The organism is Streptomyces sp. NPDC096040 (genome assembly GCF_040303265.1).
In the GTDB taxonomy this organism is placed as follows: domain Bacteria; phylum Actinomycetota; class Actinomycetes; order Streptomycetales; family Streptomycetaceae; genus Streptomyces.
This window is the reverse complement of the sequence record NZ_JBEOTA010000010.1, coordinates 1-114,753: the sequence shown is the minus strand read 5'-3', so window position 1 is coordinate 114,753 and position 114,753 is coordinate 1. Positions and strand designations below refer to the sequence as shown.

The following is a 114,753-nucleotide window of genomic DNA, read 5'->3' as shown; positions in this document are numbered from 1 at the left end:
CCGTCGCTCGGTGTCGGTGTTGCCGCGCACCCGCAGCAGCAGCGTGACGTACGGCAGCTCGGCGATCAGCACCTCCACCATGCGCCGCACGACGTGCTCCAGGCGGTCGGCGGCGCGTCCCACGCGCGCCTGCTCCTCGTCGAGGATCCCGAACAGGCCGTCCAGGGCCCGGCTGACGGCCCGGCGCAGCAGTTCCTCCTTGCCGGAGACATGGTGGTAGATCGACGACTTGGAGATGCCGGCGGCCTTGGAGAGATGCTCCATGGAGGTGCCGTCGTAGCCGCGCTCGTTGAAGACCTGGACGGCCACCGAGAGCAGGGTCTCGGGGGTGTAGGTGTCGCGCTTGGCGGTGGTCATGAGGCGCCCTCCCGCTTCTCGGTGGCGTACGCGTGGCGGTAGAGCGCGAGGGAGGGCGCGTAGCGGCCGCTCGGGTCGCGCAGGTGCAGGTCGTCGAGGAGGTCGTAGGCGAAGTCGCGGCCGAGGCGGCGGCTCCACTCGAAGGGGCCGAGCGGGTAGTTGACGCCCAGGCGCATCGCGGTGTCGATGTCCTCCTCGGTGGCGACGCCCTTGGCGACGGCGTCGTGCGCGAGGTCCACGATCCGGGCGACCGTACGGGCGACGATCATGCCGGGGACGTCGCCGATGACGCTGACCCGCTTGCCGAGCGCCTGGAAGAGACCGATGGCCTCGTTGAGCGTCTGGGGCAGGGTGTCGTGTCCGGCGGACAGGGCGATGCGGGTGGCGCGGCGGTAGTCGAACGCCAGGTCGAAGTAGACGACGTCCCGGAACTCCACCGAGGTCTGGCCGTCGGCGAGGACCAGCTGGCCGCCGCTGGGCAGCACCAGGCGGGTGCCGTGGTCCTCGTCGTCCTCGCGGACCTGGATGCCCGCCTCGCGGATCATCGCGAGCAGCTCGGCGGCCGGTCCCAGGCTGCCCTCGGCGACGACGTAGGGGGGCCGGTCGGCCGGCTCGGCGGTGTGCGGCTCGGGGCGCTCGGCGTCGTCCGCGTAGTCGTACCAGCCGTGTCCGGTCTTGCGGCCGAGGTGGCCGGCCTCGACGAGCCGGCGCTGGGCCAGGGAGGGCGTGAAGCGGACATCCTGGAAGAAGGCCTGCCACACGGAGTGCGTGACGGACTCGTTGACGTCCTGGCCGATCAGGTCGGTCAGTTCGAAGGCGCCCATCCGGAAGCCGCCGCACTCGCGCAGCACCGCGTCGATGGTGGCCGGGTCGGCGGCCTGCGCCTCGTAGACCGCGAACGCCTCGGCGTAGAAGGGGCGCGCGATGCGGTTGACGATGAAGCCGGGGGTGTCCGCACAGGCGACCGGCGTCTTGCCCCAGGCGCGTGCCGTCTCGTACGCGCGCGTGGCGGACGTGACGTCGGTGGCGAACCCGGAGACGACCTCGACCAGCGGCAGCAGCGGGGCCGGGTTGAAGAAGTGCAGGCCCACCAGGCGGGAGGCGCTGCGCAGGGCGCCGCCGATGGCCGTCACCGACAGGGAGGAGGTGTTGGTGGCCAGCAGACAGTCGTCGTCGACGATGTCCTCAAGGGCGCGGAAGAGCTCCTGCTTGGCCTCCAGCCGCTCCTGGACGGCCTCCACGACCAGGCTGCAGTCCGCGAAGTCGGTGAGCTCCTCGGCGGGCAGCAGCCGCGCGCGGGCCGCGTCCCGGTCGGCGGCCCCCATCCGGTCCTTCTCGACGAGCCGGTCGAGACGGGCGACGATCGCCGCGGCAGCGTCCCCGGCCCGCCCGGGGACGGCGTCGTACAGCCGTACGGGATGGCCCGCGACGAGTGCGACCTGGGCGATGCCCTGGCCCATGGTGCCCGTGCCGGCGACCCCCACGGGGCTGCTGAGGTCGAGTGCTGTCATGTGCGCGATCCTCCCGCACGGGGTTTTCCACAGATGCGGCAGGCCCCCTTGTCCCGACCGATCGTTCGGTTACTCTAACTCTGTCCGGCCGTTTCTGCCCAGGTCATGAGCTCGAAGGGGAGCTCATCAGACGAGGAGTTGGTCCCGCATGACCGCCGAACTCACCGTGCACGAGCTGATCGCCAAGCACCGGCCCACCCTTGACCAGGCGCTTGAGGCGATCCGCACGCGCGCGTACTGGTCCCCCCACCCCGAGCACCCCAAGGCCTACGGCGAGCACGGCAGCCTGGACGCGGCGGCGGGCAAGGCCGCCTTCGACGCCCTTCTCGGCGGCCGTATCGACCTCGGCCAGCCCGGCACCGACGACTGGGTGGGCGGCGAGGTCTCCCCGTACGGCATTGAGCTGGGCGTGACCTACCCGCACGCGGACGTCGACACACTGCTGCCCGCGATGAAGGCCGGCCAGCGCGCGTGGCGCGACGCGGGCGCGGAGGCGCGCGCGGTGGTGTGCCTGGAGATCCTCAAGCGGATCAGCGACCGCACGCACGAGTTCGCGCACGCGGTCATGCACACCAGCGGCCAGGCGTTCATGATGGCGTTCCAGGCGGGCGGCCCGCACGCCCAGGACCGCGGCCTGGAGGCGGTGGCCTACGCGTACGTGGAGCAGGTCCGCACCCCCGACACGGCCGAGTGGTCGAAGCCGCAGGGCAAGCGCGACCCGCTCGCGCTGACGAAGACGTTCAAGCCGGTCCCGCGCGGGATCGCGCTGGTCGTCGGCTGCAACACGTTCCCGACGTGGAACGGCTACCCGGGCCTGTTCGCCTCCCTCGCCACGGGCAACGCGGTGCTGGTGAAGCCGCACCCGCGCGCGCTTCTGCCGCTCGCCCTCACCGTGCAGGTCGCCCGCCAGGTCCTCACCGAGGCCGGCTTCGACCCGAACCTGGTGGCGCTGACGGCGGAACGCCCCGGCGAGGGCATCGCGAAGACGCTCGCCACCCGCCCCGAAGTCAGGATCATCGACTACACGGGCTCCACCGCCTTCGGCGACTGGCTGGAGGCCAACGCCCGGCAGGCGCAGGTCTACACGGAGAAGGCCGGCGTCAACACGGTGCTGGTGGAGTCCACCGACAACTACAAGGGCATGCTCTCCAACCTGGCGTTCTCGCTCTCCCTCTACAGCGGCCAGATGTGCACCACCCCGCAGAACCTGCTGATCCCCCGCGACGGCATCCGCACCGACGAAGGCCCCAGGACGTACGACGAGGTGGTCGCCGACCTCGCCCGCGCCGTCGACGGGCTGCTCGGCGACGACGCCCGTGCGAACGCGCTGCTGGGCGCGATCGTCAACCCCGACGTCAAGGCCCGCCTGGAGGCCGCCGCAGGACTCGGCGAGGTCGCCCTCGCGTCTCGCGAGATCACCAACCCGGAGTTCCCGGACGCGGTCGTGCGCACCCCGGTGATCGTGAAGCTGGACGGGGCGCGGAAGTACTGGGAGGGGGCGGACGACGAGGCCGCGTACATGAGCGAGTGCTTCGGGCCGGTGTCCTTCGCGGTCGCCGTCGACTCGGCCACCGACGCGGTGGAGCTGCTGCGGCGGACGGTCCGGGAGAAGGGCGCGATGACGGTCGGCGCGTACACCGTCGACACCGACGTGGAGCGCGCCGTGGAGGAGGTCTGCCTGGAGGAGGCCGCGCAGCTGTCGCTGAACCTGGTCGGCGGGGTGTACGTCAACCAGACGGCCGCGTTCTCCGACTTCCACGGCTCGGGCGGAAACCCGGCGGCGAACGCCGCGCTCTGCGATGGAGCGTTCGTGGCGAACCGGTTCCGGGTGGTCGAGGTGCGCCGGGAGGCGTAGCACACACCCTTACGGGGCGCTCCAGTGGAACAGGGTCATGGCGACACTGGTCGCGAGGTTGTAGCTGCTCACCTGGGGGCGCATCGGCAGTCGCAGGAGATGGTCGGCACGCGCGCGTAGGTCCGTCGACAGGCCCGTTCGTTCTGAGCCGAAGGCGAGGATCGCGTCGTCCGGGAGCTTCGTGCTCCGGATGTCCTCGCCTTCCGGGTCCAGGGCGTACACCGGACCCCGCGGCAGCTCCGGCACCGTCAATCGCTCCACCGCCGTCGCGAAGTGGAGGCCCGCGCCGCCTCGTACGACCGTCGGGTGCCATGGGTCGAGCGTGCCGGTCGTGATCACTCCCGTCGCCCCGAAGCCGGCCGCCAGACGGATCACCGCGCCCGCGTTGCCGAGGTTGCGGGGTTCGTCGAGGACGATGATCGGGGCCACGCGGGGGACTCGGGCCAGCTCGCGCAGGTTGGCCTCGCGGGACGGTCGTACGGCCAGGGCGGCCACGGCCGTGGGATGCGGGCGGGACACAAGGGACGCGTACGTCTCCGGCGCCACCTCCGTCAGCAGGCCGGCCAGCGCCTCCCGTACGTCCGGCGCCAGCTCGTTCGCCAGGGCCAGCGCAGCCGCACGGTCCGTGGTGACCGCCACCGGCACCTCCGCGCCGAAGCGCAGGGCGTGTTTGAGGGCGTGGAAGCCGTCGAGGAGGACGGCGGAGCCCGCCGGCCGCGCCCAGTGGTTCAGGGGGTCGGTCATGCCCCGAAGCCTACGCGGGGCTGTTCGTCCGCCTCCGGGGAGCGAGGGGGTGGCAGTGCGGGGGCGCCGCGCCGGAAGACTCGGGCACGCGCGCGTGCCGCGCGGCCGCCGAGATGGAGCAGGAAGGCCGTCGGCAGGAAGATCGAGTCCGCCGCGATCATGGAGAGGGAGAAGAAGGGCAGGCCGAGGACGACCGCGATCACGGCGTGCTCGGTCATCATCGCGGCCAGCAGCAGGTTCTTGACCCGGCGGTTGAACAACGTGAACGGGAAGGCCACCTGGACCATGACCGTCCCGTAGGTCACCAGCATCACCAGCGTGCCGCTGGCGGACAGCAGGTCGGCGAGGGCCGGCCAGGGCGAGAAGTAGTCCAGGTGGAGCGGGTAGTAGACGGCGGTGCCGTCCTGCCAGCGGGAGCCCTGGATCTTGTACCAGCCGGCGGTGGCGTAGATCAGACAGGCCTCGGCCATGATCACGAACAGGGCGCCGTTGTGCAGGACGTTGGCGATGACGTCCAGCAGGATCCGCGGCTCGGGTGTGCGCGCCCAGCGGCCCACCGCCCACCACAGGGCAGTGCCCGCCCAGGTCGCCCACATCAGGGCCGGCACCAGCCAGCCACCGCCGGAGCGGCCGGTGAGGGCCGCCACGGCCAGCAGGACACCGGACACCGCCCACAGCGCCGGTCCGACCCGGTCGGTGACCGGCTTCTCGTCCGCACGCGCGCGTGCGGCCCGGCGCGCGTCCAGGGACCACACCTGGCCGCAGCGTGTGAACACCAGGTAGAAGGACATCAGGTGCAGCACGTTGTCGCCGCCGTCGCCCATGAAGACGCTGCGGTTCTGCAGGGACAGCACGCCGACCATGAACAGCAGGGACATGGTGCGGGTGCGCCAGCCCACCAGCAGCAGGGCGCTGGAGAGGACGGCCAGGAAGTAGAAGACCTCGAAGAAGGCCCGGCCGTCAAAGGACAGCAGCGCCGTGAAGGCGTGATTGTCGGCGGTCAGCTGCTGGGCGAGGTCGAAGCTCCAGGGGCCGTCGGGGCCGTACAGCTCCTGGCGGTGCGGGTACTCGCGCAGCAGGAACAGCAGCCAGGTGGCGGCGAAGCCGATGCGTACGACGGCCGTCTGGTAGGGGCCGAGGGCGGACTCGGTGACCCGGGCGATGGCACGGGACAGGCACAGGGCGAGGCGGCTCATCGCACACCTCCGTCGGCCTCGTCAGCCGTGACCGTCCACCAGGGCAGCACCCGGTAGACGGGGGTGTCGGGGACCTTCTCGCCGCTCCAGTCCGGCGGGGGCACGTTGGTGGTGCTGGAGCGCACCTGGACGCGCTCGATGGTGCCCTTCTCGCTGGTCGCGTCGCCCTCGTACATGCGCATCACGACGATCCGGCGCAGGTACTGCTCGGAGAGGGAGCCGCGCAGGCCGATCGGGCGGTTGTCGGTGCCGTGCGTGCTGACGAAGAAGTCCCAGGCCCGGCGCAACTCGTTCTGCACGGTGTGGCTCGGCAGCAGGCTGCCGTCGATGGCCTTGCCGTCCTGGGCCGACAGGTCGTTCCAGCCGGTGGTGGTCATGGTGCCGTCCCGCATCCGCACATCGGCGCGCACCTGTACGGCGATGTTCTGCTGCAGCGGGTTGGGCGCGAACAGTTTCCAGTTCTGCTCGAACTCCGGGTACACCCACTCCTCGATCGCCTTGCCGTGCTGCTTCGTCACCGTGTTCGCCGGCGCGACGCTCAGGAACACCATCCCGAGGTGCACACAGGCGGCGACCGCGACCAGGGCCAGGGCGAGGGCCGCGCCCACCTGGTAGCGGGGGGAGAGGGCGGCGACGCCACTGCGGGGCGGGGCGGAGGGCTCCTGTGTGCCGAGGGGCGGCTGCTCCGGACACGCCTCTCCCGCCGGCACCGGATCCGGACGCGTCCCGCTCGGACCCTCCGGCCCCTGCCGGGCGTCCGAGTCCCCGTCGTACGCGTCCATGCCGCCCCGTTCCCCGAAACCACCACCTCGTCCGGACGGCCCATCCGGGGCCGGCCGGTGTGCCGCTGTCCGGCACTCGCACGGAACGGTACTCAGCACCGGCCGCCGGGCGCAGCCCCGGGGACCGGCCCGAGGACGTGGCCATCACCACTCCGGCCGGGCGCGGCGGCGGTCCCGGCAGCGGCCCCCGGGGCCGACGACCGAGGTCACAGCAGGTCGTACGGCGGCCCGGGGCGGCTCGCGGAGTCCTGCTCGGCTAGTTGTCCACAGGCCGCGCCGAAGGTTTTCCACAGCGGTTGAACCCGTGGACCCCCGCCCTCGAAACTGTGGATCTGCCCCGGAACCAGGCGTAGCAGCGAAACTGCCCCCTGGGCCAGGAGCAGGAGGTGCGGCACAGGCGTAGGGGGTGTGGCAGATGTATCAGGCGTTCACGGACCGGGCGTGGAGCATACGGCGGACGGCGTCGGAGCGTTCCAGAAGGGTGTTTCGGACCACGGGGGCCGCTTCCTGGGCCGCCAGCTGGGCCTTCTCGACGTATGCGGAGTCGATGGCGTACGGCGGGAAGAGCCGGGAGGTGTAGACCATCGCCGGGATCATTCCGCCCTGGTCCAGCTGGGGGACCGCGGCGAGGTAGCGCTCGGCGTAGGGGGCGAACAGGGCGTCCTGGCCGGGGCGCCAGAAGGCGTCCGCCACCGCCCTGACCGACTGGACGGGCACCGTGCGGTCCACGGCCAGCCGCTGCCAGACCTCCGCCTTCGCGGCCGGGTCGGGGGAGGCGGCCCGGACGGTGAGGGCGCGGACCCAGGCGTCGGGGTCGGGGTCGCGTTCGAGCAGGGCGGCGGACTCGGCGGTGACGTCACCGCCGAGTTCGGCCTCGCGGACGAGGGCGCGCCAGCGCAGGTCGATGTCGTCACCGGCCTGGTCACGGAGCCAGGCCAGGTCCTCGGCGCCGGTCGCGGTGCGGGCCAGGCCGCGCAGGGCCACCTGGCGGCGGCCCGGGTCGCCGGCGAGCTGTCGGCAGGCCTTGGCAGCGGCCTGGGTCAGCGCGGGGCGGTCGGCGTCCGGGGCCCAGAGTTCGGCGATGTCGATGACGAGGGTCAGGTAGGGCTCGATCACGGCGTCGGACGTCTCTGCGGCGAGGACGGCGGTGAGGCACCGTCCGGCCTCGGCCGCCGTGGCCTCGCCGGCCGTGAGCATGTCCCAGACGGTGGCGGCGGCCACGCCCCGGGAGATGGCCGTGGGCAGCCGGGCCGCCGTGCGGATGAGGGTGTCCCGGGTGGCGGGGTCCGGGCGGGTGGTGGCGAAGGTGAGGTCGTCGTCGTTGATCAGGAGGAGGTCGGACGTGGCAGGGAGACCGGTGACGGGGGTGCGGGGCTCGGTGACCTCGACGCGGACCAGGGCGGTGCGTTCGAGGGCGTCGCCGTCGCTGCCGTACGCGCCGACCGCCAGGACCTGCGGGCGCGGGATGCCGTCGGCCACCAGGGTGACCGTGTCGCCGTCGTGCTCCAGGGTGAAGCGGTCGGTGCCGGCGGTCTCCAGCCAGGCCTTCCGCCAGGTGGCGAGGTCCCGGCCGCTCGCCTCGGCGAGGGCGTCGATCAGGTCCTGGAGGGTGGTGGTGCCCCAGGCGTGGCGGGCGAAGTAGGCGGCCATGCCGGTGCGGAAACGGTCCTCGCCGACATAGGTCATCAACTGCTGGAGGACGGAGGCGCCCTTGGGGTAGGTGATGTTGTCGAAGATCGACGCGGCCTGGGCGACATCGTGGATGGGCTGGTGGATCGGGTGGGAGACCGGGCCCTGGTCGGAGAGGTAGGCCTTCAGCTTGTCGCCGGCGAGGTGGCCCGCCCAGACGTCGGTGTAGCGGGTGGCGCCCTCGGCGGCCCAGTGGCAGGCGAACTCGGCGAAGGCCTCGTTCAGCCAGAGGTCGTCCCACCAGCGCATGGTGACGATGTTGCCGAACCACATGTGCGCCATCTCGTGCAGCAGCACGAGCGCGAGCAGCTCACGCTCGGCAGGTGTCGGCGTGGCCCGCCGCAGGAAAATGTCCGACCAGGTCACACAGCCGTAGTTCTCCATCGCGCCGCCGAACTCGGGCATGAACACCTGGTCGTACGTGCGCTGGGGGAACGGCATCGCGAACGCCTCGGCGAAGAAGGCGAGACCCTGGCGGGTGAGGGTGAAGATCTCGTCGGCGTCGCGTTCCAGGACCTCGGCGAGCGAGCGGCGGGCGAAGATGCCGAGGTCGTGGCCGTCGGCCTCGCGGCGGATCTCGTGGAAGGGGCCCGCGTTGACGACGGTGTTGTACACGGACAGCGGCGGGGTGTCCGGGAAGGCCCAGCGGCGGGCCGCGCCCTGCTCCTCGACGCGCGGGTCGCCGGAGTTGCTGAGGACGGTCCAGGCGGCCGGGGCGGTCACCGTGAAGGCGTGCGGGGCCTTGAGGTCGGGCTGGTCGAAGCAGGCCCAGACGAAGCGGGCCTCGTCCGGTTCGAAGCTGGTCCAGACGTACACCTCGCCATCGGCGGGGTCGACGGCCTTGTGGACGCCCGGGCCGGCCGTGGTGTCGGCCTGGACGCTCTCCACGCGCAGCACGTTGTGCGCGGCCAGGCCGGGCAGCGGGATCCGGCCGTCGTCGCTCGGGGTGAGAGGGGTGCCGTTGAGGGTGGCGGAGCGGACCTCGGCCGCGCAGTCGACGAAGGTCCCGGCGCCCGGCTCGGCGCAGCTGAAGGCCACCGTGGACACACACCGGATCTCCGGTCCGCCGGGCAGGGCGGTGAGGTCGATGTCCACGTCGTACCGCTCGACCGTGATCAGTGCGGACCGGCGCTCGGCCTCGGTACGGGTCAGGCTTCGGATCCCCATGTGTCCTCCCTCGTGTGTCCGTCCCCCGTCGGCGGGCAGCGCGTCAGCCTACGACGGAAAGAGCTGGTGATCGCAGGGGTTTTCGGTTCCCTTCTTCTAGAACCTGTTCTATCTTGACGGACCGTCAGATCAGCGGGCGCGCCGGGAGGACAGGACCGTGGACTTCACCTTCACCGAGGAGCAGCTGGCGGCGGCCGAGGCGGCGCGCGGGGTGTTCGCCGGGGTGGCGCCGGACGCGGTGCCGAGCCCCGCGCTGACCACCGGCGCCGTGGCCGAGCACTTCGACCGGGAACTGTGGGACCGGCTGGCGGCCGCGGACCTGCTGAGTCTGCTGCCGACCGAGGAGTACGGCGGAGCGGGTCTGGACGCCATCACGCTCTGCCTGGTGCTGCGGGAGTCGGCGAAGGTACTGGCCCGGGTGCCGCTGCTGGAGAACAGCGCGGCCATGGCGGCCGTTCAGACCTACGGGGAGGAGGAGCTGAGGGCACGGCTGCTGGCGCGGGCGGGTCGCGGTGAGCTGGTGCTGACCGTCGCCGCGAGCGGGCGCACCGGGCACGACCCGGCCGAGCTGGCGGTGACCGCGCGACCAGAGGGTGACACGTGGGTGCTGGACGGGGTGCAGACGGCGGTGCCGTGGGTGTACGACGCCGATCTCGTCGTCGTACCGGCGCACACCGACGGCGACCGGAGCGTGCTGGCGCTGGTGGCGCCGTCAGGTGACGGGGTCGCGCTCGCCGAGCAGGTGTCGACCAGCGGGGAACGGCTCGGTGAGCTGCGGCTGGAGTCGGCGCGGGTGGCGGGACGGGATGTGGTGACGGCGGAGGGGGCCTGGGAGTGGCTGCGGGAGCTGCTCGTGACCGGGACGTGTGCACTGGCGCTCGGGGTGGGCGAGCGGGTCTTGCGGATGACCGGTGAGTACGCGGGGAAGCGGGAGCAGTTCGGGCATCCCATCGCCACGTTCCAGGCCGTCGCCGTGCAGGCCGCCGACCGGTACATCGACCTTCGGGCCATGGAGGCGACGCTGTGGCAGGCGGCGTGGCGGATCGCCTCCGGCGCGCCCGGCGCCTTGTCGGCGGCCGGGGATGTGGCGGTGGCGAAGATCTGGGCGGCCGAGGGGGTGCGGCGGGTGGTGCAGACCGCGCAGCATCTGCACGGGGGGTTCGGGGCCGACACGGAGTATGCGCTGCACCGGTACCACGCCTGGGCGAAACAGCTCGAGCTGGCCCTTGGGCCGGCGGGGGCCTACGAGGAGGCGTTGGGGGATCTGCTCGCTGCACATCCGTTGGGATAGCGGCGAGAAAAAGAGGATCGGGGCGGTTCCTTCGTACCGGATCCGCCGGCCGGTGGGCGCTGGTCGCGCCCACGCGGCGGTAGCCGCGGATCGAAAACAGCCCCGCGCCCCTTGCGGGGCGCTTCCGCTACGGAACTTCAGACGACGAAACCCGGCTCGCCCGCGTCCGTCACGACCTCTCGGCCCGCCGCCTGCCACACCTGCATGCCGCCGTCCACGTTCACCGCGTCGATGCCCTGCTGGGCCAGGTACATCGTGACCTGGGCCGAGCGGCCGCCGGAGCGGCAGATGACGTGGACGCGACCGTCCTGGGGAGCGGCCTCGGTGAACTCGCCGTAGCGGGCCACGAACTCGCTGATCGGGATGTGCAGGGCGCCCGCGGCGTGGCCCGCCTGCCACTCGTCGTCCTCGCGGACGTCCAGCAGGAAGTCGCCGTCCTTGAGGTCCGCGACCTCGACCGTGGGCACACGCGCTGCGAAGTTCATGGCTCCGACGCTACCCGACCGCTACTCCTGGGCGAGCAGCGCGGCCAGCTCCGTCTCCCGCCCGGCCACGTCCTTGGAGAGCTTCTCGGCGATCTCTTCGAGGAGGCTGTCCGGGTCGTCGGGGGCCAGCCGGAGCAGGCCGGCGATGGGCCCTTCCTCCAGTTCTTTGGCCACGAGGGTGAGCAGTTCCTTGCGCTCGGCGAGCCATTCGAGGCGGGCGTACAGCTCCTCGGCGCGGCTCGGCTTGCGCTCGGGCGGGACCGGGCCGGCCTCCCACTCCTCGGCCAGCTCCCGCAGCAGGGCCTCGTCGCCGCGGGCGTAGGCCGCGTTGACCCGGCTGAGGAACTCCTCGCGCCGCGACTGCTCCGCCCCCTCCTGCACCAGGTCGGGATGGGCCTTGCGGGCCAGCTCGCGGTAGAGCCGGCGGGCCTCCTCGCTGGGCCGCACCCGCTGCGGAGGCCGTACCTCCTGCTCGGTGAGCATCGCGGCGGCCTCCGGGAACAGGCCGTGGCCGTCCATCCAGCCGTGCAGCAGTTCCTCGACGCCGGGGATGGGCAGGACCCGGGCCCGGGCCTCCTCGGCGGCGCGGATGTCCTCGGGGTCACCGGTGCGGGCGGCCTTCGCCTCGGCGATCCGCGCGTCCAGCTCTTCGAGGCGGAGATAGAGGGGGCCGAGCTTCTGCTCGTGCAGGCGAGAGAAGTTCTCGACCTCGACACGGAAGGTCTCGACCGCGATCTCGTACTCGATCAACGCCTGCTCGGCGGCCCGCACGGCCCGCTCCAGGCGTTCCTCGGGCCGCGGTGCCTCAGACTGCTCAGCTTCCGGGGTCGTCACCCGACCAGACTAGGGCCTGTCGTCCTCGTGGGTGGCCGCCACCCACTCCGCGACCAGATCTCTGCAGGCCACGACAAGGGTTCCGGGGCGGCAGGCCAGCTCATGGGTGCAGCCGCCGGGATACGGGAGGATCTCGTCGAGGATCACCTCGCCGAGCGAGGTCAGATCGCAGGCGCCCAGGATGTCTCTCTGGAAGCGGGAGACCCCCGAGTAGCGGACGACCAGGTCCTCGTCGTGCTCGACCCGGTTGTGGTGGAAGCGGTTGGGGCGGAAGCGGATCTCGATGTCGTCGGGGGCCGTGCGCCGCATGTCCAGCGGGCGCAGGTCCTTCACACAGCGGTGGCCGCCGAGGTCGTAGTGGCCCGGGTCGGTGGCGAAGGCGCGAGCGCCGGGCGGCAGGTCACCGGCGAACTCCGGCAACCGCGCCAGGTAAGGGCTGGGATCGATGAAGACCGGCCCCGCGCCGTCGGTGCCGTCAGCGAAGACCGGCCCCACGCTGTAACCACCGTCACCGAACACCGGCCCGAGGCCCTCACTCCCGCCCCCACCCTCACCCTCACCGATGACGACGTACTTCACTTCAGCACCTCAGCACCCCTCACCCGGCGATCACACCCCGAGTTCCGCCGCGATCCGCCCCGCCCGCACCGCGGCCACCAGTTCCTCGTGGTCCGCCTCCGTGCGGTCGGCATAGGTCACCGCGAACGCGGCGATCGCGTCGTCCAGCTCCTCGTTCTTGCCGCAGTAGCCGGCGATCAGGCGGGGGTCGGCGCCGTGGGAGTGGGCGCGGGCCAGCAGGGCGCCGGTCATCCGGCCGTAGTCGTCTATCTGGTCGGGCGACAGGGCGGCCGGGTCGACGCTGCCCTTGCGGTTGCGGAACTGGCGGACCTGGAAGGGACGGCCGGCCACCGTGGTCCAGCCGAGCAGGATGTCGCTGACCACCTGCATCCGCTTCTGCCCGAGGACCACCCTGCGGCCCTCGTGGCCGACGGCGGACGCCTCGAACCCGGCCGTCGCCAGGTGCGGGACGAGCGCGGACGGGCGGGCCTCCTTGACCTGGAGGATCAGCGGTTCGCCGCGATGGTCGAGGAGCAGCACGACATACGACCGGGTGCCGACGCTGCCGGTGCCGACTATCCGGAAGGCGACGTCGTGCGGGGTGTGCCGGGAGAGCAGCGGGTGGCGGTCCTCGGAGAGCGTGGTGACGTAGTGCTCCAGGGCCGCCACCACCGCTTCCGCCTCCTCGTCCGCGACCCGGCGCAGCACCGGCAGGGCGTCGACGAAGCGGCGCCCGCCGTTCTCGGTGGGCTCGGTGGAGCGGGCCGCGAACCGGCCGCTGGTGTTGGCCCTGGCCTTCTCCGAGACCCGGCGCAGGGTGCCGAGCATGTCGTGGGCGTCGGAGTGGGAGACCAGTTCCTCGTCCGCGATGGCGTTCCACGCGTCCAGCACCGGGAGCTTCGCCAGCAGGCGCATGGTGCGGCGGTAGGCGCCGGCCGCGTCACCCGCCGCCTTGCGGCACACGTCCTCGTCGGCGCCCGCCTCCCGGCCGGCCAGCACCAGGGACGCGGCGAGCCGCTTGAGGTCCCACTCCCAGGGGCCGAGCACCGTCTCGTCGAAGTCGTTGAGATCGATGACGAGGTCGCCGCGCGGGTCGCCGTACAGACCGAAGTTGGCCGCGTGGGCGTCGCCGCAGATCTGGGTGGCGATCCTGGTCATCGGGGTGCGGGCCAGATCGTGCGCCATCAGGCCGGCCGAGCCGCGCAGGAACGCGAACGGGCTCGCCGCCATCCTGCCGACCCTTATCGGGATGAGTTCCGGGATCCGGTCGCGGTTGGACTCCTCGACCGCGCTCACCGCGTGGGGCCGGGAGCCGTCCAGGTCCAGGGCGGCATGGCTGCCGCGCGGCACGGCCGAACGCAGCGCCTTGCCCTCCTCCTTGGGCGAGCCCTTCGCAGGCCACTGCGCAAAGCCCTTCGGCGAGGGCAGGTTGCGCGCCCCGGCCGTCGTCAGCCCTTCCAGTCCGGTCACGTCGACCGCCTCCCCCGTACTCCGCACCCGCACACGCACGAACATCAACTCGTGGAAACGGTACAGGTGGGGGCCGGAACCACATCAGGCCCTGTGGACAACTTCCGCGTATTCGGATGGAGGTGGCAGACCTTGTCGCGTATCTCCGGGATCAGCCCCTCAGATAAGCCAGCACCGCCAGCACTCTCCGATGTGTCTCCTGCGCGGGCGGCAGGTCCAGCTTCGTCAGGATCCCCCCGATGTGCTTGCCCACCGCCGCCGCCGAGACCACCAGTTCGCGGGCGTTCGCGCCGTACGAGATCAGCTCGGGGCGCGCCCCTCGCGCCGGCGGCGAGGTGGTGGTCAGCGGGACCTGGGCGAAGCCCGGCCAGAGCGTGCGCACGAACCGCGGCAGCGTCACGGTCGTCGGCACGGTCACCGACCGCGGCTTCGAGCACGCCGTCTTCTACACCGACGCCCGGGCCGCGCACTCCAGCCCCGCAGTGTGCAGTTGGCCACAGGCGCCGATGTCACGGCCGTACGGAACGCGGTGCGGGGCATCCCGGGCGTCCAGGTCCTCACCGGCGACGACCGCCGCTACGCCGACCCGGACCCCGACTGTGACCGGGAGGCGCTGACCGCGCTGAACGCCCTGTTCGGCACGGCCGGCGGGGTCGCCGCCTTCGTGTCGGTGTTCGTGGTGGCGTCGACGTTCGCGTTCGCGGTCGTCCAGCGCCGCCGCGAGTTCGGTCTGCTGCGGGCCGCCGGGGCGACGCCCGGGCAGCTCCGCCGGACCGTGGCAGCCGAGGCCCTGCTGCTACGGGGTGGTCGCCTCGGCGACGGGCTGTGTGCTCGGCCGGTACGGCGCACCCCACCTCGTCCGCTGGACGGTCGACGGCGGACTCGCGCCGGGCTGGTTCGAGACGGGTGACGCCGTCTGGCCGTACTGCGCGGCCTTCTCGACCGGAGTGCTGGTCGCGCTGTGCGCGGTGGTCGCCGCGTCCTGGCGGGCGGGCCGGACCGGGCCGGCGGAGGCACTGCGCGCGACGGCCGTTGACAACAGGCCGATGACCTGGGGACGTTGGCTGTCCGGCGGGGGCCTGCTGCTGGCCGCGGCCGTGCTCCCGTTCCTCCACGATCCCGGCGAACTGCTGCACCGCAAGAGCTATGTGACCCGGCCGATGCTGCTGATCACGGCGGTCGCCCTGCTGGCACCCGTCCTGGTCCGCCCGCTGACCCGGCTGCTCACCTGGGTCCCGGCGCGGCTCCCGGGCGCGGGCGGCATGCTGGTACGCGAGAACGCGGCAACCGCGGTGCGCCGTACGGCGGCCGTCGCGGCGCCCGTGCTGGTGACGGTCGCCCTCGCGGGCTCGCTGCTCGGCGCCACCGCCACCCTCGACGCGGCCAGGGCCGCCGAGACCCGCGCCCGGACCACCGCGGCCTTCGTCGTCACGCCCTCGGCGGGCGAGTTCGACGACACGACACTCAAGGCACTGCGCGCGGTGCCCGGCACCGAGGTCTCCGTGACCTCGGCGAGCGCGGTGTACGTCCTGGAGGACGGGGTCGCCCTGGTCAAGTCAGGGGCCAGGGCCGCCGATCCCGCGGCGCTGGCCGCCACCACGCGCCTCCCGCTCGCCGCCGGCCGGACCACCGACCTCGACGACGGCTCCATCATCGTCAACGAGGAGTGGGAGAGGCACACCGTCGGCCAGGAGGTGCGGGTGTGGCTGGGCGACGGCACGCGCCGGACCCTGCGCATCGCCGCCGTGATGAGAAGGGGCACCGGCGACAACGGTGTTTACGTCACCCCGGCCAACGCCTCCGGCGCGGCCGTCGACCGGGTCGACGTGGCCCTGGCGGACGGCGCGGACGCGGCCATGGTGGCCGCCGGCCTGCGCCAGGCGGTCCGGGCGGACGGCGGCCGGGTCCGTACCGCGGACCAGTGGATCGCGGCGGCCTACCCGCGGACCGACCGCACCACCCGCCTCGGTTTCCTTCTCGTCCTCGGCATCGCGCTCCTCTACACCGGGATCTCCCTGGTCAACACCATGGTGATGGCCACCTCCGACCGGGTCCGCGAACTGGCCGCACTACGGCTGGTCGGCGCCAGCCGCCGACAGGTGCTGCGGCTGGTCGGCGCCGAGGCGCTGACGGTGGTCACGGTCGGCGCCCTGCTGGGCCTGCTGGTCACGACCCTCAACCTGGCGACCACAGGAGCGGCCCTGCACGTCCTGAACGCCCCGGCCACCCTCGCCCTCCCCTGGCCGACGCTGGCCACCACCACCGCCGTCTGCGCGGCCCTCGCGGTCCTGGCCGCGACCGCACCGGCCGCCGCGGCCACCCGGAAACCCCACCCGTCCACCCAGTGGTCCGCCCAGTGAGAGACACCTCACACCGACAGGAAAATCACACCGGCACCCGGGCCGAGGAGCCTTGCGCCCGCCCCCATGAACCACAACGGCACAGCAAAAAGACCCACCGTGACAACGACGTCCGTGCTCGGTGGCCTCGCAGAGCCCTTTGGCGGCCCGCCTCCCTGGGCCCGAACTCAATTGCTCTCTTTGCTCCTCTTTCCCATCCAGGACTGGCAGATCCATCGGGTGAGCGCTCCTACCAGGATGGCGACGACGATCGCGCCCCAGTCGATGACGTGCGGAAGCCCAGGAAAGAAGGCGAAGAAGGCGAGTGTCAGTACAAGACCCGCCGCGAACGCGGCGACCCCAGCCGACCGCCGTCGCGGCTCCCCGGGTTGCTCCCGTCCTTGCTGCTGATCGATCATGAACGGCTCACTTCGTGATGTGGTGGCATTGACTCACACGCCGCACCCCATTGACGTAGAGATGCGCACACGCCTTTCCATAACGAGGCAACGTCTGGGGAGAGTTGTTCCTCATCGGATCGATCTTGCACTCGGCATGCGTTCGCCCTCGGGATGTCCGATAGGTCTTGTTGTTGGTGTTGGCATACGTGAAGTCGATCCGCCAGTTGCAGAACCCGCTGCTCAGCGCGCCGACAAAGGCGCAGTCGACGCCAGCGTTCTGGTAGGTAATCTTCTTCCCGCCGCCTCGAAGGATGTGCGTGAACAAACAGCCGGTCGGAACCTTCATCGTCATGCCGCCTACGCTGTACTCGAAGGTCTGGACAGGAGTCGACCCGACAGCACCGGCCTGCGCCACCGAGGAACTCGCCAGTACGAGAGCGCACGCGGCAGCAAGAGCCGTGAAAAGCCTGGACCGATACAACGCGACCATGAACATTCCCCTTCCGGCGGACAATCTCTTCCGACCGAAATGAACTCCGTCGCCGCGATCATGTTTCTGGCCGATGGGCGGGTTCACCGACTTGAGTGATCAAAAGGTAGTGCGCTGACCAGGTGATTCGTTTCTTCGCGGTCGGCTGCCCCAACGTGAGGGAGAGCACCCGCGGCAACTACCGGACCAGGCTCCTGCGGCTCAGCGAGGTCGTCCTGGGCAGCGAATGCCCGGACCGGGAGACCCGCCAAGCTGTCGGCCTCGGTTCCCAACAGCCCGTACAGCCGGACCGAGCTCGCGGACCTGTGGGGCTGGGTCGACGGACAGCCGACCGAGGAACTTCGCTGGGGCTGCAAGACGCTCATGGCACTCGGGCTCGGTGTCGGCCTCGACTCACCGGAAATCATCCCGCTGCGCGTCCACGTCGTCCGCAGAGCCCCAGGAGGTAGCGGCCCGGTCGTCGTTGCCACTCGCGCTCCCCGGAAACGGGAAATCCTCTGCCGACGCCCCTGGGAAGGGGTCCTGGCCTCCGCTGCCGACCGTCTCGAGACGGCGGACGCCGCGCAATATCTATTCCGCCCCAACTCCTACAGCCGCGGCACGAACACCGTCACGAACTTCCTGGCCCGCACCCAGCCCAGCCCGAACGTCCCGCGCCTGGTCATGGGCCGTCTCAGAGCCACATGGCTGGCCGAACTCTTCGAAGAGCGGCTTCCCATCACCGTCATCGTTGCGGCGGCCGGCGTCGACACCCTCCACGGCCTCTCCCGCATCCTGCCGTTTCTGAGTGCCGTCCCCGCCGAGGAAGCCGCCCGCCTGCTGCGAGGCAGCCAATGACCGTGCCACGCAGCCTGCCCAGCGATCGCCACCAGCGCCTCCTGGCGATGCGCGCCAGGCGCAGATTCATCGACGACACCGACGTCGAGGCAGCGATCGAGGAGGTCGACAACAGCCAACTCGTCCCTCTGCTGCGGCAGTTCGTCCCCCTCCCGCGCGGCCGACACCGCCCCCTGCACCTCAGAAACCTCCTGGTCGGCCTCTACCTCTGCACCCAGGACACCGGCGGCAAGATCGTCCTGGAACGGGTCACCGATATCCTGTACTTCCGCATCTCCCCTCAACTGCGCGCCCGTCTCGACATCCCCGAATACGACGACCACGACCAGGGATTCGAAGCCGCCTACGCGGTCGTACGCCGGCTCTTCCACGCGATGAAGGACGCGATGAACCCCTCCCCGCTGCCGCCCAACGGGCACCTTTCACGCGAGGAGGCGAACGTACTGACGGCGGCGGCCGACGTCGACGAGCTGGCGGAGCGGGAACGACGGCTGGCTCTGTTCACCGAGTTCGTGCTGGACGCCTCCGTACGCCCCCTCCACGATCTGCTGGCAGAACTGGCAGAGGTCTCCCTGGGCGTGGACGCCACCCCCGTCCGCACGTTCTCCCGCGGCCGTCGAACGAACGGGCCCGAGAAGGCGACCACCGAGACCCAGATGCACCGGTGTCCGACTCCATGCGCCCGCCTCCGCCACCCGCCAAGAAGGGCAAAGCCAAGGCGTCTCCGGGCAAGAAGAAGACCTCGCTCAAGAAGAAGTACCTCTTCGGCTACGACGCCCATTTCATCGTGACCCGTGACACCGAACACGACGCCGTACTCCTTGACGACGGCACCCCGAACCCCGACGTCCTGCCAGTCGTCGTCCTCGGCGTCGCCCTCGACAAACCCGGTCAGCGACCGGCGTACAACGGCCTGAAGGTCCTCAACCGGCTCCAAGAGCGGGGATACAAACCCGGCTACCTGGCTGGCGACCGCGCCTACAACAACTCCGAGCCCGCAGAATGGCAGCGTCCCGTCCGGGCCATGGGTTTCAAGCCCGTCTACGACTACCGGGCGGACCAGCTCGGCAAGCAAGGCGCGATCCTCGTCGAGGGCCGCTGGTACTGCCCGTCCATGCCGAAGTCCCTCATCAACGCCACCATCGACCTGCACGCCGAGCGCATCGACCGGGAGACGTGGGTCCGGCGGATCGCCGCCCGCCGCGGATATCGCCTCACGCCGAAGCAGAACGCCGACGCCGACGGCTATCAGCGGATGATGTGCCTGCCGAAGCGGGCAAGACCCAGTGCCTCATCAAGCCTCACACGCTGGGCCGCGGCATCCATCCGCTCATCGACCCGGAGCCCAGCCCAGCGGGCCCCGTCAAGGTCTACCGCCAAAACACCATCACCGTCAGCCCAGAAGCCGGCGCCAAGCAGTGGCAGGCTCTGGAGTACGGCGGCCCGGAATGGCAGAAGATCTACTTCCGGCTCCGCAACAGCGTCGAGGGCTACAACGGCTACGCCAAGAACCCACTGGCCGAGGGAATCGAAGCCGCGGGCTCCCGCCGCATCCGCGGCATCGCGGCCCAGACGATCCTTCTGGCCTTCCAGCTCGCCCACGCCAACCGCCGCAAGATCAAGAAATGGCTGGAGACGCTCGCGCTCTGCGGCGAGCGCCCACGTCGCCGCACCCACCACAGGCGGAAGACCAAAGGGCCCGGGACCTGGGCGCCCACCGGCCATCTGGTGCCGGCCGCCTGACCCGGCCGGCACCACCCCAGCACCACCCGGAAAACAACCAGCAGCACCAAAAAGCAGGGCCCCGACCGTGAGATACCTCACCGCCGGGGCCTGCCACGTACCCGTCCGGGCCACAGCCCGCCACCACAACGAGGAACGGGCTCTCACCGTGACTTCCGTCACTGATGAGAGCCCGTTTCGTCGGTATCTCTCTGTGCGCGAGGGGGGAGTTGAACCCCCACGCCCTTGCGGGCACTGGAACCTGAATCCAGCGCGTCTGCCTATTCCGCCACCCGCGCATTGGGTGTGTCCTCCGGTTCCGGCCCTGTTTCTCGCGGGCTGGCCCCTTCCGACACGCAGAACACTAGCACGCAGGAAGGGGTGGGTTCACATCCCTTGTCTCCGGGCAGCGCTCACCTGAAGCTCACGTACCGAGCAGTCGGCGTTCACGTATCAACCTCGTACCGGTCGGGGCCTTCTGTCCAGGAGACGGATCAGGTCCACAGTCAGGTGCGGGACACTGGTCATGGCCCACCTCTACGATCCTTGGCAGAAGAAGCGCCGATCCTTGACAGGAGAAGCGTGCCGAGGAGTTCGAAGGGGGGCCGCTGGGGGAACCGGCTGATTGCCGGGCGCGTAGATACGATCAGTGAGCAGTAGCGGTGACGGCAGGCCGTACGGGCAAGGCGACAGAGGAGGTGCCCTGTGGGAGTCCTGAAGAAGTTCGAGCAGCGTCTCGAAGGTCTGGTCAACGGCACCTTCGCGAAGGTGTTCAAGTCCGAGGTCCAGCCCGTGGAGATCGCCGGTGCGCTGCAGCGCGAGTGCGACAACAACGCGACCATCTGGAACCGCGACCGGACCGTCGTACCCAATGACTTCATCGTCGAGCTGAGCGCTCCCGACTTCGAGCGGCTCAGCCCCTACTCCGGGCAGCTCGGCGACGAGCTCGCCGGGATGGTCCGCGACTACGCCAAGCAGCAGCGCTACACCTTCATGGGGCCGATCAAGGTAAACCTGGAGAAGGCCGAGGACCTCGACACCGGCCTGTACCGGGTGCGCAGCCGCACCCTCGCCTCCTCCAGCAACCAGCAGGCCGCCCCGGAGCGCGCGCCCGCGGCCGGTGGCGCCCCGCAGCGACCGGGCGGCTACGGCTACCCGCCGTCCGCCGCGGCCCCGCCCATGCCGAGCGCACCGCCCCCCGCCGCCCCGCAGCGCCCCGGCGCCTACGGCTACCCGCAGCCGGCCCAGCCCGCCGCCCCGCGGCCCGCCGGACCCACCGGGCCCGTCGGCGCCGCGGCACCCGGCTCCCGAACCCGCTACTGGATCGAGATCAACGGCACCCGCCATCAGATCTCCCGCGCGACGCTCGTGCTGGGCCGCAGCACCGAGGCCGACGTGCGGATCGACGACCCCGGCGTCTCCCGCCGGCACTGCGAGATCCGGACCGGAACGCCCTCGACGATCCAGGATCTCGGGTCCACCAACGGCATCGTGGTGGACGGGCAGCACACCACCCGCGCTACGCTCCGCGACGGCTCGCGGATCGTCGTGGGCAGCACCACCATCATTTACCGGCAAGCCGAAGGGTGAAGCGGGGGCAATGTCAGAGCTGACCCTCACGGTCATGCGGCTGGGTTTCCTGGCCGTACTGTGGCTGTTCGTGATCGTGGCCGTGCAGGTCATCCGCAGCGACCTGTTCGGTACGCGCGTCACCCAGCGCGGATCGCGCAGGGAAGAAGGACGCCGGCAGCAGCCCGCCGCCCGGCAGCAGGCCGCGCCCCCGCAGCAGCGCGGCCAGCAGCCCGCCGCCGGAGGCGGCCGACGGCGCAACGCCCCCAGCAAGCTCGTCGTGTCCGAGGGCACGCTCACGGGTACGACGGTCGCCCTCCAGGGACAGACCATCACCCTGGGCCGCGCCCACGACTCCACGATCGTGCTGGACGACGACTACGCCTCCAGCCGCCATGCCAGGATCTACCCGGACCGCGACGGCCAGTGGATCGTCGAGGACCTCGGCTCCACCAACGGCACATACCTGGACCGGTCCCGGCTGACGACCCCCACACCGATTCCGCTGGGCGCACCGATCCGCATCGGCAAAACCGTCATCGAGCTGCGGAAGTAGTACGAAAATGAGCGAGCGGAGCGAGCACGCAGCGGCGGACCGGACGCCGGTCCTTTGCGCGCTCCCGACCGGAGGGTGGGCACCGTGCGGATGTACCCGGAGCCGACGGGCGAGGTGCGCATGAGTCTGTCACTGCGCTTCGCCGCCGGATCGCACAAAGGCATGATCCGGGAGGGCAACGAGGACTCCGGTTACGCCGGTCCCCGCCTGCTCGCCATCGCCGACGGCATGGGCGGCCAGGCCGCCGGTGAGGTCGCCTCCTCCGAGGTGATCTCCACCCTGGTCACGCTCGACGACGACGTGCCCGGCTCCGACATCCTCACCTCCCTCGGCCACGCCGTGCAGCGCGCCAACGACCAGCTGCGCGCCATGGTCGAGGAGGACCCCCAGCTGGAAGGCATGGGGACCACCCTCACCGCCCTGCTGTGGACCGGCCAGCGGCTCGGCCTGGTGCACGTCGGCGACTCCCGCGCATACCTGCTGCGGGACGGCCAGCTCACGCAGATCACCCAGGACCACACCTGGGTGCAGCGGCTCGTCGACGAGGGCCGGATCACCGAGGAAGAGGCCACCACCCACCCGCAGCGCTCACTGCTGATGCGTGCGCTGGGCAGCGGCGACCACGTCGAGCCCGACCTCTCCATCCGCGAGGTCCGCGCGGGTGACCGTTATCTCATCTGCTCCGACGGGCTCTCCGGGGTCGTCTCCCACCAGACCCTGGAGGAGACCCTCGCCAGCTACCAGGGACCGCAGGAGACCGTGCAGGAGCTGATCCAGCTCGCGCTGCGCGGAGGCGGCCCCGACAACATCACGGTCATCATCGCGGACGTCCTCGACCTGGACACCGGAGACACCCTCGCCGGGCAGCTCTCCGACACCCCGGTCGTGGTCGGCGCCGTCGCCGAGAACCAGCACCACCTGCACGACAACGGCATCATGCAGACCCCGGCAGGCCGGGCCGCCAACCTCGGCCGCCAGGGCCACGGCCACGGCGGGGGCGGCGAGTTCGGGCCGCCCGGCTCGGGCGACACCACCGGATACGTCCCGGCCGGCAGCTTCGACGACTACACCGACGACGACTTCGTCAAGCCCCGCAAGGGCCGCAGGTGGCTGAAGAGATCCTTCTACGGCATCCTCGCCCTCGCCGTCATCGGCGGGGGCCTGTACGGCGGCTACCGCTGGACGCAGACGCAGTACTACGTCGGCACCAACGCCGAGCACATCGCGCTGTACCAGGGCATCAGCCAGGACCTGGCCTGGGTGTCACTGTCGAAGGTGGAGCAGGACCACCCCGAGATCGAACTCAAGTACCTGCCGCCCTACCAGCAGAAGCAGGTCAAGGCCACCATCGCCGAGGGCGGACTCAAGGACGCCCAGTCGAAGGTCCAGGAGCTGGCCGTGCAGGCCTCCGCCTGCAAGAAGGAGTCGGAGCGCACCGCGTCCGAGTCCAAGACCAACTCGAAGACCGGCCAGGGCGAGGCCGGCGGCACCACGGGAACCACCAAGACCTCTCTCACGTCCAAGGCCTCGCCAAGCCCTTCGAACTCGGCGTCCTCCACGGCGTCACCGTCCCCGTCCCCCTCAGCGACCCCCAGCCCCGGCCCCACCCTCTCGGAGGATGAGCAGAAGGTCGTCTCGCTGTGCGGTAAGCAGTAGGCAAGCCGTGAGAGGCCCCGTCACACGATGAGCAGTACTACCAACCCGTCGACGAACCACACGTCCACCATCGGCTCCATCGGCACACCGAGCCGGCGCAACACCGAGCTCGCGCTGCTGGTGTTCGCCGTCGCCATCCCGGTGTTCGCCTACGCCAACGTGGGCCTGGCCATCAACGACAAGGTCCCCGCCGGACTGCTGAGCTACGGCCTGGGCCTCGGCCTCCTGGCCGCCGTCGCCCACCTCGCCGTCCGCAGGTTCGCCCCGTACGCGGACCCCCTGCTGCTGCCGCTGGCCACCCTGCTCAACGGCCTCGGCCTGGTCGTCATCTGGAGACTCGACCAGTCCAAACTGCTGCAGTCCATCCACGTCGCCGGCGGCAAGGCCACCAACCAGCTGCTGTACACCGCGATGGGCATCGCCCTGTTCATCGTCGTCCTGATCTTCCTCAAGGACCACAGAGCACTCCAGCGCTACACCTACATCTCCATGGTGGCCGCGCTCTTCCTGCTGCTGCTCCCGCTCGTCCCGGGCCTCGGCCTGAACGTGTACGGCGCCAAGATCTGGATCTCCATCGGCGGCTTCACCATCCAGCCCGGAGAGTTCGCGAAGATCGTCCTCGCGGTGTTCTTCGCCGGCTACCTGATGGTCAAGCGGGACGCCCTCGCGCTCGCCAGCCGCCGCTTCATGGGGCTCTACCTGCCGCGCGGCCGCGACCTCGGCCCGATCCTGGTCGTCTGGTTCATCTCGATCCTCATCCTGGTGTTCGAGACCGACCTCGGTACCTCGCTGCTGTTCTTCGGAATGTTCGTCATCATGCTGTACGTCGCCACCGAGCGGACCAGCTGGATCTTCTTCGGTCTGCTGATGTCGGCGGTCGGCGCGGTCGGCGTGGCCAGCTTCGAACCGCACGTCCAGCAGCGCGTCCAGGCCTGGCTCGACCCCATGAAGGAGTACACACTCTCCCGGGAAGGCGTCGCCGGCCACTCCGAGCAGGCCATGCAGGCCCTGTGGGCGTTCGGCTCCGGCGGCACCCTCGGCACCGGCCTCGGCCAGGGCCACTCCGAACTGATCCGGTTCGCCGCCAACTCCGACTTCATCCTCGCCACCTTCGGCGAGGAACTGGGCCTGGCCGGCATCATGGCGATCCTGCTCATCTACGGCCTGATCGTGGAACGCGGCGTCCGCACCTCACTCGCCGCCCGCGACCCGTTCGGCAAGCTCCTCGCCGTCGGCCTCTCCGGCGCCTTCGCACTCCAGGTGTTCGTCGTCGCGGGCGGTGTGATGGGCCTCATCCCGCTGACCGGTATGACGATGCCGTTCCTCGCATACGGCGGTTCCTCCGTCATCGCCAACTGGGCGCTCATCGGCGTACTGATCCGCATCAGCGACACCGCTCGCCGCCCGGCCCCGGCCCCCGCCGCCAACCCCGACGCCGAGATGACCCAGGTGGTCCGCCCGTCATGAACAAGCCCCTGCGCCGGATCGCGATCTTCTGCGGCCTGCTGGTCCTCACCCTGCTGCTGCGCGACAACTGGCTCCAGTACGTCAAGGCCGACACCCTGCGCGAGGACCCCGCCAACCGCCGGGTCACCATCGCCCGATACTCCACCGCACGCGGCGACATCATCGTCGACGGCAACCCGATCACCGGCTCCACCGCTTCCGGCTCCTCGGGTATCAACGACCTGAAGTACAAGCGCACCTACAAGAACGGCCCCATGTGGGCCCCGGTCACCGGCTACGCCTCCCAGGCCTTCGGCGCCAACCAGCTGGAGTCCCTCGAGGACGGCATCCTCACCGGCAACGACGACCGGCTCTTCTTCCGCAACACCCTCGACATGATCACGGGCAAGCAGAAGTCGGGCGGCAACGTCGTCACCACCCTCAACGCGGCCGCCCAGAGCGCCGCCTACAACGGGCTGAAGAAGCAGGGCGGCAAGGGCGCCGTCGTCGCCCTGGACCCCGCCACGGGCAAGATCCTGGCCCTGGCGAGCTATCCCTCGTACGACCCCTCGGCCTTCGCCGGCACCTCGGACACCGACGCCGAGGCCTGGAAGAAGCTCCAGAAGAAGTACAACCCGAACGACCCGATGCTGAACCGGGCCCTGCGCGAGACCTACCCGCCCGGCTCCACCTTCAAGGTCGTCACCGCCGCGGCCGCCCTGCAGAACGGGCTGTACACCTCCGCGGACGAGGCCACGAAGTCACCGCTGCCGTACGTCATGCCGGGCACCACCACCGAGCTGAAGAACGAGGGCAGCATCCCCTGCAAGAACGCGACCATGCGGATCGCGCTCCGGTACTCCTGCAACACCGTCTTCGGCAAGATCGGCGCCGACCTCGGCAACGACAAGATGCTCGCCGAGGCCAAGAAGTTCGGCTTCGACGCCGAACAGTTCACCCCGGTCCGCTCCAGCGCCTCGGTCTTCTCCGACAACATGAACCAGTCGCAGACCGCACTGTCCTCGATCGGCCAGTACAACACCGCCGCGACCCCGCTCCAGATGGCCATGGTCGCCTCCGCGGTCGCCAACGACGGCAAGCTGATGAAGCCGTACATGATCGACAAGCTGCAGTCGTCGAACCTCGACACCGTCTCCCAGACCGACCCGCAGGAACTGAGCCAGCCGCTGTCCTCCTCCAACGCCCAGATCCTCCAGTCGATGATGGAGACGGTCGTCAAGCAGGGCACCGGCACAAACGCCCAGCTCAACAACGCCACCGTCGGCGGCAAGACCGGTACTGCCCAGCACGGTGTCGAGAACAGCGAGAACCCTTACGCCTGGTTCATCTCCTACGCCAAGCTCCCCGACGGCAGCAAGCCCGTCGCCGTCGCCGTGGTGATCGAGGACGACCAGGCCAACCGCGACGACATCTCCGGCGGCGGCCTCGCGGCCCCGATCGCGAAGAGCGTGATGGAGGCGGTCATCAACTCCAAGAAGTGACCCCGCCCGCCACGGCGCCCCGGCGCCGTGGGACGTGAAACCGCTCACGTCTCCTTCACATCGACGCACGTTGCGATACCGGTCCTGTATCGGGTTACGGGCTTGGCCAGGTCACACAAACACAGCCGGGTACGGTAGGCCCGGACGGCAGCCTCCGACCGCACACCCGTGCCGGTCGGGACCGACGGAGAGGGCTGGTAGGGAACTATGGAAGAGCCGCGTCGCCTAGGCGGCCGGTACGAACTGGGCCACGTGCTCGGCCGCGGTGGCATGGCGGAGGTCTACCTCGCCCATGACACCCGCCTCGGCCGCACGGTGGCGGTGAAGACGCTGCGCGCGGACCTCGCGCGCGACCCGTCCTTCCAGGCCCGGTTCCGCCGGGAGGCCCAGTCGGCCGCCTCGCTCAACCATCCCGCGATCGTCGCGGTCTACGACACGGGCGAGGACTACATCGACGGGGTCTCGATCCCGTACATCGTCATGGAGTACGTAGACGGCTCGACGCTCCGTGAGCTGCTGCACTCCGGCCGCAAGCTGCTGCCCGAGCGCGCGATGGAAATGACCATCGGCATCCTCCAGGGCCTGGAGTACGCGCACCGCAGCGGCATCGTCCACCGTGACATCAAGCCGGCGAACGTCATGCTGACGCGCAACGGCCAGGTCAAGGTCATGGACTTCGGCATCGCCCGCGCCATGGGCGACGCCGGCATGACCATGACCCAGACGGCAGCGGTCATCGGCACGGCCCAGTACCTCTCGCCCGAGCAGGCGAAAGGCGAGCAGGTCGACGCCCGCTCGGACCTCTATTCGACGGGCTGCCTGCTCTACGAGCTGCTGACGGTACGACCCCCGTTCGTGGGCGACAGCCCGGTGGCCGTCGCCTACCAGCACGTCCGCGAGGAACCGCAGCCCCCGTCGGTCTTCGACCCCGAGATCACCCCGGAAATGGACGCGATCGTCCTCCGGGCCCTGGTCAAGGACCCGAACTACCGCTACCAGTCCGCCGACGAGATGCGCGCCGACATCGAGGCCTGCCTCGACGGCCAGCCTGTCGCGGCCACCGCGGCGATGGGTTCGGTGGGCTACGGCTACCCCGACGACCAGCAGACGACGGCCCTGCGCTCGGACGCCGGTGCCACGACGATGCTCCCGCCGATGAACCCGGACGACGGGGGCTACGGCTACGACGAGCGCCCGGACCGCCGCCGCCAACAGAAGAAGAGCAACACCTCCACGATCCTGCTCGTGGTCGCCGGCATCCTGGTGCTGGTCGGCTCGATCCTGATCGGCAAATGGGTGGTCAGCGGGAACGGCGCGGACAAGCCCTTCGCCGCCCCGAACTTCGTCGGCTCGACCTACGCGGACGCACGGAAGATGGCCGACAACTCCGGCCTGAAACTGGGGACGCCGACCCGGAAAGCCTGTAATAACGCGCCGAAGGGCAGCGTCTGCTCCCAGGACCCGACCGCCGGCTCGAACGTCAACAAGGGCGACACGATCAACCTGGTGGTGTCCACGGGCGCACCGAAGGTCTCCGTCCCCAGCGTGATCGGCCTCAGTCTGTCCGACGCGAAGTCCAAGCTGGAGGGCGACGACTACAAGTTCGTGGTCAAGACGGAGACCCGCACCACCTCCACCGAGGACCCGAACACCGTCCTGGACCAGAACCCCATCGGCGGCAAGGAAGTCCAGAAGGGCTCCACGATCACCCTCACGGTCGCCAAGGCCCAGGAGAAGTCCACGGTCCCGGACGTCACCGGCCAGACCTGTGACGCGGCCAAGGCCCAGATGACGCAGAACAACCTTGTCGGCAACTGCACCGATGTGGACACCACCGACCCCAACCTGGTCGGCAAGGTCGTCTCGACCGACCCGCAGCAGGGCACGCAGGTCGACAAGAACTCCACGGTGACCATCCAGATCGGCAAGGCCAAGCAGCAGACGCCCGTACCGAGCGTGCTCGGCCAGACTGTCCAGCAGGCCAAGCAGACCCTGCAGGCCGCCGGCTTCACCAACATCCAGTTCAACGGCGACTCCAGCGACAACGCACTCGTCGCCAACCAGGACCCGCAGCCCAACACCGGCGTCGACAACCCCGGCGGCACGACGATCACCCTCACCACGGTGGGCGGCAACGGCAACAACGGCGGGAACAACGGCGGCGGCTTCATCGGCGGCAACAACGGCTGACCCCGCCCCCCGTACAACAGAGCCCCGGCGCCCTCCTCCCGGAAGGACGCCGGGGCTCTGCCTTGTGCACCGCCGCCGCACATGAGTTCCCTGCTCGATCGTGCCTTCCCCTGTGCCGACTCGTTGATCGGATGGGGTGGGGTGCCGTTGCTCTGCCCTGACTCCAACAGAAGGGCAGACCATGATCAACGAATCGGCACTGCTGGAATCCAAGAGCCTGCGCGACAGCGTGCTGGAGCGAACCGACGTACTCGACCGAGTCAAAGCGCTCTCACTGCTGCCGGACGGGATGCATGTGACGACGGCGATGGTGGCGGCGTACTTCGAGGTCGCTGTGAAGACGCTTGAGTCCGTGGTGGAAGATCATCGGCACGAACTGGAGGCCAGTGGCTACCAAGTTCTGACAGGCGAGCGACTGGCCCTCTTTAAGGGGGCCAGTGGGATCCAGTCGCGTTCCAAGGCACTGGCCATTCTCCCGCCGAGCCGTCCTCAATGTCGCCATGCTCCTCCGTGACAGCGAAGTCGCACGTCAGGTGCGTGTCTACCTCCTCGACACGGAGTACCTGGCCCGGACACAGCCTGTGGAAAACCCGGTGCCGGCCGACCTCGGGGCTCTCGACGACCGCATCGACCAGCGCATCACCCACATCCTCGGGAAGACCGTCGTCCCGATGTTCAACGCCCTGATCGAGACCTCGGGCGAGCACCGCCAGGAGCTGATCGCCCTGCGCGCCGGAGTCCAGCGCATCGAGCGGCGGCTCCACCAGCACCACACACGGCTGAAGAGGCTCGAAGGGGTACGAGACGACCGCCCCGCCGTCGGAGTCATGGCCGCCATGGACGCCATGAACGGCCGTACGTTCGAGCGCCACATCGCCAAACTGCTGATCCGTGACGGATGCACCAACGTCGTCGTACAGGGCGGTCACGCCGACCGGGGCGTCGACATCATCGGGCTCACGGCCGACGGGCGGCGCCTCGTCGTCCAGTGCAAGAGGTACGCGCCCTACCTCAACATCACCAGCCCCGACGTGCAGAAGTTCATCGGGTCCGCGAAGGTCCTTTGCAGCGCAGAGGTGGCGCTCTACATCGCAACGTGCCCCTTCACTCCTGAGGCCCTGGACATCGCTGCGGAAGCCGGGATCACCGCCGTACACAGGGGGGTGCTGGAGGATTGGAGTGCCGGGGAACCGCTGAAGGTCCTGGCGTGAGAACGAGGTGACGTGAAAGGGCCCGAAGCTGCAAAGGGAAGTTGCGGCTTCGGGCCCGGCTCACTCTTAGCGTGAAAAGACGTCACGCTAACGCAGTTCCTTCGGCAACGTCCGCTTGCTGTCCACCTTCTGCACCCGCACCAACTCGCCCCACACCACGTACCGGTACCGGCTCGTGTACACCGGTGTGCAGGTCGTCAGGGTGATGTAGTGGCCCGGCTTGGTCTTGCCGGACTCCTTGGGGACCTGGGAGAGGACCTTGACGTTGTACTTCGAGGTCTCCGGGAGGATCGAGTAGGCCTTGTAGACGTACCACTTGTCCCGTGTCTCGAAGACGATCGGGTCGCCGACCTTCACCTTGTCGATGTTGTGGAACTTCGCACCGTGGCCGTCGCGGTGGGCGGCGAGGGTGAAGTTGCCGGTCTTGCCGGTGGTGGGGAGCATCGCCTTCGCGGGGTCCGTGTAGTAGCCGGCCACACCGTCGTTCAGGACGTCCGTCGACGTGCCCTTCTCGACCAGGACCTCACCGTTCTTCATGGACGGCACATGCAGGAACCCGATGCCGTTCTTCGTGTTCAGCGCACCCGGACCGGTGTCCTGCTGCGCCCAGGTGTCACGAACCTTGTCGCCCTCCCGGTCCGCCTTGCGGTCTGCTATGACGTTCGTCCACCAAAGCGAGTAGACGACGAACAGGCCCAGTACCAGGCCCGCCGTGATGAGGAGTTCGCCGAAAACGCTGACCACCATCGCGAACGGGCCGATCGGCCGACGGCCCGGCACGGGCGCCACGTCCGGCGCGTCGGTCTGTTCTTCGGTGTCGTCCGCGGTCGCTGCCACTGTTTTCTCTGCCCTTACTCGACGAGCGCGTCTGGCTTGCCCTTGCTGCGCGGGCGTTCCTCGACCATCTTGCCCCACACGATCAACCGGTACTTGCTGGTGAACTCCGGTGTGCAGGTGGTCAGGGTGATGTACCGGCCCGCCTTGGTGAAGCCGGAACCCTTCGGGATCGGATCCAGCACACTCACATTGCTCGGCGACGTCACCGGCAGCATCGACGTCACCTTGTACACGAAGTACTCGTCCTGTGTCTCGACCACCACCGCGTCGCCGGCCACCAGTTTGTTGATGTACCGGAACGGCTCACCGTGCGTGTTGCGGTGCGCGGCCAGGCCGAAGTTGCCGGTCTTGTCCTGCGGCATCGCGGTCTTCAGCGCACCCTCGCCGTAGTGGCCGACCATGCCCTTGTCGAGGACCTTCTTGTTGCTGACACCCTCGGCTATCGGAGCCACCACATCCAGCTTGGGAATGTGCAGGATCGCGAAACCCTGCCCCGGCTCGAAGACACCCGGGGCCCGCTTGCCGCTCGCCCAGTCCTGCTGGAGGCTGCTGGCCTCCTTGCCCGCCTGGGCATGGGCGCGCACGTTCGTCCACCACAGCTGGTAAGTGACGAACAGCAGCATCAGCACACCGGTGGTGATGAACACCTCGCCTATCGCCCGGCTCGCCACGACGGCCGGACCCGGCTTGCTCAACCGTGCCTGCCGACGGGCCTCGACCCGGGAGAGCGGCCGCCCCGACGGGCTGTTCTCCGGCGGCGCCGTCTCCGGTGCGCCACCATGACGGCCACCACGCCGCTTGGCTGCCTTTCTACGGGCCGCTCGGCCACCCCCTGGGAGTCCAGGGACAGAAGAGGCTGCCGTGCCCGCAGAAGCCGATATGGGCGGCGGATCAGGAATCCTCAGCGCCACGGTCTCCTCGTCGACCGGCGGCAGATAAGCCGCCGGCTCCGCGACCGGCGGCAGATACGCCGTGTCCCCGAGCGCACTCGACCCCCCGTACGACTGATCCCCGTACGAGGTATCGGTCTCGCGCTCGGGGCGCAGCGCGGTCACGCCGTGGCCCTGCCCACCACCGGGGCGAGCCCCACCGACCTCGCCACGGCCCCCTGGTCACCGCACTCCACCAGCCAGTTGGCCAGCATCCGGTGCCCGTGCTCGGTCAGCACCGACTCGGGATGGAACTGCACACCCTCGACCAGGAGTTCACGGTGTCTGAGACCCATGATGATCCCGTCGTGGGTACGGGCCGTGACCTCCAGCTCGGCCGGGACAGTGGCCGGCTCGGCGGCAAGCGAGTGGTAACGGGTCGCCGTGAACGGCGTCGGCAGCCCCGCGAAGACCCCCATGCCCCCGTGCTCGACCAGCGAGGTCTTGCCGTGCAGCAGCTCCGGCGCCCGGTCCACCACACCGCCGTACGCCACCTGCATCGACTGCATACCGAGACAGACACCGAAGACGGGCACCCCGGTCGAAGCACAGTGGCGGACCATGTCCACACACACGCCCGCCTCCTCCGGCGTACCGGGCCCGGGCGACAGCAGAACGCCGTCGAAGCCGTCCTGGGCGTGCGCCGTCGACACCTCGTCGTTGCGCAGCACCTCGCACTCGGCGCCCAGCTGGTACAGGTACTGGACCAGGTTGAAGACGAAGCTGTCGTAGTTGTCGACGACGAGAATCCGCGCGCTCACTGGTTGTCCACCGTCACATCGTTGAAGGGCAGCAGCGGTTCGGCCCAGGGGAAGACGTACTGGAAGAGGACATAGACCACGGCCAGAACCAGCACCAGTGAGATCAACGCCCTCACCCACACGTTGCCCGGCAGATGCCGCCAGATCCAGCCGTACATGCCGTCCCTTCCGTTCCACCACGGCACCAGAATCCCGCCGTACTGCACCAGACTAACGGCGCAGCGCCTTGGGTTTGCCGGACTCCACGGGCTGTGTGGAGTCCAGATGCGCCCAGACGATCAACCGATGGCTGTGCCCCCACTCCGGATCGCACGTGGTCAGCGTGAGATAGCGGCCCGGACGCGTATACCCCGACTTACGTGGCACAGGGTCGATCACTTCAACGTCCGTCGGAACTGTTTTGTAGGGGCCTTTGTCGATCCGATACGTGAACCAGGTCGTACCGTCCGTCAACACGATCGCATCGCCCCGGCGCAGCTTCGGGAAGTCGAGGAACGGATCACCGTACGTGCGTCGATGGCCGGCGACCGCGAAGTTGCCCTCCTGGCCCAGCCGGGCGGTACGGGCGTAGTGGGCGAGGCCCTTCTTCAGCACATCGGTGCCGGTGCCCTCCAGGACCGGTTTGTTCCACGTGAAACCGAACCGAGGGATGTACATGATCGCGAAAGGCCTGCCATAGCGATACGCGGCGGGCTCGTCCGGGGCGGCGCTCGCGGACGCCTCCGCCGTCGGGTGCACCGTGGCACTGTCCGACCACTGCCGCTGCAATTGGTCGATCTGGTCGTGCATCACACTGTCGGCCTTCACGCCGGTCCAGAACAGCACATACACGACGAAGAGGACTATGAGCGTGCCGACGGTGATGCAGAGCTCGCTGACGGTCCTGACGATCACGCGCACCGGCGGCTCCAGAGACGACGAGCGGCTTACCCCACAGGCTTCGCGTAGTGCAGATCCACTGTGCCCGAGTAGCCCGGCAGAGTCACCGTCCCGTCCTCGGTGACTTTCCAGCCGAGGCCGTACACATTGACGTACACCATGTAGTTCTGGATCGCCTCCGAGCCCGCGAGCGCCTGCTGCATCTTCGCCGGGTCCCCCACCGCCTGGATCTTGTACGGCGGTGAGTACACCCGTCCCTGGAGGATCAGGGTGTTACCGACACAGCGCACCGCACTGGTGGAGATCAACCGCTGGTCCATGACCTTGATGCCCCGGGCCCCGCCCTGCCACAGGGCGTTCACCACGGCCTGCAGATCCTGCTGGTGGATGACCAGGTAGTCGGGCTGCGGCTCGGGATAGCCGGGAAGCTTGGCCGTGGCGTTCGGCGGGGCGTCGTTCAGCGTGACGGTGATCGCCTCGCCGGTGAGCTTCTGCGTCCCGGCATCCTTCTCCAGACCGGAGAGCCGGTCGTCCTGCGCCTTGCTGGACCCGTCGTCGCGCTCGGCGAGCTTCTCGTTGCTCTCACGCGAGCCCGCGTTGAACTCGTCCAGCTCCTTGTTCTTGCGGCTGCGCTCCTGGATCAGGTCGGACAGCTTCAGCAGATTGTCGTCCGAGCGGATGTCGGTGCCCTTGGCCGTGTTGAAGCTGGTGAAGAAGAGAAGACCGGCCAGGGCGAAGACACCCACGGTGAGAATCCGCACCGGCCGGAAGCCACCCTTGCGGGCCGGGTCCGAACCCGTTGATCCGGTCGCGTTGGAGTCGGCAGAATTGGTCAACGTACCCTTATCTCCTTCGGCGCCGTTGAAGCACTACGCTAACGGACGCCCGGGGGAGCGGTCAGTGCGCCCTTGCTGTCCCCTTGTACGCTGCTCCGAGCCCGACCCAGTTACCTGCGCGGCCACGCAGCGCATCGACAGGAGAGACCCTCGTGCCGAAGTCACGTATCCGCAAGAAGGCCGACTACACGCCGCCCCCGGCGAAGCAGGCGACCGCCATCAAGCTGACCAATCGCGCGTGGGTCGCGCCGGTGATGCTGGCCATGTTCCTCATCGGGCTGGCCTGGATCGTCGTCTTCTATGTCACCGACGGTTCACTGCCCATCGACAGCCTGGACAACTGGAACATCGTCGTGGGCTTCGGCTTCATCGCGGCCGGCTTCGGCGTCTCGACGCAGTGGAAGTAGCTCTGCTCGGCAGCTTTACCCAGGGCTGTTCGCTGAGTTATCCACAGGCCTGATCTGCTGTCCACACCCTCCTGGGGAAAAGACGACGATCTGTGGATAACCCATCGAGCGTTGACGCCGGTACGACTACCACAACGCCCACCGTAAGACTGTTTGCCCCCTCCCTGACCTGCACGAACGCAGGTGAGTGGCAGGGGGCGCAGTTGTGCACGAACTCTATGCACAAGATTCGCCACCGACTGTGGACAACGGTTCGGTATCGGTGCGGCGAGCCGCCGTGAACAGGCTCAGGTGAGCTGAGCGGTTCTGATCACCGTCAGGACGACGGCCACGACCAGGACCAGCGCACAGGTGCCGTACTGGACGAGGTTCCGCCGCTCGCGCGGGGCGTGGACCATCGCGTAACCGGTGATGACACCGGCGACCAGGCCGCCGATATGGGCCTGCCAGGCGATACCGCCGCTGAAGGTGAAGATGAGGTTGATCACCAGCAGGGCGATGATCGGCCGCATGTCGTAGTTGAGCCGGCGGATGAGCACCGCGGTCGCGCCGAAGAGCCCGAAGATCGCGCCGGACGCGCCGAGCGAGGGCTGGTTCTGGGCGGCCAGCAGATAGGTGAGGGCGCTGCCGGCCAGGCCGGCGACGAAGTAGAGCGTGATGTACCGGGCGCGGCCGAGGGCGGCTTCCAGGGGGCCGCCGATCCACCACAGGCTGAGCATGTTGAACGCGATGTGCATGGGGTTCGAGCTGTCGTGCAGGAACATCGCGGTCAGCAGGCGGTAGTACTGGCCCTGTGCGATGCCTTCGATGTCGCCGTACTGCGGGAACCAGGCCTGGCCGATCAGTTCGAAGCGGTTGGTGAAGCTGTCCCCGACGGAGAGCTGGACCAGGAAGACGGCGATGTTGACGCCGATCAGGATCTTGGTGAGCAGCCGTGGGTCGGCGGTGATGGTGCCGCCGGCGATGGTGCGTGGCCGGGAGTCGGCCGGGGGTGGGCCGCTCTGGCCGGTGGTGGTGCCGCGTACACACTCGGGGCACTGGAAGCCCACGGAGGCGCTGACCATGCACTCGGGGCAGATGGGGCGCTCGCAGCGGGTGCAGCGCACGCCGGTCTCCCGGTCCGGGTGCCGGTAGCACATGGGCAGGCTGTGGGCGTCGCGCGCGCTGCCTGCCGCCTGGTCCTCCATGGGGTCCCCTCGCTCGTCGTGGGCATTGCTCTGCCCCGCACATCCTTACGGACGAGCGGGGCGTTTGGTTCCCGTGGGGCGCTTCCTTTTTGTGCGCTTCCTCGGGTGTTTCCTTGTTTGGATCAGTTCTCGCGCTTCTCGACGACGACCGTCTCGACGAGGACGTCGTTCTCTGGCCGTTTGTTCGGTCCGCTGACGGTGACGGAGGCGATCTTGTCCACGACTTTCTGGCTGTCCGCGTCGACGACCTCGCCGAAGATGGTGTGCTTGCGGTTGAGGTGGGGCGCGGGGTTGACCGTGATGAAGAACTGGGAGCCGTTGGTGCGGGGGCCGGCGTTGGCCATGGCCATCAGGTAGGGGCGGTCGAAGCGGAGGTCGGGGTGGAACTCGTCCTCGAACTTGTAGCCGGGGCCGCCGATGCCGGTGCCGAGCGGGTCGCCGCCCTGGATCATGAAGCCGCTGATCACGCGGTGGAAGATCGTGCCGTCGTACAGGGGGTCGGTGGAGACCGTGCCGGTGGCCGGGTGGGTCCACTCACGCTCGCCCTGCGCCAGTTCTACGAAGTTCTTGACCGTCTTCGGCGCGTGGTTCGGGAAGAGCCGGACCTCGATGTCGCCGAGGCTGGTCTTCAGGGTGGCGTAGAGCTGCTCGGCCACGGTCCGCCTTCCGTTGTGCTCTGGTGTGCTCGGGCGCAACCCCGTGATGGGTTCGCCCTTACGATCCTCGCACGGTATGGCGGCCCGGTCGCCCGGCTGCGGTCTCCCGGCGGAGATCCTCACGAATCGCTTGCGGAAACCCGGCGGAGTCCCCCTGGAAGCTGTGACGGGTCCGGCCGGGCGGGAGCGCTGGGCGCCGATCCGTGGCATTGTCGTCGAGAAGCCCCTCTTAGCTCTGGTTGCACCCGTATGCCCGTCCTCGCGCGCCGCTTGGCCCGCGGACAGGCATGATCCCTAAAAGGGTGGAAAGTCGAAATACCGTACGCCACCGAGGAGGAGGAAACCCGTGACCCGCAAAGAGAGCGTGCGCGCCGCAACCAGCTCGGCGAAGGACAGCGTGCGGCACGCCGCGGAAGTGGTGGCGCCCTACGCCGACACGGCCAAGGAGCGTGCCGCGTACTACGCACAGGAGGCACGCGTACGGCTCGCGCCCGTGGTGTCGCAGGCCGCCGAGCAGGCCCGCGTCCAGTACGACGCCCGTCTCGTCCCGCGTCTGGAGCAGGCCCGGACGCATGTGCCGCCGATGGTGGACCAGGCCGCGCATGATGCTGCCGATCTGACCCGCAAGGCTGCCCGGCAGGCCGCCGACTATTCACGTCCGAGGATCGAGCAGGCCGTGGCGGCGGCCGTGCCGGTCCGTGATGAGGCCACGACGCGGGGCGCCGCCGCGCTGGCCGCGCTGCGTGGCAATGTCTCGGCCGAGCAGATCGAGAAGCTGGCGCGCAGGAACGAGCGGCGTTCTGCGTGTGGCCGTGCGTTCAAGGCGTTCGCCGTGTTCGGTGTGCTGGCCGGTGCCGCCTTCGCCGCCTGGAAGTGGTGGGACAAGCAGGCCAACCCGGACTGGCTGGTCGAGCCCCCCGCTGCCACGGAGGTTCCGGATTCGAGTCACCTGAGCTCGGTGGACGGCAGCTCTCCCCTGCACCCCGAGGTCCAGGCCAAGGAGGCGGAGGAGCAGTCGTCCCGGGACGACGAGAACCGCTGATCCCAGCGTTTCACGTGAAACAAGAAACCCCTCTGACCTGCGTTTTCGCAGGTCAGAGGGGTTTTGTTGTGGAGCCTAGGGGAGTCGAACCCCTGACATCCGCCATGCAAAGACGGCGCTCTACCAACTGAGCTAAGGCCCCGTACGGGAAGCGGCCGGCCAAGCGGAAGGTCCGCTGGTCGGTGCCGCAGACCAGAGTACCGGGTCACCCCCCGTACCTCACAAAAAGATTGGGGCTCCCCGCGGATGACCACGCTCCGTAAGATGCTCGACGAGGTTCGCTGTAGCGAACCGTGGATTTTTTGGGGAAGCGATGGGGAGACGCAATGGACGCCGCACAGCAGGAAGCCACCGCCAGAGCGCGGGAGCTGCAGCGGAACTGGTACGGAGAGCCGTTGGGGGCGCTCTTCCGTAAGCTCATCGACGACCTGGGGCTCAACCAGGCACGTCTCGCGGCGGTCCTCGGACTGTCTGCGCCCATGCTGTCGCAGTTGATGAGCGGACAGCGGGCGAAGATCGGCAACCCGGCCGTGGTCCAGCGGGTGCAGCTGCTCCAGGACCTCTCGGCGCAGGTCGCGGACGGCAGTGTGAGCGCGGCCGAGGCGACCGAGCGGATGGACGAGATCAAGAAGTCCCAGGGGGGCTCGGTGCTCAGCAACACCACGCAGACGACGAGCGGTTCGGGAGCGCCCACGGTCAAGCGGGTGGTCCGTGAGATCCAGTCGCTGCTGCGCTCGGTGGCCGCCGCCGGTGACATCATCGACGCGGCGGACACGCTGGCTCCGACCCATCCGGAGCTGGCGGAGTTCCTCCGGGTCTACGGCGCCGGCCGCACCTCGGACGCGGTCACGCACTACCAGTCGCACCAGAGCTGAGCCACGGCCCGGTACACCGGAGGGGGTCCGGTGAGCCGGGCGGGGCCAGGCCCTGGCCGAGGGGGGCACGCGAGAGGGGTCGTATCGCTCATCCGGGGGAAGCAAGGGGGGTGGCAGGGGGACTAGAGGGGGAGGGCTGCGGGCAGGCATGGGTGAGGTCTTCGCAGGCCGGTATGAACTGGCCGACCCGATCGGTCGTGGCGGAGTGGGCGCCGTCTGGCGCGCCTGGGACCACCGGCGCAAGCGCTATGTGGCCGCCAAGGTGCTCCAGCAGAGCGACGCCCATGCGCTTCTGCGTTTTGTGCGGGAGCAGGCGCTGCGCATCGACCATCCCCATGTCCTGGCTCCGGCCAGCTGGGCCGCCGACGACGACAAGGTCCTGTTCACGATGGACCTGGTCGCCGGCGGCTCGCTGGTCCACCTTGTCGGGGACTACGGTCCCCTGCCCCCGGTATTCGTCTGCACGCTCCTCGACCAGTTGCTCTCCGGCCTCGCCGCGGTGCATGCCGAGGGCGTGGTCCACCGGGACATCAAGCCCGCGAACATCCTGCTGGAGGCCAGCGGCACCGCCCGCCCACGCCTGCGTCTCTCCGACTTCGGTATCGCCATGCGGTTCGGCGAGGCCCGGTTGACCGAGACCAACCTGGTGGTCGGCACGCCGGGTTACATCGCCCCCGAGCAACTCCTTGGCGCGGAGCCCGATTTCACGGCCGATCTGTTCGCCGTCGGCCTGGTCGCCCTGTTCCTGCTGGAAGGCGCCAAGCCTGATGCCAAGGCGCTCGTCCAGCACTTCGCCGAACACGGCACGCCTGGAGCCCCCAAGGGCATTCCCGACCCCCTCTGGCAGGTCGTCGCCACCCTCCTCCAGCCCGACCCTCGGTCCCGCTTCCGCACGGCCACGGGCGCCCGCAAGGCTCTCGCCCAGGCCGTGGAACTGCTCCCGGAGCCGGGCATCGACGACGAGTCGATCGAGATCTTCGACCAACTGGGGCCGCTGCCATCGGGGTTCGGTCCCGAGGGGCCGCTGCGGGTGGCGTCGGGGGTCGATACGGCAAGGGGGGCGACGGGAACGACGGAGACGGGACCTACGGGGACTACGGGGACGGGAGCGGGGGCCGCCGGGGGGTCGGTGGCGGCTGCGGCCTCGGCCGGGGTGGCAGAGGCGAGTTCGGGATCGGACACGGCAGGAGAGGCGGCGGCCGGCGCGTACCCCGCCTCGGCGGCGGGCGCGTACCCCGCCTCGGCGGCCGACGAGGGCCCCGGCTCAGCGGCCGGAGCCCGGGCGGCAGAAGACGCGGACGCTCCCCCGGCCGGCTCCTCCGGCCCTACCGGCCCCCTCCCGGCCCCCGTCGGCATGTCCGACACCGGCAGCTTCCGGCTCCCGCCGCCCGAGACGCCGGTACCCCCCACTCCGTACGCGGAGCCGCCGCAGCTGACGCCGCCGTACCCGCCGTACGCCCACCAGCAGCCGCAACCGCAGTCACATCCAGCCACTCCCGTCCCGCAGCCCCACATCCCCTGGCCCGCCGCACAACCCCTCCCACCGGCCCTGCCGCATGCCGACACCACCACGGCCACCTACACCGCCCGCGACCCGCAGCCGGCACCGCAGGCCTCGCAGTCGTCGGTGCGTACCCACGGGCGGCGTCGGCGGCGGGCGCGTCGGCCCGGGCCGCCCGCGAAGGCCGCGGTGCCCATCCTGCTGCTGGCGCTGGCCTGTTACGCCGTGGGTTTCTGGGCGTTGACCCGGATCTGAGCGCGGCGGGCGGTCAGGGTCCACGCGCCCAGGACCAGGAGCAGGGCCGTGCCCGTGCCGATCCCGCCGGCCGCGAGCACCCGCATCGCCGTGTGGTCGTCGCCGGTCGCGGCCGGCAGGTCGCCGCCCTGGTCAGACGGCGCGTCGAAGATGCCCTTCGGGACGGGCGAACCGGCGTAGTGGGGGCCGGAGTTCGGGTTGCCGTCGACGCGGACCCGGAGTGTCAGGTCGTACGGCCCCCTCCCGAACGTGTCCGCCGTCTGGCCGGTGAGGTGGACGACGAGGTAGTAGGCGCCGGCGAAGCGGACGGCGTTCTCCTCGCCGGGGACGGCGTACCGGTTGGCGTAGGCCACGGGTGGCAGGGGGTCGAGGGAGGACGACTTCTGGGTGCCGTCGTAGCCGAGGGAGACGTCGTCGACGTAGCCGCGGACCGGGTTGTAGAGGGAGAGGTTGAGCGCGGCGCTGACGTAGCCGTGGGTGTCGCCGCTGCTGCTGCCCAGTTCGACGGTGGTGTGCAGTTGCTGTCCCCAGTCGAGGGGGACGGCGTAGTAGAGGGTCTGGCCCGGGGTGATGCCGGTCTGCCAGACGCCCGCGCCCAGTGTCCGGGCTGTGGTGAAACCGGCGCCGGCGGTGCGGCGGCGGGGGTCGCCGGTGAGGGGCTCGGGGGACGCGGAGTTCCAGGTCTCGGGGGCGGTGGTGGCGCCGGCCTTGGCCAGGCCCGGTTCGGTGACGGGGGCGATCTCCAGGTTCCAGCTGCCAGGGGACGTGGTCTTCGAGCCGGACGCGAGCCGCTGGACGGTCACGTAGTAGGTGCCCGCGTCCTGGCACAGTGCCTTGCCCGCGTCCCGTCGCCCCAGCGCCGTGACCGGCCGGGGGCTCAGTCCGGCGCCGAAGCGGGCGCCGTCGTAGCCGCAGGAGGCACCGTTGGCGTCCTCGATCGAGACGGCGATGCCGTCGCTCGCGGAGACGGTGGCGTCGGTCGGCGGGACGGCGGTGACGGGGACGTAGGCCGTGGTGGCGGCGGCGAGTTCGAGGCGGAAGTACAGCTCGCCCTTGTCCGGCAGGGTGCTGCGGTAGGTCGTGCCGGGCTTCAGCGGTACGGCGTCCGCCGTGTTCGTCGCTCCGGTGATCGTGCGGGCGTCCGGGGCGAAGGCGTAGCCGCTGCCGTCGTCCGCCGCAACCGGAGAGGCCGGGAGCAGTGGCGTCAGTGCGAGGGCGGCCGCCACGCCGATGCCCCGCCACGCCGCCGTACGCCACCGTCGTATCACGCGCGCCCCCAGCCGTCGCTCGCCGGCCGTCGAAGTCCCGGACCGGATATCGGCCCCATACTGCCGCGCGCGCCCTCGTGCCACCCGTCAATCCGTACGGCCGTCCGAAAAGCAGGCCTCGCACGACCCGCCGGACAACGCAAAACCCCGACCGCGAGGCGGCCGGGGTCTCAGTGTCGTTCGTTGTCGGTACTCACGAACCCGTGGGCACGGAGTCAGTCGCCTCCGTCCACAGATCCTGCTCGGCGCGATCCGCCTGGATCTGGCGGTACACGAGGAGCCCGCCGATGGCGGCCAGTGCGACCAGGAGCAGCTTCTTCACCGCGCGACCTCGTCTCTTCCTTGACGTAGGGGACCTCTGGCGCCCGACTATACACACCGACCGATATCGATCGGTGACCTGGCATCCGGCCCCAACTCCGGCTCACCACAAGGCGTTGCACAAGGCCTCGGAGAGGCTTCGGTCGAGGCCGGGCCGTTCCGATCGGAGGGTGATCACACCCCCACGGACGGTTACTTTGCCCCCTCTCGTCTGCTTTCAGGGACCTTTCTTCTGATTATTCGGGCCTCATGCGTCCGTCCGGGTGGTGTTCATCGGAACATCGACGCGCCACAGCTCGACGTCCCCCACTTCGCGATCCCCATACACATCATGAGGAAAGTACGCAAATCGCCCAACCCGAAAGTGAGGGGCCATGGCCCGGAACACCAAGGTCATGAAGATGTGGACCGCCTTCGTCACCGCCTTCCTCGCGCTGTGCACGGCGCTCGGACTCATCTCCGCCACCACCGCCGCCGCGGTACCGCAGACCGAGACCCCGCGCAACAACAACAGCGGAGACGACCACAGCCCCGCCGGCCGGGTGATGATCCCGGCACAGACCCACTGGCTCTGGTCCCAGGCCAGGTCACTGCCCCCCACGATGAAGCAGCGCATCCGGGCCGAGGCCCACGGCAAGACCCCCAGCTGCCGCCAGCGGCCCCTTGACACGACCGAGCCCGAGACCCCGGCCGAACCCCCGGCGGCACCCCTGGACTGCTGATCCCCCACCAGACGGCTCAGACGCAACGGCGCAAGGGCGACTTGCGTACGTACCAGCGCCTACTGCGACACAGATCCGCGACCGGGAACCGGCCGCGGGTCTTCGCATGCCCGGCCGCACCGTGAGGCGTTCGACTCTTCAACTCCTCTTGAGGAGTCGTAGGCTGAAGCCGTGCCCAAGGCGTACGAGGAGATCGCCGACGACCTCCGCCGCTCCATCCGGAACGGCGAGCCCAAGCCCGGTGCGCGGCTGCCCTCCGAGGCGGAGCTGGCCCGGCACTACGGCCGGAGCGTGCCCACGATCCAGAACGCGCTGCGGCTGTTGAGCGCGGAGGGTCTGATCGACAAGCGGCACGGCAGCGGAAACTTCGTGCGCAGGCCCCGCACCCGCGCGGTCCGTGACAACACCCGGCACCAGTGGGAGAAGGACCGCGCCAGGATGCCGGAGGCCACCCGGGCTGCCACGGGCGCGACCGAACACGAGACCGGGCTGGTCCTCGACGACCTGGTCTTCTTCGCCCGTTACCGCGAGCTGATCGCGCCCAGCGACCTCGCCGACGCGTTCGGGGTGCCGGAGGGCACCGTGCTCCTGGAACGCACCTACCGGACCCGCTACTCTGCCGAGTCCGCGCCCTTCAGCCTGGTGAGTTCCTATCTCGTCCGGGACGTGATCGCCGCGAACCCGGCGCTTCTGGACCAGACCAGGGAGCCCTGGCCGGGCGGCACCCAGAACCAGCTGCACACCGTCGGCATCGAGGTCTCCCGTGTCGAGGAACGCTTCACCGCCCGGCCGCCGACGCCCGAGGAGGCCCGGGAGCTGGACCTGCCGGCCGGTACCTCGGTGATCCTGTTGCGCAAGACCTCGTACGACATCCACGACCGCATCGTGGACATCTCCGTCGTCACGCTTCCCGGCGACCGCACGGAACTGCTCTTCACCACGCACCTGGAAAGGTGGTGAGCGCGGCTGTGAGCCGGTGCGTCACCGTCGTCACCGCGGTCCACGCGCCGTCGGCCCGCTTCCTGCCGGAGGCCTACAAGTCGCTGTGCGAACAGCGGCTGCCGGCCGGCTGGGAGTGGCAGTGGCTGGTCCAGGAGGACGGCCACGGCGACGAGGTCCGCCCGTACGTCCCCGCCGACGCCCGGGTGTCGTTCCGGCAGGGCCGTCCCGGCGGTCCCGGGGTCGCCCGCACCATCGCGCTGGCCCGGGCCGAGGGGCCGTACGTCAGGATCCTCGACGCCGACGACCAGCTCACACCGGGCACCCTGGCCCGCGACCTGGCCGTCCTCGAGGCCCGCCCGGCGGTCGGTTGGGCCACCTCGCGCGTCCTCGACCTGCTGCCCGACGGCTCCACGGCCGGCTTCCCCGGCGATCCGGAGGAAGGGCCGATCGAGCGCGGGTCCGTGCTCGACTTCTGGACGGCGAACGACTTCCGCGCCCAGGTCCACCCGGCCAGCCTCTTCGTCCGCCGTGACCTGCTGCTCGCCCTGGGCGGCTGGATGGCGCTGCCCGCCTCCGAGGACACCGGGCTGCTGCTCGCCCTGAACGCGGTGAGCCAGGGCTGGTTCTCGGCGCAGACCGGGCTGCTCTACCGCAAGTGGGAGGGCCAGGTCACCGCCCGACCCGCCCATAGCGACCCGGCCGAACGGCAGGCCAGGATGGCGGTCGTGGCGGCGCGGGCGCGGGCGTTGGCGGAGTTCGGCTGGCGGTACCCGGCGGCTGCCGGCTAGTGGGCGCACGTGTCAGGCCGGCGGCTGGGGGCGGCCGCGTCGGGCCATGAACACCAGGCCGCACACGCTGCCGGCAGGCAGCCGCGTACGTCCGTGTGAACGCCACGCCGCCTACCCGCCCAGAGCGCGCGTCGGCCCCTGAGAACAGCGGAACCCTCACACACCCAAAGCGCACGTCGGCCCAGGAGAACAGCAGGCCCCTCACATGCCCGGAGCGCGCGTCGGCCCGTGAAACTCCAGGCTGCTCACCCGTCTAGAGCATCGCCGCGTCGATCCGGGAGAACACCAGGTCGCTCTCCTCGGTCACCGGCCGGTCCCAGCGGACCGGGGCCACCGGCGCGCCGTACAGCGCCCGGGGGTAGCTGTCGGCCGCGTAGCTGTTGGCGAGCCGGTAGACGTGGTAGCCGGCGTCGGTCATGGTGCGCAGCAGGTCGTCCGGCGAGTCGCCCAGCTGGGCCATGCGGTCGGGGGTGACCTCGACGGTGATCTCGGCGTCCGGGCGCAGTTTCTCCAGCAGCGGGGCGAGCCCACGCACCACCGCGCCCTCGGCTCCCTCCACGTCGATCTTGATGACGCGCGCGGTCTCGATCTCCTCCGGCCGGAGCAGCTCGGGCAGCGGCACGGCCTCGATGTCGAAGCTCGACTCGGCCGGGCCGTCCCACGGGACGATGCTGTTGGCGCCCATGTTGCGGGAGCTGGCGAGCACGAAGGTCAGGGTGCGGTGGGCGTCGGAGACGGCGGCGTTGACCGCCCGGATGTTCCGGCAGCCGTTGAGCGCGCTCTGCTGTTCGAGACGGCGGTGGAAGGCGGGGGAGGCCTCGACGGCCACGACCCGGCCCCGCTCCCCGACCAGCTGGGAGGCGAGGACGCTGAAGACGCCGATGTTGGCGCCGACGTCGACGAAGCAGTCCCCCGGCGCCAGCCGGCCGCGCAGCCAGCGGGTCATGTGCGGTTCCCACACCCCGAAGAGGTAGAGGTAGCGCTGGATGAGGTCCTGCGTGTCGACCGCGAACCGGGCACCGGAGCGTGTCTCGACGACCCGTCGGCGAGGGTGGTCGCGTAGGTAGGGGTTGAGCACGCGGGCGGCGAGGGTCTTGCCCCAGGGACCGGGGAAGTCGCGGACGTAGCGGCGGCCGAGGGTGGCCAGGAGTTCGGTGAGTTCGGTGGGGTCCGTGCCGGTGGTGCTCATCCGCTAGTCAGTGACCCTTTTCCCGTTGATCCGGATCGCCTGGGACGGGCAGCGCTCGGCGATGTCCCGGACCAGTTCGTCGTCCCCGGACTCCTCCCGTCCGGGCAGGACGAAACCGTACCCGTCATCGAAGCCGAACACAGCGGATGCCCGGAAGGCACACTCACCCGACCCGTAACAGACATCGGCGTCGACGGAGACCTTCATGGGAAGTCCCCTGCCCACCGGACGGCCAACTGAACCGGCCTATGTGAAGGGCAGCTCCAGCATCCGGATCGCGTTCCCGCGCAGCAGCTTGTAGGCGACCTCCGGCGCCAGTCCGCCCACGTGTTCCTGGGCGACCCGCTTGGTCTCCGGCCAGGTCGAGTCGACGTGCGGGTAGTCCGTCTCGAAGGTCGCGTTGTCCACGCCGACCGTCTCGATGGACTCGATGCCGTGCCGGTCGCGGAAGAAGCAGCAGAAGATCTGCCGGTAGTAGTACGTCGACGGGGGCTCCGGGATCAGGTCCTTGACCCCGCCCCAGGCCCGGTGCTCCTCCCAGACGTCGTCGGCGCGCTCCAGGGCGTACGGGATCCAGCCCATCTGGCCCTCGCTGTAGGCCAGTTTGAGCCGGGGGAACCTGACCAGGACGCCGGAGAAGAGGAAGTCCATCATCGAGGCCATGGCGTTGTTGAAGCTGAGCGAGGCCTGCACGGCGGGCGGGGCGTCGGGGGAGGCGGCGGGCATCTGCGAGCTGCTGCCGATGTGCATGTTGACGACCGTCCCGGTCTCCTCGCAGACCGCGAAGAACGGGTCCCAGTAGCCGGAGTGGATGGACGGCAGGCCCAGATAGGTCGGGATCTCGCTGAAGGTGACCGCCCGGACGCCCCGCTCGGCGTTGCGCCGGACCTCGGCGACGGCCAGGTCGATGTCCCACAGCGGGATCAGGCACAGCGGGATCAGCCGGCCACCGCTGTCGCCGCACCACTCCTCGACCATCCAGTCGTTGTAGGCGCGGACGCAGGCCAGCGCGACCTCCTTGTCCTCGGCCTCGGCGAAGGTCTGCCCGCAGAAGCGGGGGAAGGTGGGGAAGCAGAGGGACGCCTCGACATGGTTCATGTCCATGTCGTCCAGGCGTGCCTTGGGGTCCCAGCAGCCGCGCCGCATCTGCTCCCGGGTGATGCCGTCGAGTGTCATCTCGTCGCGGGAGAAGCCGACGGCCGCGATGATGCGCTTGTACGGGAAGAGCAGGCCCTCGTACTCCCACCAGTCGGTGATCTGGCCGGCGGGGTCGGTGGTGAACCGGTACTTACCACCGACGTAGGCGAGTTCGCCGATGCCCGCGGTGAAGGGCTTGGGGCCCTTGTCGCGGTACTTGCCCGGCAGCCACTTCTCGAAGAGGTGCGCGGGCTCGATCACGTGGTCGTCCACGCTGACGACCCTGGGCAGATCCTGGGTGCCGGTCGCGTTCTCTGCCATGCCTACCCCCTGCTGCCTGCTTGGATGCCCGATTAACTGACGGACCATCAGTTTTCGGTTCGGCTCTCAGGCTAGGCCCGGGAGCCGGTGCCAGCAAGAGCCGCCGGACCTCTTGCGACCCGCGCCGCCTTCCGCTGAACTGACGGAGCGTCAGATGAGTGGTGGATCCGGGGAGGGTGCGAGATGCGATCAGCCTTGCTGAGCGGTGCCGAATGGTTCGCGGTGCTCCGCATCGGGCTCGGTCTGTGGTGGCTGGAGAGCTGGCGGCACAAGGACAAGAAGCAGTGGTTCGGCGGCGGGGGCATCCGGTGGGCGGCCGGTGTCGCGGAGAAGCACTGCTGGCCGGTGGTCCGGCGCGGCTTCGACGTCGTCGTCGCGCCACGTCCCCGGCTGATGGCCTATGTGGTGGCGTACGCGGAACTGGCCCTCGGCCTCGGCCTGGCGTCCGGCTTGCTCACACCGATCGCCCTGGTGGCCGGGTTCCTGCTCAACCTGGTCTACCTGGTCCTGATGATCCACGACTGGGCGGAACAGGGGCAGAACCTGATGATGGCCCTGATCTCCGCGGTCGGCCTCTTCGCGATGTGCTGGCAGACCTGGTCCCTGGACTCGGCACTGGGCCTGTTCCTCTGACCCACGCTTTTCCCGCCTACCGCACAGCGGCCTGTGGCCTGTGGCCTTCACCAGCGGCATGCCTATGGCGTCTTCGCGGCCGGCGTGGCACCCTGCCCCCGCCCGGAAGCGAGGAGGCGGAGATGACCGGTCCCTCGGTGGAGCTGCTCAGGAAACTGCACTCCGCGCGTGCGCACAGTGCGTACGCACGTGCGCTGGCCGTCTGCCGCCATGCCGGGGTCGATCCCGACGCGGCGCAGACCGTGCCGACGAGCCCGGTCGGCCGGGCCGCACACGCGCTCCGGCTGTCCGCCCAGTCCCTCGGCGCCCTGGCCGACACCGCGCCCGACCCGGCGGCGGACGCCCGCTGCGCCCGCAACGCCGCCGCCACCGCGGCGCTGGCGGCACAGTTGGCCGGGGCCCTGGACGACCGCCCCGAGGCGGCCGCGGCCCTGAGCGCCGCCCTCACCGCGTCCCGGGCGGCCGCGGTGGCGGCCGGCGGCACAGCGGCGGGACAGGACACGGCTCTGAACGCGGCGGCCGACGACGCGGAGGAACAGGCGGTGGAGGCGGCGCGTACGGCGGGCTGGATACGGCGCTGAAGACACGTAGGCGTGTCGCGCCAGGTGCCTCATGGACCCACGGTGAACGGTGCGCCCGTGCCGTTCGGCACCGGTCCCTCCCCACGTGGGGACCGGTGCCGAACGGCGCGGGCGGCCTCAGGCCCCCGAGGGCCCGCTCAGTCGGAGAGAGCAGCTGCCGTCGTCGCGCCACTCCGGCGGGTAATCGCCGGTGGAACCTGACCGAGAACATGCGGTGCCGTGCACTGTCTCCGCGGACGCTGAGCTGGTCGGCCTTGCCGGGCGACGCCCGACTACCGCCTTGCTGGGGCGAAATCCTGCCAGCCGAGGTGCACATTTGAGGAGGCCATGACGTCCGGTCCAAGGCTTCGCCGCAGGTCAGCCGTATAAAGTGAGTTTTCCGGTCCGGATGTTCAGCAGCGGGGGAAGTAAGGGGTGGAGCGCCTTGGGTCCCGACGCAGGGGCACGCGCAGCCTTCGCGGAACGTCTCGCGTTGCTGTACAAGGAGGCTGGCAATCCTCCGCTCAAACGCGTCGCCGAGGCGGTCGACCGACTGCATCGCGTCGACGAGCGGGGCCGGCCCGTGCGGGTCTCCGCCCAGCGGATCAGCGACTGGCGGCGGGCGAAGAACGTGCCCGCTCAGTTCGCCGCGCTCTCCGGGGTACTCCATGTCCTCATCCCGCAGGCCCGGCGCTCCCAGCCGGCGCCGGTCTCCTCCGGGCTGTACGACCTGACCCACTGGCAGAAGCTGTGGGAGCGGGCCATGGCCGATCCGGTCGGCGAGCTGCCCGTGCCGGAGGCGGCGGAGGACACGGAAGTACCACCGCTGGTCGACAGCGTCTGCCCGTATCGCGGCCTGGCGTCCTACCGCCGTGAGGACGCGCGCTGGTTCTTCGGCCGGGAGCGCAGCACCGACGCCCTGGTCGCCCAGCTCCGGTCGGCGAAGGCGGACGGCGGCCTGGTCATGCTGGTCGGCGCCTCGGGGGCGGGAAAGTCCTCACTGCTGAACGCCGGTTTGGTCACCGCGCTGCAGAACGGCGCCCTGGCCGATGACGAGGACCGCCCGCACGAGGTCCTGCAGCTCGTTCCCGGAGCGGACCCCGTCAAGGAACTGACCCGTCGCATACCCGAGCTGGCCGATCTGGCGGACCTGGACGATCCGGAGGCCGTGCGGGAGGCGGTCGCGGCCTGGGCCGGACGCGAGGCCGAGGATGTTTCACGTGAAACATGGCCCTCGGGATCCGGCACGGCACGTCCGGTCGTGATCGTGGACCAGTTCGAGGAGACCTTCACCCTCTGCACCGACGAGGCGGACCGCCGTACCTTCGTCCAGCTCCTGCACACGGCCAGTACCTCCGCCGCCACCGGCGAACCGGCCCCTGCCCTGGTCGTCCTCGGTATCCGTGCCGACTTCTACGAGCTGTGCCTGGGCTACCCCGAGCTGGCCGACGCGCTCCAGCACCGGCACATGGTGCTCGGCCCGCTGACCAGCGCCGAGCTGCGCGAGGCCGTGACCAGCCCCGCCAAGGCGGTGGGCCTGGAGCTGGAACCCGGGCTCGCCGAGCTGATCGTCCGTGAGGTGAGCGCCGACGGCCCGCGTGGCGCCCATGACGCCGGTGTCCTCCCGCTGCTCTCGCACGCCCTGCTTGCCACCTGGCAGCGCCGCAAGTCGGGTCGCCTGACGCTGACCGGCTACCGGGCGGCCGGCGGTATCCAGGGCGCTGTCGCCGCGAGCGCCGAGCGCGCCTGGTCCAGCCTGGACCCGGCCGCCCGCACCGCCGCCCGGCTGCTCCTCCTCCGCCTGGTCCGCCTCGGCGAGGACACCCAGGCGACCCGCAGGCGGGGCACCCGGCGTCAGCTGGCCGCCGAGTCCACCGACCCGAACAAGACGGAGGAGTCGCTCGAGGCCCTGGTCCGGGCCCGCCTTGTGACGCTGGACGCGGACACCGTGGAGATCACCCACGAGGCGCTGCTGCACGCCTGGCCCCGGCTGCGTGAGTGGCTCGACGAGGACCGCAACGGCAATCTGCTGCGCCAGCGCCTGGAGGAGGACGGCCGGTCCTGGGACGAGTCGGGCCACGACTCCGCCCTGCTGTACCGGGGCTCACGGCTGGAACAGGCTCATACCTGGGCGAAGTCGGCCGGCGACACCTTCCTTACCCGTAGCGCGGTGGAGTTCCTGGCGGCCTCGGTACGGCTGCGCCGCCGCACGGTGTGGATCAGCCGGGCCGCCGTGTCGGCGCTGGTCGTGCTGGCGGTTCTGGCCGCCGGCGCCGCGGTGATCGCCCGGCAGCAGCGGGACGACGCGATGTTCGAGCAGGTGGTCGCGGAGGCCGACCGGTTCCAGTACTCGGACCCGGCGCTCTCCGCCCAGCTCGACCTGGTCGCACACCGACTGCGCCCGGACGACGAGGGCGCCAACAACCGCCTGATATCCATCGTCAACGCCCCCCTGGCCACCCCGCTGCTCGGCCACACCGGCGCCGTCTACCTCACCAGCTTCAGCCCCGACGGCAAGGTCCTGGCCACGGCCGCCTACGACCGCACGGTCCGCCTGTGGGACGTGAGCGACCCGACCCGCCCCAAGGCCCTCGGCAAGCCGCTACTCGGCCACACGAGCTGGGTCTCCAGCGCGGTCTTCAGCCCGGACGGCCGCACCCTGGCCAGCGCCGGCGACGACGGCACCGTACGTCTGTGGAACGTCTCCGACCCGAAGCACCCGGCGTCCCTGGGCACCCCGCTGAGCGGTCACGACGGCACGATCTATCTGGTCGCCTTCAGCCCCGACGGCCGCACCCTGGCCACCGCCGACGAGGACCACACCGTCCGCCTGTGGGACGTGCACAACCCGCGCCACCCCACGTCACTGGACACCCTCACCGGCCACTCCGAAGCCGTACGCTCCATCGCGTTCAGCCCCGACGGCCACACCCTCGCGGCCGGCAGCGACGACAACTCGATCCTCCTCTACGACGTCTCCGACCCCCGGCGCCCCGAGCGCGTCGGCGCGCCGCTGACCGGGCATTCCGCGACCGTGCACTCTGTGGCCTTCAGCCCGGACGGCCACACCCTCGCGAGCGGCAGCAAGGACGACACGGTACGGCTGTGGGACGTCACCGACCGGGCGCACGCCAAGGCCCTCGGCGGGCCGCTCACCGGACACACCGGGCCTGTCTGGTCGGTGGCCTTCAGTCCCGACGGCTCGATGCTCGCCGCGGGCAGCGCGGACTCCACGGCCAGCGTGTGGAACGTCGGCAATCCGGCCTTTCCCTCCCAGGTGGGCGAGCCGCTCGCGGGCAGCAGCGGCGAGATGTACGCCGTCGGCTGGAGCCCCGACGGGCACACCCTCGCCACCGGCAGCGGTGACGGCAAGGTACGGCTGTGGTCGATCCCGGGTGCGGACATGATCGGCGTGGCAGGGGCGTTCAGCCCCGACGGCCGCGTCCTGGCCACCGGTGGCGGCGACAGCCGGATGCGGCTGTGGAACATCACGGATCCGGCCCGGCCCATGGCGCTCGGCGAGCCGTTCAGGACCGGGTGGCGGGACCTGCGCTCGATGGTGTTCACCCGCGACGCCCGCACCCTCGTCATCCTGACCGGCGAGAACAACGTCAACTGGGTACAGCTGTGGAACATCTCCGACCCCGCCCACCCCAGCCAGTACGGCGCGCCCGTCCGGCTGAACACCCGCTACGCCGGGGCCGAGGCGCTGGCGCTGAGCCCGGACGGGCGCACCGTGGCCGCCGACTACGACGACCGCACGGTCCAGCTGCTGGACATCACGGACCCGGCACACCCCAGGCGGATCGGCGAGCCCCTCAAGGGGCACACCGGCTATGTCAACGCGCTGGTCTTCAGCCCGGACGGCCAAACCCTGGCCAGCGGCAGCGCGGACGGCACGGTCCGCCTGTGGAACGTCTCCGACCGGGCCCGCGCCAAGTCCCTGGGCGGTCCCCTCGAGGGCCACCTGGGCCCCATCAACACCCTCGCCTACAGCCCCGATGGAGCCACCCTGGCCAGCGGCAGCGACGACGACACGGTCCGCCTCTGGAACGTCTCCGATCCCGCCCGGGCGACCCGCCTGGGCTCGGCCCTCACCGGCCACACCGAGGCGGTGGTGTCCCTGACCTTCAGCCGGAACGGCCGGACCCTGGCCAGCGGCGGCAACGACAACACGGTCCGCCTGTGGAACGTCTCGTCCCCGTCCTCCGCCCACCCCATCGGCCAGTCCATGAGCCCCAACGCCAAGACGGGCAACTTCCTCTCCTTCAGCCCGAAGAGCAACATGCTGGGCGTCTCCAGCGGCGCCGGCACGGTCCGCCTGTGGAGCCTGGACGTCGACCACGCGGTCAGCCGTATCTGCTCGGTCACCCGGAACGTACTGACCGAGGCGAAGTGGCAGGAGTACCTCCCCCGCCTCGCCTACGACCCGCCCTGCGACGACTGAGCCCCTCCTCCGCATGACGGCCTTTGAGTGATCCCGATCACAACTGCTCATGACGGCTGAGAAGTTGACTCCCGTCGCACAGGCCACCTTGTTAGGCTGGTCGCAACCCGGTCGCTGGTGCATCCCCCGTCGCCAGCGACCGGGCCTTTCCATAACGGCCGGCGGAAAGCGAACCGGCCCGGTCGGCCACCCGGCCACCGACCATGAACGCCCACCCATGCCAAAGGCCCCCGATCCATCCGGACCGGGGGCCTTCGTGCTGGTGGGGCTAACAGGATTTGAACCTGTGGCCTCATCCTTATCAGGGATGCGCTCTAACCAACTGAGCTATAGCCCCGCCGCGCTCTGCGGGGTGTCTCCCGCGCGCTGACTCCTGAAGATTAGCGCACGACCGGGGCAGTCCCAAAATCGGTTGTCGGGGGACCGACAGCAGAGGTTTGAACTCCGGTTACTCGTCCTCGGCCAAGGTCAGCTCGATGCCGCCGACGAAGCCCGCGGAGAGGTTGTAGATGAACGCGCCGAGGGTCGCCAGCGCCGTCGCGAGGACGACGTCGATGACCGCGATGATCGCCGTGAACATCAGGACGTGCGGGAGAGACAGGAACGACTGGAGGTCGAAGCCGTTCGACTCGTTCGAACCGGTCGCCTCCGAGATCGTGCCGCCGACCGTCGAGAACACGCCCATCGCGTCCAGGACCATCCACAGCACCGCCGCCGCCACGATCGAGCAGATGCCCAGCGCGATGGAGAGCAGGAAGCTGACCTTCATCACCGACCACGGGTCGGCCTTGGCGACCCGCAGCCGGGCCTTGCGGGTGCGGGGGGCGGTGCGCGCACCGGCGCCGGTGCGCGGCCGTCGTACCGCCCCCGCGGGCGCCTGCGCGGCCGGCGCCGCCGGGTAGGCCTGCGGCGGGTGGTAGGGGCCTGCGGGCTGCTCGGGACGCCGTTCCCCGGGGAGCGGGGAGGTGTTCGGCTGCTGCGCCGGCTGGGCGCCCGCAGCGGCCTGGCCTCGGGTGTCGGTCACGGTTCCCCCCTGGGTTCCCTGCGCGTCCGGCGCGGAGGCCTTCTCGGGCGCCTTGACCGCCTTCAGCTGGGTGGTGTGCGTGTCCATCGGCTGCGCACCACCCTCGGCGGCCCCGCCGGACGCGGCGGAGCCACGGCCGCCGCCGTCCGCATCCGTACCCGTGGAGGTACCGGCCGATCCGGCGCCCGTGGCTCCGCTCACGATGACTCTCTCCTCGTGCTACTCGGCCGAGGGCGCCTCACCCTCGTCCGTACCGCTGGTCTCGAGACCCTCGGCGGTCTCGGCGGTCTCGTCGACGGTGTCCTCACCGTCGACTTCCTCCGCCTCGCTGCCGGCCTCGGCGTTGCGTGCGATGCCGACCACGGCATCGCGCTTGCCCAGGTTGATCAGTTGGACGCCCATGGTGTCACGGCCCGTCTCCCTGACCCCGCTGACTCGCGTACGAATCACACCGCCGGACAGGGTGATGGCGAGGATCTCGTCGTTCTCCTCGACGATCAGCGCGCCGACGAGCGAACCGCGGTCCTCCACGATCTTGGCGGCCTTGATGCCGAGGCCGCCACGGCCCTGGACGCGGTACTCGTCGACACGGGTCCGCTTCGCGTACCCCCCGTCGGTGGCAGTGAACACGAACGTACCGGGTCGAACAACATTCATCGACAGAAGTTCATCGCTCTCGCGGAAACTCATGCCCTTGACACCGGAGGTGGCCCGGCCCATCGGGCGCAGAGTGTCGTCGGAGGCGGTGAACCTGATCGACTGTGCCTTCTTGCTGATCAGAAGCAGATCATCGTCCGCCGAGACCAGTTCCGCTCCGATCAGTTCGTCGTCGGAACCGTCCTCACGCTCCCGCAGGTTGATCGCGATGACGCCGCCGGAACGGGGCGAATCGTAATCCTTCAGAGGCGTCTTCTTGACCAGACCGGCTTTGGTGGCGAGCACCAGGTAGGGCGCCGCGTTGTAGTCGCGGATGGCGAGGATCTCGGCGATCGCCTCGTCCGGCTGGAAGGCCAGCAGGTTCGCCACGTGCTGACCGCGCGCGTCACGCCCCGCGTCCGGCAGCTCGTACGCCTTCGCCCGGTAGACCCGGCCCTTGTTGGTGAAGAACAGCAGCCAGTGGTGCGTGGTGGAGACGAAGAAGTGGTCGACGATGTCGTCTTCCTTCAGCTTCGCCCCGCGTACGCCCTTCCCGCCGCGCTTCTGCGCCCGGTAGTCGTCCGTCTTGGTCCGCTTGACGTACCCGCCGCGCGTGACCGTGACGACGATGTCCTCCTCGGCGATCAGGTCCTCGATGGACATGTCACCGTCGTAGGGCACCAGCATGGTCTTACGGTCGTCGCCGTACTTCTCGACGATCGCGGCCAGTTCCTCGCTGACGATGCCGCGCTGGCGGACCGGCGAGGCCAGGATCGCGTTGTACTCGGTGATCTTCGCCTGGAGCTCGTCGTGCTCCTGGATGATCTTCTGACGCTCCAGGGCGGCCAGTCGGCGCAGCTGCATCTCGAGGATGGCGTTGGCCTGGATCTCATCGATCTCCAGGAGCCCCATCAGGCCCGTACGCGCGATCTCGACCGTGTCACTGGCCCGGATCAGCGCGATGACCTCGTCGATCGCGTCCAGCGCCTTCAGCAGACCACGCAGGATGTGCGCCCGCTCCTCGGCCTTGCGCAGCCTGAAGCGCGTACGGCGGACGATGACCTCGATCTGGTGCGTCACCCAGTGCCGGATGAACGCGTCGAGGGAGAGGGTGCGCGGCACGCCGTCGACCAGCGCCAGCATGTTGGCGCCGAAGTTCGACTGCAGGTCGGTGTGCTTGTAGAGGTTGTTCAGGACGACCTTGGCGACCGCGTCGCGCTTCAGCACGATCACCAGGCGCTGACCGGTACGCGACGAGGTCTCGTCCCGGACGTCCGCGATGCCGCCGACCTTGCCGTCCTTCACCAGGTCGGCGATCTTCTGCGCCAGGTTGTCGGGGTTGGTCTGGTACGGCAGTTCCGTGACCACCAGGCACTGGCGGTTCTGGATCTCCTCGACCTCGACGACCGCCCGCATGGTGATCGAACCGCGGCCCGTGCGGTACGCCTCCTCGATGCCCTTGCGGCCCACGACGAGCGCACCGGTCGGGAAGTCCGGGCCCTTGATCCGCTCGATCAGCGCGTCCAGGAGCTCCTCGTGCGAGGCCTCCGGGTTCTCCAGGTACCACTGAGCGCCGGCCGCGACCTCGCGCAGGTTGTGCGGCGGGATGTTGGTCGCCATGCCGACCGCGATCCCGGCCGAGCCGTTGATCAGCAGGTTCGGGAAGCGGGCGGGCAGAACGGTCGGCTCCTGGGAGCGGCCGTCGTAGTTGTCCGTGAAGTCGACGGTCTCCTCGTCGATGTCGCGGACCATCTCCATCGACAGCGGCGCCAGCTTGCACTCGGTGTACCGCATGGCGGCCGCCGGGTCGTTGCCCGGGGAGCCGAAGTTGCCGTTGGAGTCCACCAGCGGCATCCGCATCGACCACGGCTGGGCGAGGCGCACCAGGGCGTCGTAGATCGAGGAGTCGCCGTGCGGGTGGTAGTTGCCCATGACATCACCGACGACGCGGGCGCACTTGTAGAAGCCGCGCTCGGGGCGGTAGCCGCCGTCGTACATGGCGTACAGGACGCGGCGGTGGACGGGCTTGAGACCGTCCCGGACATCGGGCAGCGCACGGGACACGATGACGGACATCGCGTAGTCCAGGTACGAGCGCTGCATCTCCGTCTCGAGCCCCACGGGCTCGACACGCATCGCGAGTTCGCCGCCCTCTTCAGGGGTGACGGGAGTGTTCTCGTCGGCCATTGCTGGTGAAGATCCTTCCCTGTGCGGTCAGCTGAGACCGACTCAGATGTCGAGGAAGCGGACGTCCTTGGCGTTGCGCTGGATGAACGCGCGGCGGGCCTCGACGTCCTCGCCCATCAGGACCGAGAACAGGTCGTCGGCCTGGGCGGCGTCATCGAGGGTGACCTGACCGAGGACGCGGTGCTCCTGGTCCATGGTCGTGATGCGCAGCTCCTCGGCGTTCATCTCGCCGAGACCCTTGAAGCGCTGGATCGAGTCCTCGCGGACGCGCTTGCCGCGCTGCCGCCCCATCTCGAGCAGCGCGTCGCGCTCACGGTCCGAGTACGCGTACTCCGTGTCGTCCCGGCCCCACTTGATCTTGTACAGCGGCGGGCGGGAGAGGTACACATGCCCGGCCTCGACCAGCGGCCGCATGAAGCGGAACAGGAAGGTCAGCAGCAGCGTGCTGATGTGCTGGCCGTCGACGTCGGCGTCCGCCATCAGGATGATCTTGTGATAGCGGAGCCTCGAGATGTCGAAGTCCTCGTGCACACCGGTGCCGAACGCCGAGATCAGCGCCTGGATCTCCTGGTTCTGCAGAATCTTGTCGATCCGCGCCTTCTCCACGTTGAGGATCTTGCCGCGGATCGGGAGGATCGCCTGGTACTGCGGGTTACGGCCGGACTTGGCCGAACCGCCGGCGGAGTCACCCTCGACGATGAAGATCTCGCACTTGGTGGGGTCGTTCGACTGGCAGTCGGAGAGCTTGCCCGGCAGCGACGCCGACTCAAGGAGACCCTTGCGCCGAGTGAGATCCCGGGCCTTGCGGGCCGCCACGCGCGCCGTGGCCGCCTGGATGCCCTTGCGGATGATGTCCGCCGCCTCGACCGGGTTGCGGTCCAGCCAGTCGTTCAGGTGCTCGTAGACCGCCCTCTGCACGAAGGTCTTGGCCTCCGTGTTGCCCAGCTTGGTCTTTGTCTGACCCTCGAACTGCGGCTCGCTCAGCTTGAGCGAGATGATCGCGGTCAGACCCTCACGGATGTCGTCACCGGTGAGGTTGTCGTCCTTCTCGCGGAGCAGCTTCTTGTCACGCGCGTACTTGTTGATCAGCGAGGTCAGCGCCGCGCGGAAGCCCTCCTCGTGGGTACCGCCCTCATGCGTGTGGATGATGTTGGCGAACGAGTACACACCCTCGCTGTAGCCGCTGTTCCACTGCATGGCGACCTCGAGGGACAGGCTCTTGTCCTTGTCCTCGGCCTCCAGGTCGATGATCGTGGGGTGCACCACGTCTCCCTTGCGGGAGTTGAGGTACTTCACGAAGTCGACGATGCCGCCCTCGTAGTGGTACGTGACGGTCTTGACCTCGGCCTTCTCGTCGGCACCCGCCTCGTCCGCCCCGGCCACCGCCTTCGCCGACTCGCGCTCGTCGGTGAGCCGGATCGTCAGGCCCTTGTTGAGGAAGGCCATCTCCTGGAAACGCCTCGAGAGCGTCTCGAAGGAGTACTCGGTGGTCTCGAAGATGTCCGGGTCCGCCCAGAACGTGACCGAGGTGCCGGTCTCGCTCGTCTCCTCGTGCTTGACGAGCGGAGCCGTCGGGACACCCAGCTTGTAGTCCTGTGTCCAGCGGTGACCGTCGGTCTTGATCTCGACGGACACCTTGGACGACAGCGCGTTCACGACGGAGACACCCACACCGTGCAGACCGCCGGAGACGGCGTAACCGCCGCCGCCGAACTTGCCGCCCGCGTGCAGGACGGTCAGCACGACCTCGACGGCCGGCTTACCCTCGGATGCCACGATGCCGACGGGGATGCCGCGGCCGTTGTCGACGACTCGCACGCCGCCGTCGGCGAGGATCGTCACGTCGATGGTGTCCGCGTAGCCCGCCAGAGCCTCGTCGACGGAGTTGTCCACGACCTCGTACACAAGGTGGTGCAGACCGCGCTCGCCGGTGGAGCCGATGTACATACCGGGTCGCTTGCGGACCGCGTCCAGCCCTTCGAGCACGGTGATGGCGCTGGCGTCGTAGGAGGCGGTGACCTCACCGTTCGCGCCGGCGTCGATGGACGGGATGTTCTCGTTGGGGTTGCCGGAATCGGCCACGAAGCGCCCTTTCTGGCACAGCACGAGCCAGGCTCGTCGGCGGGTTGCCGGAGCGGCTGCGGCATGTTGCGTTGGTAAGCCTTGATCAGCGTTGCTCAGCTTTTCCCGGGCGGTCCCCACGTTCGGGGCGGGATTGTCTTCCAGTCTACCGGTAGCGCCGACAGTGATGGGGGTTTGCCGGTACCTGAGTCCGCATGTGCCGCCCTGAACCTGCCTCCGCCGACTCCCGATATGCGGATGGGGGCTCCAAGAGGCTCACGGAGGCACTCAGCGCTTCGGGCCGTCAACCCTTGGCTACTCCGGGGTCGGATCGCGATTCGCAACCGCGTGTGGTTGTACGACGATCAGCCGAGCGGGCCGTACGACGGCTCCACACTCGGCTCATGGCGTGACGTAAGTCACCCGTAGGTATCGCCGGGACCGGTGCTCCCGGGGGCGCGCAGCGGGCCGTAGCGCCGGGGCGGACCGCCGGGATTGAGCACCTTGATCATCCGTACGGTGCCATGCCCCAGGTCCTCGTTCAGGCGTGCGACCAGCGCGGGCGAGAGATGACGCAGCTGGGTCGCCCAGGCCGTGGAGTCGCACTGCACGACCAGCACCCGCTCGTCCTCGTCGTACCGCTGCGGCACACAGTGCTTGGCGAGGTCCTCGCCGACGATCTGCGGCCAGCGACCCATCACCCCGCCAACCGCGGCCGGCGTCTCCCAGCCGCGCTCGGTGATCAACCGGTTGATCGCCGAGCCCAGCGCCATCGGGTCGCGGCCGTCGGCGCGCGCGCCGGAGCGCAGACCACCACGCCGCGCCTGCTTCCGCTGCTGCGCCGCGTCGCCACGCGCGCGTGCCGCCTCCTTCGCCGCCCTGAGCGCCACACGCGCCAGATCGACACCGGAAGGTTCCTTCTTCGGGGCGGGTCCGTCGGTGCTCATACGCGCTCCACCACCCCGTCCGCCACCGCGTACCGCGCACCGGCGAGGAGGTGCGGTACGTCGTCGTCCACCGCGGCGGTGACCAGCACCTGCTCCCCGGGCGCGACCAGCTCCGCCAGCCGCTCCCGGCGCCGCGCGTCCAGCTCGGCGAACACGTCGTCGAGCACCAGCACCGGCTCATTGCCCTCGGCCCGCAGCAGGTCGTACGACGCGAGACGCAGCGCCAGAGCGAACGACCAGGACTCGCCGTGCGAGGCGTACCCCTTGGCGGGCAGCTGGCCGAGCTTGAGGACCAGATCGTCGCGGTGCGGGCCGACCAGCGTGACACCGCGCTCGATCTCCTGCTTACGGGCGTCCGCCAGGGCCGCCATCAGCTGGGCGTACAGATCCTCGCGGGTGTGGGCTTCGCCGGGCGCCGACGGCTTGTACTCCAGCGCGATCGGGCCCCCGCCCGGCGCCAGCTGCTCGTACGCCTTGTCGGCGAGCGGCTGGATCGCGGCGACCAGGTCGAGCCGCTGGGCGAGCAGCTCCGCGCCCACCTGCGCGAGGTGCTGGTCCCACACGTCCAGCGTCGACAAATCCATCGAACGGCCGCCGTGCCGCCGAGCGAGAGCCGCGGATTTCAACAGGGTGTTCCGCTGCTTGAGGACACGCTCGTAGTCGGACCGCACACCGGCCATCCGCGGCGACCGCGCGGTGATCAGCTCGTCCAGGAACCGCCGCCGCTCACCCGGGTCGCCCTTCACCAGCGCGAGATCCTCCGGCGCGAACAGCACCGTCCGTACGATGCCCAGCACATCCCGCGGCCTGACCTGCGAGGACCTGTTGATGCGGGCGCGGTTGGCCTTGCCCGGGTTGAGCTCCAGCTCGACCAGTTGCTGCCGGTCGCCCTGCCGGACCTGCGCCCGGATGATCGCCCGCTCGGCGCCCATCCGGACCAGGGGGGCGTCGGAGGCGACCCGGTGGCTGCCGAGGGTGGCGAGATAACCGACGGCCTCGACGAGGTTGGTCTTGCCCTGGCCGTTGGGGCCGACGAAGGCGGTGACGCCCGGATCGAGCGGGACCTCGACCCGGGCGTAGGAGCGGAAGTCGGCCAGCGACAGATGCGTGACGTGCATGGTTGTTGCGCCGACCTCCCCGTGACCTGCTACTTCGTCTCTACGGCATGGCCGCCGAACTGGTTGCGCAGCGCGGCGATCATCTTCATCTGCGGCGAGTCCTCCTGCCGGGAGGCGAACCGCGCGAACAGCGAGGCGGTGATCGCGGGCAGCGGCACCGCGTTGTCTATCGCGGCCTCCACCGTCCACCGGCCCTCACCGGAGTCCTGTGCCCAACCCTTCAGCTGGTCGAGGTGCTCGTCCCCGTCGAGGGCGTTCACCGCGAGGTCCAGCAGCCAGGAGCGGATGACGGTGCCCTCCTGCCAGGAGCGGAAGACCTCGCGCACATCCGTGACGGAGTCGACCTTCTCCAGGAGCTCCCAGCCCTCAGCGTAGGCCTGCATCATCGCGTACTCGATGCCGTTGTGGACCATCTTCGCGAAGTGGCCCGCGCCGACCTTGCCGGCGTGCACCGAACCGAAGTCGCCCTCGGGCTTCAGCGCGTCGAAGACCGGCCGCACCTTCTCGACATGCTCGGCGTCGCCGCCGTACATCAGCGCATAGCCGTTCTCCAGGCCCCAGACACCGCCGGAGACTCCGCAGTCGACGAAACCGATGCCCTTGGCGGCCAGCTCCTCGGCGTGCTTCTCATCGTCCGTCCAGCGGGAGTTGCCGCCGTCGACGACCACGTCACCGGGCTCCAGCAGCTCGGCCAGCTCGTCGACGGTGGACTGGGTCGGCGCCCCGGCCGGGACCATCACCCACACCACACGGGGCCCGCTGAGCTTGCCCACAAGCTCTTCCAGGCTGTGGACATCGGCGAGGTCCGGGTTGCGGTCGTATCCGACGACGGTGTGGCCCGCGCGGCGGATCCGCTCGCGCATGTTGCCGCCCATCTTGCCGAGGCCGACGAGACCGAGCTCCATCAGTTGGTTCCTTAGGTTGCGGTGTGGCAGGAGAGGCACTTTCGTGCCGCGTCCGAGCCTAATCGCGACCCTTTGCGCACAGTTGTGGGCATAGCCACTCACCTGGAGAAACCCGCCCGGGCACAGCGCCGGCCACCCACAGGAAAGCGGCGGCACTGTGCACAGCTGTGGACAACGTCAGCCGCTCAGCCGCACCGGCATGATCAGGTACTTGTACGCCTCGTCGGCCTCAGCGTCGATCGCAGGCTTGCCGCTCAGCAGCGCCGGCTTCGTGGACGTCGTGAACGACAGCTGGGCGACCGGCGAGTCGATCGCGCTCAGACCGTCGAGCAGGAAGGTCGGGTTGAAGGCGATCGAGACGTCGTCGCCCTCCAGCTGCGCGTCCACCCTTTCCACAGCCTGTGCGTCGTCGCTGGAGCCGGCTTCCAGGATCAGCACGCCCTGCTCGAAGCTGAGCCGCACCGGGGTGTTCCGCTCGGCCACCAGAGCCACACGCTTGACGGCCTCGACGAAGGGGGCGGTCTCGATCACGGCGACGGAGTTGAACTCCGTCGGGAACAGCGAGCGGTACTTCGGCAGGTCGCCCTCGAGCAGCCGCGTGGTGGTCCGCCGACCCGCGCCCTCGAAACCGATGAGCCCCTCGCCGGCGCCCGAGCCGGACAGCGCCAGGATCACGCTGTCGCCGCTCGTGAGGGCCTTGGCGGTGTCCAGGAGCGTCTTGGCGGGCACCAGGGCCACCGCCGACGCCTCGGGGTTCTCCGGCTTCCACAGGAACTCACGGACCGCGAAGCGGTAGCGGTCGGTGGAGGCCAGGGTGACCGTGTCGCCCTCGATCTCGATGCGCACACCGGTCAGCACCGGCAGGGTGTCGTCGCGTCCGGCGGCGATGGCCACCTGGGAGACGGCGGAGGCGAAGACCTCGCCGGGGACCGTGCCCGTCGCGTTCGGCATCTGCGGCAGGGAGGGGTACTCCTCCACCGGCAGGGTGTGCAGCGTGAACCGGGACGATCCACAGACCACCGTGGCCCGTACACCGTCTGTGGAAATCTCCACCGGCCGGTTGGGCAGGGCACGGCAGATGTCGGCGAGCAGCCGGCCCGAGACCAGGACCGTGCCCTCCTCCTCGACCTCGGTCTCGACGCTGACCCGCGCGGAGACCTCGTAGTCGAAGCTGGACAGGCTCAGCTGGCCGTCCTCGGCCTTCAGCAGCAGGCCGGCGAGGACCGGCGCCGGCGGACGGGCCGGGAGGCTGCGAGCCGCCCAGGCCACTGCCTCCGCGAGTACGTCGCGTTCCACCCGGATCTTCACCGTAAGCCCGCCTCCTGCTGTTGCCGGGGCTTCTCGCCCTGCTGCGCCTTCGTCGTCTGACTCGGTGTCGTGAGCCCCGGGGAGGGGCAGAACACCGGGGACCAGTCTGACGCACCGCACTGACAGCTGGCGCCTCTCGGGGTCAAGTCGTGACGAGGCGCGGTCAGAGGCCGAAGAGCGAGTTGTGCACAGGGCCCTCTTCGAAACGGATTCCCAGCTCTCTCTAGTTGTCAGTAGTAGTAGGGGCTGTGGATACCGTGGATAACCCCGTTTGCCCAGCTCAACGGCCAGATTTTGTCCACTGCCCCTGTGGGTACGACCGGTGGACAACTAGGTGTCTCTGTGGAGAACAGAAAGTTCTGCACACGCCGTGCACAGCCTGAGGGGACTTCTCCCCAGCGCCGTCCCCAGCTTTACCCACCTTTCCCACAGGCCAACCCGGCAGCTTTGTGTGACGGCTTTCACTCGACACGGTGAGCAGGCGCGTCACGTTGCCGAACAGTGGACAGCCGTGTGGAGAAGCTGGGGATCGCTGGGGACAACCACCCCTCAGCCTGTGGGCTACCGGTGGACAACTTCATGCACAGCCTGTGGATGCCTTCCTCGTCCACAGTCTGTGGAGATCGGTCGTCCACGATTCCACAGGCCTCTGAGCTGCCCTGATGCGCTTTCAACCGCCCGCCTGTGGACGACGTTCGGGACAACTTCCCAGTCCCCAGGGTGTGGACGCAAGAAAGTCGGCAAATCTGTGGAGGACGGCCGTAACCGGCCCGGTATTCGAACAGCGGGGACGTTTCCTTCTGACGCCGTGAGGGCAGCGGCCCACGCTCCGAACCGTCCCTGAACGCCAAAAGGCGCCCCCGGGATCTCTCCCGAGGGCGCCTGGACCGTCGCGTCGTACCGCTACCCGTTCTTGATCCGGTTCGTCAGCTCGGTCACCTGGTTGTAGATCGATCGCCGCTCCGCCATCAACGCGCGGATCTTCCGGTCGGCGTGCATGACCGTCGTATGGTCCCGGTTGCCGAACTGCGCCCCGATCTTCGGCAGCGACAGGTCCGTGAGCTCACGGCACAGATACATGGCGATCTGCCGCGCCGTGACCAGCTGCCGGCCGCGCGAGCTGCCGCAGAGGTCCTCGACCGTGAGGCCGAAGTAGTCCGCGGTCGCCGCCATGATCGCCGACGCGCTGATCTCCGGCGTCGAGTCCTGGCCCCCGGGGATCAGGTCCTTGAGGACGATCTCCGTCAGCCCCAGGTCCACCGGCTGCCGGTTGAGTGACGCGAACGCCGTCACCCGGATCAGCGCGCCCTCCAGCTCCCGGATGTTCCGGGAGATGCGGGAGGCGATGAACTCCAGCACCTCCGGCGGGGCGTTCAGCTGCTCCTGCACCGCCTTCTTGCGGAGGATCGCGATGCGCGTCTCCAGTTCCGGCGGCTGGACGTCGGTGATCAGGCCCCACTCGAAACGGTTCCGCAGCCGGTCCTCAAGGGTGACCAGCTGCTTGGGCGGCCGGTCGCTGGAGAGCACGATCTGCTTGTTCGCGTTGTGGAGCGTGTTGAAGGTGTGGAAGAACTCCTCCTGCGTCGACTCCTTGTCCGCGAGGAACTGGATGTCGTCGACGAGCAGGATGTCCATCTCGCGGTAGCGCTTGCGGAAGCTGTCGCCCTTGCCGTCGCGGATCGAGTTGATGAACTCGTTGGTGAACTCCTCCGAGCTCACATAGCGCACCCGGGTGCCCGGGTAGAGGCTCCGCGCGTAGTGCCCGATCGCGTGCAGCAGGTGCGTCTTGCCGAGCCCCGACTCCCCGTAGATGAAGAGGGGGTTGTACGCCTTCGCGGGTGCCTCGGCGACGGCGACCGCGGCCGCGTGCGCGAAGCGGTTGGAGGCGCCGATGACGAACGTGTCGAAGAGGTATTTGGGGTTCAGGCGGGCGGTCGGTTCGCCGGGGCCCGGTGCGGGTGCGGGCTTGGCGCCCAGCGCTCCGGGTGCGCCGGTGGATGGCATGTTCGGCAGGTCCGGGCGTCCCGGACCGCCCCGGCGGCCCTGGCCCGGCCCGCCGGGGGGCTCGGGCATCTCGCGGCGGCCGGGGTCCCGCTGGTCGTAGTCGGAACGGTCGTACTCGGACCGGTCGTAGTCGGGTCGCGGTGGTTCGTACTCCGCGCGCTGCTGCTCGTACGACGGCCGGTCCATCGGCTGCTGGGGCCGGTACTCCTGGGAGTAGGAGTCGCCGTAACCGTCCGAGCGGTAGGCGTCCTGGGACGGCGAGGCATAGGGATCGCGCTCGGGGAAGCCGAGCCGTGGCTGCTGCCAGCTGTACTCGTCCTGTCCCGGGCGCGGCCAGGCGCCGGGTTCGGGGCGCTGGTACTCGGAGGGGTAGGTCGGGCGGGCGGTGGGGAGCTGATCGGCGCGCGGGGGCGGCAGTTGGTCGCGACCGCCCTGCTCGGGCGGACGGTCGGCGCGATGTCGGCCGTATCCGCCGTCGTACTGTGACGAGGGGAGCTCGGGCTCTTCGTAACGCTGTGGCTGCACGGGGGGCGTCGGCGGGGCGGGGGGTTCGCCCGCGGACTCGTCCACGGTGATCGCGATCCGGATCGGGCGTCCGCACTCACGGCTCAGCGTCTCGCTGACGATCGGTGCGAGACGGCCCTCCAGTACGTTCTTCGCAAATTCGTTCGGTACGGCGAGCAGGGCGGTGTCCGCGACCAGCGCGAGCGGCTGGCAGCGTCGGATCCAGTGTTCGTCCTTGCCCTCCACACCCTGACCGCGGCCCTCACCGAGGAGCTGCTCCAGTACTCGTGGCCACACTGCGGCAAGATCGGCAGGTACGTCAGCCACAGGGCACGCTCTCTCACAGGTCCCACGAACGTGTGGTTCGAGGACGGGTCGGGATGAATATCGGGTCGGGCGGGGATAAAGGAACGAATCGGAGTTCAGCCACGGTAGTCAGCGTGGCGGGTGCGGTTCAAGTTGTTGTCCCCAGCCTGTGGATAGTGTCTCTCCGTCACTGCTGGTTTGACCGAATGGCGTAGCCCCGCGTACCGTAACCAGGTCGAGTTGTCGATGGCTGCTGCCGCCTGCCTCCGATGGGCACAGATCGCTGAAGGTGATCGGGAAGCGGTGCACTCGGGCGTGACGCGAGCTACTCGTGGGCGCACGGTGACAGCCAAGACGGCACCCCGCAACTACTGACTTATTTCTGGAGCCCCCGAGTGAGCAAGCGCACCTTCCAGCCGAACAACCGTCGTCGCGCCAAGACCCACGGCTTCCGCCTGCGGATGCGCACCCGTGCCGGCCGCGCGATTCTGGCGAACCGCCGCAGCAAGGGTCGCGCCAGCCTGTCCGCCTGATTCCGATCAGGTCATGACGTCGTGCTGCCTACCGAGCATCGGCTGAGGCGGCGCGAGGACTTCGCGACCGCGGTACGACGGGGTCGCCGGGCCGGTCGCCCGTCCCTCGTCGTCCACCTTCGTAGCGGTGCCACGGACCCGCACGCGCCTGGGGAGAGCGCTCCCCCGACGCGTGCGGGTTTCGTCGTGAGCAAAGCAGTGGGTGGCGCGGTCGTGCGCAACAAGGTCAAGCGGAGACTGCGTCACCTGATGCGTGACCGAGTCGCCCTGTTCCCCCCCGGTAGCCTGGTAGTCGTACGAGCGCTGCCCGGAGCGGGCGACGCCGACCATGCACAGCTGGCCCGAGACCTGGACGCCGCCATCGAACGGCTACTGGGAGGGGGCGCGCGATGAAGTACCCACTGCTGGCACTGATCAAGCTGTACCAGTGGACGATCAGTCCACTGCTGGGGCCGGTGTGCAAGTACTACCCGTCGTGCTCCCATTACGGCTACACAGCCATCGACCGGCACGGTGCGATCAAGGGGACGGCACTCACCGCCTGGCGCATCCTGCGGTGCAACCCGTGGTCGCTCGGCGGTGTGGATCATGTTCCTCCGCGTAAGCGACCGCGGTGGCACGAAATGCTGCGTGACGCCTGGCGTGCACGCAAGGGCGGGCCCTCCGCCGCCGAACCGGCCACCGGGGAGAAGCTCTCTTCCGAGCTTCCTTCGAGCCCGGCCGCAGAGACTTCGTCCCATGCCCAAGGAGCATGATTAGTGGACACGATTGCCAGCCTTTTCAGCTTCATCACGACACCCGTTTCATGGGTCATCGTCCAGTTCCACTCGGTGTACGGGAAGATCTTCGGTCCCGACACGGGCTGGGCCTGGGGCTTGTCCATCGTGTCTCTGGTGATCCTGATCCGCATCTGCCTGATCCCGCTCTTTGTGAAGCAGATCAAGGCGACCCGGGCCATGCAGACGCTGCAGCCCGAGATGAAGAAGATCCAGGAGCGCTACAAGAACGACAAGCAGCGTCAGTCCGAAGAGATGATGAAGCTGTACAAGGAGTCGGGTACCAACCCGCTCTCCTCGTGCCTTCCCATCCTCGCGCAGTCGCCGTTCTTCTTCGCCCTGTACCACGTGCTCAACGGCATCGCGACGGGCTCGACGATCGGCGTCATCAACGACTCGCTGCTCGCCAGCGCGCGTAAGGCGCACATCTTCGGTGCGCCGCTCGCCGCGAAGTTCACCGACGGCTCGTCGAAGGTGGAGGCGCTCGGTGCCTCCCTCGCCGACGTCCGGGTCGTCACCGCGATCATGATCGTCCTGATGTCGGCGTCGCAGTTCTACACGCAGCGCCAGCTGATGACGAAGAACGTCGACACCACGGTGAAGACGCCGTTCATGCAGCAGCAGAAGATGCTGATGTACGTCTTCCCGGTCATGTTCGCCGTCTTCGGCATCAACTTTCCGGTCGGTGTCCTCGTCTACTGGCTGACCACCAACGTGTGGACCATGGGCCAGCAGATGTACGTCATCCGCAACAACCCGACGCCGGGTTCCAAGGCCCAGGCCGCTTACCTGGAGCGCCTGACCAAGCACGTCACGCACCACGGCAAGACCCGCAAGCGCAGCGAGCGCACCATCATCAAGGCGATCGTCGCCAAGGGCCGGGACCGTAACGAGTTCGAGCGCAAGTTCATCAACGCGCTGACGAAGGCGGGCCTCGCGGCCCAGGCCGACGGCACCGTGGCGAAGGGCGAGGCTCAGGCCGTCGCGCAGACCGAGGACGGCGTCACGGCCACCGCCGCCGCCAAGCGTCAGCAGCCCAAGCGTCAGACCAAGGCCCAGCGTCAGTCCGGGGCCACGAAGGGCGAGCCGACGACGGCCTCTGCCGAGAAGGCGGACTCCTCCGAGCCGACGACCTCGCTGGAGAAGTCCGACGAGCCGCAGGACGCCAAGCCGACCGCCGCCCAGCAGCCCCCGAAGGCCGGTTCCAACGGCCGCAGCAGGGCCCAGTCCGGTCAGCGCAAGGGCGGTCCGCAGCGCCCCAAGTCCCCGTCCAAGAAGTAAGAAGGAGCCCATCCCGTGACGGAAGGCACCACCTCCGCTGCCGAGGGTGCAGACACCCTGACCCGCCTGGAGCAGGAGGGCGAGATCGCGGCGGACTACCTCGAGGGTCTGCTGGACATTGCCGACCTCGACGGCGACATCGATATGGATGTCGAGGCCGACCGCGCCGCCGTGTCGATCATCAGCGACGCGGGCGGCCGCGACCTGCAGAAGCTGGTCGGCCGTGACGGCGAGGTGCTGGAGGCGCTCCAGGAGCTGACCCGCCTGGCCGTGCACCGGGAGACCGGTGACCGCAGCCGGCTGATGCTCGACATCGCGGGCTACCGTGCCAAGAAGCGCGCTGAGCTCTCCGAGCTGGGTGCCAAGGCCGCGGCCGAGGTGAAGAGCACCGGCGAGCCCGTGAAGCTCAAGCCGATGAGCCCGTTCGAGCGCAAGGTCGTGCATGACGTGGTCAAGTCCGCCGGACTGCGCAGCGAGTCGGAGGGCGAGGAGCCGCAGCGGTTCGTCGTCGTGCTGCCCGCCTGATCGGTCTCCCCGATTCACCGGCCCCGTCTGTTGAGCAGGCGGGGCCGAATTTTGTCAGCCTGGTAGTTCTGGTGGCCGGTGCGTGGAGCGCCGGCGCTGTACGGAAGGACGGTCCCCGTGACGGAGGCTGCGGAGCTCCCCCCGGCGCCTGAGCAGGCGCGGGAAGTGTTCGGTGAGCGCTTCGCCGATGCGGTCCGCTACGCGGAGCTGCTCGCCGAGGCAGGCGTGCAGCGTGGTCTGATCGGCCCACGGGAGGTACCCCGCCTGTGGGAGCGGCACCTGCTGAACTGTGCGGTGCTCTCCGAGGCCGTCCCCGAAGGGGTGACGGTGTGCGATGTCGGCTCCGGTGCCGGTCTGCCGGGCATTCCGCTGGCGCTGGTCCGGGAAGACCTCAACATCACGCTGTTGGAGCCGCTGCTGCGGCGAACCAACTTTCTGACCGAGGTCGTCGAGCTGCTCGGCCTGGACCATGTGACCGTCGTGCGTGGCCGCGCCGAGGAGGTCATGGGCAAGCTGCCTCCGGTGCATGTGGTGACGGCGCGTGCTGTGGCCCCGCTGGACCGGCTGGCCGCCTGGGGCATCCCCCTGCTGCGTCCCTACGGCGAGATGCTCGCCCTCAAGGGGGACACGGCGGAGGGTGAGCTGAAGGCCGCGGCCACCGCCCTGGCTAAGCTCGGTGCGGTGTCCACGTCCATCCTGCATGTGGGTGAGGGCGTGGTGGACCCGCTGTCCACGGTGGTGCGGGTGGAGGTCGGGGAGAGTCCGGGCGGTGTGCGCTTCGCGGCGAAGCGGGCGAAGGCGGCTCGTACGGGGCGGGCGCGTAGGCGCCGCTGATCCGTCCTGACGGTCAGACGTACTCCACACAAGCTGCCAAACCTACGCATGGCGGAGTGTCGCGGCTTTTCGGTACTGCTTGCTGTGCATCGTGTTTCACGTGAAACGTCGCTCACTGTTGCAGGGCATCATCAGCCGGAGCCGCGCCGCCGAACCGCGCGACCGAAAGCCTCTCGGTTCCCTCAGGGAGGGAGCCTCTGGTGACGCTCCGTCCTCCCCGCGGGGCACGGAGTTGTCCACAGAGGTGGATTTCTCCACAGAACACCAGGCCTCACTGGTTCACGACCCCGAAGGCATGGGAGGCTCTGTTCATTGCGAGCCTGAAGTCGAGGAGAGTGAATCCTTGCGGTCCGACGCCAACATCGCGGGACCGATGACCGATCCGGTCCCCGGTCCCCGTACCGAGTCGATGGGGGCGGATGTTTCACGTGAAACACCGCCTCCGATGGACGACACTCCCATCGGTCGTGCTGCCCAACTCGCGGTGGAGGCTCTGGGCCGCGCCGGCGAAGGCCTGCCACGTCCGGAGCAGACCCGAGTCATGGTGGTCGCCAACCAGAAGGGCGGTGTGGGCAAGACGACGACGACCGTCAACCTTGCCGCATCGCTGGCCCTGCATGGTGCCCGCGTCCTGGTGATCGACCTCGACCCACAGGGCAATGCTTCCACCGCGCTGGGGATCGACCATCACGCCGAAGTTCCGTCCATCTACGACGTGTTGGTCGAGAGCAAGCCGTTGGCCGAAGTCGTCCAGCCGGTGGTGGATGTCGAAGGTCTCTTCTGTGCCCCCGCCACGATCGATCTCGCCGGTGCGGAGATCGAATTGGTGTCGCTGGTGGCACGAGAGAGCCGGCTCCAGCGGGCGATCCAGGCGTACGAGCAGCCGCTGGACTACATCCTTATCGACTGCCCGCCCTCGCTCGGCCTGCTGACGGTCAACGCACTTGTCGCGGGGGCCGAGGTTCTCATCCCGATCCAGTGCGAGTACTACGCCCTGGAGGGCCTCGGCCAACTGCTGCGAAATGTCGACCTGGTGCGGGGGCACCTCAACCCCGCACTGCATGTGTCGACCATCCTGCTCACCATGTACGACGGCCGGACGCGTCTTGCTTCCCAGGTCGCGGACGAGGTGCGCAGTCATTTCGGTGACGAGGTGCTGCGGACGAGCATTCCCCGCTCGGTCCGCATCTCCGAGGCGCCGAGCTACGGGCAGACGGTATTGACCTACGATCCTGGATCGAGCGGTGCCCTCTCCTATCTTGAGGCGGCCCGAGAAATCGCGCTGAAGGGCCTCGGGGTCAGCTACGACCCGACACGGGCCCATATCGGCGCCCAGAGCAATCCGAGCATGGTGGAGGGGATCCAGTGAGCGAGCGACGGAGGGGGCTGGGGCGTGGTCTCGGCGCACTGATCCCAGCTGCCCCGACCGAGAAGACCCCGGCCCAGACAGCGGTGGGCGGTGGGGCATCTCCGTCTCCTGCAGCCGTCCCGGTGTTGACGACCGACCGTGGAGTCGCCGCCGCCAAGGTGACGACGCTGCCGGCTGTTTCACATGAAACCGAGGAGCCGTCGGTCTTCGGTGTGGCTCCGGAGACGCCCGCTTCTCCGATGGGCGCGCACTTCGCGGAGATCCCCCTCGACGACATCACGCCGAACCCGCGTCAGCCGCGTGAGGTCTTCGACGAGGACGCCCTGCAGGAGTTGGTCACCTCCATCCAGGAGGTCGGCCTCCTCCAGCCCGTCGTCGTACGCCAGCTGGGTCCCTCGCGCTACGAGCTCATCATGGGCGAGCGGCGCTGGCGGGCCTGTCGTGAGGCCGGCCTGGAGGCGATCCCGGCGATCGTCCGGGCGACGGACGACGAGAAGCTTCTCCTGGACGCGCTGCTGGAGAACCTTCACCGTGCCCAGCTGAACCCGCTGGAAGAGGCCGCCGCCTACGACCAGTTGCTGAAGGACTTCAACTGCACGCACGACCAGCTGGCCGACCGCATTGGGCGCTCCCGTCCGCAGGTCTCCAACACCCTGCGGCTGCTGAAGCTCTCGCCGGCCGTCCAGCGCAGGGTCGCCGCCGGCGTTCTCTCGGCCGGGCACGCCCGGGCGCTCCTCTCCGTCGACGACTCGGAGGAGCAGGACCGGCTGGCCCACCGGATCGTGGCCGAGGGACTGTCGGTGCGGGCCGTCGAGGAGATCGTGACCCTCATGGGCTCGCGGCCGCAGACGACTACCCGTTCCAAGGGGCCGCGTGCGGGCGCCCGGGTCTCCCCGGCGCTGAGCGACCTCGCCACCCGGCTCTCGGACCGGTTCGAGACGCGGGTGAAGGTCGATCTGGGCCAGAAGAAGGGCAAGATCACCGTGGAGTTCGCCTCCATGGAAGACCTTGAGCGGATCCTCGGCACGCTCGCCCCGGGTGAGGGGCCGGTCCTCCACCAGGGGATCCACGACGGCGACTCCGCAGAGCCGGAGGAGTTCGAGGAGTCCGAGGACTGACCGGCCCCGGTGCTTTCCGCCCGGGATCGTCGGGGAGTTTCCCGCTCGGGGCCGGGTGTTTCCCGCCCGGTCGGTGCCCTGTCGCTCAGAGAGCGGATCGTGTCCGGTGTGTACCGGACACGATCCGCTCTTTGCTTTTATGCGGTATCGATGGAATCGCTGTGTGGATACGATGCGTTCGGGTACGGCGGATCCACCTGACAGCTGGCAGCACCTCTGATGGGGAGGCGGGGGCCATGCGATCGATGAGCCGCACCGGACTGGTGAGCGCGGGCCTGGGACTGGGCGCGACCGTCGGATTCGTCGGCAGTCTGCTCAGGGAACGCAGTGCTCTGACAGCCGCTCGCGACGCCGCGGGCGAAGGAAGCGAGGAACAGCCTTCATGGGGCGTCGGCTCGTACCGCTCACCCTGGACAACCTTCAGGACCTTCCCAAGCGCTGTCGCTCGTGTGTCTTCTGGGAACTGGATCCCGTCAGCGGCGAAGCAGCGGTAAGGGCGGGCACACCCGCGGTCGAGAAGGAAGCGTGGATCTCCGCCGTCCTGCTCGACTGGGGATCGTGTGGCCGCGTGGTCTACGTCGACGACGTACCTGTGGGCTTTGTGCTCTACGCTCCGCCCGCCTACGTCCCGCGCTCCACGGCGTTCCCCACGAGCCCGGTCTCCCCGGACGCCGTCCAGCTCATGACCGGCTACATCATGCCCGGCTACCAGGGACAGGGGCTCGGACGAGTGATGGTCCAGACGGTCGCCAAGGATTTGCTCCGCCGGGGCTTCAAGGCCATCGAGGCGTTCGGCGACGCCCGCTACAAGGAGCCGGCCTGTCTGCTGCCCGCCGACCATCTGCTGGCCGTGGGCTTCAAGACGGTCCGGCAGCATCCTGCCCATCCACGGATGCGGCTGGAACTGCGGACGACGCTCTCCTGGAAGGAAGACGTGGAGTTGGCGCTCGACCGGCTGCTCGGGGCCGTGCAGAAGGAACCGGTACTACGGCCCCTCTGAGTGCCGCCCTGTTGATCGAAGCGAGTCCGCAAAGCAAATGGGCCAACCCCGCGGGGTTGGCCCATTCGTGTTTCACGTGAAACGTCACTCGGCGATGAAGTCGTCCAGGTCGCGGAGGAGCGCGGCCTTCGGCTTGGCGCCGACGATGGTCTTGGCGACCTCGCCGGCCTGGTAGACGTTCAGGGTGGGGATCGACATGACGCCGTACTTGGCGGCCGTCGTCGGGTTCTCGTCGATGTTCAGCTTGACGATCTCGATCTTCTCGCCGTGCTCGGCGGCGATGGCCTCAAGAGACGGGGCGATCTGGCGGCACGGGCCGCACCACTCGGCCCAGAAGTCCACCAGGACGGGCTTGTCGCTCTTGAGGACGACCTCATCGAAGTCGGCGTCGGTCACATGCTTCAGAGTGCCGGCCACGGCGGGCTCCTTTACTTGTTCGTGCGGTGGGGCGGATGGGGGATTGGTCAGACGGCGGTCTTCTCGGGCTCGGCCTTCTCCTCGTCCGCAAGGGCGGCGAGGAAACGCTCGGCGTCGAGAGCAGCGGAGCAGCCGGTACCGGCCGCAGTGATCGCCTGACGGTAGGTGTGGTCCACCACGTCACCGGCGGCGAACACACCCGTCAGGTTGGTGTGCGTCGAGGGCGAGGCGACCTTCAGGTAGCCCTCCTCGTCCAGGTCCAGCTGACCCTTGAACAGCTCGGTGCGCGGGTCATGGCCGATCGCGATGAACAGGCCCGTCACCGCCAGATCCGAGAGCTCACCGGTCTTGACGTTGCGCAACTTCAGACCGGCCAGCTTCTGGTCCCCCTGGACCTCGGCGATCTCGCTGTCCCAGGCGAACTTGATCTTCGGGTCGGCGAAGGCGCGCTCCTGCATCGCCTTGGAGGCGCGCAGGGTGTCCCGGCGGTGGACGATCGTCACGGACCTGGCGAACCGGGAGAGGAAGGTGGCTTCCTCCATCGCGGTGTCGCCGCCGCCGATCACGGCGATGTCCTGCTCCTTGAAGAAGAACCCGTCACAGGTGGCGCACCAGGAGACACCGCGGCCGGAGAGGGCGTCCTCGTTCGGCAGGCCCAGCTTGCGGTGCTGGGAGCCGGTGGTGACGATGACGGCCTTCGCCTTGTGGACCGTGCCGGCGGTGTCGGTGACGGTCTTGATCTCACCGGTCAGGTCGACGGAGACGACGTCGTCCGGAACCAGCTCGGCACCGAAGCGCTCGGCCTGTGCGCGCATGTTGTCCATGAGGTCAGGACCCATGATGCCGTCGCGGAAGCCCGGAAAGTTCTCCACCTCGGTGGTGTTCATCAGCGCACCGCCCGCCGTGACAGCCCCCTCGAACACGAGAGGCTTCAGCGACGCGCGCGCGGTGTAGAGCGCCGCCGTGTAGCCGGCGGGCCCGGAGCCGATGATGATCACGTTACGGACGTCGCTCACGGCTTGATTCCTCGTCTCTGGTCTACGTCAATTCGACCGGTGGGAGTTTCTGTCAGAAGCTCTCACCCCACCCAACGGATCCTAAGGGGCGCGCATTCCCGGTGTGTCCGGGCACACGGGCATCCCACACCGTACGGATTTCCACGCCAGGACGGGACGATGCGTCCGACACTCCCGGGACGCTTCAGAGCCACTCAGGGGCGGGTCAGGGACTCCGTCAGCAGAACCTCGCCAGGGGAGGCCGACGGCTGGCTCTGACACGTTGCGTCGACGATGAGGACGGTTACCCGGGTGCTGTCGGAGGCATCGGGGAGGACGACGAGGAAGGCATCCTTCCCCTCGTACGTCCCCTTCTTCGCCCCGAGGAGGTCGTCGTCGGCCTGGCTGATGCTCTGGCGGACGCACTGCGGCACTGTCACCGAGGGCTGGATCCGGGTGGTGAAGGGCGTGGCGGTCGAGCCGGGTGAAGTGGGTTCGCCCTGGATCCCCAGGTCCGGCTTCTTGGAGCCACGCAGGTTCGTCTTCGTGCCGAGGAGGTTCTCCACCTCTGTCTGGAGGGTGCTCTTGGAGAAGCCCTCGGCGGAGCTTGTCGGCTTGCCCTGCGCGGTCGTCGGCCCATTGCCGCCGAGCGACTGAAGGAAGAACGAACCGGCTCCCAGGACGGCTGCGGTGAAGACAGCTCCGATAACGACGGTCCGACGGCGTCGGGCGCGCCCCTGTCCGTGCCCCTGTCCGCGGTCCTTGCGACCGGGACCGGTCGAAGCACTCGACCGTCCGGCGGGTCGGTCCGCTGGGGGCGATGCGAGAGCCGATGTTTCACGTGAAACATGCGCCTCGGGTGCCGTGGCGTTCAGCAGTGCCTCGGCGGCGAGGGCGGCATCGATCCGCCCGGCGACGTCGGCAGGCATACGCGGCGGCCCCGGCAGCGCGCCGAGCGAACCCCGGATCTCCTCCAGCGAAGCGTGGACGTCAGCACAGAGTTCGCACTCGTCCAGGTGCTGTCGTACTTCCGCTGTCCGGGCATCCGGGAGCAGGCCTTCGGTGAGGTCGGAGATCTCCGCGACGTCCGGGTGCCCGGTCGTGTCTGTCGGGGAAGTCACGCTCGCCCACCTCCGCCCTTCACTGCGGCTGAATCACTCGGCCCGGTCTTCTGTGAGGCCCCGTCCTGAGGTCTCGCTGCCGGTGGGACGGATGTCCCCTCCGTCCGGTTCCGTGCCGGGTCCCGCTCCTTCTCTTCGCCGGAGTTTTCCGGCCGTAGATGAGTGAGGAGCGGCAGGAGTCTGGCTCTGCCGCGGGCGCAGCGGCTCTTCACCGTCCCCGTGGGTACGTCGAGGATCCGGGCCGCTTCCACGACCGGATAGCCCTGCATGTCGACCAGGACGAGGGCGGCGCGCTGGTCGTGCGGCAGCGTGCCGAGCGCTTCGAGGAGCTGGCGATGCAGGTCATTGCGCTCGGCCGGAGCGTAGGCCGACTCATGCGGCTCCAGCAACTGCTCCAGCCGCTCGGTGTCGTCGACGGGGGCGGTCTTTCGGGAGGCCACCTTGCGGGCCCGGTCGAGGCAGGCGTTCACCGTGATCCGGTGCAGCCAGGTTGTGACGGCTGACTGGCCCCGGAAGGTGTGGGCGGCCCGGTAGGCGGACACCAGGGCGTCCTGGACGGCGTCAGCGGCCTCCTCGCGGTCCCCCAGGGTCCGCAGCGCGACCGCCCAGAGCCGGTCTCGGTGCCGGCGCACGATCTCACCGAAGGCATCGGGGTCGCCTTCCACATGGCGGACGAGCAGGTCCTGATCGCTCACTCCGTCGTATCCGGCACCCTCTGCCATCTGCCCCCTCCGCCCTGCGATCAGTTGGTCACCTTGATGTCTGCCACCCGTCCGCGATAGGTGCCTTCGTCCGTCAGCGGCAGCTTGGTCAGCCAGACCAGCAGGTAGCGGGACTTGAGGGACTCGTTCGGCTTCAGGGTCACGCTCGTACCCGAGCCGTCGGCGACCTTCGTGTATGCGTCGAAGGATGTCGGCTCCGAGCCGGCGTTGCTGGATGCGGCGCGCAACTCGACGGACGTGTCTCCCACGAAGGTAACGGTCACCTTCCCGATCTGCTGGACCTTGCCGAGATCGAGGATGACCCCGAGGCCCGGCTTCAGGTTTCCGAAGGTGGCGCCCTTGTAGTAGTCGGTCTGCCAGTAGGTCGACAGGCTCTTGTCGTAGACCTTGCCTACGTCGGACGGCTTCTCTGACCCGTCCCCGAACGGGTCGAAGTCACGGGCACCGCTGATGGCGATCGGCTCGCTGACCGTCTTCGATTCCTTCTTGTCGCCGTCGTCCGTCGTCTGGGTGTTGTTGGTGTCGCCGGACTTGTCGCCCTGGTTCATCAGGGCGTCCGCGAGCTGCCAGCTGCCCAATCCCAGCGCGGCGATCAGCAGGGCCGAGACCCCCCACTTGAGGGCCTTGCCGGTGCGGCTCTGCAGCGGGGGCGGCGGGGTCTGGACGGGCTGCGTCACGCCGGGAGGCGTGGGGCGGCCGTAGGTGCCTTGCTGATACGTGGTGCGCTGGTACTCGGGCGGCGCCGTGAACGTCGGCTCCGGCGGGCGGATGCGGGGCATCTCGCCGATCGCCTTCACCAGCTCCTCCGGCGTGGTGCACGCGGACTCGTGGCGGGAGGCGGTGGCGCCGTCGTTGACCAGGGCCCGCATGGTGAGCTCCGACAGGCCGCGGTGGACACCGGCGCGCACCTGGTCGGGCGCGATCAGGCCGACGTCTTTGGGTAGCCCCGGCAGACCGTAGGCGTCGCTCTGGTACGGCCAACGCTGGGTGAGCGCCGCATACAGCAGGGCGCCGATCGCCTCGGTGTCGGCGCGCTGCGGGGTCTCGGAACTGATGCCGCGCAGCGCCGCGTTCACCGCCAGGCCTCGGATACGCCACTGACCGGTGGAGGTGCGTAGCACGGCGTTGGGGTTGAGCCGGAGATGGGCCAGCCCCTCGCGGTGCGCGGCCGCCATCGCGGAGGCGATCTGACTGACCATCTGGTAGGCGTCGTGCGGCTCCAGCGGGCCGGCCGCGAGCAACGCGGTCAGCTCGGTGGCGTCGGGCAGCCACTCGTGCACCACGTAGACGAGGTCGTTCTCCTCGACGGCGTCCAGGACCTGGACGAACCGGGGATCCCCGAGTAGCGCGGCCGAACGGGCGGCGGCCAATACGGCGCGGGTACGCGCATGGTCGGCCGGCAGGACGTGCACGCCGACGGCGCGCCGCAGTTTCTCGTCGACCGCACGCCAACTGCTGAATCCGTCCAGACGGGTGACGCACTCCTCAAGACGATAGCGTCTGGCGAGCTTGTGACCGCTGTGCAGTTCGGGAGGTGAGGCCTTCTTCCCTGGATTCGCGGCCGTACCGTTCCCCTGTGCCTCGTCGCTGTCCGTGTCCCGCTCCGGGTTCTGGGCCACCCCGTCGGCCGTGGACTGGTCCGCCTTGGCGGTCAGCGGCTTGTCACCGCTGTTGTCTGCCACGTCGACGGCAGCCGTGCTCCGTTCCGCCACCGTCGTTCCCTGCCTCCCCATCCGTTGCACGCTCTCCGACGCCGAAACCAATTGTGCCCACAGTCCCCCGCTATGCACGACACGCGGCGGCGAACGATGGTTGTGCGCTTACCCCCGCCTTAGCGACCCAGACGCCCGCGCACCATACCCACGAGGGAGTTGAGCTCCTCGATCCGCATGCGGCGCGCGCCGACATAGAAGACGACGAGCAGTACGGCTCCGCCGGCCAGCAGCGCGGCGAGGGAACCGATCACGCCCTGACCCAGAGTGTGGCCGATGCCGTAGCAGGCCGCACCGCTGAGCAGAGCCGCCGGTACGGAGGCGATGCACAGCCGCGCGTAGGTGCGGGTGACCTGGGAGCCGTCCAGGTCGCCGCCGAGCCGCTTGCGCAGCCGCTTCCAGGCGACACCCACGCCGATCGCGTAGGCGAGGCCGTAGGAGACGGCCATACCGGCCACCGCCCAGCGGGCCGGGAGCAGGACGTAACAGGTGACCGAGGCGCCCGCGTTGACCGCGGCGACGATGACCGTGTTGTAGAACGGGGTGCGGGTGTCTTCGTAGGCGTAGAACGCGCGCAGGACGACGTACTGCACCGAGTAGGGGATCAGGCCGAGGCCGAAGGCCATCAGCATGAACCCCATGTTGGTGGCCTCGCTGGTGCCCGAGGAGCCGAAGATCAGGGTGCACATCGGGATGCCGAGTGCCACGAAGCCGAAGGCGATGGGCACGATCGCCACGGCGGTCGTCCGCAGGCCCTGGGAGATGTCGTCGCGGACGGCGCCGGTGTCGTTCTCGGCGGCCGAGCGGGAGATCCGCGGCAGCAGGGCCGCCATCAGGGAGACCGTGATGATGGCCTGCGGCAGGCCCCAGATCAGCTGGGCGTTGGCGTAGGCGGCGAAGCCGGTGCCGTCGACCGGGGATTTCTTGCCGGCCGAGGTCGACAGCTGGGAGACGACGAGCGCGCCCGCCTGGTTGGCGAGGACGAAGAGCACGGTCCACTTGGCGAGGGTGGCGGCCTTGCCGAGGCCGTGGCCCCTCCAGTCGAAGCGCAGCCGCAGCCGGAAGCCGGTCTCGCGCAGGTAGGGGATCATCGCCAGGGCCTGGACCACGAGACCGAGGAGCACGCCGAGGCCGAGCAGCCGCTGGCCCTCCGGCGGAATGCTGGTGACCTTCATGCCGGAGTGCGCGGCGGTGCCGTACACCCAGATGAACAGTCCGAGGGTGACGATGATGACGATGTTGTTGAGGACCGGGGTCCACATCATCGCGCCGAACTTGCCCCGTGCGTTGAGGATCTGACCCATCACCACGTGGATGCCCATGAAGAAGATCGAGGGCAGGAAGTAGCGGACGAAGGTGATGGCGACGTCGTTGGCCGCCGGGTCGCTGGCGACCGAGTTGGACAGCAGGCGGATCAGGAAGGGCGCGGCCGCGATCGTGGCCGCGGTGAGCAGGCCCAGCGCCACCATCACGAGGGTCAGCAGCCGGTTCGCGAACGCCTCGCCGCCGTCCTCGTCCTCCTTCATGGCCCGCACCAGTTGTGGCACGAAGACGGAGTTGAGGCCGCCACCGACGGTCAGGATGTAGATCATCGTCGGCAACTGGTAGGCGACCTGGAACGTGTCACCGAGCAGACCCACGCCCAGCGCGGAGACGATCAGCGCGGAGCGGACGAAACCCGTGAGACGGGAGACCATCGTGCCCGCCGCCATCACGGCGCTGGACTTCAGCAGCCCGGAGGCGCGCCCGCCCTTCTTGGCCGCGGGGGCCGAGGGCGCTGCGGGTGCCGCCGAAGTGGCGGGCACTGGTTCGGCGACGGGGGCCTCGGCTGTGGAAGGGGCCTGCGGGAACTGGGGAGCCGGGTACTGGGGAGCCGCGTACTGGTTCTGTGCGGAGGGGACCTGTGGCGTCGGCGGGTACTGGCCCGAGGGCGGTGGGTACTGGCCGGCGGGGGGCGGGTACTGGCCCGCCGGGCCGGGGACGGACCGGGGGTCCGTCTGCGGGTTGCCGCCGCCCTGCTGCTGGTCCCGGAACAGGTGCGCGAAGGCGTCCGGCTCGTGGCGCTCCTCACCGGAGTGCGTGACCAGATCGTCCACGCCCACGAACTGGGTCGTGCGCGGGTTGTCGCCGTAGGGCAGGTACTGGGTAGGTCCCTCCGGCTCCGGCGCCGGGGTCTGGGCCCACACATGCGGGTCGGGGGCGTACGGCGACTGTGCGGGCTGGCCGTACAGCGGCTGCTGCGGGTACATGCCGGGGGGCGGCGGGGGGTGCGCGGCGCGGTCGTAGAGCGCCTCGGCGACCGGGTCCTGGGCGGAGAGGTCCTGGGCCCGGTAGGGGTCCTGGTCGTAGGCGTCCTGGAGGTACATGTCAGCCGCGTGCTGCGGCGGGACCTTGCCGGCCTCCGGCGGCGGCTCGGGGTAGCCCGAACCGGCCGCGCCCTGGCCGCGTTCACCGTCGTACGGCGCGTTCATGGTTACCCCACCTCATCGTCCCGGGCCACACCGGCCACGACATCGCTCAACGGTCCACTCTCTCACCCGTCCCGGACGGGTCGGCGCTTTCCGGTGCGGTGTCCGGTGTCGGGTCACTCGGCTGCTCCGGGTCGTCTGCCCCGGAGCGGGCCTCGGACTCTTTCTGGAGACGATCCTCATGTGGGTCGGAGTTCCCCGGCCGGCCGGTGTCCTCGGGACCCTTGGCCTCCGGGGTCTCGGGGGTCTGCGGAGTCTCCGGGGTGTCCTCGCCCGCCTCGTCGGGACCGTCGCCCTCCTCGGCCCGGCGGGCGGCCGCCCGCTTGCGCTGGGTGTACATCCGGAACCCGGCGAGCACCAGCAGCAGCACACCGCCGCCGATGACCAGCATCACCGTGGGCGTGACCTCGGTGACCTTCACGTCGAACTGGACCGGAGCGCCGTACTCCTGGCCGTCCTCGGTGTAGAGCTGGGCGATGACCGCCACCCGGCCGTTGGCGTTGGCCGACGTGGAGAACTTCACGGACTGGGTGTGGCCGCCGGAGACCGCCACCGGCTGCTCGTAGTAGGCCTTGCCGCCGATCTCCAGTCGGGTCGGCATGGTCGAGGTGAGCCGCAGGACGAGGTGGTCGACGCCCTGGACCAGGTTGTTCTGGACGGTCACCGGGATGGTGGCACTGCGGCCGGAGAGCTTGGTCTCGGACTTGTCGATCAGCTTGACCTGGTCGGTGAGGCTGTCGAGCCAGGACTCCACGCTCGTGCGGAAGCTGTCGGCCTCGCTGCCACCGCCCCGCCACGACGTGGACATCTCACGGTTTATGGCCCGCCCGAAGGGGGTCACGACCCGGGACTGGTTGGTGAGGATCACCTGGAAGTTGTCGAGCTTGTCCTGGGTGCGGGCGATCTGCTCGAAGGCCGTCCTGGGCAGCTCCTGCTTGCGCAGCGAGGAAGGGTAGGCGGACGACGAGGGGATCTTCGTGGTCGCGCCGGGGTCGGGCTTGTCCTTCGTCGCCGCCGCGAGGTCCTGGGACTGCGACCAGTTGCCGTCCTGCAAGGCGGTGATCGCCGTCGCCATCGCCTGGGCCTGGCTCGCCGACGGCATCCGCTGCGGGGCGACGACGATACTGCGTTCCTTGTCGGTCTGGGTGTTCAGCGCCAGGCTCTGGGCCAGAAACCGCTGCACCGCAAGGGTGGTCGCGTCGGCCTTCGTCAGATCGCCCTGGAACGCCGTGGACAGTCGCGCGTCCGCGACCACCGCCGTCGTGCCGCCACCGATCGGACGCGCCGCCGAAGGCGTGTAGGACAGCCCGCCCGTCTCCTGGACGCTGTCGCTACGGGCGATCACCTTGTCGGCGCCCGCCGAGGTGGCGACCTTGATGATCGACGGGTCGACGGCGCCGTTCACGGGCCAGGCGAAGTCCGTGCTCGGTGTGACATGGAGCACAGTCTCCACCGTGGTGGCGGCGACGTCGGTGGCGTCCTTGAGGTGACTCAGCGAGCCGGTCACGCTGGTGCCGTTGTGGGCGAGGGCGGCCAGGTCCGGGTCTGCGAAGGGAAGGGCCACGACCTCCTTGTCCGCCACCGCGTCCTGAAGGTCGGCCAGGAACTGCTTGGCCACCGCCTGATGGGTGCCGGCCGTGGTGCTGTCGCCGGCGCCCTGGATCCGGTAGCTGCGGGTCATCGCGTCCACGGAGGCCAGCAGATCCGGGTCGATCACCCAGGTGACGTCCAGGTCCTTGCCGAGCGCCAGCATCTGCGCCAGCCGGCCGCCGGGCGAGATCTCCTTGGCGAGGTCGTCATTGAGGAAGACCGGCGTCTGCAGCTCGCCCGCGCCCGTCTTCGCCGTCACATGGACGGTGGAGATCAGTGGCCACAGAAACGTCGTCCTGGTCCTTGTATCGGCCTCGGAGGACTGCCACGGCAGGAAAGTCCGTTGGATGCCGAGCACCTGGTCCCACGGCTGCGCGGACGTCTGGCCGGACAGCGAGACACCGAAGGGGTACACGCCGTCCTGGCCGAGATCGAGCTTGTCGACCGGCACGGAGATGCTGAAATGCTCGGCGACCCCCGAGGGGAGCGAGTCGAAGTCCTCGGTGTACTTGCCGCCGACCGCGGTGCCGAGGCTCGACTGGAGGTCGTCGGGGTGCCGGGCGGCAGAGTCGATCGCGGAGCGCGTGCTGAGCTGAGAGCCCACACGCAGGTCCACATGGGCGCCTGTGACGGCCTGCTTGCCGTTGTTGGTCACCGTGCCGGAAACCGTCAGCGTGTCCCCGTCGCTGGGGGCGCTGGGGCTGAGCGAGTCCAGGGCGACGGACACCGTGTCCGAGTCGGCCGCCTGCGCCGGTACCGCGGCAGGCAGCTGCACCAGTGCGGCCAGCAGAGGCGCACCCGCGAGCAGTGCCCCGGTGCGCCGCAGCCAGCGACGGGCAGGTGAGGGCGTCCCCTGGAAGTCTGCCGCCTCGGCCACGCGCTCGTCCGTCCCTCGTCATCGTCAGTGGTCGTCGGAATGTGCGTCCACGCATGGTAACGAGGCGCGCTGAGCGGAAGTGCCGCGGTCTGCCCCACAAGATCAGGGCCGCAGAACGACCCGTCCCCTATATCCAGTATCGTCAGGAGACTCATGTAAGCGACGAGGGCTGCGCTTGTGCGGGTATGGAGTGAGCTGTCCCACTCCCCATATACGGAGTCCTTGTGTGGGTCGCTGCGGGAATATGGAGGCGCTTCGAGCCGCTCGGGGCACGTACCCTGTTCTGTTGTGCCGAACGCCAATGAAGACACTTCTCCCTCTGCCCTGAGCCAGGCGCAGCAGCGCGCGGTGAGCGAACTGCTGCGGGTGGCGCCCGTCGCCGACGACCTCGCCCGCCGATTCCAGGAGGCAGGGTTCTCCCTTGCCCTGGTCGGCGGCTCGGTCCGCGACGCGTTGCTGGGCCGGCTCGGCAACGACCTGGACTTCACCACCGATGCCCGCCCCGAGGACGTACTGAAGATCGTCCGGCCCTGGGCGGACGCCGTCTGGGAGGTCGGTATCGCGTTCGGCACGGTTGGGGTACAGAAGGACGCCCGCGTCGGAGACGCTGTGAGACCCTTCCAGATCGAGGTCACGACCTACCGATCCGAGGCGTACGACCGCACTTCACGCAAGCCCGAGGTGTCGTACGGCGACTCCATCGAGGAGGACCTCGTCCGGCGTGACTTCACGGTCAACGCCATGGCGGTGGCACTGCCGGAGAAGGAGTTCATCGACCCGCACGGCGGGCTGGAAGACCTGACGGCTCGGGTGCTGCGCACGCCGGGGACGCCCGAGGACTCCTTCTCCGATGACCCGCTGCGGATGATGCGGGCCGCCCGCTTCGCCGCCCAGCTCGACTTCGAGGTGGCGCCCGAGGTCGTCGCCGCGATGAAGGACATGGCCGGACGTGTGGAGATCGTCTCGGCCGAGCGGGTCCGGGAGGAGCTGAACAAGCTGATCCTCTCCGCCCACCCCCGCAAGGGACTGACGCTGCTCGTCGACACCGGCCTCGCCGACCACGTCCTGCCCGAGCTTCCCGCCCTGCGCCTGGAGAGCGACGAGCACCACCGGCACAAGGACGTCTACGACCACACGCTGATCGTCCTGGAACAGGCCATGGAGCTGGAGGACGACGGCCCCGACCTCACCCTCCGCCTCGCCGCGTTGCTGCACGACATCGGCAAGCCGCGCACCCGTCGCTTCGAGAAGGACGGCCGGGTCTCCTTCCACCACCACGAGGTCGTCGGCGCGAAGATGACCAAGAAGCGCATGACGGCTTTGAAGTACTCCAACGAACTGGTGAAGGACGTCTCACGTCTGGTCGAACTCCATCTGCGCTTCCACGGCTACGGCACCGGGGAGTGGACGGACTCGGCGGTCCGCCGTTACGTCCGTGACGCCGGCCCCCTGCTCGACCGTCTCCACAAGCTGACCCGATCCGACTGCACCACCCGTAACAAGCGGAAGGCAGTGGCGCTCTCCCGTGCCTACGACGGCCTGGAGGAGCGCATCGCTGACCTTCAGGGACGGGAGGAGCTCGACGCGATCCGCCCGGACCTCGACGGCAACCAGATCATGGAGATTCTGGGAATCCGGCCCGGCCCGGAGGTCGGCAAGGCCTACAAGCACATGCTGGAGCTCCGGCTGGAGAACGGGCCGTTGGAGCACGACGCTGCGGTGGCCGCGCTCAGGGAGTGGTGGGCCGAGCAGGGCTGAGTGCGGGAGCGGGTCATGTTTCACGTGAAACATGACCCGGCCCGGGATACAACGAGGGGCGATGTTTCACGTGAAACATCGCCCCTTTCGCTGCTTCCTTACTTCAGGCGGCCCTTCAAGCTGCCCTCACGCAGAACGGGAACGAGTAGCTGCAGCTCGAGGTCCGGCCCCGTGCTCAGCGGCGTTCAAAGCGGGCCATGGCCGCCGCAACCGCCGCGTAGATGAAGGCGACGGTGATGACGAGAGGCGCGGAGCGACCGTCTGGTGGGAGCATCAGGGCGGCGACACCGGCGGCCCCCACGAAGGCGACGTTGAAGAGCACGTCGTACACGGAGAAGATCCGGCCGCGGAAACCGTCGTCGACGGACGACTGGACGATGGTGTCCGTGGCGATCTTCGCGCCCTGAGTGATGAGTCCCAGGACGAAGGCGGCGACGAGCATCGGCACCGTTGTGAACGGGAGGCCCAGAGCGGGCTCCAGTATGGCGGCGGACACGGCGCACATGACGATCCAGCGCCCGGGGCCGAGCCGCCCCGCGGTCCACGGCGTCACCACGGCCGCCGCGAAGAATCCCGCGCCGGACATCCCCAACGCCAGCCCCAGCAGTCCGAGCCCGTCGTCCGGGTCGGAGGAGAGGGCGTAGCGGCACAGGATCAGCACCAGGACGAGCAGGGCGCCGTAGCAGAACCGCATCACCGTCATGGTGAGCAGCGCCCAGGCCGCCTCGCGGCGCCGGGGCGCCGCGAGGTGCCGTATCGCCTCCAGGAGGTCGCGTGCGGTGGTGAGCACAGCCGTTCCCAGCCTCGGCTGTGCCGGATGCCGGTCCGGGCCGAGGAGCCCGGGGGCCATGGTCAGCGAGGTGAGGGCCGCGGACAGGTACAGCGCTGCGCCCAGCAGCACGACCGCGGCATCGGAGTCCGAGGCCAGCAGCCGTACGGCGAAGGCGAGTCCGCCGCCGGCGGTCGCGGCGAGGGTTCCGGCGGTCGGGGACAGGGAGTTGGCCAGCACCAGACGGTCGGTGTCGACCACGCGCGGGAGGGCGGCGGACAGCCCCGAGAGGACGAAGCGGTTGACGGCCGTGACACACAGGGCGGAGACGTAGAAGAGCCAGTCGGGGACATGGCCGGCCATCAGGCCGGCGGTGACCGCGGCCAGCAGCGCGCGCAGCAGATTGCCGTAGAGCAGGACTTGGCGGCGGCGCCAGCGGTCCAGCAGGACGCCGGCGAAGGGGCCCACGAGGGAGTACGGGAGGAGCAGGACCGCCATGGCCGAGGCGATCGCGGCCGGTGAAGTCTGCTTCTCCGGTGAGAAGACGACGTAGGTGGCGAGCGCGACCTGGTAGACGCCGTCGGCCCCCTGGGAGAGCAGGCGGACGGCGAGCAGGCGGCGGAAGTCCCGCAGGCGCAGCAGGACACGCAGGTCGCGGACGACGGGCATGGGGCACAGCCTCACACACGGGGAAAGTCCCCGGGTCGGGGGACCCGGGGACTCTCACAGCCCTGGCAGGAGCGTTTTTTGCGAGCGACGGGACGTCAGCGCTCGACGTCGCCGCGGATGAACTTCTCCACGTTCTCGCGGGCCTCGTCGTCGAAGTACTGGACCGGCGGGGACTTCATGAAGTAGCTCGACGCGGAGAGGATCGGGCCGCCGATACCGCGGTCCTTGGCGATCTTCGCGGCGCGCAGGGCGTCGATGATGACACCCGCGGAGTTCGGGGAGTCCCAGACCTCGAGCTTGTACTCCAGGTTCAGCGGGACGTCACCGAAGGCACGGCCCTCCAGGCGGACGTAGGCCCACTTGCGGTCGTCGAGCCACTGCACGTAGTCGGACGGGCCGATGTGCACGTTCTTCGCACCGAGATCCCGGTCGGGGATCTGGGAGGTGACGGCCTGCGTCTTGGAGATCTTCTTGGACTCCAGGCGCTCGCGCTCGAGCATGTTCTTGAAGTCCATGTTGCCGCCGACGTTCAGCTGCATCGTGCGGTCCAGGACGACACCCCGGTCCTCGAACAGCTTCGCCATGACGCGGTGCGTGATGGTGGCGCCGACCTGCGACTTGATGTCGTCACCGACGATCGGGACACCGGCCTCGGTGAACTTGTCCGCCCACTCCTTGGTGCCGGCGATGAAGACCGGGAGGGCGTTGACGAAGGCGACCTTGGCGTCGATGGCGCACTGGGCGTAGAACTTCGCCGCGTCCTCGGAGCCGACGGGCAGGTAGCAGACGAGGACGTCGACCTGCTTGTCCCTGAGGGTCTGGACGACGTCGACCGGCTCGGCCTCGGACTCCTCGATGGTCTCGCGGTAGTACTTGCCGAGGCCGTCGAGGGTGTGGCCGCGCTGGACGGTCACGCCCGTGCTCGGCACGTCGCAGATCTTGATCGTGTTGTTCTCGGAGGCGCCGATGGCGTCCGCCAGGTCGAGACCGACCTTCTTGGCGTCCACGTCGAACGCGGCGACGAACTCGACGTCCTTGACGTGGTATTCGCCGAACTGGACGTGCATCAGGCCGGGGACCTTGGACGCCGGATCGGCGTCCTTGTAGTACTCGACTCCCTGCACCAGCGACGCGGCACAGTTGCCCACGCCGACGATGGCTACGCGCACCGAACCCATTCCGGTTGCTCCCTGTGTGTACGAGTGAGGCCCTGAGCGGGTCTCACGTGGCGGTGTCGTCGGGCAAATCCGGCCGGGTCTCCCCGGACCGGGGCAGGTTGCCCGACGCTCCATTGATGGTGTTCTGCTGAGCGGACCCCCCGGAAGCGGGACTCTTCATGTCCCGCCCGGCCCGCTCGCTCTCGATGAGCTCGTTCAGCCAGCGCACTTCGCGCTCCACGGACTCCATCCCGTGGCGCTGGAGCTCAAGCGTGTAGTCGTCGAGGCGCTCCCGGGTCCGTACCAGCGAGGCGCGCATCTTCTCCAGGCGCTCCTCCAGCCGGCTGCGGCGGCCCTCCAGTACGCGCATCCGCACATCGCGCGAGGTCTGCCCGAAGAAGGCGAACCGTGCCGCGAAGTGCTCGTCCTCGTAGGCGTCGGGGCCGGTCTGGGAGAGGAGCTCCTCGAAATGCTCCTTCCCTTCGGCCGTCAACCGGTAGACGATCTTGGCGCGGCGGCCGGAGAGCGGGGCGGCCAGGGCGTCCTCGGTGGTGTTCCCCGGTTCCTCGATCAACCAGCCGTTGGCGACCAGCGTCTTGAGGCAGGGGTAGAGCGTCCCGTAGCTGAACGCCCGGAAGACGCCCAGGGACGTGTTGAGCCGTTTCCGCAGCTCATAGCCGTGCATCGGGGATTCGCGGAGCAGGCCGAGTACGGCGAACTCAAGGATGCCGGACCGTCGGCTCAAGGTCGCCTCCTCTCGTCTCTGACTCTGCTTATCTCGCTCTGATGTATCGGCTCGATACATCCCGACGATAGATCGGCCATCCCGGTGGGACAAGAGGAGAGACGGTGAACGGGATCACATCACCGATTCGTAGTAGGCAACTTGCCTGATTTGGGGTGAACTTCGGGGCTCGGCGGGTTTTGGTGGTGCGTAGTCTGTGCGGCATGCACACCACCGGGAACCGAGTGACGCCTGGGGGGCGTCCCTGTCCCCGGTGCAGTACGGGTGAATGCAGGACCGACCACATCCGTACTTCGGGGGGACCGGAAACCAGCCGCCGTTTCCAGGCGCGCACGGGTGCGCCTGCCCGAGGAGTAATCGTTCGATGAGCGAGCACCGTCGCAAACCGCCGCAGCCGCAGGGAGGCGGACGTGCCGCGGCCCGACGCGGCCAGTCCGACCCGTCCTCCGGCCGCCGGGCGGCCCCGCGAGGCGCCACCGGGTCTCCTTCCGACTCCTATGGGTCCCGTTCCTACGGGTCGGATTCCCAGGACTCGGGGGGTGAAGAGCGCCCCTACGGCGGCCGAGCCGAGGCACGCCGGGCGGCGCAGAGGAACACCGGAGGCCGCCGCAGAACGGCCGACAACGGAAGTCGCGGTCCGGGTGGTCCTGCCGGGCCGGGACGTGGCAGAGGCAGGGCGTCAACGGCGCCCGGCAAGAAGCGCCTCATCGACTACCCCAGGGCGAACAGATTCGGCTGGCGCCGCTGGGTCCCCTCCTGGAAGCTCGTCTCCGGGCTGTGCATCACCTTCTTCGGCAGCCTGGTGGCACTGGTCGGTGTCGGATACGCCATGGTGGGCGTCCCGGACGAGAACACCGCGGCCAAGTCCCAGAACAACGTCTATTACTGGGCCGACGGCAAGCAGATGGTCGCGACGGGCACCGGCATCAACCGACAGAACGTCACCATCGACCAGATCCCCGAGGCGATGCAGTACGCGGTGATCTCGGCTGAGAACAAGAGCTTCTACACGGACCCGGGTGTGGACTTCAAGGGCATCGCCCGTGCTCTCGTCAACATGGCCCAGGGCGGTCAGACGCAGGGTGGTTCGACGATCACCCAGCAGTTCGTCAAGAACACCTACCTCAGCCAGGACCAGACGATCACTCGTAAGTTCAAGGAGATGTTCATCTCCGTCAAGGTGGGCACCAAGTTCACCAAGCCGGAGATCCTCCAGGGCTACCTCAACACCTCGTACTTCGGTCGTGGGGCGTACGGCATCCAGGCCGCCGCCCAGACCTACTACGGCGTGGACGCGAAGGAGCTCAAGCCGAGCCAGTGCGCAGTCCTGGCAGCCCTCCTCAAGGGCGCGACGTACTACGACCCCGCGGGCAACCCGGACATCGACATCGCGGCCAGCAAGGACGCCAACTACAAGCGCTCCCACGACCGCTGGGCCTGGATCCTCGAGGAGATGCACAAGGACCAGCACCTCACGGACGCCCAGTACCAGGAGGCCATCAAGAAGTACCCGATGCCTCAGGGCCGCAAGGCGACCAAGGGGATGACCGGCCAGATCAGCTATCTCGCCGACACGGCCAAGAAGTACGTCCTCGCGCATTCCGACATCACGGAGGCGCAGTTCGACCAGGGCGGCTTCCAGATCTACACGACCTTCCAGAAGGACAAGGTCAACGCGTTGAGCGCGGCCGTGCAGAAGGTCCAGAAGGCGCGTCTGGATCCGAAGAACCGGGACAAGGACAAGAACGTCCAGTTCGGTGCGGCGTCGGTGGTGCCCAAGGACGGCGCGATCGTCGCCCTGTACGGCGGCGCCGGCTACGAGAACAACCACTTCACCAACAACGCCGACACCTCGGGTGTCCCCGTCGGTTCGACGTGGAAGCCGTTCGTCCTGGCCGCGGCCATGCAGTACGGGACGTACAAGACCGACGGCCAAGGTGTCTCGCCACTGAGCAAGTACAACGGCAACGACCATCTCAAGGTGATGAACGAGGACGGCAGCTACGTCCTGAACAAGGACGGCTCGACGTTCTTCCAGAACAACGAGAGCAACCACGCCTGGGGCTACATCACCCTCCGCAAGGCGATGGAGCAGTCGATCAACACGCCGTTCGTGCAGCTCGGCTGGGACGTCGGGATGTCGCACGTGAGGGACGTGGCCAGCCGGTCCGGCATCCTGGACAGCAGCTTCGCCACTCTCAACCCGTCGTTCGCCCTCGGTACGTCGACTCCGAGCGCTATCCGCATGGCCGACGCCTACGCGACCTTCGCCGCCTCCGGCCAGCATGCGGACCCGTACTCGGTGACCGAGGTCAAGCAGGACGGAAAGGACCTGGACGGCTTCACCAAGCCGAAGGTGACCAGGGCGGTCCCCGAGGACGTCGCGAACAACGTCACGGACACCCTGGAGAACGTCATCGAGAACGGTACGGGTACCAACGCCAAGGCCCTGGGCCGTACGGCGGCGGGCAAGACCGGTACCACCGACAGCAACAAGTCGGCCTGGTTCGTCGGCTACACCCAGCAGCTGGCGACCTCGGTGGCGATGTTCCGTGAGGACCCGAAGGACGCCAAGCTGCTCTCCATGAACGGCACCGCCGGCGTGGCATCCATCCACGGTGGTGACATCCCGACCTCGGTGTGGACCGAGTACATGAAGTCCGCGCTGAAGAACACCAACGACCTGGGCTTCCCCGAGGCCACCAAGATCGGTGAGATCGCAGACGAGGCGGGCGCCCCGTCTCCGACGCCGTCCCCCAGCATCACCCCGAGCGAGACGCCGAGCGAGACGCCGAGCGCCACGCCCAGCGAGACGGCCACCTCGCCGTCACCCAGCGCGAGCGAGACCTGCCAGTTCGCCTGGAACTGTTCCACCAACGGTGGTACCGACTCGGGCAGCACGGGAGGCACGACGTCGTCGTCGCCGTCGGCGACGGCGACAACCACCGACGGGACCACCAGAGGCAGCGCCAACGGCGGAGGAAACCTCTTCGGTGGGTCGGGCGGCTAGCCGCGCGGTCTGACCGGCTGGTGACCAATTCGCCCGCCGAAGTGTGTTTCACGTGAAACATGGGCCGCCGCATCCGACCAGGTGCGGCGGCCCTCGGCGTATTCCTAGAGAGGTACGGCAGGATGGGCCCCATGCCCAGTGCAGAGACGACGCCCGCGGGCGTGCGCGAGCCGGAGCCGGTGCGGCCGACCAGGGAAGACAAGGTCGCCGCGGCCGGTAGTGAGCTGTTCGGTGGCCCTGTCGGGCGGCGTGCCCTGATCGGGACGTCCTGGTGGACCCCGCTACGGGTCGTGGTCCTCGTGGCGATCGGCATGTTCGCGCTGGGCCTGATCCAGAAGGTGCCCTGCTACGACGGCGCCTGGTTCTTCGGCGCGAGTTCCCAGTACACCCACGCCTGCTACTCGGACATTCCGCACCTCTACCAGGGGCGGGGCTTCGCCGACGGTCTGGTCCCGTACTTCGACAAGCTCCCCGGTGACATGGACTACCTCGAATATCCGGTGCTGACCGGTGTGTTCATGGAGGTGGCCGCATGGCTCACGCCGGGCAGTGGCAGCATCCAACTCCAGGAGCAGGTGTACTGGTTCGTCAATGCCGGGATGCTGATGATCTGCGCCGCCGTCATCGCGGTGTGCGTGGTCCGTACCCACCGCCGGCGCCCCTGGGACGGCCTGCTGGTCGCTCTCGCGCCCGCCTTCGCGCTGACCGCCACCATCAACTGGGACCTCCTGGCGGTCGCTCTGACGGCCGCGGCGATGCTGATGTGGTCCCGGAGCCGTCCCCTCGCCTTCGGCGTCCTCCTGGGGCTTGCTACGGCCGCCAAGCTGTATCCCGTGTTCCTGCTGGGGCCGCTGCTCCTGCTGTGCTGGCGCGCGGGGAAATGGCGGGAGTTCTTCGTCGCCACGGGCGGTGCCGTCGTCGCCTGGCTCGTTGTGAACCTGCCGGTGATGATCTTCGCCTTCGACGGCTGGTCGAAGTTCTACACGTTCAGCCAGGAACGGGGCGTCGACTTCGGCTCGTTCTGGCTGATCTGGGCGCAGAACACGACCACCCCGCCCAGCACCGGCTTCGTGAACAACGCGGCGATGGCCCTGGTGGTGCTCTGCTTCCTGGGTATCGCCGCTCTGGCCCTCACCGCCCCGCGCCGGCCGCGTTTCGCGCAGCTCGCCTTCCTGGTGGTGGCGGCCTTCATCCTCACCAACAAGGTCTACTCCCCGCAGTACGTCCTGTGGCTGGTGCCGCTGGCCGTGCTCGCCCGGCCCAAGTGGCGGGACCTCCTGATCTGGCAGGCGTGCGAGGTGGCGTACTTCCTGGGGATCTGGATGTACCTCGCGTACACGACCAGCGGTGACGCCCACAAGGGCCTGCCGACCCACGGCTACCACTGGGCCATCGCCGTGCACCTGCTCGGCACGCTCTACCTCTGCGGGATGGTCGTACGGGACATCCTCATGCCCGAGCGGGACGTGGTGCGCCGCTCCGGTGACGACGACCCCTCGGGCGGGGTGCTGGACGGTGCGGAGGACGTCTTCGTGTTCGGGGCGGCCGCCCATCCCCCGCGCCACGCCGCCCACTTCGAGGGGCCGCACGTGGAGTGGGGCAGTCGTTCCTCCGAGGACAGTTCGCTCTGAGCGAACGCTCCAGGTCAAGGAAAGGGCCGTACAGGGAACTCCGTGTACGGCCCTTCCGGAGTTCTGGGAAACGTCAGCGGTCCACGATGCGGTCGAACTGGGTGGTGGTGTGCCGCAGATGGGCCACCAGCTCCTCGCCCACCTTCGGCTCCGGGGCGTCGGACGGCACGAAGAGGATCGACACCTGCATGTGCGGCGGCTCCGCGAACCAGCGCTGCTTGCCGCCCCAGACGAACGGAGAAAGGTTCCGGTTCACCGTGGCCAGGCCGGCCCGTGCGACGCCCTTGGCGCGCGGCATGACGCCGTGCAGGGCTTTCGGGGCCTCCAGGCCCACCCCGTGCGAGGTACCGCCCGCCACAACCACCAGATAGCCGTCCGAGGCCGCCTTCTGCTGCCGGTAGCCGAACCGGTCGCCCTTGGCGACGCGGGTGACGTCCAGGACCGCCCCGCGGTACTCGGTGGCGTCGTGGTCCCCCAGCCACAGCCGGGTGCCGATCCGGGCCCGGAACCGGGTCTGCGGGAACTGCTGCTGCAGCCGTGCGAGTTCGTCGGCCTTGAGGTGGCTGACGAACATCGTGTGCAGCGGCAGCCGGGCCGCGCGCAGCCGGTCCATCCAGCCGATGACCTCCTCGACGGCGTCCGAGCCGTCGGTGCGGTCCAGCGGCAAGTGGATGGCGAAGCCCTCAAGCCGGACGTTCTCTATGGCCGAGTGCAGTTGCGGCAGGTCCTGCTCGCTGATGCCGTGCCGCTTCATCGTGGACATCACCTCGATGACCACGCGCGCGCCCACCAGGCCGTACACGCCGTCGATCGACGACACGGAGCGGATGACCCGGTCGGGCAGCGGCACGGGCTCCTCGCCGCGCCGGTACGGTGTCAGCACCAGCAGGTCGCCGCCGAACCAGTCCTTGATGCGCGCGGCTTCATACGTCGTACCGACGGCCAGGATGTCCGAGCCCAGACGCGTGGCCTCCTCAGCCAGCCGTTCGTGCCCGAAGCCGTAGCCGTTGCCCTTGCAGACCGGGACGAGGCCCGGGAACTGCTCCTGCACATGCTTGTGGTGCGCCCGCCAGCGCACGGTGTCGACGTAGAGCGTGAGCGCCATGGCCGGACCTGGGACCTTTCTGGGATGGCTGGGGTGTGTCAGGGCTATAGAAGCACGGAGCGTGACGTCAGCGGCGCGACATGTAGATGTCGAGCGCCTTATGGAGCAGCTTGTTCAGTGGGAAGTCCCACTCGCCGAGGTACTCGGCCGCCTGGCCACCGGTGCCCACCTTGAACTGGATCAGGCCGAAGAGGTGATCCGTCTCGTCCAGCGAGTCCGAGATGCCCCGCAGGTCGTAGACGGTGGCGCCGAGCGCGTAGGCGTCGCGCAGCATCCGCCACTGCATGGCGTTCGACGGGCGCACCTCGCGGCCGATGTTGTCCGAGGCGCCGTAGGAGTACCAGACGTGGCCGCCGACGATCAGCATGGTCGCCGCGGACAGGTTCACCCCGTTGTGCTGGGCGAAGTACAGCCGCATCCGGTTGGGGTCCTCGGTGTTGAGGGCCGTCCACATGCGCTGGAAGTACGACAGCGGACGCGGCCGGAAGTGGTCGCGCGCAGCCGTGATCTCGTACAGCCGCTGCCACTCGGCCAGGTCCTGGTAGCCGCCCTGGACGACCTCGACGCCGGCCTTCTCGGCCTTCTTGATGTTGCGCCGCCACAGCTGGTTGAAGTTCTTGTGGACGTCTTCCAGGGAACGGTTCGCCAGCGGCACCTGGTAGACGTAGCGCGGCTGCACGTCACCGAAGCCTGCGCCGCCGTCCTCGCCCTGCTGCCAGCCCATCCGGCGCAGCTTGTCGGCCACCTCGAAGGCACGCGGCTCGATGAAGTCGGCCTCGATGTCGCGCAGCCGCTTCACGTCCGGGTTCTGGATGCCGGCCTTGATGGAGTTGGCTTCCCAGCGCCGGATGATCACCGGCGGGCCCATCTTCACGGAGAACGCGCCCTGCTGCTTGAGGTGGGCCAGCATCGGCTGGATCCACTCGTCGAGATTCGGCGCGAACCAGTTGATGACCGGGCCCTCGGGGAGGTACGCGAGATAGCGCTTGATCTTGGGCAGCTGGCGGTACAGCACCAGGCCCGCGCCGACCATCTCGCCGGTGCGGTCGTCGAACCAGCCGAGGTTCTCCGAACGCCACTCCGCCTTGACATCGGCCCATGCCGGGACCTGCATGTGGCTAGCCGCCGACAGGCTCTGGATGTACGCCAGATGCTGTTCGCGGCTGATGGTCCTCAGGGTCAGGCTCATGTCGGGGCGCTCCTCGGGCTGGTGTGTCCCCATGGGTACAGGGGCTCCGGCTCTCGCGCCGAAGCCTACTGCGCCTCGCCCGTGGCCCGACTGGGCGTACACCACCTACGCCCCGGCTCCCGTGCGGCCGGGGCGTTTCGCGGTGGTGTGGGAGGTGTCCGAGGCCTACCCGAACAGGCCGCCGTGCGCCATACCGATGAAGAAGCCGATGCCCGAGGCACCGAGACCCAGGATCAGACCGAAGCGTTCGCGCGTGGTGATCGAGACCCACTGCCCGTACAGGCCGGTGAACATGCCGATCAGACCGGTCCACGAGCTGAGCAGGTGCAGGCCGTGGAAGAACGACGTGATGAAGGCGATCAGCCCGAGCGCCAGCGTCACTGCCATCAGGGAGTCCTGAAGCAGATGGGTCTTGCCGTCGCTGGCGAACAGGGATCCGGCGGTGTTGGGTCGCAATGCCTGTGCCATAGGGCACCTCCTGCGGAAGACGCGCATCGTAGCGCCGTACACACCCGATGTGTACAGATTGAGGGTCACGGCGGCCGGATTTCAACCGGAAGCAGGTGTGCGGGTAGTCTGTACCGTCTGCACCGGTGTCTGCCCAGGCCCGCGGCCGGGGATCCCGAGGGAAGCCCCCCGTATGTCAGTGGCGGCCGATACCGTTGCGCACGCATCACAACCCTCCTGCCACGGAACGACCGTGGCCGCTGAGTCCAAAGGAGGTGGGTTCCACATGCGTCACTACGAGGTGATGGTCATCCTCGACCCCGATCTGGAGGAGCGCGCTGTCGCCCCCCTGATCGAGAACTTCCTCTCCGTCGTCCGTGAGGGCAACGGCAAGGTGGAGAAGGTCGACACCTGGGGCCGTCGTCGTCTCTCGTACGAGATCAAGAAGAAGCCTGAGGGCATCTACTCGGTCATCGACCTGCAGGCCGAGCCTGCGGTCGTGAAGGAGCTCGACCGCCAGATGAACCTGAACGAGTCGGTCCTCCGGACCAAGGTCCTCCGTCCCGAGACCCACTGAGCTCCCAGCTCAGCTGATCTCGGGCTTCGAGTAGCAGCAAGCAGCCAGCAGCAAACCCGCCGAGAGGTTCCCCCATGGCAGGCGAGACCGTCATCACGGTCGTCGGCAATCTTGTCGATGACCCCGAGCTGCGCTTCACCCCGTCCGGTGCGGCGGTCGCGAAGTTCCGCGTCGCGTCCACTCCCCGCACCTTCGACCGCCAGACGAACGAGTGGAAGGACGGCGAAAGCCTCTTCCTTACCTGCTCGGTCTGGCGTCAGGCGGCGGAGAACGTCGCCGAGTCGCTCCAGCGAGGCATGCGCGTCATCGTGCAGGGCCGGCTGAAGCAGCGGTCCTACGAGGACCGTGAGGGTGTCAAGCGCACGGTCTACGAGCTGGACGTCGAGGAAGTCGGCGCCAGCCTGCGCAGCGCCACGGCCAAGGTCACCAAGACCGCCGGTGGTGGCGGCCGCGGTGGCCAGGGCGGTTACAGCGGCGGCGGTGGCGGCCAGGGTGGCGGCGGCTGGGGCGGTGGCTCCGGCGGCGGCCAGCAGGGCGGCGCTCCCAACGACGACCCCTGGGCCTCCGGCGCTCCCGCCGGCGGCGGCAACCAGGGTGGCGGCGGCTGGGGCGGTGGCTCGGGCGGCACCAGCGGCGGTGGCGGCGGCTACTCGGACGAGCCCCCCTTCTAAGGGCAACGGGCTCGCATCCACTTCTTGATCACACAGGAGAAACACCATGGCGAAGCCGCCTGTGCGCAAGCCTAAGAAGAAGGTCTGCGCGTTCTGCAAGGACAAGGTCCAGTACGTGGACTACAAGGACACGAACATGCTGCGGAAGTTCATTTCCGACCGCGGCAAGATCCGTGCCCGCCGCGTGACCGGCAACTGCACGCAGCACCAGCGTGACGTCGCCACGGCCGTCAAGAACAGCCGTGAGATGGCGCTGCTGCCCTACACCTCCACCGCGCGATAAGGGAAGGGTGACCGACATATGAAGATCATCCTCACCCATGAGGTCTCTGGCCTCGGTGCCGCCGGCGACGTCGTCGACGTCAAGGACGGCTACGCTCGCAACTACCTGATCCCGCGGAAGTTCGCTATCCGATGGACCAAGGGTGGCGAGAAGGACGTCGAGCAGATCCGTCGTGCTCGGAAGATCCACGAGATCCAGACCATCGAGCAGGCGAACTCCGTGAAGGCCCAGCTCGAGGGCGTCAAGGTCCGTCTGGCCGTCCGCTCCGGCGACGCCGGTCGTCTCTTCGGTTCCGTCACCCCGGCCGACGTCGCCTCGGCGATCAAGGCTTCCGGTGGCCCCGAGGTCGACAAGCGCCGCATCGAGCTGGGCGCGCCGATCAAGACGCTGGGCGCCCACGAGACCTTCGTGCGTCTGCACCCCGAGGTTGCCGCCAAGGTCAACATCGAGGTCGTCGCAGGCTGACGCTGTGCTCGGCTTGAGCAGTAGCTGAAAGGGGCCGTACCCGTGAGGGTGCGGCCCCTTTGACTTGCCGACGATGGGCCGGGGCGGCGGGTGTTTCACGTGAAACGTGGCGGCTCGCGGTGTTTCACGTTTCACGTGAAACAGTCGGTGGGGCGAGCCGGTCAGCGCGTTGCGCCCGTCACGATCCAGCGGCCCGAGCGGGTACGCAGCCAGAGGGTCAGCATCCGCGTGGCCATCATCAGGGTCATGGCTCCCCAGAGCGCCGCGAGCCCACCGCCGAAAGCGGGGACCAACAGCGCCACCGGCGTGAAGACCGCGAGGGTCACGACCATGGCCCCGGCGAGATACAACCCGTCTCCGGCGCCCATGAGGACGCCGTCGAGGACGAAGACCACGCCGGAGATCGGCTGGGAGAGCGCCACGATGAGCAGGGCAGGCAGTGCGGTGTCTTTCACGGAGGGGTCACTGGTGAACAGCGGGAGGAAGAGCGGCCGAGCGGCCACCACGAGCAGGCCCAAGAGGACCCCGGTGGCGATGCCCCACTGGACCATGCGCCGACAGGCCTCACGGGCGCCGGCAGTGTCACCCGCGCCGAGATAGCGGCCGATGATCGCCTGCCCGGCGATCGCTATCGCGTCCAGGGCGAAGGCCAGCAGACTCCACAGCGACAGCACGATCTGGTGGGCGGCAATGTCGGCATCGCCCAGCCGGGCCGCGATCGCCGTGGCGATCATGAGGACGGCCCTGAGTGAGAGCGTCCGGACGAGCAGAGGTGCGCCGGCCTGTGCCGAGGCCCGTATCCCGGCGGTGTCGGGGCGAAGGGACGCGCCGTGCCTGCGCGCTCCCCGTACGACGACGGTCAGATAGACCGCTGCCATCCCGCACTGGGCGATGACGGTGCCCCAGGCGGAGCCTGCGATGCCAAGTTCGGCGCCGTAGACAAGCCCGGCGTTCAGCCCGGCGTTGGCGACAAAGCCCGCGACGGCGACGTACAGCGGGGTCCGGGTGTCCTGGAGGCCGCGCAGAACGCCCGTGGCGGCGAGCACGACCAGCATGGCTGGGATTCCTAGTGAGGAGATCCTGAGGTAGGTCGTCGCGTAGGGTGCCGCGGTGGCCGAGGCCCCGAAGATGTCCACGATGCCGGGTGCCAGAGGCAGAACGACGGCGATGACGCCGGCACCGAGCAGCAGCGCCAACCAGATGCCGTCCATGCCCTGACGGATGGCCGCCTGGAGATCGCCAGAGCCGACCCGGCGGGCGACGGCCGCCGTGGTGGCGTAGGCGAGAAAGACGAAGACGCTCACGGCGGTGGTGAGGAGTGCCGAGGCGACCCCGAGACCAGCGAGCTGTGCGGTGCCGAGATGGCCGACGATCGCGCTGTCGGCCATGACGAAAAGCGGCTCGGCGACGAGTGCGCCGAAGGCCGGGACGGCCAGTGCGACGATCTCTCGGTCGTGCCGACGTCGGGTGGCCTCGGGGACCGGGGGAGCCTGGGACATGGGCACTAATCTAATCGTCCACAGGTAAGAGATGCAATTGCATACTGACCCTTACTTAGGCGGGCGGGGCCCGTGCTTTCGCGCATCGTTCGAAGCGATCTTGATCCGACCGTAGAAGTTTTTCTTCTGCACAGCCGGTGGATGGGAAAGGTGCAGGTCAGGGGCGGTGACGTCGGGCGATCGAGGGCTTGTTCACAGGGCTGTCCACCGCGTCGTGCACAGGTTTTGGGAGGTTCTCCACAGCATACGGGCCGTCGTCCACATGGCCTGTGGATAACCAGATTGGCTGACGGTGCCCGCGGGCCTACCGTGGTCCGGCGCCCCCTCCTCCTTATGGCGTCGGAAACCTCACAAAACCGACGCGCCCGGATCCGGAATGTGGCGCCTCAGTTTGTCAGTGCCGTGCCGTAGAAATGGGGTCACGGCGAGGTCCGCCGGGCGGACGGGAGGAGGTGGCTCGGTGAGTATTTCCGAGCCCTTGGACGATCCGTGGGCCGAGACCGGTCCCAGTGATCGTCTGCCCGCCTCCCGTGGACGCGGTGAGGGCGGCCGAGGGCGAGACGACCGGCACGACCGGGGCCGGGACAGCGGTGACTGGGATGGCGGAGGTGCCACCTTCGAGCGGGTCCCCCCGCAGGACCTGGACGCCGAACAGTCCGTGCTCGGCGGCATGCTGCTGTCCAAGGACGCCATTGCCGACGTCGTCGAGATCCTCAAGGGCCACGACTTCTACAAGCCCGCGCACGAGACGATCTACCAGTCGATCCTCGACGTCTACGCCAAGGGCGAGCCGGCCGACCCCATCACCATCGCCGCCGAGCTCACCAAGCGCGGCGAGATCAACAAGGTCGGCGGCGCCTCCTATCTCCACACCCTCGTCCAGACGGTGCCGACGGCGGCGAACGCCGAGTACTACGCGGAGATCGTCCACGAGCGTGCCGTGCTGCGCCGTCTTGTCGAGGCCGGGACACGTATCACGCAGATGGGATACGCGGCCGACGGCGACATCGACGAGATCGTCAACAGCGCCCAGGCGGAGATCTACGCGGTCACCGAGCAGCGGACCAGCGAGGACTATCTGCCGCTCGGCGACATCATGGAGGGCGCTCTCGACGAGATCGAGGCGATCGGCTCCCGTACCGGCGAGATGACCGGTGTGCCCACCGGCTTCACGGACCTGGACTCGCTCACCAACGGCCTGCACCCGGGCCAGATGATCGTCATCGCCGCGCGTCCCGCCATGGGTAAGTCCACCCTGGCCCTGGACTTCGCCCGGGCCGCGTCGATCAAGCACAACCTGCCCAGCGTCATCTTCTCCCTCGAAATGGGCCGCAACGAGATCGCGATGCGTCTGCTGTCCGCCGAGGCCCGGGTCGCCCTGCACCACATGCGCTCCGGCACGATGACCGACGACGACTGGACCCGGCTCGCCCGTCGGATGCCGGATGTCTCGGCCGCGCCGCTCTACATCGACGACTCACCGAACCTGTCGATGATGGAGATCCGCGCCAAGTGCCGCCGGCTGAAACAGCGCAACGACATCAAGCTCGTGATCATCGACTATCTGCAGCTGATGCAGTCCGGTTCCAAACGCTCTGAAAGCCGTCAGCAGGAGGTATCGGACATGTCCCGAAACCTCAAGCTGCTGGCCAAGGAGCTGGAGCTCCCCGTGATTGCGCTCTCGCAGCTCAACCGTGGTCCCGAGCAGCGCACGGACAAGAAGCCGATGGTGTCCGACCTGCGTGAGTCCGGCTCCATCGAGCAGGACGCCGACATGGTCATCCTGCTCCACCGCGAGGACGCCTACGAGAAGGAGTCACCGCGCGCGGGCGAGGCGGACATCATCGTCGGCAAGCACCGAAACGGCCCGACCGCGACGATCACCGTTGCCTTCCAGGGCCACTACTCCCGCTTCGTGGACATGGCACAGACCTGATCCGCACCACCACCACCACCACCACCGAAATGAACTCGACGCCGGTCCGCCCTCCGGGTGGACTGGGTGCATGACGACATTTGACGAAGAGCTGCTCCCCACCACCCGGCGGGCGCTGTTGCATCGGATCGCCGTGGCCCAGGCCGAAGGGCGGGCGCCGTCGCTGGTGGCAGCGGTCGTGCGGGGCGGGCGGGCTGTCTGGCACGGGGCGCGGACCTCGGTGGACGGGCACGGACCGGATCAGAACGTGCAGTACCGGATCGGCTCGATCACCAAGACGTTCACGGCCGTTCTGGTGCTCCGGCTGCGCGACGAAGGGCTGCTCGATCTCGGCGATCCACTGGAGAAGCATCTGCCGGGCACCGGCGCGGGAGAGGCGACGATCGCTGAACTCCTCGCGCACACAGGCGGGTTGGCGGCCGAGTCGCCCGCGCCCTGGTGGGAACGCACTCCGGGCTCGCTGCGGCCGGAGCTCAGCGATGTCCTCGGTGAGCAGCCCCTCCTGCACCCCGTCGGCCGCCGACACCACTACTCCAACCCCGGCTACACCCTGCTCGGCGCCCTGGTCGAGGAACTCCGCGGTGCCCCCTGGACGGAGGTGCTCCGGCAAGAGGTGCTCGAACCGTTGCGCCTCGATCGCACGAGCGCCCAGCCTCAGGCGCCGCACGCGGGCGGCTGGGCGGTGCATCCCTGGGCCGACGCGATGCTTCCGGAGCCACTGGAGGACCTCGGCCGGATGGCACCGGCAGGACAGCTCTGGTCGACCACCGACGACCTGGCTCGCTTCGCCGTGTTTCTGACGGCCGGTGACGAACGGGTACTGAGCGCCGAGTCCGTACGGGAGATGCGCGTCCCGGCGGCTCCCGCCGAGTCCGCCGATGTGCTGGACGGCGCCACCTACGGCCTCGGCCTCCAGATCCAGCGCCGCGACGGCCGACTGCTGATCGGGCACTCCGGCTCGCTGCCCGGCTTTCTGGCCAACCTCACCATCAGCGTGGACGACGACGTGGCGGCCGTGGTGCTCGCCAACTGCACCTCCGGCCCGCTCCTGTCCGCCGTCGGTGCCGACCTCGTCCGTATCGTTGCGGAGGCCGAGCCGCGCATCCCCGAGCCATGGCGGCCCCTGGCCCGAGTCGAGCCGTCTGTCCTGGAGTTGACGGGCCAGTGGTACTGGGGCACACACGCCTTCGGGTTGCGGGTGACGGCCGATGGACTGGTCTCGCTGGGACCGCTGTCGGGCACCGGCCGTCGTGCGCGCTTCAGGTCCAACGGTGACGGGACGTGGACCGGCCTTGAGGGCTACTACGCCGGAGAGCTTCTACGGCCCGTACGGCGGCCGGACGGGGGTGTGAGCCACCTGGACCTCGGTTCGTTCGTGTTCACGCGTCAGCCGTACGAGGAGACGGCTCCTGTGCCTGGTGGAGTGGACCCCGCGGGGTGGCGGGGGATCGGCTAGACAAGCCGGGGGTGGTGTTTCACGTGAAACACCACCCCCTGAACGCGCACCGTCAGCACCCTGGCGGGTCAGATCTCAAGCTTGAAACCGACGTGCGAGGCGGTGAAACCGAGCCGCTCATAGAAGCGATGGGCGTCGGTACGTGACGTGTCCGAGGTCAGCTGCACCAACTGGCAGCCCTGGCGGCGGGATTCCTCGATCGCCCACTCGATGAACCGGGTGCCCAGCCCGCCGCCGCGCTCGTCGGCGTGGATGCGTACGGCCTCGATGATCGACCGAGTGGCGCCGCGCCTCGACAGCCCGGGGATGATCGTGAGCTGTAGCGTGCCGACGACACGGCCCTCGCGTACGGCGACGACCAGCTGTTGGTTGGGGTCGGCACTGAGCCGTTCCAGGGCGCGCAGGTAGGGCGTCAGGTCGTCCGGTGATTCCCGCCGGGCGCCCAGCGGGTCGTCGGCGAGCATGCCGACGATGGCCGGGATGTCGTCGGCGACCGCGGCACGTATGTCAAGATCTCCCATGCCCGCAGCCTATGCGGGCACGTTCAGTGATTCCACGACCCGCACCAGGGGAGCCAGCTCCGGGCTTCTGGCTGCCGCGTCGAGGGCCTCGCGCAGCGCGGTGTCATTGGTGGGGCGAGCCTCTTCGAGCAGCCGCAGCCCCGCCTCGGTGACGTTCGTGTAGATGCCGCGGCGGTCGGTCGGGCAGAGGTAGCGCTCCAGGAGGTCCCGGTCTTCGAGGCGTGTCACCAGCCGGGTGGTGGCGCTCTGGCTGAGGACGACCGCGTCCGCGACCTGTTTCATCTGCAGATGGCCCCCCTCGCCGTCGTGCTGTCGGCTGAGGACGTCCAGCAGGGAGTATTCGCGCACGCTCAGGTCGTGCTTCGCCTGAAGGGCGCGCTCTATGTGTGCCTCGATCCTCCCGTGAAGCAGGGAGAGAGCGCACCAGCCCTGGGCAAGGGCGGTGAGCGCGGGGTCCGTCGCTGTCATTGGCGTGTTCCTCCGTCCCGGAGCGGCTGATACCAGGATAGGGCAGGTCTGCAATATCCCTCGATTGCACATAGGCAGCGTCTGCAACTATTGTGGACGCACGCAAAGCGCATCTGCAATCGTCTGGGAAGGCTGTCCTCCATGCCTCTCGCGCTCCTGGCCCTCGCGATCGGGGCCTTCGGAATCGGAACGACCGAGTTCGTGATCATGGGCTTGCTGCCCGAGGTCGCGGGCGACTTCGGGGTCTCCATCCCCACCGCCGGCCTGCTGGTGACCGGCTACGCACTCGGCGTGGTGATGGGTGCCCCGCTGATGACCGTCCTGGGGACCAAGGTCCCGCGCAAGCGGATGCTGATGCTGCTGATGGGCTTGTTCATCGCAGGCAACCTGCTGTCCGCCGTCGCCCCCTCCTTCGCCGTCATGCTGATCGGCCGCGTGGTCGCCTCCCTCGCCCACGGCGCCTTCTTCGGCATCGGCTCGGTCGTGGCGGCCGAACTCGTCGCCCCGAGCAAGAAGGCCGGGGCCATCGCGATGATGTTCACCGGCCTCACCATCGCCAACGTCGTCGGTGTCCCGCTCGGCACCCTGGTGGGACAGCACGTCGGCTGGCGTGTCACCTTCGGCATCGTCGCCGCCCTCGGCCTCGTCGGCCTGGCCGGCATCGCCAAGCTGGTGCCCGAGCTGCCCAAGCCGGAAGGCGTGCATCTGCGGCACGAACTGGCCGCGTTCAAGAACACCCAGGTCCTGCTCGCCATGGCGATGACTGTCCTGGGCTTCGGCGGAGTTTTCGCGGCCATCACCTACATCGCGCCGATGATGACCCATGTCGCCGGCTTCGCCGACGGCACCGTCACCTGGCTGCTGGTCCTGTTCGGCCTCGGCATGGTCGGCGGCAACCTCGTCGGCGGCAAGTTCGCCGACCGCGCCCTGATGCCCATGCTGTACGTGTCGCTGGGCGCCCTGGCTGTCGTCCTCGCTCTCTTCACGGTCACCGCGAACAACAAGGTTGCGGCCGCCGTGACCGTCGCCCTGATCGGGGCTCTGGGCTTCGCGACCGTCCCGCCGCTGCAGAAGCGCGTCCTCGACCAGGCGCACGGCGCCCCCACCCTGGCCTCGGCCGTGAACATCGGCGCCTTCAACCTCGGCAACGCTCTCTCCGCCTGGCTCGGCGGCATCGTGATCGCCGCCGGCTTCGGCTACACCTCCCCCAACTGGGTCGGCGCCACCCTCGCCACGGCCGCCCTCGCCCTCGCCTTCGTGTCGGCCGCACTGGAGCGCCGCGACGGCGCCCCGAGCACCGTGGCCGCAGGCGGCATGCCTCGGCGCAGCGGGAGCCGGTCCACCACTGAGCCGGCCGCAAGGCCGCAGGCGTGAGCCCATCACCGACCGCGCCCTGAGACACACAGGCCGCAATCCTGACCCGCCCGCGCCGTTCCTCTGAGCACCACCCAAGGAGAACCACCTCATGAGCACCATCACCGCCGCCCCGCTCACCGTCCAGGACGCCGAACTCCTGATCACCGAGGCCCAGCGCGCCGCCGAGGTCGCCGGAGCCACCGTCAGCGTCACCGTCCTGGACGCCGGGGGCCATCTGCTCGCCTTCCGGCGGGATGACCGCGCCGTGCTGATCTCCGGCGAGACCAGCACCCGCAAGGCCTACACGGCGCTCCAGCTGAACAGTCCGACCGCCGACCTTGTCGACGCCGTCCAGCCCGGCGGCCTCTTCCACACCCTGCCCACGGCGCTCGACCGGCCTCTGCTCTTCATCGCGGGCGGTGTCCCAGTCCACCGTGACGGGCGGCTGATCGGCTCTGTCGGCGTCGGTGGCGGCGCCCCCGATCAGGACCACGGCTTCGCCACGGCCGCCGTACAGGCGCTCGTCTGACCGCACCCCGATCGACGCGGAACGCCTGTTCCCCCGGGGGCCGGCGTTCGCCGCATCGAGGAATCATCAGCCCGCCGCCACCGTCAGCGGTGCGAACCGCCGTGTCCAGTCTCCCGGCAGCTCCGTGAGGCCGTACGTCATGACGGAGTTCATGGCGACGGAGGCCAGCCCGCGCTCCTTCGCCCATGCCAGCAGTTCCTCGTGCCGGATGTCGATGTCGGTGCGGAGCGGGCGGTCGGTGTGCGCGGCGAGCGAGACGATGAGGGACTTCGCCGTCTCCGTGTCGTGGGCGATCAGAGGCCCGACGACGTGGGTGTCCATGTTGGGCCAGGCGGCCGCATAGCCGACGATCCGGCCGCCGTCCACGGCCACCCGCAGCTGGTCCGAGAACGCGGGCAGGCGGGCGATGAGAGGTGTGCGGTCAGTACCGAACACCTCCTCGTCGAGCCGGAGGATGGAGCTGAGGTCCTCGGCTGTGGCCGCCCGTGTCGCCACCCGGGGCTCGAGGCCGCCCGGGGTGAAGGAGCCGGACAGCATCTCCGAGCGTCCCGTGGTCTTGAACCCCAGCTCCTCGTAGAGCGGACGGCCGTACGGCGTGGCGTACAGAGTCAGGGGAGTCGTCTTCACCGCCGAGACGATGTGGCGCATCAGCCGCCGCCCGACGCCCTGACGCGCATGCCGTTCCGCGACCAGGACCATGCCGATCGCGCCGAGATCCGGGCGTTCCCCTGGGCCGTACTCAGTGATGACGCAGGCGGCGACCAGGCCTCCGCCAGGGTCGTCGATGCCGTAGCCCTTTCCGGCCGTGAGGAGTAAGCGCCACTTGTGTTCCTCGCGCGGCCACCCCCGGTCCTCGGACAAGTCGGCGCAGGCGGTGAGGTCGCGTGGCGTCAGTCGGCGAATGGGCAGAGCGGCGACGAAAGGAGTTGGCACGCAGGTCAGGCTGTCCGACCGGCACCCGTGGCGTCCACCTGTTTCGAGGTAGACGCACGCGCTTTTGGCCACGCCGTAGCCCTGAGCACAGCCCCTGGACAGACAGGAGACGTTTCACGTGAAACATCGCCCCATAACCACCGCCCGAGACCTCACCGAGGAGCTGTGATCCCACTCCATTAGCCTCAGGGTTCATGGCGAGACTTCATCTCTTCGATCTCGACGGCACATTGCTGCACGGCACCTCCGCCCCCGTCGAGATCTCCCGTCAAAGTATGCGGCGCGGGTGTGCTCCCTCCGGTCCGAGCTGACCGACGCGCACGTGACCGCGGCCATTCGATGGAGCGCCTTGGCTGGCCCGTATCCGGGACGTCTGGACCGGGATCAGGGAAGCGGGCGAATATTGCGCGGTGATGTCGCTCTCACCATCGTTTCGTGGAGCGCCTGTTGGAGTGGGGAGCCCATGTGGCCTTCGGATCGCGCTTCCCGGCGGTGCCTTTCGCCGAGCCGGTGGACCCGGCGGGCATCCTTGATCCTGCAGCCAAGGTGACCATTGCGGATCGCCTGTGCGCGCAGTTCGGGGTCGGCCGAGCGGACTGTGTCGCCTACGGGGATTCGATGTCGAACAGAGGATTGTTCACTGTGGTCCCGGTGTCCGTGGCGGTCAACGCGGACGGACATCCCGCCGGTCTCGCGACGTACTCCTACACGGGGCGTGATCTATGGGATGTCTATGAATTGGTATGCGCCGCTCGGTAGTTGAAGGAGCTGATGGTTCGCCCCTTGTTTGGATTCGTGGCGGAGGCAGGGGGGACTTGTGCGCGGGGCGACGGCCGGTAGGGTCGACTCCGGTTCACGTCCGGGATGAGACGCTCCGGCGGGAGTGACTGCGGGCCATGTCACACTTCCGCCTTACTTGTCCGTACGCGAAGGAACGTGGGTTCAATGGGGCCGTGTCGGCCACGAGCCTGACCGGGAAGAGCCAGCCGTCAACGGGGGAATACAAGCACCTTCCGAGCGAAGTGCGCAGACCGACCGAAAGATGTTCGAGGCGAGGCACACCATGGATGCTCCGACCACCACGTCGGCGGGCAACGACGGGGCCGGCGGAAGCAGCTGGTTCACATCGCCCAACAAGCCGCCGGTCGAACCCGCCGCCGACCCTCAGGCCGTGGCGCCGAGTGGTCAGCAGGAGATGCCCCAGGGCCGCCGTCCCGCGTCCGCAGAGGCCCGGGAGCGAATACGGCCGACGGAGGAGCCGGCCCTCTTCCAGAACCCCGCCCAGGCTCCAGACGCCGGGCAGCACGCGGCCGCCGGACCCTTCGCCTCCACGGCCGGACAGCCGGTACGCCCTACACCCGGACAGTCGGTACCACCCACGCCCGGACAGCGCGTCCCGCCTCAGCGCAGCGCACAGCCGAGTCCGGACGCATCCCCGGACGCGATCCGCATCCGCAGCACCATGGCCGAGGTCGGTCCGATAGCCGACAAGGTCACCTCGTACTTCTACGCACTGCTCTTCGTACGCCATCCCGAACTGCGTTCGCTGTTTCCGGCCGCCATGGACACCCAGCGGGACCGGCTGCTGAAGGCGCTGCTCACCGCGGCCGAGCACATCGACAACACGCCCGTCCTGGTCGAGTACCTCCAGAACCTGGGCCGCGGCCACCGCAAGTACGGCACCCGCGCGGAGCACTACCCGGCGGTCGGCGAGTGCCTCATCGGCGCGCTGGCCAAGTACGCCTCGGGCATCTGGGGCCCGGAGACGGAGGCGGCCTGGGTGCGGGCGTACACGACCATGTCCCAGGTGATGATCGACGCGGCGGCGACGGACGAACTGCGCGCGCCGGCCTGGTGGCATGCGGAGGTCGTCGCCCACGACCTCAGGACCGCGGACATCGCGGTGCTCACGGTCCGCCCGAACCAGCCGTACCCCTTCCGCGCGGGGCAGTACACAAGCATGGAGACGCCCTGGTGGCCGCGGGTCTGGCGGCACTACTCCTTCGCCTCCGCGCCCCGCTCGGACGGTCTGCTGACGTTCCATGTGAAGGCCGTTCCGGCGGGCTGGGTCTCCAACGCTCTGGTACACCGCGCCCGCCCCGGTGACATCCTCCGTCTGGGCCCGGCCGTCGGCTCGATGACCGTCGACCACACGAAGGACAACGGACTGCTCTGTCTGGGCGGTGGCACCGGCATCGCCCCCATCAAGGCGCTGGTCGAGGACGTCGCCGAACGCGGCGCACGCCGCCCTGTCGAGGTGTTCTACGGTGCCCGCACCGGCCACGACCTGTACGACATCGACACGCTGCTCCGGCTCCAGCAGAGCCATCCCTGGCTCTCGGTCCGCGCGGTCGTCGACCAGCAGGCGCATCTCCAGCTTCCCGACGCCATCCGCGCGTACGGTCCGTGGATCGAGTACGACGCCTATCTCTCGGGCCCACCCGGCATGATCCGCAACGGCGTGGACGCCCTGCGGAACGTCGGCATCCCGGCGCACCGCATACGGCACGACTCGGTCGAGGAACTGGTCGTCGTCGGCGACTGATCCGTCACCCGAGGTCGGGAGCGTGCATGGCCCGTACACCCTCGATGTTGCCGTCCAGGTAGTGCCGCAGGGACAGCGGTACGAGGTGCACGGAGGCGATCCCGACGCGGGTGAAGGGCACGCGCACGATCTCGTACTCGCCCGCGGGCTCCTCGACTTCGGGTCCGTGCCGCAGGGCCGGGTCCATGGACCCCAGCCGGCAGACGAAGAAGTGCTGCACCTTCACACCGGTAGTGCTGCCGCTGTCGCCGATGTGCTCCACGGTGTCCACGAAGCAGGGCACCACATCGGTGATCTTGGCGCCGAGCTCCTCGTGCACCTCGCGGTGCAGAGCGTCGACGACAGTGGCGTCCTCCGGCTCGACCCCGCCACCGGGAGTGACCCAGTAGGGATCGACACCGGGTTTGGTGCGCTTGATGAGAATCAAGTCGTCGCCGTCCAGGAGAACGGCACGGGCGGTGCGCTTGACCACGGGTCGGACGGTCATGGGAGAAATGTGGCCCAGCTGGTTCCACGTGAAACATCGCGAAGCGCCACCGTACGGCCGCATCGCGTTAACCCCGCAGGATGCGCTCAGCCCCAGTCCGCAGCTGCGTGCTGGAGCCACTCGTGTGCCCGCGCCACATGCGGCATGGCGAGCGTGCCGGTCCGCACCACCAGGAAGTAGGTCCGCAGCGGGGGCACCGCGGGCTCATGCAGCGCCATGACGTCACCGCGGTCCAGCGCGGCCGTACACAGATAGCGGGGCAGCACTGCGAGGCCGGCGCCCGCGACCGCGCAGGCGAGGACCGCGCGCAGATCGGGCACGATCACCGTGCCGGAGGTGGCCGGTCGGGCGTCGAAGACGGAGCCCCAGTAGCGCGAGACGAAAGGCAGAGACTCGTGGACCTCGACGACGGGCAGGTTCTCCAGGGCCGGCGCGCCCTTGTCGCGTAGCGTCCCGGCGCCGATCTCCTCGGCCCAGCGGGGAGCGGCGACCAGTACATGCTCTTCGTCGCAGAGGGCGGTGGCGGTGAGCAGGGCGCCACGCGGCCGGGCTGTACTGATGGCCAGGTCGTGGTGTCCGGCGGACAGCCCCTCCAGGGTCTCCTCGGCGTTGCCGAACGAGGCGCGCAGCGCGAAGCCCTGGCCGTCGTCGCCGGCGAGCTCGGAAAGGGCGGGCAGGGCGCGCTCCGCGGTGAACTCGGGCGGGCCGGCGAGATGCAGGGTTCGCACCGAGGATTCGTCGTCGAGGCCGCGTTCCGCTATTTCCACGAGCGCGTCGAGGTGTGGGGCGGCCTTGTGGGCGAGTTCGTCGCCGATGGTCGTCGGGGTCACCCCACGGGCCTGCCGCAGGAAGAGCGGACGGCCCAGCTGTCTTTCCAGAGTGCGGATCTGGGAGGTGACGGCCGGCTGCGAGAGTCCGAGCAGTGCGGCGGCGCGGGTGAAGGAGCCGGCCCGGTGCACGGTCACGAAGGTCCGCAGCAAGGCCAGATCCATCGCTCACCCTCCCCTTCCCCCTGCCCTGTGCCAGCCTTCGGGCAGGTCCCCAACTATAAATATGTCGATAGGTCTCTGCCCCTACAGTGATTGGACACTGACGCAGAGTCAACTAGCCTTGGTCGCGCGGTTCTTGGCGCGCGAGAACCGGGACGGTCCGAGCCACGAGGGGGGAGGCTCGGACCGTCCGTTATACGTAGTCAGGCCCCCGAGGGCGTCCGTCATCCGGTCATCGATCCGACTTATCCAGCGCGTGGAGCACATCGGCCACCAGGTCTTCAGGGTCCTCGGCTCCGACCGACAGCCGGATGAAGCCCTCCGGTACGTCGTCCCCGCCCCAGCGCCGCCGCCGCTCCGCCGTGGAGCGCACCCCGCCGAAACTCGTCGCATCGTCGACCAGCCGCAGGGCTTCCAGAAAACGCTCGGCACGCGCGCGCGTGGGAAGCGTGAAGGAGATCACCGAGCCATAGCGACGCATCTGCTGCGAGGCGATCTTGTGCGCGGGGTCGTCGGGCAGCCCCGGGTAGCGCAGCCCGGTCACGTCCGGCCGCTCGCGGAGCGCCTCGGCGAGCACCAGGGCGGTGGTGTTCTGCCGGTCCACCCGCAACTGGAGAGTGGCCAGGGAGCGATGGGCCAGCCAGGCCTCCATGGGCCCGGATATCGCCCCGACGATCTTGCGCCAGCGGCGTACGGCGGCCATGGCCGCCGTGTCGCGCCCGGCCACGTACCCCAGCAGGACGTCCCCGTGGCCGGTGAGCTGCTTGGTGCCGCTGGCCACGGAGAAGTCGGCGCCCAGCGCCAGCGGTCGCTGGCCGAGCGGGGTGGCGAGGGTGTTGTCGACGGCGACGAGGGCGCCACGCGCGTGTGCCGCCTCCGCAAGCCGCCGGATGTCGCACACGTCGAGCCCGGGGTTGCACGGCGACTCGATCAGCAGCAGCTTCGCCCCGTCCAGGACGTCGAGCTGGGCGTCACCGGCTGTCGGAGCGGTGCGCACCTCGATGCCGTAGGCCTCAAGCTGGGCGCGGACCAGGGGCAGCACCTGGTAGCCGTCGGACGGCAGAACGACCGCGTCCCCGGCGCGCAGCTGCGAGAAGAGCACTGCCGCGATGGCCGCCACGCCGGAGGCGAACACCAGCGTCTCGACGTCCTCGCCGGGCGCCTCCAGCTCGCCGATGGCGCGCTCCAGATGGGTCCAGGTCGGGTTCTCATCACGGCCGTAGGCGTATGGTCCGCTGACCTCGCCCGGCAGATGGAAGTGTGCGGCGAACACCGGTCCGGGCAGGGTCGGTTCGTTCTTGGCCGGCTCGGGCAGTCCCGCGCGCACCGCACGCGTGCCCTCACCCGTGACAAGGCCGGAGTCGGAATCGCTCATGCCGCCGTTCCCTCCACTTCGTCGCGTACCGCGGCGAGCAGGCCCTCGCTCGCCGCCTCCACCATCTCAAGACACTCCTCGAAGCCGTCCAGACCGCCGTAGTACGGATCCGGCACGTCGAGGTCGTCGACGGCATCGGGATCGTAGGAGCGCAGCAGATGTACCTTGCGGGCGTCCTTCTCGGTGGGGGCGAGGCGACGCAGGGCCTTGAGGTGGCCGGTGTCCAGGGCGATCACGAGGTCGAGGCGGGCGAACCAGGACGTCTGGAACTGGCGGGCGGTGTGGTCGCTGTCGTAGCCGTGCTCTTCGAGGACGCGGACGGTGCGCGGGTCGGCGCCGTCGCCCTCGTGCCAGCCGCCGGTGCCGGCGCTGTCGACCTCGACACGGCCGTCGAGCCCGGCCTCGGCTATGCGGGCCCGGAAGACGGATTCGGCCATCGGGGAACGGCAGATGTTGCCGGTGCAGACGAAGCAGACGCGGTAGGTCATCGGGCGCTCAGTCCGTGTCGGGAAGGATCATGTTCAGGGCCCAGGACACGATCGAGATGATCAGACCGCCCAGGACGGCCGTCCAGAACCCCTCCACATGGAAACTCAGGTCGAGCTTGTCGCACACCCACGACGTCAGCAGCAGCATCAGCGCGTTGACCACCAGGGTGATCAGGCCGAGGGTGAGGATGAACAGCGGGAAGGTGAGGAGCTTCACGATCGGCTTGACCAGGAAGTTCACCAGGCCGAACACAAGGGCTACCAGGATCAGCGTCCAGACCTTCTTGGTGGTGCTGTCGCCGGTCAGGGTGATCTTGTCGAGCAGCCACACCGCGACGGCCAGAGCACCCGCGTTGGCGATCGTCTTGACTACGAAATTCTTCATGTGTCTGATCGTGGCAGACGAGATCGGATGCAAGCAGTGAGGCGAGGGCGAACGACGGCGATGAAGACATTCCGGCTGGACGAACTGGAGGCGGAACGCGCCGCCAACGACGGGGCCTACCTGCAGTTCCTGCGGGAGCGGAACATGTCGGTCGGCCTCTACGCGCTGAACGCGGGCGAGCAGGACCCGCAGAAGCCGCACAACCAGGACGAGGTCTACTTCGTCGTCAGCGGCCGCGCCGCGATCACCGTCGGCCTGGAGACCACGCAGGTGGCGCGAGGCAGCGTGGTGTACGTGCCGGCCGGTGTGGCCCACAAGTTCCATCACATCAGCGAGGACCTGAGGGTTCTGGTCGTCTTCTCTCCGCCCGAGGCCTGACCTCTCCCCTCAGGGTTCCCTAGGGGGGAGGTCAGGGGAGGACAAGGGATCAGAGGCCCCCGGAAGGCCCCCTCGCGGCTCTAGCATCGAGTGCAGGACATCGCATCGTGCGGCACGCACGAGACCGACCGTACGTGCCGAAGCGCACGGGAAAGCAGAGGCAGGGCAATGCGAGAGATCTTCACGGGTCTGCCGTGGTGGGTGAAGTGGATCGCGGTGCCGGTCATCGCACTGGTGGTGTTCGGCGGCCTGATCGGCGCCATCGTCGGCTTCCTGGCCTACCTGCTCTTCAAGTTGCTGATCTTCGTGGCGCTGGTCGGCGGACTGATCTACATCGTGCGGAAGTTCATGTCGAGCTCCTCGTCGAAAAGCGACTGGTGAGGACCGTGGGAATCGGTGGCCGGTAACAGGAGTCACCGGTTCCCTCGGGGGAGGGAAGTTTCCCGTAGGGGCCGACCGGGAGCGGTGGCGGACGGTTAGAGTCGCTGACCCCCTCGCGCTCCGGGAGTGACCCTTGGCCACGCTTGACGCCACCTCCGCACCCACGGAACACCCCGCACCCCCCACCCAACGCCGTTCCAGTACACCCCCCGTGCAGCGACCGGCCGCCCCGGCCGTCCCCGCACAGTCACACTCGGCCACCCTCATCGGCTCCGTGCAGCGTGCGATGCGCCTGCTGGAATGTGTCGCCGGACACGAACACGGAGCCCCCGCCAAACAACTGGCCCGCGAGACCGGCCTCGCGCTGCCCACCGCCTACCACCTGCTGCGCACCCTGGTCCACGAGGGCTATCTGCGCCGTGACAAGGGGCTGTTCTTCCTCGGCGAAGCGGCGGAGCGGCTGAGCAGCAGCGGAGCGCAGCAGAAACGTCGCAGCGCGGTTGTGGACACCCTCGCCCACTGGCGGGATTTGATCGGTGCACCGGTGTACTACGCGATGTACCGGGACGGCGAGATCGAGGTCATGTGCGTCTCCGACTCCCCGGGCACCCCGGCGGTCGAGGAGTGGGCCGACTTCCGCGAGACCGCGCACGCGCATGCCGTCGGCCAGTGTCTGCTCTTCCAGCTGGACGAGAACACCCGCCGTGACCATCTCGAGCGCTACCCCCTTCAGGCTCTCACCCCGTACACGGTCCGTGACAGCCATGCGCTGCTGCGGCGGCTGGAGCGGACGCGGCGGATGGAGCCGCTGGTGGAGCGCCAGGAGTACGCGCTGGGAACGGTGTGCGCGGCGATCCCCATCACCGTCGGTACCACGGCCGCCACGGTGGCCATCTCCCTGCCCCTCCACCAGGCCGACCGGCTGCTGCCCGCCGCACGGCAGTTGCAGACGGAGGTGGGACGGCATCTGGGTTCGCTGGCGATCGCTATCAGTATCTGAAAACTCACTCCTTGTGATCTCCCGTGTACGTTCAGCAAGATTTGACCACCATCAAAGGGGTAAGTCCCGGCCAGTCGGTGTCATATGACGGGGTAGTCGATGCGCGAGTCCGTACAAGCAGATGTCATGATGAGCTTTCTCGTCTCGGAGGAGCTCTCCTTTCGCATCCCCGTGGAGTTGCGCTACGAGACCTGTGATCCGTATGCCGTCCGGCTCACCTTCCATCTGCCCGGGGACGCGCCGGTGACCTGGGCCTTCGGCCGTGAGCTGCTGATCGACGGGGTGGGCCGGCCGTGCGGGGAGGGCGATGTGCATATCGCGCCCGCCGATTGCGAGGTACTGGGCGAGGTCCTGATCAGGCTTCAGGTCGGCGGCGACCAGGCGGTGTTCCGGTCCTCGGCGCCACCGCTGGTGGCCTTTCTCGACCGTACCGACAAGCTGGTGCCGCTCGGCCATGAAGGCGCGCTCGCCGACTTCGACGCCCATCTCGACGAGGCCCTGGACCGCATCCTGGCCGAGGAGCAGAGCGCAGGCTGAAGCGTGACGGCACGGGCCGCGAGCCACTCCACCGAAGGGCGTGAGGACGCGCAGGAACGCTTCTGCGCGTCCCTGTGCTGGCGTCTCGAGCACCGTGCGTCCCTGTGCGAGCGCCGGAACGCTTCTCCTCGCGCGGACCGTCCTCTTACGCCGCCCACCGCCCGCTCACCGCTTCCGGCGCCGCCCTCGCCCGCCACGCGCCGGGCCCTCCACCGACGCACCGGCCTCCTTGTCCTGTCGGTCGGCTGATACGACCAGGGCTGCGAGGAGTGTGGTGACTGGTACGGAGGCGACGAGGCCGATCGAGCCGACGAGTGTGCGGACG

Annotated in this window: 103 protein-coding genes, 3 tRNA genes and 3 pseudogenes (1 of these 109 only partly in view); 50 read left to right on the top strand and 59 right to left on the bottom strand. The window is 69.0% G+C overall.

The genetic code is table 11. The features are described from left to right. Positions 1–357: the 5' portion of a TetR/AcrR family transcriptional regulator gene (locus tag ABTY98_RS15600; RefSeq protein WP_352221437.1), read on the bottom strand. Its footprint begins 231 nt before the window's first position; the window shows 357 of its 588 coding nt (coding positions 1–357); it begins with the start codon at positions 355–357; its stop codon lies beyond the left edge, outside the window. Beyond that, on the bottom strand, positions 354–1,868 hold the full coding sequence (locus ABTY98_RS15595; protein WP_352221436.1) for a 3-hydroxyacyl-CoA dehydrogenase: 1,515 nt from the start codon (positions 1,866–1,868) through the stop codon (positions 354–356). Before ABTY98_RS15595 ends, ABTY98_RS15600 begins: the two co-directional genes overlap by 4 nt. 148 nt (positions 1,869–2,016) lie before the next feature. Between ABTY98_RS15595 and paaN the strand changes: the two genes are divergently transcribed. Further along, a complete protein-coding gene (paaN, locus tag ABTY98_RS15590; protein ID WP_352221435.1) occupies positions 2,017–3,723 on the top strand; it encodes a phenylacetic acid degradation protein PaaN in 1,707 nt (568 codons plus the stop codon). A gap of 9 nt (positions 3,724–3,732) precedes the next feature. Here paaN and ABTY98_RS15585 read toward each other — a convergent pair whose 3' ends face one another. From ABTY98_RS15585 to pepN, 4 genes are all read right to left on the bottom strand, one after another. After that, positions 3,733–4,467 (bottom strand): TrmH family RNA methyltransferase, encoded by a 735-nt coding sequence (locus tag ABTY98_RS15585; protein ID WP_352221434.1) that lies wholly within the window; start codon positions 4,465–4,467, stop codon positions 3,733–3,735. Beyond that, the gene (locus tag ABTY98_RS15580; protein ID WP_352221433.1) at positions 4,464–5,663 is read right to left on the bottom strand and encodes an HTTM domain-containing protein; all 1,200 of its coding nucleotides are present in this window, start codon (positions 5,661–5,663) and stop codon (positions 4,464–4,466) included. The genes ABTY98_RS15585 and ABTY98_RS15580 overlap by 4 nt, the downstream gene beginning before the upstream one ends. Continuing rightward, entirely contained in the window at positions 5,660–6,445 is a 786-nt protein-coding gene (locus ABTY98_RS15575) for a DUF5819 family protein (RefSeq protein ID WP_352221432.1), read from the bottom strand. The genes ABTY98_RS15580 and ABTY98_RS15575 overlap by 4 nt, the downstream gene beginning before the upstream one ends. A 420-nt stretch (positions 6,446–6,865) precedes the next feature. Then, the gene (pepN, locus tag ABTY98_RS15570) at positions 6,866–9,301 is read right to left on the bottom strand and encodes an aminopeptidase N (RefSeq protein WP_352221431.1); all 2,436 of its coding nucleotides are present in this window, start codon (positions 9,299–9,301) and stop codon (positions 6,866–6,868) included. A gap of 157 nt (positions 9,302–9,458) precedes the next feature. Here pepN and ABTY98_RS15565 point away from each other — a divergent pair, with 157 nt between their 5' ends. Then, complete coding sequence (locus tag ABTY98_RS15565; protein ID WP_352221430.1) at positions 9,459–10,592, top strand: acyl-CoA dehydrogenase family protein; 1,134 nt, start codon at positions 9,459–9,461, stop codon at positions 10,590–10,592. A 137-nt stretch (positions 10,593–10,729) separates the two neighbouring features. On the opposite strand, the gene ABTY98_RS15560 is transcribed toward ABTY98_RS15565, so the two are convergent. The 5 genes and pseudogenes from ABTY98_RS15560 to ABTY98_RS15540 form a co-directional block, all read right to left on the bottom strand. After that, positions 10,730–11,059 (bottom strand): rhodanese-like domain-containing protein, encoded by a 330-nt coding sequence (locus tag ABTY98_RS15560; protein WP_352221587.1) that lies wholly within the window; start codon positions 11,057–11,059, stop codon positions 10,730–10,732. Between the two features lie 39 nt (positions 11,060–11,098). Further along, complete coding sequence (locus ABTY98_RS15555) at positions 11,099–11,911, bottom strand: hypothetical protein (RefSeq protein WP_352221429.1); 813 nt, start codon at positions 11,909–11,911, stop codon at positions 11,099–11,101. Between the two features lie 9 nt (positions 11,912–11,920). Then, a complete protein-coding gene (locus ABTY98_RS15550) occupies positions 11,921–12,490 on the bottom strand; it encodes a hypothetical protein (protein WP_352221428.1) in 570 nt (189 codons plus the stop codon). Between the two features lie 30 nt (positions 12,491–12,520). Continuing rightward, entirely contained in the window at positions 12,521–13,984 is a 1,464-nt protein-coding gene (locus ABTY98_RS15545) for a DUF2252 domain-containing protein (RefSeq protein ID WP_502994230.1), read from the bottom strand. 106 nt (positions 13,985–14,090) lie between these two features. Continuing rightward, positions 14,091–14,237, bottom strand: a pseudogene (locus tag ABTY98_RS15540) (DNA-binding response regulator); the annotation flags it as partial. Between ABTY98_RS15540 and ABTY98_RS15535 the strand changes: the two are divergent. After that, a pseudogene (locus ABTY98_RS15535) lies at positions 14,212–16,299 on the top strand (ABC transporter permease); the annotation flags it as partial. The pseudogenes ABTY98_RS15540 and ABTY98_RS15535 sit on opposite strands and share 26 nt — an antisense overlap. Before the next feature lie 167 nt (positions 16,300–16,466). Here ABTY98_RS15535 and ABTY98_RS15530 read toward each other — a convergent pair. Both ABTY98_RS15530 and ABTY98_RS15525 read right to left on the bottom strand, forming a co-directional pair. Further along, positions 16,467–16,697 carry a hypothetical protein gene (locus ABTY98_RS15530; RefSeq protein WP_352221426.1) on the bottom strand — a complete coding sequence of 77 codons (231 nt, stop codon included), beginning with the start codon at positions 16,695–16,697 and terminating at the stop codon, positions 16,467–16,469. Positions 16,698–16,704: 7 nt separating this feature from the next. Beyond that, positions 16,705–17,169, bottom strand: coding sequence for a hypothetical protein (locus ABTY98_RS15525; protein ID WP_502994239.1), 465 nt, complete (start codon positions 17,167–17,169; stop codon positions 16,705–16,707). A gap of 363 nt (positions 17,170–17,532) precedes the next feature. On the opposite strand from ABTY98_RS15525, the gene ABTY98_RS15520 reads away from it, so the two are divergent. The 3 genes from ABTY98_RS15520 to ABTY98_RS15510 all read left to right on the top strand — a co-directional run bounded on the left by ABTY98_RS15520 (position 17,533) and on the right by ABTY98_RS15510 (position 19,749). Further along, positions 17,533–18,006 (top strand): hypothetical protein, encoded by a 474-nt coding sequence (locus ABTY98_RS15520; RefSeq protein WP_352221424.1) that lies wholly within the window; start codon positions 17,533–17,535, stop codon positions 18,004–18,006. 2 nt (positions 18,007–18,008) lie between these two features. Beyond that, positions 18,009–18,797 carry a hypothetical protein gene (locus ABTY98_RS15515; RefSeq protein WP_352221423.1) on the top strand — a complete coding sequence of 263 codons (789 nt, stop codon included), beginning with the start codon at positions 18,009–18,011 and terminating at the stop codon, positions 18,795–18,797. A 469-nt stretch (positions 18,798–19,266) separates the two neighbouring features. Continuing rightward, positions 19,267–19,749 carry a hypothetical protein gene (locus ABTY98_RS15510; protein WP_352221422.1) on the top strand — a complete coding sequence of 161 codons (483 nt, stop codon included), beginning with the start codon at positions 19,267–19,269 and terminating at the stop codon, positions 19,747–19,749. A gap of 194 nt (positions 19,750–19,943) precedes the next feature. Here ABTY98_RS15510 and ABTY98_RS15505 read toward each other — a convergent pair. Then, positions 19,944–20,027: transfer RNA gene (locus ABTY98_RS15505), tRNA-Leu, on the bottom strand. Positions 20,028–20,433: 406 nt separating this feature from the next. Between ABTY98_RS15505 and ABTY98_RS15500 the strand changes: the two genes are divergently transcribed. The 8 genes from ABTY98_RS15500 to ABTY98_RS15465 all read left to right on the top strand — a co-directional run bounded on the left by ABTY98_RS15500 (position 20,434) and on the right by ABTY98_RS15465 (position 29,858). Beyond that, positions 20,434–21,318 (top strand): FHA domain-containing protein, encoded by an 885-nt coding sequence (locus tag ABTY98_RS15500; protein ID WP_352221421.1) that lies wholly within the window; start codon positions 20,434–20,436, stop codon positions 21,316–21,318. Positions 21,319–21,328: 10 nt separating this feature from the next. Next, positions 21,329–21,853 (top strand): FHA domain-containing protein FhaB/FipA, encoded by a 525-nt coding sequence (locus ABTY98_RS15495; RefSeq protein WP_351738084.1) that lies wholly within the window; start codon positions 21,329–21,331, stop codon positions 21,851–21,853. 90 nt (positions 21,854–21,943) lie between these two features. After that, on the top strand, positions 21,944–23,509 hold the full coding sequence (locus ABTY98_RS15490) for a Stp1/IreP family PP2C-type Ser/Thr phosphatase (protein WP_352221586.1): 1,566 nt from the start codon (positions 21,944–21,946) through the stop codon (positions 23,507–23,509). A 27-nt stretch (positions 23,510–23,536) separates the two neighbouring features. Next, complete coding sequence (locus tag ABTY98_RS15485) at positions 23,537–24,976, top strand: FtsW/RodA/SpoVE family cell cycle protein (RefSeq protein ID WP_352221420.1); 1,440 nt, start codon at positions 23,537–23,539, stop codon at positions 24,974–24,976. Further along, a complete protein-coding gene (locus tag ABTY98_RS15480; RefSeq protein WP_352221419.1) occupies positions 24,973–26,457 on the top strand; it encodes a peptidoglycan D,D-transpeptidase FtsI family protein in 1,485 nt (494 codons plus the stop codon). The genes ABTY98_RS15485 and ABTY98_RS15480 overlap by 4 nt, the downstream gene beginning before the upstream one ends. 207 nt (positions 26,458–26,664) lie before the next feature. Further along, positions 26,665–28,647 carry a Stk1 family PASTA domain-containing Ser/Thr kinase gene (gene pknB, locus ABTY98_RS15475; RefSeq protein ID WP_352221418.1) on the top strand — a complete coding sequence of 661 codons (1,983 nt, stop codon included), beginning with the start codon at positions 26,665–26,667 and terminating at the stop codon, positions 28,645–28,647. Positions 28,648–28,828: 181 nt separating this feature from the next. Beyond that, positions 28,829–29,161: a hypothetical protein gene (locus ABTY98_RS15470; protein ID WP_352221417.1), complete on the top strand. Its 333-nt coding sequence runs from the start codon at positions 28,829–28,831 to the stop codon at positions 29,159–29,161. Next, positions 29,148–29,858 carry a restriction endonuclease gene (locus ABTY98_RS15465; RefSeq protein ID WP_352221416.1) on the top strand — a complete coding sequence of 237 codons (711 nt, stop codon included), beginning with the start codon at positions 29,148–29,150 and terminating at the stop codon, positions 29,856–29,858. The genes ABTY98_RS15470 and ABTY98_RS15465 overlap by 14 nt, the downstream gene beginning before the upstream one ends. Before the next feature lie 87 nt (positions 29,859–29,945). Here ABTY98_RS15465 and ABTY98_RS15460 read toward each other — a convergent pair whose 3' ends face one another. The 6 genes from ABTY98_RS15460 to ABTY98_RS15435 are packed head-to-tail and all read right to left on the bottom strand — an operon-like array spanning position 29,946 to position 34,100. After that, the gene (locus tag ABTY98_RS15460; RefSeq protein ID WP_352221415.1) at positions 29,946–30,695 is read right to left on the bottom strand and encodes a class E sortase; all 750 of its coding nucleotides are present in this window, start codon (positions 30,693–30,695) and stop codon (positions 29,946–29,948) included. A gap of 14 nt (positions 30,696–30,709) precedes the next feature. Next, positions 30,710–31,750, bottom strand: coding sequence for a class E sortase (locus tag ABTY98_RS15455; protein ID WP_352221414.1), 1,041 nt, complete (start codon positions 31,748–31,750; stop codon positions 30,710–30,712). After that, a complete protein-coding gene (locus ABTY98_RS15450) occupies positions 31,747–32,385 on the bottom strand; it encodes an aminodeoxychorismate/anthranilate synthase component II (protein WP_352221413.1) in 639 nt (212 codons plus the stop codon). Before ABTY98_RS15450 ends, ABTY98_RS15455 begins: the two co-directional genes overlap by 4 nt. Then, on the bottom strand, positions 32,382–32,543 hold the full coding sequence (locus tag ABTY98_RS15445) for a hypothetical protein (RefSeq protein ID WP_046727640.1): 162 nt from the start codon (positions 32,541–32,543) through the stop codon (positions 32,382–32,384). Before ABTY98_RS15445 ends, ABTY98_RS15450 begins: the two co-directional genes overlap by 4 nt. A gap of 52 nt (positions 32,544–32,595) precedes the next feature. Further along, positions 32,596–33,285, bottom strand: coding sequence for a class E sortase (locus ABTY98_RS15440; protein WP_352221412.1), 690 nt, complete (start codon positions 33,283–33,285; stop codon positions 32,596–32,598). A gap of 26 nt (positions 33,286–33,311) precedes the next feature. Continuing rightward, positions 33,312–34,100: a DUF881 domain-containing protein gene (locus ABTY98_RS15435; RefSeq protein ID WP_352221411.1), complete on the bottom strand. Its 789-nt coding sequence runs from the start codon at positions 34,098–34,100 to the stop codon at positions 33,312–33,314. A gap of 152 nt (positions 34,101–34,252) precedes the next feature. Between ABTY98_RS15435 and crgA the strand changes: the two genes are divergently transcribed. Beyond that, complete coding sequence (gene crgA, locus ABTY98_RS15430) at positions 34,253–34,507, top strand: cell division protein CrgA (RefSeq protein WP_352221410.1); 255 nt, start codon at positions 34,253–34,255, stop codon at positions 34,505–34,507. Between the two features lie 287 nt (positions 34,508–34,794). Here crgA and ABTY98_RS15425 read toward each other — a convergent pair whose 3' ends face one another. Beyond that, positions 34,795–35,694 carry a rhomboid family intramembrane serine protease gene (locus ABTY98_RS15425; RefSeq protein ID WP_352221409.1) on the bottom strand — a complete coding sequence of 300 codons (900 nt, stop codon included), beginning with the start codon at positions 35,692–35,694 and terminating at the stop codon, positions 34,795–34,797. 122 nt (positions 35,695–35,816) lie between these two features. Further along, positions 35,817–36,350, bottom strand: coding sequence for a peptidylprolyl isomerase (locus tag ABTY98_RS15420; protein WP_352221408.1), 534 nt, complete (start codon positions 36,348–36,350; stop codon positions 35,817–35,819). 346 nt (positions 36,351–36,696) lie between these two features. On the opposite strand from ABTY98_RS15420, the gene ABTY98_RS15415 reads away from it, so the two are divergent. Beyond that, positions 36,697–37,392, top strand: coding sequence for a DUF5324 family protein (locus tag ABTY98_RS15415; RefSeq protein WP_352221407.1), 696 nt, complete (start codon positions 36,697–36,699; stop codon positions 37,390–37,392). A 69-nt stretch (positions 37,393–37,461) separates the two neighbouring features. On the opposite strand, the gene ABTY98_RS15410 is transcribed toward ABTY98_RS15415, so the two are convergent. Beyond that, positions 37,462–37,534: transfer RNA gene (locus ABTY98_RS15410), tRNA-Ala, on the bottom strand. Positions 37,535–37,718: 184 nt separating this feature from the next. Between ABTY98_RS15410 and ABTY98_RS15405 the strand changes: the two genes are divergently transcribed. Further along, entirely contained in the window at positions 37,719–38,267 is a 549-nt protein-coding gene (locus tag ABTY98_RS15405) for a helix-turn-helix domain-containing protein (RefSeq protein ID WP_089100435.1), read from the top strand. 148 nt (positions 38,268–38,415) lie between these two features. Continuing rightward, positions 38,416–40,023, top strand: a complete 1,608-nt coding sequence (locus tag ABTY98_RS15400) for a serine/threonine-protein kinase (protein WP_352221406.1) — start codon at positions 38,416–38,418, stop codon at positions 40,021–40,023. Here ABTY98_RS15400 and ABTY98_RS15395 read toward each other — a convergent pair. Together ABTY98_RS15395 and ABTY98_RS15390 are read right to left on the bottom strand one after the other, a co-directional pair. Beyond that, on the bottom strand, positions 39,987–41,291 hold the full coding sequence (locus ABTY98_RS15395; RefSeq protein WP_352221405.1) for a hypothetical protein: 1,305 nt from the start codon (positions 41,289–41,291) through the stop codon (positions 39,987–39,989). The genes ABTY98_RS15400 and ABTY98_RS15395 overlap by 37 nt on opposite strands. Positions 41,292–41,484: 193 nt before the next feature. Beyond that, entirely contained in the window at positions 41,485–41,613 is a 129-nt protein-coding gene (locus ABTY98_RS15390; RefSeq protein WP_003999697.1) for a DLW-39 family protein, read from the bottom strand. Between the two features lie 373 nt (positions 41,614–41,986). On the opposite strand from ABTY98_RS15390, the gene ABTY98_RS15385 reads away from it, so the two are divergent. From ABTY98_RS15385 to ABTY98_RS15375, 3 genes are all read left to right on the top strand, one after another. Further along, positions 41,987–42,334, top strand: a complete 348-nt coding sequence (locus ABTY98_RS15385) for a DUF6344 domain-containing protein (RefSeq protein ID WP_352221404.1) — start codon at positions 41,987–41,989, stop codon at positions 42,332–42,334. Positions 42,335–42,505: 171 nt separating this feature from the next. Further along, on the top strand, positions 42,506–43,294 hold the full coding sequence (locus tag ABTY98_RS15380) for a GntR family transcriptional regulator (protein ID WP_352221403.1): 789 nt from the start codon (positions 42,506–42,508) through the stop codon (positions 43,292–43,294). Next, positions 43,291–44,064 (top strand): glycosyltransferase family 2 protein, encoded by a 774-nt coding sequence (locus tag ABTY98_RS15375; RefSeq protein ID WP_352221402.1) that lies wholly within the window; start codon positions 43,291–43,293, stop codon positions 44,062–44,064. Before ABTY98_RS15380 ends, ABTY98_RS15375 begins: the two co-directional genes overlap by 4 nt. Before the next feature lie 253 nt (positions 44,065–44,317). On the opposite strand, the gene ABTY98_RS15370 is transcribed toward ABTY98_RS15375, so the two are convergent. The 3 genes from ABTY98_RS15370 to ABTY98_RS15360 are packed head-to-tail and all read right to left on the bottom strand — an operon-like array spanning position 44,318 to position 46,711. Further along, complete coding sequence (locus ABTY98_RS15370; RefSeq protein WP_352221401.1) at positions 44,318–45,253, bottom strand: FkbM family methyltransferase; 936 nt, start codon at positions 45,251–45,253, stop codon at positions 44,318–44,320. Between the two features lie 3 nt (positions 45,254–45,256). Continuing rightward, entirely contained in the window at positions 45,257–45,460 is a 204-nt protein-coding gene (locus ABTY98_RS15365; protein WP_352221400.1) for a ferredoxin, read from the bottom strand. A gap of 39 nt (positions 45,461–45,499) precedes the next feature. Beyond that, on the bottom strand, positions 45,500–46,711 hold the full coding sequence (locus ABTY98_RS15360) for an amidohydrolase family protein (protein WP_352221399.1): 1,212 nt from the start codon (positions 46,709–46,711) through the stop codon (positions 45,500–45,502). A 183-nt stretch (positions 46,712–46,894) separates the two neighbouring features. On the opposite strand from ABTY98_RS15360, the gene ABTY98_RS15355 reads away from it, so the two are divergent. From ABTY98_RS15355 to ABTY98_RS15345, 3 genes are all read left to right on the top strand, one after another. Beyond that, positions 46,895–47,344 carry a DoxX family protein gene (locus ABTY98_RS15355; RefSeq protein WP_352221398.1) on the top strand — a complete coding sequence of 150 codons (450 nt, stop codon included), beginning with the start codon at positions 46,895–46,897 and terminating at the stop codon, positions 47,342–47,344. 122 nt (positions 47,345–47,466) lie between these two features. After that, complete coding sequence (locus tag ABTY98_RS15350) at positions 47,467–47,925, top strand: hypothetical protein (protein WP_352221397.1); 459 nt, start codon at positions 47,467–47,469, stop codon at positions 47,923–47,925. A gap of 388 nt (positions 47,926–48,313) precedes the next feature. Then, positions 48,314–52,351, top strand: a complete 4,038-nt coding sequence (locus ABTY98_RS15345; RefSeq protein WP_502994238.1) for an nSTAND1 domain-containing NTPase — start codon at positions 48,314–48,316, stop codon at positions 52,349–52,351. Between the two features lie 260 nt (positions 52,352–52,611). On the opposite strand, the gene ABTY98_RS15340 is transcribed toward ABTY98_RS15345, so the two are convergent. The 9 genes from ABTY98_RS15340 to dnaA form a co-directional block, all read right to left on the bottom strand. Next, positions 52,612–52,688: transfer RNA gene (locus ABTY98_RS15340), tRNA-Ile, on the bottom strand. Between the two features lie 111 nt (positions 52,689–52,799). Then, positions 52,800–53,576 (bottom strand): DUF3566 domain-containing protein, encoded by a 777-nt coding sequence (locus ABTY98_RS15335; protein ID WP_352221395.1) that lies wholly within the window; start codon positions 53,574–53,576, stop codon positions 52,800–52,802. An 18-nt stretch (positions 53,577–53,594) separates the two neighbouring features. Further along, complete coding sequence (gene gyrA, locus ABTY98_RS15330) at positions 53,595–56,198, bottom strand: DNA gyrase subunit A (RefSeq protein ID WP_352221394.1); 2,604 nt, start codon at positions 56,196–56,198, stop codon at positions 53,595–53,597. 42 nt (positions 56,199–56,240) lie between these two features. Then, positions 56,241–58,304 carry a DNA topoisomerase (ATP-hydrolyzing) subunit B gene (gene gyrB, locus ABTY98_RS15325; RefSeq protein ID WP_352221393.1) on the bottom strand — a complete coding sequence of 688 codons (2,064 nt, stop codon included), beginning with the start codon at positions 58,302–58,304 and terminating at the stop codon, positions 56,241–56,243. 374 nt (positions 58,305–58,678) lie between these two features. Next, complete coding sequence (locus ABTY98_RS15320) at positions 58,679–59,206, bottom strand: DciA family protein (RefSeq protein WP_352221392.1); 528 nt, start codon at positions 59,204–59,206, stop codon at positions 58,679–58,681. After that, positions 59,203–60,324: a DNA replication/repair protein RecF gene (gene recF / locus ABTY98_RS15315; protein WP_352221391.1), complete on the bottom strand. Its 1,122-nt coding sequence runs from the start codon at positions 60,322–60,324 to the stop codon at positions 59,203–59,205. The genes ABTY98_RS15320 and recF overlap by 4 nt, the downstream gene beginning before the upstream one ends. Before the next feature lie 29 nt (positions 60,325–60,353). Next, complete coding sequence (gene gnd / locus ABTY98_RS15310; RefSeq protein ID WP_352221390.1) at positions 60,354–61,229, bottom strand: phosphogluconate dehydrogenase (NAD(+)-dependent, decarboxylating); 876 nt, start codon at positions 61,227–61,229, stop codon at positions 60,354–60,356. A gap of 177 nt (positions 61,230–61,406) precedes the next feature. After that, entirely contained in the window at positions 61,407–62,537 is a 1,131-nt protein-coding gene (gene dnaN / locus ABTY98_RS15305; RefSeq protein ID WP_352221389.1) for a DNA polymerase III subunit beta, read from the bottom strand. A 903-nt stretch (positions 62,538–63,440) separates the two neighbouring features. Further along, positions 63,441–65,372 (bottom strand): chromosomal replication initiator protein DnaA, encoded by a 1,932-nt coding sequence (dnaA, locus tag ABTY98_RS15300; RefSeq protein WP_352221388.1) that lies wholly within the window; start codon positions 65,370–65,372, stop codon positions 63,441–63,443. 374 nt (positions 65,373–65,746) lie between these two features. Between dnaA and rpmH the strand changes: the two genes are divergently transcribed. From rpmH to ABTY98_RS15255, 9 genes are all read left to right on the top strand, one after another. Beyond that, complete coding sequence (rpmH, locus tag ABTY98_RS15295) at positions 65,747–65,884, top strand: 50S ribosomal protein L34 (protein WP_005482975.1); 138 nt, start codon at positions 65,747–65,749, stop codon at positions 65,882–65,884. 21 nt (positions 65,885–65,905) lie between these two features. Next, positions 65,906–66,277 carry a ribonuclease P protein component gene (gene rnpA, locus ABTY98_RS15290; protein WP_352221387.1) on the top strand — a complete coding sequence of 124 codons (372 nt, stop codon included), beginning with the start codon at positions 65,906–65,908 and terminating at the stop codon, positions 66,275–66,277. After that, entirely contained in the window at positions 66,274–66,639 is a 366-nt protein-coding gene (gene yidD, locus ABTY98_RS15285) for a membrane protein insertion efficiency factor YidD (protein WP_352221386.1), read from the top strand. Before rnpA ends, yidD begins: the two co-directional genes overlap by 4 nt. A 3-nt stretch (positions 66,640–66,642) precedes the next feature. Beyond that, positions 66,643–67,941: a membrane protein insertase YidC gene (yidC, locus tag ABTY98_RS15280; protein ID WP_352221385.1), complete on the top strand. Its 1,299-nt coding sequence runs from the start codon at positions 66,643–66,645 to the stop codon at positions 67,939–67,941. Between the two features lie 15 nt (positions 67,942–67,956). After that, the gene (locus tag ABTY98_RS15275; protein ID WP_352221384.1) at positions 67,957–68,466 is read left to right on the top strand and encodes a Jag family protein; all 510 of its coding nucleotides are present in this window, start codon (positions 67,957–67,959) and stop codon (positions 68,464–68,466) included. A gap of 117 nt (positions 68,467–68,583) precedes the next feature. Continuing rightward, positions 68,584–69,300 (top strand): 16S rRNA (guanine(527)-N(7))-methyltransferase RsmG, encoded by a 717-nt coding sequence (gene rsmG, locus ABTY98_RS15270; protein WP_352221383.1) that lies wholly within the window; start codon positions 68,584–68,586, stop codon positions 69,298–69,300. Between the two features lie 295 nt (positions 69,301–69,595). After that, a complete protein-coding gene (locus tag ABTY98_RS15265; protein ID WP_352221585.1) occupies positions 69,596–70,669 on the top strand; it encodes a ParA family protein in 1,074 nt (357 codons plus the stop codon). Next, positions 70,666–71,787: a ParB/RepB/Spo0J family partition protein gene (locus ABTY98_RS15260; RefSeq protein WP_352221382.1), complete on the top strand. Its 1,122-nt coding sequence runs from the start codon at positions 70,666–70,668 to the stop codon at positions 71,785–71,787. The genes ABTY98_RS15265 and ABTY98_RS15260 overlap by 4 nt, the downstream gene beginning before the upstream one ends. A 382-nt stretch (positions 71,788–72,169) precedes the next feature. Next, complete coding sequence (locus ABTY98_RS15255; RefSeq protein WP_352221381.1) at positions 72,170–72,787, top strand: GNAT family N-acetyltransferase; 618 nt, start codon at positions 72,170–72,172, stop codon at positions 72,785–72,787. Between the two features lie 84 nt (positions 72,788–72,871). Here the strand turns inward: ABTY98_RS15255 and trxA are convergent, their stop codons facing one another. From trxA to ABTY98_RS15220, 7 genes are all read right to left on the bottom strand, one after another. Then, positions 72,872–73,204, bottom strand: a complete 333-nt coding sequence (trxA, locus tag ABTY98_RS15250; RefSeq protein ID WP_352221380.1) for a thioredoxin — start codon at positions 73,202–73,204, stop codon at positions 72,872–72,874. A 47-nt stretch (positions 73,205–73,251) separates the two neighbouring features. Beyond that, on the bottom strand, positions 73,252–74,220 hold the full coding sequence (gene trxB / locus ABTY98_RS15245; RefSeq protein ID WP_352221379.1) for a thioredoxin-disulfide reductase: 969 nt from the start codon (positions 74,218–74,220) through the stop codon (positions 73,252–73,254). A 194-nt stretch (positions 74,221–74,414) separates the two neighbouring features. Continuing rightward, positions 74,415–75,320, bottom strand: coding sequence for an anti-sigma factor family protein (locus ABTY98_RS15240; protein WP_352221378.1), 906 nt, complete (start codon positions 75,318–75,320; stop codon positions 74,415–74,417). Next, on the bottom strand, positions 75,317–76,042 hold the full coding sequence (gene sigM, locus ABTY98_RS15235) for an RNA polymerase sigma factor SigM (RefSeq protein ID WP_352221377.1): 726 nt from the start codon (positions 76,040–76,042) through the stop codon (positions 75,317–75,319). Before sigM ends, ABTY98_RS15240 begins: the two co-directional genes overlap by 4 nt. Before the next feature lie 20 nt (positions 76,043–76,062). Then, a complete protein-coding gene (locus ABTY98_RS15230) occupies positions 76,063–77,754 on the bottom strand; it encodes a protein kinase family protein (RefSeq protein WP_352221376.1) in 1,692 nt (563 codons plus the stop codon). A gap of 119 nt (positions 77,755–77,873) precedes the next feature. After that, the gene (murJ, locus tag ABTY98_RS15225; RefSeq protein ID WP_352221375.1) at positions 77,874–80,225 is read right to left on the bottom strand and encodes a murein biosynthesis integral membrane protein MurJ; all 2,352 of its coding nucleotides are present in this window, start codon (positions 80,223–80,225) and stop codon (positions 77,874–77,876) included. A gap of 46 nt (positions 80,226–80,271) precedes the next feature. Continuing rightward, a complete protein-coding gene (locus tag ABTY98_RS15220; protein WP_352221374.1) occupies positions 80,272–82,689 on the bottom strand; it encodes a DUF6049 family protein in 2,418 nt (805 codons plus the stop codon). Between the two features lie 288 nt (positions 82,690–82,977). Here ABTY98_RS15220 and ABTY98_RS15215 point away from each other — a divergent pair, with 288 nt between their 5' ends. Continuing rightward, a complete protein-coding gene (locus ABTY98_RS15215; RefSeq protein ID WP_352221373.1) occupies positions 82,978–84,447 on the top strand; it encodes a CCA tRNA nucleotidyltransferase in 1,470 nt (489 codons plus the stop codon). Between the two features lie 175 nt (positions 84,448–84,622). On the opposite strand, the gene ABTY98_RS15210 is transcribed toward ABTY98_RS15215, so the two are convergent. The 3 genes from ABTY98_RS15210 to ABTY98_RS15200 all read right to left on the bottom strand — a co-directional run bounded on the left by ABTY98_RS15210 (position 84,623) and on the right by ABTY98_RS15200 (position 87,787). Then, positions 84,623–85,885 (bottom strand): MFS transporter, encoded by a 1,263-nt coding sequence (locus ABTY98_RS15210; protein WP_352221372.1) that lies wholly within the window; start codon positions 85,883–85,885, stop codon positions 84,623–84,625. Between the two features lie 95 nt (positions 85,886–85,980). Continuing rightward, complete coding sequence (locus ABTY98_RS15205; RefSeq protein ID WP_352221371.1) at positions 85,981–87,063, bottom strand: inositol-3-phosphate synthase; 1,083 nt, start codon at positions 87,061–87,063, stop codon at positions 85,981–85,983. A gap of 43 nt (positions 87,064–87,106) precedes the next feature. Then, on the bottom strand, positions 87,107–87,787 hold the full coding sequence (locus ABTY98_RS15200) for a PadR family transcriptional regulator (protein ID WP_352221370.1): 681 nt from the start codon (positions 87,785–87,787) through the stop codon (positions 87,107–87,109). A gap of 364 nt (positions 87,788–88,151) precedes the next feature. Here ABTY98_RS15200 and ABTY98_RS15195 point away from each other — a divergent pair, with 364 nt between their 5' ends. Both ABTY98_RS15195 and ABTY98_RS15190 read left to right on the top strand, forming a co-directional pair. Beyond that, the gene (locus tag ABTY98_RS15195) at positions 88,152–90,797 is read left to right on the top strand and encodes a transglycosylase domain-containing protein (protein WP_352221369.1); all 2,646 of its coding nucleotides are present in this window, start codon (positions 88,152–88,154) and stop codon (positions 90,795–90,797) included. 131 nt (positions 90,798–90,928) lie between these two features. After that, entirely contained in the window at positions 90,929–92,428 is a 1,500-nt protein-coding gene (locus ABTY98_RS15190; protein WP_352221368.1) for a glycosyltransferase family 87 protein, read from the top strand. A gap of 73 nt (positions 92,429–92,501) precedes the next feature. Here ABTY98_RS15190 and ABTY98_RS15185 read toward each other — a convergent pair whose 3' ends face one another. The 3 genes from ABTY98_RS15185 to ABTY98_RS15175 form a co-directional block, all read right to left on the bottom strand. Then, a complete protein-coding gene (locus ABTY98_RS15185) occupies positions 92,502–93,533 on the bottom strand; it encodes an alanine racemase (protein WP_352221367.1) in 1,032 nt (343 codons plus the stop codon). A gap of 67 nt (positions 93,534–93,600) precedes the next feature. Next, entirely contained in the window at positions 93,601–94,722 is a 1,122-nt protein-coding gene (locus tag ABTY98_RS15180) for a lipid II:glycine glycyltransferase FemX (RefSeq protein WP_352221365.1), read from the bottom strand. Positions 94,723–94,887: 165 nt separating this feature from the next. Then, entirely contained in the window at positions 94,888–95,190 is a 303-nt protein-coding gene (locus ABTY98_RS15175; protein WP_352221364.1) for a hypothetical protein, read from the bottom strand. A gap of 265 nt (positions 95,191–95,455) precedes the next feature. On the opposite strand from ABTY98_RS15175, the gene rpsF reads away from it, so the two are divergent. From rpsF to rplI, 4 genes are all read left to right on the top strand, one after another. Continuing rightward, on the top strand, positions 95,456–95,746 hold the full coding sequence (gene rpsF, locus ABTY98_RS15170) for a 30S ribosomal protein S6 (protein ID WP_005482942.1): 291 nt from the start codon (positions 95,456–95,458) through the stop codon (positions 95,744–95,746). Positions 95,747–95,820: 74 nt separating this feature from the next. Then, a complete protein-coding gene (locus ABTY98_RS15165) occupies positions 95,821–96,417 on the top strand; it encodes a single-stranded DNA-binding protein (RefSeq protein ID WP_352221363.1) in 597 nt (198 codons plus the stop codon). Positions 96,418–96,463: 46 nt separating this feature from the next. Further along, a complete protein-coding gene (gene rpsR, locus ABTY98_RS15160; protein WP_006381652.1) occupies positions 96,464–96,700 on the top strand; it encodes a 30S ribosomal protein S18 in 237 nt (78 codons plus the stop codon). 18 nt (positions 96,701–96,718) lie between these two features. Continuing rightward, positions 96,719–97,165, top strand: coding sequence for a 50S ribosomal protein L9 (rplI, locus tag ABTY98_RS15155; RefSeq protein WP_352221362.1), 447 nt, complete (start codon positions 96,719–96,721; stop codon positions 97,163–97,165). 161 nt (positions 97,166–97,326) lie between these two features. Here rplI and ABTY98_RS15150 read toward each other — a convergent pair whose 3' ends face one another. After that, entirely contained in the window at positions 97,327–98,664 is a 1,338-nt protein-coding gene (locus tag ABTY98_RS15150; RefSeq protein ID WP_352221361.1) for an MATE family efflux transporter, read from the bottom strand. A gap of 460 nt (positions 98,665–99,124) precedes the next feature. On the opposite strand from ABTY98_RS15150, the gene dnaB reads away from it, so the two are divergent. After that, entirely contained in the window at positions 99,125–100,600 is a 1,476-nt protein-coding gene (dnaB, locus tag ABTY98_RS15145; RefSeq protein WP_352221360.1) for a replicative DNA helicase, read from the top strand. A 70-nt stretch (positions 100,601–100,670) separates the two neighbouring features. After that, positions 100,671–102,056, top strand: a complete 1,386-nt coding sequence (locus ABTY98_RS15140) for a serine hydrolase domain-containing protein (RefSeq protein ID WP_352221359.1) — start codon at positions 100,671–100,673, stop codon at positions 102,054–102,056. A gap of 68 nt (positions 102,057–102,124) precedes the next feature. Here ABTY98_RS15140 and ABTY98_RS15135 read toward each other — a convergent pair whose 3' ends face one another. Both ABTY98_RS15135 and ABTY98_RS15130 read right to left on the bottom strand, forming a co-directional pair. After that, positions 102,125–102,577 (bottom strand): GNAT family N-acetyltransferase, encoded by a 453-nt coding sequence (locus tag ABTY98_RS15135; RefSeq protein ID WP_352221358.1) that lies wholly within the window; start codon positions 102,575–102,577, stop codon positions 102,125–102,127. Between the two features lie 9 nt (positions 102,578–102,586). After that, complete coding sequence (locus tag ABTY98_RS15130) at positions 102,587–103,045, bottom strand: MarR family winged helix-turn-helix transcriptional regulator (protein WP_352221357.1); 459 nt, start codon at positions 103,043–103,045, stop codon at positions 102,587–102,589. A gap of 141 nt (positions 103,046–103,186) precedes the next feature. Here ABTY98_RS15130 and ABTY98_RS15125 point away from each other — a divergent pair, with 141 nt between their 5' ends. Then, on the top strand, positions 103,187–104,419 hold the full coding sequence (locus ABTY98_RS15125; RefSeq protein ID WP_352221356.1) for an MFS transporter: 1,233 nt from the start codon (positions 103,187–103,189) through the stop codon (positions 104,417–104,419). A gap of 91 nt (positions 104,420–104,510) precedes the next feature. Next, positions 104,511–104,930 carry a GlcG/HbpS family heme-binding protein gene (locus ABTY98_RS15120; protein ID WP_352221355.1) on the top strand — a complete coding sequence of 140 codons (420 nt, stop codon included), beginning with the start codon at positions 104,511–104,513 and terminating at the stop codon, positions 104,928–104,930. 66 nt (positions 104,931–104,996) lie between these two features. Here ABTY98_RS15120 and ABTY98_RS15115 read toward each other — a convergent pair whose 3' ends face one another. After that, positions 104,997–105,863, bottom strand: a complete 867-nt coding sequence (locus ABTY98_RS15115; RefSeq protein WP_352221354.1) for a GNAT family N-acetyltransferase — start codon at positions 105,861–105,863, stop codon at positions 104,997–104,999. Between the two features lie 194 nt (positions 105,864–106,057). Here ABTY98_RS15115 and ABTY98_RS15110 point away from each other — a divergent pair. Further along, positions 106,058–106,622, top strand: a pseudogene (locus ABTY98_RS15110) (HAD family hydrolase). A 283-nt stretch (positions 106,623–106,905) separates the two neighbouring features. After that, a complete protein-coding gene (locus ABTY98_RS15105) occupies positions 106,906–108,408 on the top strand; it encodes a globin domain-containing protein (protein WP_352221353.1) in 1,503 nt (500 codons plus the stop codon). 4 nt (positions 108,409–108,412) lie between these two features. Here ABTY98_RS15105 and ABTY98_RS15100 read toward each other — a convergent pair whose 3' ends face one another. The 5 genes from ABTY98_RS15100 to ABTY98_RS15080 form a co-directional block, all read right to left on the bottom strand. Beyond that, positions 108,413–108,895: an NUDIX domain-containing protein gene (locus tag ABTY98_RS15100; protein ID WP_352221352.1), complete on the bottom strand. Its 483-nt coding sequence runs from the start codon at positions 108,893–108,895 to the stop codon at positions 108,413–108,415. Positions 108,896–108,981: 86 nt separating this feature from the next. Beyond that, a complete protein-coding gene (locus tag ABTY98_RS15095; protein WP_352221351.1) occupies positions 108,982–109,887 on the bottom strand; it encodes a LysR family transcriptional regulator in 906 nt (301 codons plus the stop codon). A 229-nt stretch (positions 109,888–110,116) separates the two neighbouring features. After that, positions 110,117–111,259, bottom strand: coding sequence for a cystathionine gamma-lyase (locus tag ABTY98_RS15090; RefSeq protein ID WP_352221350.1), 1,143 nt, complete (start codon positions 111,257–111,259; stop codon positions 110,117–110,119). Continuing rightward, positions 111,256–111,747, bottom strand: a complete 492-nt coding sequence (locus tag ABTY98_RS15085; RefSeq protein WP_352221349.1) for a low molecular weight protein-tyrosine-phosphatase — start codon at positions 111,745–111,747, stop codon at positions 111,256–111,258. Before ABTY98_RS15085 ends, ABTY98_RS15090 begins: the two co-directional genes overlap by 4 nt. 7 nt (positions 111,748–111,754) lie before the next feature. Then, positions 111,755–112,132, bottom strand: a complete 378-nt coding sequence (locus ABTY98_RS15080; protein WP_352221348.1) for a phage holin family protein — start codon at positions 112,130–112,132, stop codon at positions 111,755–111,757. A 60-nt stretch (positions 112,133–112,192) separates the two neighbouring features. Here ABTY98_RS15080 and ABTY98_RS15075 point away from each other — a divergent pair, with 60 nt between their 5' ends. From ABTY98_RS15075 to ABTY98_RS15060, 4 genes are all read left to right on the top strand, one after another. Beyond that, positions 112,193–112,510 (top strand): cupin domain-containing protein, encoded by a 318-nt coding sequence (locus tag ABTY98_RS15075; RefSeq protein ID WP_352221347.1) that lies wholly within the window; start codon positions 112,193–112,195, stop codon positions 112,508–112,510. A gap of 168 nt (positions 112,511–112,678) precedes the next feature. Next, a complete protein-coding gene (locus ABTY98_RS15070) occupies positions 112,679–112,891 on the top strand; it encodes a DUF5326 family protein (protein WP_352221346.1) in 213 nt (70 codons plus the stop codon). Positions 112,892–113,102: 211 nt separating this feature from the next. Next, positions 113,103–113,891, top strand: coding sequence for an IclR family transcriptional regulator (locus tag ABTY98_RS15065; protein WP_352221345.1), 789 nt, complete (start codon positions 113,103–113,105; stop codon positions 113,889–113,891). Between the two features lie 99 nt (positions 113,892–113,990). Further along, on the top strand, positions 113,991–114,428 hold the full coding sequence (locus ABTY98_RS15060; RefSeq protein WP_352221344.1) for an SsgA family sporulation/cell division regulator: 438 nt from the start codon (positions 113,991–113,993) through the stop codon (positions 114,426–114,428). Positions 114,429–114,753: the final 325 nt, after the last annotated feature.

Coding starts and splice junctions, on each gene's coding strand:
- ABTY98_RS15595 (WP_352221436.1), bottom strand. CDS start 1,868: ATGACAGCACTCGACCTCAGCAGCCCCGTGGGGGTCGCCGGCACGGGC.
- paaN (WP_352221435.1), top strand. CDS start 2,017: ATGACCGCCGAACTCACCGTGCACGAGCTGATCGCCAAGCACCGGCCC.
- ABTY98_RS15585 (WP_352221434.1), bottom strand. CDS start 4,467: ATGACCGACCCCCTGAACCACTGGGCGCGGCCGGCGGGCTCCGCCGTC.
- ABTY98_RS15580 (WP_352221433.1), bottom strand. CDS start 5,663: ATGAGCCGCCTCGCCCTGTGCCTGTCCCGTGCCATCGCCCGGGTCACC.
- ABTY98_RS15575 (WP_352221432.1), bottom strand. CDS start 6,445: ATGGACGCGTACGACGGGGACTCGGACGCCCGGCAGGGGCCGGAGGGT.
- pepN (WP_352221431.1), bottom strand. CDS start 9,301: ATGGGGATCCGAAGCCTGACCCGTACCGAGGCCGAGCGCCGGTCCGCA.
- ABTY98_RS15545 (WP_502994230.1), bottom strand. CDS start 13,984: ATGTTCGTGCGTGTGCGGGTGCGGAGTACGGGGGAGGCGGTCGACGTG.
- ABTY98_RS15530 (WP_352221426.1), bottom strand. CDS start 16,697: ATGATCGATCAGCAGCAAGGACGGGAGCAACCCGGGGAGCCGCGACGG.
- ABTY98_RS15525 (WP_502994239.1), bottom strand. CDS start 17,169: ATGGTCGCGTTGTATCGGTCCAGGCTTTTCACGGCTCTTGCTGCCGCG.
- ABTY98_RS15520 (WP_352221424.1), top strand. CDS start 17,533: ATGGCACTCGGGCTCGGTGTCGGCCTCGACTCACCGGAAATCATCCCG.
- ABTY98_RS15495 (WP_351738084.1), top strand. CDS start 21,329: ATGTCAGAGCTGACCCTCACGGTCATGCGGCTGGGTTTCCTGGCCGTA.
- ABTY98_RS15490 (WP_352221586.1), top strand. CDS start 21,944: ATGTACCCGGAGCCGACGGGCGAGGTGCGCATGAGTCTGTCACTGCGC.
- ABTY98_RS15485 (WP_352221420.1), top strand. CDS start 23,537: ATGAGCAGTACTACCAACCCGTCGACGAACCACACGTCCACCATCGGC.
- ABTY98_RS15480 (WP_352221419.1), top strand. CDS start 24,973: ATGAACAAGCCCCTGCGCCGGATCGCGATCTTCTGCGGCCTGCTGGTC.
- pknB (WP_352221418.1), top strand. CDS start 26,665: ATGGAAGAGCCGCGTCGCCTAGGCGGCCGGTACGAACTGGGCCACGTG.
- ABTY98_RS15470 (WP_352221417.1), top strand. CDS start 28,829: ATGATCAACGAATCGGCACTGCTGGAATCCAAGAGCCTGCGCGACAGC.
- ABTY98_RS15465 (WP_352221416.1), top strand. CDS start 29,148: ATGCTCCTCCGTGACAGCGAAGTCGCACGTCAGGTGCGTGTCTACCTC.
- ABTY98_RS15445 (WP_046727640.1), bottom strand. CDS start 32,543: ATGTACGGCTGGATCTGGCGGCATCTGCCGGGCAACGTGTGGGTGAGG.
- ABTY98_RS15425 (WP_352221409.1), bottom strand. CDS start 35,694: ATGGAGGACCAGGCGGCAGGCAGCGCGCGCGACGCCCACAGCCTGCCC.
- ABTY98_RS15405 (WP_089100435.1), top strand. CDS start 37,719: ATGGACGCCGCACAGCAGGAAGCCACCGCCAGAGCGCGGGAGCTGCAG.
- ABTY98_RS15400 (WP_352221406.1), top strand. CDS start 38,416: ATGGGTGAGGTCTTCGCAGGCCGGTATGAACTGGCCGACCCGATCGGT.
- ABTY98_RS15385 (WP_352221404.1), top strand. CDS start 41,987: ATGGCCCGGAACACCAAGGTCATGAAGATGTGGACCGCCTTCGTCACC.
- ABTY98_RS15370 (WP_352221401.1), bottom strand. CDS start 45,253: ATGAGCACCACCGGCACGGACCCCACCGAACTCACCGAACTCCTGGCC.
- ABTY98_RS15365 (WP_352221400.1), bottom strand. CDS start 45,460: ATGAAGGTCTCCGTCGACGCCGATGTCTGTTACGGGTCGGGTGAGTGT.
- ABTY98_RS15360 (WP_352221399.1), bottom strand. CDS start 46,711: ATGGCAGAGAACGCGACCGGCACCCAGGATCTGCCCAGGGTCGTCAGC.
- ABTY98_RS15355 (WP_352221398.1), top strand. CDS start 46,895: ATGCGATCAGCCTTGCTGAGCGGTGCCGAATGGTTCGCGGTGCTCCGC.
- ABTY98_RS15350 (WP_352221397.1), top strand. CDS start 47,467: ATGACCGGTCCCTCGGTGGAGCTGCTCAGGAAACTGCACTCCGCGCGT.
- ABTY98_RS15345 (WP_502994238.1), top strand. CDS start 48,314: ATGTTCAGCAGCGGGGGAAGTAAGGGGTGGAGCGCCTTGGGTCCCGAC.
- gyrA (WP_352221394.1), bottom strand. CDS start 56,198: ATGGCCGACGAGAACACTCCCGTCACCCCTGAAGAGGGCGGCGAACTC.
- ABTY98_RS15320 (WP_352221392.1), bottom strand. CDS start 59,206: ATGAGCACCGACGGACCCGCCCCGAAGAAGGAACCTTCCGGTGTCGAT.
- recF (WP_352221391.1), bottom strand. CDS start 60,324: ATGCACGTCACGCATCTGTCGCTGGCCGACTTCCGCTCCTACGCCCGG.
- gnd (WP_352221390.1), bottom strand. CDS start 61,229: ATGGAGCTCGGTCTCGTCGGCCTCGGCAAGATGGGCGGCAACATGCGC.
- yidD (WP_352221386.1), top strand. CDS start 66,274: ATGAAGTACCCACTGCTGGCACTGATCAAGCTGTACCAGTGGACGATC.
- ABTY98_RS15265 (WP_352221585.1), top strand. CDS start 69,596: ATGGGAGGCTCTGTTCATTGCGAGCCTGAAGTCGAGGAGAGTGAATCC.
- ABTY98_RS15255 (WP_352221381.1), top strand. CDS start 72,170: ATGGGGCGTCGGCTCGTACCGCTCACCCTGGACAACCTTCAGGACCTT.
- sigM (WP_352221377.1), bottom strand. CDS start 76,042: ATGGCAGAGGGTGCCGGATACGACGGAGTGAGCGATCAGGACCTGCTC.
- murJ (WP_352221375.1), bottom strand. CDS start 80,225: ATGAACGCGCCGTACGACGGTGAACGCGGCCAGGGCGCGGCCGGTTCG.
- ABTY98_RS15210 (WP_352221372.1), bottom strand. CDS start 85,885: ATGCCCGTCGTCCGCGACCTGCGTGTCCTGCTGCGCCTGCGGGACTTC.
- ABTY98_RS15205 (WP_352221371.1), bottom strand. CDS start 87,063: ATGGGTTCGGTGCGCGTAGCCATCGTCGGCGTGGGCAACTGTGCCGCG.
- ABTY98_RS15195 (WP_352221369.1), top strand. CDS start 88,152: ATGAGCGAGCACCGTCGCAAACCGCCGCAGCCGCAGGGAGGCGGACGT.
- ABTY98_RS15190 (WP_352221368.1), top strand. CDS start 90,929: ATGCCCAGTGCAGAGACGACGCCCGCGGGCGTGCGCGAGCCGGAGCCG.
- ABTY98_RS15185 (WP_352221367.1), bottom strand. CDS start 93,533: ATGGCGCTCACGCTCTACGTCGACACCGTGCGCTGGCGGGCGCACCAC.
- ABTY98_RS15180 (WP_352221365.1), bottom strand. CDS start 94,722: ATGAGCCTGACCCTGAGGACCATCAGCCGCGAACAGCATCTGGCGTAC.
- ABTY98_RS15175 (WP_352221364.1), bottom strand. CDS start 95,190: ATGGCACAGGCATTGCGACCCAACACCGCCGGATCCCTGTTCGCCAGC.
- rpsF (WP_005482942.1), top strand. CDS start 95,456: ATGCGTCACTACGAGGTGATGGTCATCCTCGACCCCGATCTGGAGGAG.
- ABTY98_RS15165 (WP_352221363.1), top strand. CDS start 95,821: ATGGCAGGCGAGACCGTCATCACGGTCGTCGGCAATCTTGTCGATGAC.
- rpsR (WP_006381652.1), top strand. CDS start 96,464: ATGGCGAAGCCGCCTGTGCGCAAGCCTAAGAAGAAGGTCTGCGCGTTC.
- rplI (WP_352221362.1), top strand. CDS start 96,719: ATGAAGATCATCCTCACCCATGAGGTCTCTGGCCTCGGTGCCGCCGGC.
- ABTY98_RS15150 (WP_352221361.1), bottom strand. CDS start 98,664: ATGTCCCAGGCTCCCCCGGTCCCCGAGGCCACCCGACGTCGGCACGAC.
- ABTY98_RS15140 (WP_352221359.1), top strand. CDS start 100,671: ATGACGACATTTGACGAAGAGCTGCTCCCCACCACCCGGCGGGCGCTG.
- ABTY98_RS15135 (WP_352221358.1), bottom strand. CDS start 102,577: ATGGGAGATCTTGACATACGTGCCGCGGTCGCCGACGACATCCCGGCC.
- ABTY98_RS15130 (WP_352221357.1), bottom strand. CDS start 103,045: ATGACAGCGACGGACCCCGCGCTCACCGCCCTTGCCCAGGGCTGGTGC.
- ABTY98_RS15125 (WP_352221356.1), top strand. CDS start 103,187: ATGCCTCTCGCGCTCCTGGCCCTCGCGATCGGGGCCTTCGGAATCGGA.
- ABTY98_RS15120 (WP_352221355.1), top strand. CDS start 104,511: ATGAGCACCATCACCGCCGCCCCGCTCACCGTCCAGGACGCCGAACTC.
- ABTY98_RS15105 (WP_352221353.1), top strand. CDS start 106,906: ATGTTCGAGGCGAGGCACACCATGGATGCTCCGACCACCACGTCGGCG.
- ABTY98_RS15100 (WP_352221352.1), bottom strand. CDS start 108,895: ATGACCGTCCGACCCGTGGTCAAGCGCACCGCCCGTGCCGTTCTCCTG.
- ABTY98_RS15095 (WP_352221351.1), bottom strand. CDS start 109,887: ATGGATCTGGCCTTGCTGCGGACCTTCGTGACCGTGCACCGGGCCGGC.
- ABTY98_RS15090 (WP_352221350.1), bottom strand. CDS start 111,259: ATGAGCGATTCCGACTCCGGCCTTGTCACGGGTGAGGGCACGCGTGCG.
- ABTY98_RS15085 (WP_352221349.1), bottom strand. CDS start 111,747: ATGACCTACCGCGTCTGCTTCGTCTGCACCGGCAACATCTGCCGTTCC.
- ABTY98_RS15080 (WP_352221348.1), bottom strand. CDS start 112,132: ATGAAGAATTTCGTAGTCAAGACGATCGCCAACGCGGGTGCTCTGGCC.
- ABTY98_RS15075 (WP_352221347.1), top strand. CDS start 112,193: ATGAAGACATTCCGGCTGGACGAACTGGAGGCGGAACGCGCCGCCAAC.
- ABTY98_RS15070 (WP_352221346.1), top strand. CDS start 112,679: ATGCGAGAGATCTTCACGGGTCTGCCGTGGTGGGTGAAGTGGATCGCG.
- ABTY98_RS15060 (WP_352221344.1), top strand. CDS start 113,991: ATGCGCGAGTCCGTACAAGCAGATGTCATGATGAGCTTTCTCGTCTCG.